This is a genomic window from Terriglobia bacterium (genome assembly GCA_020073495.1).
GTDB lineage: Bacteria > Acidobacteriota > Terriglobia > Terriglobales > Acidobacteriaceae > JAIQFD01.
This window is the reverse complement of record JAIQFD010000006.1, coordinates 57,672-171,362: the sequence shown is the minus strand read 5'-3', so window position 1 is coordinate 171,362 and position 113,691 is coordinate 57,672. Positions and strand designations below refer to the sequence as shown.

Here is a 113,691-nt window from a genome sequence, read left to right as displayed (position 1 = left end):
GAACCACCTGGCGATGGCTGCGACCGTGGAGGCGGGCGACGAGGTGCTCATCGAGCGTCCGACGTATGGACTGCTGGTGGAGGCCGCGGAGTATCTGGGTGCGGAGGTGCGGCGCTTCGAGCGGCGGTTCGAGCATGGGTATCGCATCGATCCGGCAGAAGTGAAGAAACAGATCACGCCGCGGACGCGGCTGATCGTCATCACAAACCTGCACAATCCGACCGGCGCGTTCACCGATGAAGCGACACTGCGCGAGATCGGGGAGATGGCGGCGCAGGTCGGCGCGCGCGTGCTGGTCGACGAGGTCTACCTGGAGGCGGTGTTCGAGCAGACGCCACGGTCGGCGTTCCACCTGGGGCCGCGGTTCGTCGTGACCAGTAGCCTGACCAAAGCGTACGGGCTCAGCGGGCTGCGGTGCGGGTGGATCCTGGCGGAGCCGGCGCTGGCGGAGAAAATATGGAGATTGAACGATCTGTTCGCCGCCACGCCCGCGCATCCGGCGGAGCTGCTGAGCGTGGTGGTACTCGATAACCTTGAGAAGATCGCGGAGCGCGCGAAGAAGATTATTGCCGCAAACCGGGGGGAACTCGATGCGGCGCTCAGTCAAGTGGACGTGTTCCGCCCGGAGCACGGAACGGTGATTTTTCCCCGATTGCGCCAGGGGAATGCCGAGGAGTTCGTCAAGCTATTGCGCGAGAAGTACGAAACGAGTGTCGTGCCCGGGCGGTTTTTCGAAGCGCCGCAACATTTCCGCATCGGGATCGGTGGAGATGTGGCGATGACGGCCGAGGGGCTCGTGCGGCTGGCGAAAGCGCTGGCGGAGTATCGCCCGTGAAGAGGCTGGCAGGTCAATTTCTAGTCTTCCGACAGCATTTTCCCCAGTGTCGGCTTGTGCTTGTCCTTCTTCTGCTTGGTGGCGTCGGGGACACGGCGGGTCGGGGGAGGCGAGCCGATGTGCTCGCGGGCGGCGGATCGCACGGCCTTGGCGGCGGAGAACGTCTTTTTCTTTCTGCGCGTCACTGCACCAAGCATGGGGCAGCCGCGGCGGTTGTGCAATAATCAAGCTGAGGCCTGAACCCACCCAAACCAAAACCAGGTTTGGGTGGGGCACCCACATGGCATTGGACGAACGCGAGTTCTACGACGAGAAGGAAGAAAAGAAGCCGGCCACACTGAATTGTCCGCATTGCCGCCAGTCGGCGGAGTACGAACTCTCGTGGCTGGTGCGCACCAAGAAGCGCCAGCTTCCGCCGCGCGCCGACGAGCGCGACCGCGCCAAGTTCGCCAAGGCGCGCTCCTACATGGTCCGGAAGGACGATCTGGTCATGTGCAAGAATATCCGCTGCCGCAAGCGGATCGAGGTGAGCGGAGTACAGAGCGTGGCGTTCCTGGATTAGGGATCCTTCGGCTACGCCTCAGGATTTCGGCAGCGGGCTCCCGCTTCGCTCACGCCCGCTAAGCGCCTCAACATGCGCTGCCGCAAGCGGATCGAGGTGAGCGGCGTGCAGAGCGTGGCATTTCTGGATTAGCTCGCCGGAATTTCCGATCGGTCAACGGCGCCGCAAGACTGCGGCGCCGTTTTTGTCGTCCCTGAAGGGGCTCAATTCTCCAGGGACAACGCACCGCGTCCGAGCGGACGCAGTCCCGCTTGCGCGCGGGAACTCCGCGCAAACTCCAGTTCAAGATCTGGTCAGTCACAAGCCGGAAGGAAAGCCGGCTTCCAAGCGCACAGCCTGGGGGCGGCTGTGCCGTCCGCCCGCTAGCGGAGCATCAGGTTGGCGGCCAGCGCGGTGAGGACGCCGACCACGATGCCGACGAAGGCGCTGAGGCGGCCGGTTGTCTCGGCCTCGTTCCACATTGGAACTTGAGTTTGGTTCCAGGTCATGGCCCTCGAATTTTCTCCAGCGTTGCGCGTCATTTATACTTGCCTGTTTGCCTGAACGGGTCGGCGAACCTTGTATCGATCGCTTTCATTCGAATAGACGGTGCGCCGCGAAAATCGTTAGCGCACCGGCGGTCAAAGACCCGCCGCCACGTGTTCCGGAAGAGGTCCTCATGAAGATCCTGGTGTGCATGAAGCAGGTGCCGCAGAAAGATGCGCCCCTGAAGCTGAACGAGAGCGGGAAGTGGATCCGCGAAGACGTGTCGTACGAGGTCAACGAGCCGGACGCATACGCGCTGGAAGAGGCGCTGCGGCAGAAAGAGAAGAACGGCGGGGAGGTGGTGGCCATCACCGCGGGCCCGGCGCGGGCGCAGCAGGTGTTGCGCGAGGCGCTAGCCAAGGGCGCCGACCGCGCAATCCACCTGGAGGGCGACGAGTTCACCGCGCTGGACGCAATGAACACCGCCAAGGCCTTTGCGGCGGCGATCAAGGACGAGAAGTTCGACCTGATCTTCACCGGGCTACAGTCGGACGACTACGGTTTCGCGCAGACGGGCGTGATCCTGTCGGAGCTGCTGGGCTGGCCGCACGCGACCATCATCATGCGGATCGAGAAGAAGGACGCGGGCATCCGCGTGAAGCGCGAGCTGGAGGCGGGCTTTTTTCAGTTCGTGGACATGCCGCTGCCGGCCGTGCTGACCATCCAGTCGGGCATCAACAAGCTGCGCTACGCCACGCTGATCGGCATCAAGCAGGCGAAGAACAAACCAATGCGCAAGGTGACGCCGGCGGAGGTGCAGCCGGCGCTGGGGCCGAACCAGCAGAAGATCGAGAAGCTGTACGTGCCGCAGAAGACCAAGAAGACCGAGATGCTGGAGGGCGCGCCGGGCGAAGTGGCGAAGAAACTGGTGGAGAAGCTGAAGAACGAAGTAAGGGTGCTGTGAGGTTGGGGCGTGAGGTTTTCGTATGCGCGGAAATCGCCCCACTGGCGTGGGGCTCGCTGCGAACTGCGGGCGATAGGTCCTCACGCTCATCCCTACGGGATTTCGCTCAGGATGACACCTTCTATTTTTGTTCCGACAATACTTTGATTCCGATAAGTAGGGACTGATATGGCAGATACGATCCTTGTGGTTGTGGAGCAGCGGGAAGGGAAGCTGAACCGGGTCTCGTGGGAGACCGTGCGTGCGGCGCAGATGATCGCCGCGGAAACCAAGTGGGAGATCGAGGCGGCGGTGGTGGGCAGCGGCGTGGCCGCTGTCGCCAATGAGATCGCCGCAGCGGCGGTGAAGAAGGTCCATGCGATCGAGAACGCGGCGCTGGCGGCGTACACGCCGGACGGATTCGTCGAAGCGCTGCGCGGCTTCATCTCCGAGAAAAAGCCGAAGCTGGTGCTGCTGCCGCACACCTACCAGGTGCGCGACTTCGTGCCGCAACTGGCGACCTCGATGGGGCGGACGATGGTGAGCGATTGCGTCGGCTTCCGCAACGAAGGCGGGAGGCTGCTGTTCACGCGGCAGATGTTCCAGGGCAAGTTTGCGGCCGATGTGTCGATCGAGTCCGATGCGCCGTGGTTCGTCACCTTCCAGGCGGGCGCGTATCGCGGCGACCAGGTACAGCAGGGCAGCGCGGCCGCGCCCGTCGAGACCGTGCAGGTCAGCATCGCCGCGGAGAAAATCCGCACCAAGCCGGAAGCGCCGTTCAAGGAGGCGAAGCAGGCGGTGGACCTGACGCAGGCGGAGATCATCGTGGCCGTGGGGCGCGGGATCAAGGAGCAGAAGAATATCGATCTCGCTAAGCAACTGGCCGACGCGCTGGGCGGGGAACTGGCGGCGTCGCGTCCGATCTGCGACAACGGCTGGCTGCCGATGGACCGGCAGATCGGGTCGTCGGGGCAGACGGTCGCCCCCAAGCTCTACCTGGCGCTGGGCATCAGCGGCGCCATCCAGCACATCGTCGGAATGAAGGGATCGAAGACCATCATCGCAGTAAATAAGGATGCCGAGGCGCCGATCTTCGAGATCGCGGATGTTGGCGTAGTGGGGAATCTGTTCGACGTCGTGCCACCTCTCATTGAAGAGATCAAAAAGGCCAAAGCCGGCGCGTAAATGCTGATCTTCCGCAAACCCCTGGAAGGTATCGAGCGGCCGCAAATGGAGGCGGACGTGGTGATCGTCGGCGGCGGGCCGGCGGGGATGGCCTGCGCGCTGCGCCTATCGCAGCTCATCGACGAGCACAACCAGAAACACCCCGACGCGCAGCTTACGAAAGAGAACATCTACGTGCTGGAGAAGGCACGCGAGGTGGGCCAGCACTGCCTGTCGGGCGCGCTGCTGGACCCTCGCTCCATGCGCGAGTTGCTGCCAGGGTTCGAAAAAGAAGCTCCGCTCGACGCCGAGGTCACAAAAGAAGCCGTCTACTTCATGACGCGCAGGGGCAAATTCAAGCTGCCCATCACGCCGCCGCCACTGCGCGACCACGGCAACTACGTGATCTCCATCAACAAGTTCGTGAAGTGGCTGGGATCGAAGGTCGAAGAGACCGGCATCACCGTGTTCAGCGGGTTCGCGGGGTCGGAGCTGCTCATAGAGGGTAACCGCGTGCTCGGCGTCCGCACCGACGACAAGGGCGTGGACAAGACTAACCAGCAAAAAGGGAACTTCGAGCCGGGGTACGACCTGAAGGCAAAGGTCACGATCCTGGCGGAGGGCACGCGCGGGTCGCTGACCAAGCAGCTCGTCGGCCGCTTCAACCTGGACAAAGACCGCAACCCGCAGACCTACGGCGTAGGCGTGAAGGAGTTGTGGGAGGTGCCTTCGGGACGGATCGCGCCGGGCGAGGTCATCTACACCATGGGCTGGCCGCTGACAACGAAAGAGTACGGCGGAGCGTGGATCTACGGCGGCAAGGAAAACATCGTTTCCATCGGATTCGTGACCGGACTGGACTATCCCGACCCGCGGCTCGATCCGCAGCGCGTGCTGCAGGAATTCAAGGAGCATCCGTTCGTGCGGCAGTTGCTCGAGGGCGGGAAGATGATCCGCTACGGGGCGAAGTCGCTACCCTACGGGGGCTGGTGGGCGGTGCCGCCGCTGGCCGGCGACGGATGGATGATCCTGGGCGATTCAGCGGGCCTATTGAATTCGCAGCGGCTGAAGGGGATCCACCTGGCCATCAAGAGCGGGATGCTGGCCGCCGAGACCGCCTACGAAGCGATGGTGAAGGCCGATTTTTCGGCGGCGCAGCTCGGGGCGTATCAGAGCCGGGTCGAGAGCAGTTGGATCAAGAAAGAGCTGTGGGCGGTGCGCAACTTCCATCAGGGTTTCGAGCACGGCTTCTGGGCGGGGATGTTCCACGCGGGGTTGCAGCAGATCACCGGCGGGCGCGGGCTGCACGCGCGCTATCCGGCAAACGCAGGCCATGCGCGACTGAAGAAACTGGCGGATCTGCCGGCCGACGGCGGCGACGAACAACACCTTATCAATGATTACAAGGGCGACGGCAAGCTGACATTCGACAAGCTGACCGACCTCTACCATTCGGGGACAAAGCACGAGGAAGATCAGCCGGCGCACCTGGTGATCCACGACACGGACATCTGCAACGGGCGCTGCGTGACCGAGTTCGGCAATCCCTGCCAGCACTTCTGCCCGGCGAACGTGTACGAGATGACGGAGGCGTCGGACGTGCGCAGCGGCAAGGAGATCCACCTGAGCCCGTCCAACTGCGTGCACTGCAAGACCTGCGACATCATGGACCCGTACCAGATCATCACCTGGGTGCCGCCGGAAGGCGGGGGCGGGCCGAATTACGATGGGATGTAGCCTCAGCGGTTTGCATTCCTTTGGTGGCCGCGTAATCATGAGAGGAACTCTCATGCGAAATCGCAGGATTCTGTACGTGTGTGTTGTGCTGGCCCTGTGCGGCACGGCGCTGGCAGCGCCTGCCTGCATCAACGGCCGTGGGGAGATCGAGCGCCAGCTTTGGGACGGCTACACGCTCAAGATCGGCCCCACCGACGACCCCAATAATCCCTGCTACGCCGGGGTGCTCGCCGCCGACGGAAAAGCCATCTTCGAGATCTGGGGAGTGGACGCGGCCATGGAGAGCGTCACCGGCCGCGACGTCAACAATGACGGCAAGCCCGACGTGGTGCTGCTGACCCACAACGCGTCTTCCTCTGACAATGTTTACTCTATCTTGGGCACCGGCGACCCAGCCGGGCTGATCCGCCAGATCGTCACGGGGGCCACACTCAGCTTCGAAGACCGGAAGGGCGACGGCCACACGGAGATCGTCACTCGCGACACGGCGTTCCGCGAATTCGACGGTCTCACCCCCGAGCAGTCGCCGGCGCCGCTGCTCTTCCTGCGGCTGAAGGGGAAGGAGATCTATAACGTCAGCACAGCGTACTGGCCCGAGTACGAGCGGGAGATACAGATCGCGCGCGGCAAGCTGGGCAAGAATGACATCTCGGACTTCAAGGGAGACCTGGGCACGACCCCCAGCGGCGTCGGCGGCGGCGGCAAGGACAAACCAAAGGAAGAGACCCCGCAGGAGATCGCCCGTAAGCAAGAAACGAAGGCGATCATCCTGGAGATCGTGCTGGACAATATCTACGGCGGCAAAGGCCAGGAAGCGTGGCAAGCGCTAAAGGAGATGTGGCCCTACGCCGACCGCGACCGTGTCCGCCAAGCCATCCTGAAAACTCGCATGTCCGGCGTACTGGGAGACATCAACCGGCCCGCAGCCAAGCAGGCCAGCGCCCAGTAAAGCAGAGTGGCACAGAAGCCCGGCTGCGGCCGGGCTGGTTCATTGCGATAAACATTTTGCGGGCGCCGGCGTGCTCCCAGTTGACTTTGGGGCATATAATGTCCCCCGCAGTTTCCGACCCTTGTGGCCTGTCGGGATACCGTGGCCAGCAGGGCGAGCCGGTTGAGTCTGGCCGGTGAGGGTAGAGGGGGAAACGCCTCTGCCTCCCGTTTGGAAAGGAAACGACCCGCCTCGTGGACGCCTCTCCGCGTCCCTGTCCGCGTCGAACCTTTCTCCAAACCCAGGAATCTGAGCAGTAGGGCGCATTCGTGGCTACCGTCACCAATCCGGTCCCGACGCATGTTCCGGCTGTGCTGCCGCGCCTGATGGACAAGTTCGGGCGGGCCATCACCGATTTGCGGATCTCCATCACCGACCGCTGCAACTACAAGTGCGTCTACTGCCGGACGGGGAACCAGGGCGCGATCTACTCCGAGCTGCCGCTGGCCGACTACTTGCGCATCGCGAGGGTGTTCACGGAGCTGGGGATCGAGAAGGTGCGCATCACCGGCGGCGAGCCGCTGCTGCGGCACGACGTAGTGGAGTTCGTGCGCGAACTGTCGAAGCTGCGCGCGCTCGACGGCGAGGGGCTCGACCTGGCCATCACCACCAACGGGCATTTGCTGGCGGAGCTGGCACAGCCGCTGAAAGATGCGGGACTGCGGCGTGTGACGGTGAGCATGGATGCGGTGGATGCCGTGCGCTTCTCGAAGATCACGCGCGTGCCCAATGGATTCGACGCCGTGCAGGCGGGCATCCGCGCCGCGAAGCAAGCCGGACTGCAGCCGGTGAAGATCAATTGCGTGCTACTGCGCGGATTCAACGACGACCAGATCGTGGACTTCGCCAAATTCGCGCGCGAAGAAAACGTGGTGGTGCGGTTCATCGAGTTCATGCCGCTGGAAGAAGACCGGGTGTGGTCGCCGCAGATCGTGGTGACGCTGGATGAGATCGTGAAGACCATTTCGGCGTGGAGGCCGCTGGTCGAGCTGCCGCACGGGCAGAGCGAGACCGCGCGGCGATACACGTTCGAGGATGGCGTGGGCGAGATCGGGATCATTGCGCCCGTGTCCCGTCCCTTCTGTGGACATTGCAGCCGGGTGCGGCTGACCTCGGACGGCAAGATCCGCACTTGCCTGTTCTCCGTCCTCGACCACGACCTGGCGGGCGTGATGCACCGGGGCGCCGACGACAGTCACCTGGCCGACTACATCCGCGGCGTGGCACACCGCAAAGAAGAGCGCCACCACATCGGCGAACCCGGCTTCCAGCCGGCATCGCGGACCATGGTGCACATCGGCGGCTAGGGGGCCTTCCGCCTGCTCGCCGCACTCGTGGGCATCAGGACGCCGGCGGCGGGCTCCGACGTCCGGCCAGCGCCGGCACTTGCATGTGATCCGGTGCAGTGGGAGAATATAGGTGAGCCACTGGCTGCCGATGATCCAAGCTCCCGGAAACGGAAGCGTTTCGTGAGTGGGGGCATCGAATGACCAGAGGCTGAAACTACTGGCTTCAACAACCCCGTAAGTAGGGCGGAACCCCGCAGCGTACTTACTGGAGCCGGTGGGTGCTTTCAACATCCCCGTTCCGGGCCCTTCGGGCGCCGGGACTGAAGGCGGAAGCGAAATGGCAGCTACAGCAGCGACATCTTGTCGGCTGGACAACTATCTTGTTCTCCCCGACACCACGATGGACGAGCGCATCGCCTCGGCGCGGGCCGAACTGGGCGAGGACTGCATCCTGCTCGGACATCATTACCAGCGCGACGAAGTCATCAAATACGCGGATTTCCGCGGCGATTCCTACCGCTTGTGCCAGGCAGCGGCCCAGGCCAAGGGCCGCTACATCGTCTTCTGCGGCGTGACCTTCATGGCGGAAGCCGCAGATATTCTGGGCCGTCCGGGGCAGCGGGTGGTTCTGCCCGATCTGAACGCGGGCTGCTCCATGGCCGACATGGCCGAGATCGGCCAGGTGGAAGACGCCTGGGAGACATTCGTGGGCATGGGCCTGACCAGCGACCTGGGTAACAGGATCATGCCGATCACGTACATGAACTCGTCGGCGGCGATCAAGGCGTTCTGCGGGGAGCGCGGCGGGTTCGTCTGCACCTCGACCAACGCGTCCGCGGCCTTCGACTACGCCTTCTCCAAGGGCGTCGAGAAGATCTTCTTCCTGCCCGACCAACACCTGGGACGCAACACCGCCTGGGCGAAAGGGATCCCGCTGAGCGAGATGGTGGTGTGGGACCCGTACCTCTTGAACGGCGGGCTGACGGCCGAGCAATTGCGCAAGGCGAGGATCATCCTGTGGAAGGGGCACTGCTCGGTGCACCAACGGTTCCTGCCGGAGCACGTGGACAAGGTGCGAGCGAAGTATCCAGACATCAAGGTCCTGTGCCATCCCGAATGCCGGTGGGAGGTGTGCCAGAAGGCGGACGAGCTAGGCTCGACCGATAAGATCATCAAGACGGTGCAGGACGCGCCTGCGGGCTCGAAGTTCGCCATCGGCACGGAAATCCACCTGGTGAACCGGCTGGCGAAGGAAAACCGCGATAAACTCGTGGTCACCCTCGACGATTCCGGGTGCCTGTGCACCACCATGTTCCGCATCACGCCGCAGCATCTTTGCTGGGCGCTGGAGAACCTGGTGGACGGCAACGTCGTGAACCGGATCGTGGTGGACGAAGAAGTGAAATACTGGGCGCGCATCGCGCTCGACCGGATGCTGGAGATCCATTAGGGAGATCCATGGAGCGGACGTTCACATTGCAGGAAGCGCAAGTGCTGCTGCCAGTGCTGGAGACCCTGCTGAAGACGGCGATCGAAGGCAAGAAGCTGATCGAGCAGGTGGACGAGGACTTCCAGCAGGTGTCGAACCGCATCTTCCTGCACGGCGGGGTGGAGGTGGATGTGGCGGCCCTGGCGCGGCGCAAGGCAGAGAAGGACAAGGCGGTGCAGCGGGTGAAGGACGCACTGGGCGAAATCGATGCCACCGGGGTCCAGGTGAAAGACCTGGACATGGGGCTGCTGGACTTCCCCTGCGTGGTGGAGGACCAGACCATTCTGCTGTGCTGGAAACTCGGGGAGAAGAACATCGCGCATTGGCACGGCCTGGAAGAGGGCTATCGCAGGCGCAAACCCATCGACGATACGATCCTCAAGGCAAACAAATCCGACGGCCCGGTCCATTGACCGTCATTCGCCTTTCGCCCACCTCCGGGCGTTATACTTTCCTGTCGTAAGCTTTCCCATCCGGCCCCACCCCAGGAGGACTGGCACATGAAGGCCCGCTCGGCCGCAGTCGCGCTCGCCGCAAGCATCCTGCTCGTCTCCTTGATCCTTGGCTGCAACGGCTTCTTCGTCGACGAGAACACTACGGTCTCGTTCCCGGTGTACGTGGCCAATTCCGGAGTGAGCAGCATTTCCGCCTTCAAGCTCGATCCCAGCAGCGGGGCGCTGAGCCAGGCTACCGGGTCGCCGTTCACCTCCGGCACGGGCCCGGGCGCGCTGGGGACGAACAGCACCGGCGTGTTCCTGTATTCGGCGAATGTGGGCGGCGGGGGCACCAACGGCGGCGTTTCCGGATGGACCATCAACGCGGACGCGACGCTGACGGCGATGAACGGCAGCCCGTTCCTGTCGGGCGCCAGTTACAGCTCGCTGGCGGTCGATCCCACGGCGCGCTTCGTGTATGCCGGGGCAAGCGGGTCCGCGGCCATCCAGGGATTCACCATCACGAGTGCGACGGGAGTCTTGACCGGCATGGGCGGCACGGTCGCCACAGTGGGAAATCCCCTGCGCATGGTGGAGGACCCGACCGGCAAGTTCCTCTTCGTAGCGGAAGGAGCGTCGGGGGTGGAAGTATTCACCATCGCCAACGGAGGCGCGCTGACGCACGTACAGACCGTGGCGCTGGGCGCGGCCAACGGCATCGCGGTCACGGCAAAGTATGCCTACGTGGCGGATGGTGCGACGGGCGTCAATGCTTACAGCATCGACACGACGACGGGCATGCTGACCCCGGTGGGAGGCGCGCTGGCAGCCGGGACCAATCCTTCAAACGTTGCCGTCTCGCCGAACGGAGCCTTCGTCTTTGTCACCAATTCCGGGTCGAACGATGTTTCGGCCTATACCGTGACCTCCTCGACCGGAGCGCTGACCGCGGTGGCGGGCTCGCCGTTCGCCGCCAGCACATTCCCGGTCGCGGTCGCGGTCGATCCCTCGTCGCGGTACGTGTACGTGGCCAACCAGACGGCGGGATCGGTCTCCATCTTCACCATCGACACGACCACGCCGGGGAAGCTGAATTCGACGGGTACCACGAGCACGGGCACGAATCCGAGTGACGTGCTGGTAGTGCAGTAAGAAGCGAGCGTGAGCGCGGTGGTATACAATCCCCGGTTCGGCGCGGCATCCTGATCGAGCTTAGGCACCCCGACCCGCGCAAAAGCTGCTCGCGTCGGGGACCCGTCGGAAAGCGCGCTCGCGCTGCGCCTTAGAGGCGAGACCATGCAGAAAGTTCGTACCATCGGCATCTGCACCGGCGGGGGCGACTGTCCCGGCCTGAATGCGGTCATCCGTGCGGCGGTCAAGACCGCCATCTTGAAATACAACTGGCGGGTGATCGGCGTCCGCGACGGCTTCGACGGCCTGATCTGGCCGGCGGAGAAGACCATGCCGCTCGACATGGACAGCGTCAGCGGCATCCTGCCTCGCGGCGGCACCATGATCGGCACCACCAACCGCGGCGACCCGTTCAAGTACAAGATCAGTGAGGGCGACACGGAGGTGGTGAAGGATTTTTCCGACGACGTGATCCGCAACGCGCACGCCATCGGCATGGACGCGCTCATCGTGGTGGGCGGCGACGGCACGCAGAAGATCGGCCTCGGCCTGCACGAGAAAGGACTGAATGTGGTCGGCGTGCCCAAGACCATCGATAACGACCTATCCGCCACCGAGATCACGTTCGGCTTCGATACCGCGCTGCACACCTGCACCGATGCCGTGGACAAGATCCACACCACCGCAGTCTCGCACCACCGCATCATGGTCATCGAAGTCATGGGGCGGGACGCCGGCTGGATCGCGCTGGAGACCGGCATAGCGGGCGGCTCTCACGTCATCCTGATCCCCGAGATCCCGTTCACAATCGAGAGGGTGTGCAACTTCGTCGCCGACCGGACGCGCGCGGGCAAGAAGTTCACCATCATCGTGGTGGCCGAGGGCGTGAAGCTGCCCGATGACCTGGTGACGAAGTTCGACCGCGAGAAGCGGCAAGTGCCGCGCGGGGGAAGCGTCGGCAACCTGATCGGCGACGCCATCGGCCGCGGGACCAAGCGCGAGACCCGCGTGACCGTGCTCGGCCACGTGCAGCGCGGCGGCTCGCCCTCGCCCTTCGACCGCATCCTGAGCACGCGCTTCGGCGTGGCGGCGGTCGAGCTGATCGCCAAAGGTGAGTTCGGCAAGATGGTGGCCTTGCGCAACGCGCGTGTCATCTCGGTGCCCATCTCCGAGGCCATCGGCAAGATGAAGGCCGTGGAGCCCGACAGTGACCTGGTGCAGACGGCGCGTGCCATCGGGATCTGCTTCGGCGACTGACACGGGGGAGCGGGCCCTCGGCCTGCACGACACGCGACTCGCTGCTGCTATAGTGAGTGGTTCGAGCCGTGATCATTCATAGGCAAATCTTTCTTCGTATCCTTGTTCCAATCGTGCTCGCAGGTGCGCTCGCCGGCTGCGGCGAGGGTGTGGGCAAACCCAAGGAATCGCTGTACGTCTCGGTGCCGCAGGTCACGCTACGCGACCGCGTTGCCGCTCTCTACAACAAGGTCGGGACAGTGAAGGCCGGGGAGCGGGTCGAGGTGCTGGAAAGACAGAAGCGATTCGTGCGGGTGCGCGGCAGCTCCGGCCAGGAAGGCTGGATGGAACAGCGCTACCTGGTGGACCAGAAGGTCTTCGACGAGGTCCAGAAGGTGGCGCGGGATGCGGCGAACCGTCCGGCACAAGGCCAAGCCACCGCCCGCAATGAGACCAACCTGCACGTCGCTCCGGGGCGCGAGAGCGAGCACATCTTCCAGCTCGACGAGGGCGCGAAGGTCCAGGTGCTGGGGCGCGCCACGGCGGAAAAGCCGGGCGCCGTGGCGGCGCCTGCGCCGGTGAAGGCCAGGAAGAAGGAAGCGGACAGCGAAGAGAGACCCCAGCCCATTCTGGAAGATTTCTGGCTGGTGCGCGATGCGCATGGGCACGCGGGATGGGTACTGGGCCGCATGCTCGACCTGGACGCGCCGCTCGATGTCGCGCAATACGCCGAAGGGCAGCGCATCGTCGCCTACTTCGTGCTGAACGAGGTCGCGGACGGTGACAAGAAAGTGGCGCAGTACCTGCTCGCGCTCACCGAGCCCAAGGACGGCCTCGCGTTCGACTTCAACCAGGTGCGGGTGTTCACCTGGAACGGGAAGCGGCATCGCTACGAGACCGCCTACCGCGAGCGCAATTTCTTCGGCCTCCTGCCCATCACGATCGGCACCGAGGATTTCGGCAAGGAAGGCAAACTGCCCACGTTCAGCTTCCGCATCAAGGACCAGGACGGCAACGCCGCCGAGCGCAAGTACAAGCTCAACACGCCCATCGTGCGGCGCGTGCTGGCGCCTGGCGAGCAATCGGTGAAGAGCATGCGCCCGGCCGTCCCGAAGAAAACTCCACACAAAAAGAAGCGCTGAAATTCCGACAGTGCTGCGCGCAGCTGCTCTCCGGATGGAGAGCTAAGAGTAGAACTCGGCGATAGCGTCCACCACGGTGCGCTGTTCGTCCTCTCGCAACTCGGGGAAGACGGGCAGGGCAAGGACTTCCTGGGCGGCGCGCTCGGCTTCGGGGAAGTCGCCGTCCGCGTATCCGAGATAGGCGAGCGCGCGCTGCAGGTGCAGAGGCAGGGGATAGTAGATCTCGGTGCCGATGCTGCGCTCGGCCAGGAACTTGCGCAATTGGTCGCGCTTCTGCGCGCGCAGCACGTACTGGTGGAAGGTGTGGTGGGCCTCGCGGGCGCGCTGCGGCAGGCGGACCGGGGCGGGTTCGCCGCGCGTAAGGCCGGCGTCGGCCAGGAGCCGATCGTAGGTAGCGGCGTGCTCCCCGCGCTGCGCGTTCCAGCGGTCGACGTACTTCAGCTTGACCCGCAGCACCGCCGCCTGGATGGCGTCCAGACGGCTGTTCCAGCCCACTTCCTCGTGGAAATAGCGCTCGGCGCTGCCGTACACGCGCAGGTGGCGGAGACGCTCGGCAAGCTTCGGATCGGAGGTGGTGATGCATCCGGCATCGCCGAACGCACTGAGATTTTTCGTCGGATAGAAGCTGAAAGCGGCGGCGGCGCCCAGCGAACCGGCGCGCTTTCCACGCCAGGCCGCGCCGAATGCCTGCGCCGCATCTTCCAGCACGGCGAAGCCGTAGCCGATAGCGATGCGCTGGAATGCGTCCGGGTCAGCGACCTGCCCGTAGAGGTGCACCGGGATGATGGCCTTGACGCGCGTCGGAGCATACGCCGCCAGCTTGCGCTCCACCTTGGCGGGGTCAAGATTGAAGGTGAGCGGGTCGATGTCCACGAAGACCGGCCGCGCGCCCGCGCGCACCACGGCGCCGGCAGAGGCGAAGAAGCTGAACGGCGTGGTGATGACCTCGTCGCCCGGGCCTACACCCAGCGCGAGCAGGGACAGCCAGAGGGCGTCGGTGCCAGAGGCACATGCCACCGTCTCCGAGGCGCCGATGTAGGCGGAGATCTCGCGCTCCAGGGCTGCGACTTCCTCTCCCAGGATGAAACGCTGCGAGGCGCAGACGCGTTCGATGGCGGCGAGCACTTCTTCGCGGATCGCCGCGTACTGGCGCTGGAGGTCCAGCAGAGGAACAGCCGCCCCCACCTTGTGGCTCGCTACCTTGGCCATGGAGAAGGAAAGTCTAACATTCGCCCGCTCTCTGCAGACGGGGAAGCGGAGGCACAGGCGAGCCCTCGGCCAGCGCCGCTTGCCACTGGCGGAGCGCCGCGCGCAAGGGCGGCATGGAGACGCCGAGGAAGACGTCGGGAGCGTCGTCGAGTTGGCTTGCGCCGCGTGCCAGCAGCGAACGCGCGCCCGTGGGGTTCCCGGTCGAGTAATGGTGAAACGCCGCCGCGACCTGGATCAGTCCCTGCAAGAACCGCCGGTCATCGCCGGACATCTCGCGCCAGGCGTCCTCGAGCGCCTCGTGGGCATCGTAAAACTTCCCGGCGTTGAAAAGTGCAAGGCCTTCGTCGATCTTTCGGCGATCCAGCATCGGTCAAGACTCACCACGAAGGACACGAAGGTACACGAAGGAAAACACGAAGGGAACCACGCATGCTTAGTGCCGATTGCTGCAATAAACGAAGAGCCCGCGCCGTGACGCGGGCCCTTTGGAAGCATCTCCTCTTTATCGGCCCAGGATCACGTAGTGATAACTGCTGGCCATGAAGAAGAGCATGGGGATGGAGAGATAGGCATTGGCGCGCGAGGCCAGAAAGGCCTGACGGGCGAGGGTGGCGCCGTCGGCGGGCGGCGTTCCGGCGAGCACCCCGGTGATCACCTTCTTGTTGTTGCGCCAGATGATGCCCCAGACGTTGAGCATCATGAACAGGCCCATGCCTCCACCCACGCCGATGGCCAGCACGTGGTTGTCGTCCTGCCCTACGGGCGAGAAATTCACGAACAGGAATCCGGCGATCGACACGATGACCGCGACGATCACGGCGAAAACCGGCCCCTTGGGCAGCATCTTCAGCAGCACGACATATTCGATGGCCCAGGCGACGATCCAGATCAGCAGGAAGAGGCCGATCGTGCCCCAGGGGCTCATCTGGTCGCGTTCGGCGTCGGCGACCACATAGATCTGCGCCCAGTACCAGAAGCCGACGAACACCGTCACCAGCGCGCTCCAGCGGAACCATTGCAGCGCAGGGAGCGTCAGGTATTGGAAGACCTTGGGCTTCATGGAGGCGTCCACCTGCTTCATCCAGGGGACGTTGACCAGGTTGAAGAAGTACAAGAGGCCGATCCAGGTGATGCCGGCCAGGAGGTGGATCCAGCGCAGGATGACCGCGAAGGTTTCGATGGGGGTGTGGCTGGGCATGAGCCAGGCGGCGAGGGCGACGGTTGCGGACATCGGCGTTCCTCCGGACAGTTCGATTGCTGGGGCCCAAAAACGTCTGTGTCACGAGAAAGGCGATGAATGCGAACGAGCCCGCAAGTGAAAAGTGGACGCATCTTTCCACGCCGCCCCCGCCCCTGTCAATGCCCCGGGCCGGGCCGCGCACCGGTTGAAAAGCGCGGGACAGAGTCGTATCGTTACAGGGGTTTGGCAGATGTCTTTTACGCCTCGGCTGGGGCGCGCTGCCTCAGGGAAGGGAGAACGGCCACATGGACAAGCCGGCACAGAATATCCAGGATTCTTTCCTTAATACCGCCCGCAAGGACAAGATCAACATTACCATCTACCTGCTCAGCGGGGTGAAACTGACCGGCCGCATCCGCTCCTTCGACAAGTACTCGGTGGTGCTGGAGACGAACAACCAGGAGCAGTTGATCTTCAAGCACGCCATCTCGACCGTGGTGATGGCCAAGGCGCCGCACGCGGTGGAACCCAAGCCCGCGGCCACGGCGCCTGCGCCTCCGGCGGCCACGCCCGCAGCTCCGTCCGGCACGGAGGGATAAGTTATTCGCGGCACACCGCGCCGCAAGCGACTCTCAGACATTTCGGAAGGGACACGTGTCTCGCGCGAGGTGCGCGAGCGTGCGTTCCTGGTGGGGATCGACGTTCGCCGGCGCAAGGCAGCGTCGTCGGTGATCGCGCAGGCGCGCGACGCCGCCGCCGTCGCCCGCACCACCACCGCGCACAGCGCCGACTTCAGCGCGGAAGAGTCCATGGCCGAGCTGCGCGAACTGGCCACCAGCGCCGGCGCGGAGGTGCTGGGAGAGATCATCCAGTCCAAGGACAAGCCCGATCCCGCGACCCTGATCGGCAAGGGCAAGCTGGAAGAGATCCGGGGGATGGTGGCGTCGGCGGGCGCCGATCTGGTGCTGTTCGACCACGACCTGACGCCCTCGCAGCAGCGCAACATCGAGAAGATCGCGGACGCACGGGTGATCGACCGCACGCAGCTCATCCTCGACATCTTTGCCCGCCACGCGCGCACGCGCGAAGGCCAGCTGCAGGTGGAACTGGCGCAGCTCGAGTACCTGCTTCCGCGGCTGACCGGGCGCGGGGTGCAGATGTCGCAGATCGCGGGGACGTCGGCGGGAGCGCGCGGGCCGATCGGCACTCGCGGACCGGGCGAGACCCAGCTGGAGACCGACCGCCGCAAGATCAACCGGCGCATCCGGCATATTCAGGAGCAAGTGGAGAACGTGCGGCGGGTGCGGGCGCAGCAGCGGCAGCGGCGCGAGTCAGTGCCCGTTCCCACGGTCGCGCTGGTGGGCTACACCAACGCGGGGAAGAGCACGCTGTTCAACCAGTTGACGCAGTCTGGCGTGCTGGCGTCGGCGAAGATGTTTGCCACGCTCGACCCCACCATCCGCGCGGCCATCCTGCCCTCGCGGCGCAAGGCGCTGTTCTCCGACACCGTCGGGTTCATCCGCAATCTGCCGCACACGCTGGTGTCGGCCTTCCGCGCCACTCTGGAAGAGGTACAGCGCGCTTCGCTGATCCTCCACATCTCGGACGTGACCAGCCCCATCCGGCACGAGCAGGACATCCAGGTGGACAAGGTGTTGCAAGAGCTGGAGGCGCACAGCAAGCCACGCATCCGGGTGATGAACAAGATCGACCTGCTGCCCGCGGCCCAGCGCGATGCGCTGGAGGACGATGCGCACACGGTGCACCTGTCAGCGGTCACCGGCGCCGGAGTCTCCGCCCTGCTCGACCGCATCGACGCGATGCTGCAGGACGACCCGCTCCGGCGGGTCAAGCTCGCCATCCCCCAGCGCGAAGGCAAGGCGCTGGCGATGCTGGAAGGGAAGGCTCGGGTGTACGCGCGGGAGTACCAGGATGGAGTCGTGCACCTCGAGGCGGAAGCGCCGGAGTCGGTGCTGCGGAAGCTGCAAGAGTTTGTGGTGACGAGCTAGTACTCGGTACTCAGTATTCAGATCACGTCAACAGCGCCCAAGCAGGTTCTAACTGAGTACTGGGTACTTCTTCCCCTCAGCACGTCCCTGTGTGACGCCCGTTACTGACGTGTATTCCAGGATGTGAAATCGTGCCCTTAGCGTGCGGGGTCGTGTGGTGCTGCCTACGGGCAGTCACACCGGCGCGGCCAGCACGGAAACTGGTTCCTCCGCCGAATGCCGCACGCGTGGAGGTTTTTATGCCAGTCGCCAAGTTGCGCGAGTTCCTCGACGCCAACCACGTCCAGTACGTCGCCATCACACATTCGGCCGCCTTCACGGCGCAGGGTATTGCTGCGCTGACCCACATCCCCGGCAAGGAACTGGCCAAGACCGTCATCGTGAATGTCGACGATGCACTGGCCATGGTGGTGCTGCCGGCCTCGTATCACGTGGACCTCGATCTGATGCGCGGGGTCACCGGGGGAAAGAACGTCACCATCGCCCACGAGCGGGACTTCCAGAACTGCTTCCCCGGCTGCGAGACGGGCGCCATGCCGCCCTTCGGCAACCTCTACGACATGACCGTGTACGTGGACGAATCGCTCGCCGCGGACAAGGAGATCGCCTTCAACGCGGGTTCGCACTACGAGCTGATCAAGATGTCGTACGAGGATTTTGCGCGCCTGGTCAAGCCCGTGGTAGTGCGCGTGGCGCGAATCAAATACACCCCGGCGGCCTAAGAAGTACTCAGTACTCGGTACTCAGTACTCAGTTGTTGCGCCGATGCAGGCATCTGAGTATCGACGGGGAGAATTCCTATGGCGAAAACATACCGGGATCTGGTCGCGTGGCGGAAGGGAATGGAGTTGGTTTTGGAAGTGTATTGAGCTACCAAGTCGTTCCCAAAACACGAGCAGTACGGGTTGACCCAGCAGATCCAGAGGTGCGCCGTTTCGGTTCCGAGCAACATCGCGGAGGGACAAGCTCGCTACTCAAACCCTGAGTTTCACCGGTTTTTGCGGGTGGCCCGTGGCTCGCTCGTAGAGTTGGAAACACAGTTGATGATCGCCCACAGCCTCGGATATCTACCCGATGCACATGAGCGTGAGTTATTGAAACAGACCGCAGAGTTAGGTCGCGTCCTGAACGGGCTGACTGCCTCGGTAAAAAAGCGTACAGGAACAGCGAATCCGATCTGAGTACTGGATACCGAGTACTGAGTACTCAGAAATTAAATGGGCCGACTGCGTAGAAGCGGTGACAATTCCTACGCGACCGGCCCATTCGATCCTGAAACGGATCGGAGGTGATACTTACATGGTAAACCCACTTTCCCGCTTGTCAAGGAAACTTACGGGCGGGAGGCGGGAGTCTGCTCCCGTCCGGCCCGCAAACATCTGAAAAATCTGCAATTGCGCCCATTTCTCAAATTGACAGAAGGGCAGGTGAATGTTAATTTTTTATGTTTTAGACCCCCGCTCTCAGGCTGGCCCGTACATTCATGGATGAAATCCTTCGGCAACTAGGTGGATTACTGCTCGGAGCCGTTCCGACGGTCGTACTTTTCATCCTGCTGTATATCGCCTACCGCAACATCGTCCACAACCGACTGAAGGATGTATTGGCGGAGCGGCGCGCCCGCACCGACGGCGCAATCGAGAAAGCGCGCGCCGATGTGGCGGCCGCCGACGCCAAGACCGCCGATTACGAGCAGCGCCTTCGCGACGCCAAACTCGCCCTCTACAGGGCGCAGGAGCAGCGGCGCCAGCAAGCGCTGGAAAGACGTGCCAAAGCCGTTGCCGAGGCGCGCGCCGCCGCCGACGCCCAGGTCCGCGCCGCCAAGCAGGCCATGGAGCAGGACGTCACCGCCGCCAAGGGGCGTCTCGAAGGTGAGGCCGAGGCCCTGGCCAACCAAGTCATCCGAATCATCCTCAAGCCGGTCTCGGCATCCGCAACGGGGCAGCAGTGATGGCCATGAAGCGCAGCACCGTCGTGTTCGCTCTCGTGCTCGCCTTCTCTGCCTTGGTTTTCGCGCAGGAGCACAAGGCGCCGGCGCCCCCCAGCGAGCCGCAGGCTTCCGTCGAGCCGCAGAAACCCGCTGACCACGCCGCCTCCCAGCCGAGCGCTCAGCCGGGGCACGCAAAAGCGTCAAAGGAAGCGAGCGAGGAGGACGAGTCGGCCCAGTTCCGGCAATCGCCCTCGGTGCATTTCCTTGCGCGCATCACCGGCCTGAGCCTGACGGCGGCGTACTGGGTGAGCACCATCGCCAACTTCGCCGTCATCGCCATCCTGATTTTCTGGGGATTGAAGAAGGCGCTGCCGGGCATGTTCCGCGACCGGACGGCGATGATCCAGAAGGCGATGGAAGAAGCGCGCAAGGCGAGCGAGGAAGCCAACCGCCGTCTGGGCGACATCGAGGGCCGGCTGGCGCGGCTCGACCAGGAGATCGCGGGCCTGCGCAGCGGGTCCGAGGAAGAGGGGCGCAAGGAAGAAGAGCGCATCCGGGCCGCCGCGGAGGAGGACCGCCAGAAGGTGGTGCAGACCGCCGAGCAGGAGATCGCCGCCGCCGCGCGCGGCGCCCGCACGGAGCTGAAGGCCTACGCCGCGGAACTGGCCGTGTCGCTGGCCGAGAGGAAGATCCGCGTCAACGCCGGCGAAGACCGCGAACTGGTGCGCACGTTCGCCGACCAGCTGAGAAAGGACGGCAAGTAATGGCCGCCGTCAACAGCCGCTACGCGCGCGCCTTCGTGGACGTGGTCTTCGAAAAGAAGCTCGATCCCAACCAGAGCGTCGAGGAGTTGAGATCGATCGCGGAGATGCTGGCGGGCACGCCCGCGCTGCGAACGGTCTGGGAGAGCCCGTCAGTGCCGGCGCCGCAGAAGCGCGCGGTGCTGGACAAGATCATTCACGCGGTGGGCGCGTCGAAGATGACGCGCAACCTGGTCGCGGTACTGATCGACAACCGGCGCATCGCGGCGCTGCCGGAGATCGCGCGCCAATTCCGGGAGGAGCTGGACATGCGGCTGGGCATCGCCGACGCCGAGATCACCACGGCGCGGGACCTGGCCGACGACGAGAAACGGACGCTGGAGCAGCAGATCGCGTCCATCACCGGCAAGAAAGTCCGCGCACATTACCGGCGCGACGAAAAGGTGCTGGGCGGCGCCGTGGTCAGGGTCGGCAGCACCATCTATGACGGGTCGGTAAAAGGGCAGTTACAGCGGTTGAAGGAGCAGTTGAGCGCGGGATAGCTGTTAGCGATTAGCGATTAGCTATTAGCTATTAGCGTTCAGCCATCGAGTTGGCGGGCCAAACGCCAATCGCTAAACGCTAATCGCCGAACGGACTGAGAATTCATATGGCAGGGATCAAAGCTGACGAAATCACAAAGATCATCCGCGAGCAGATCGAGAACTATGAGTCGAAGATCTCCGTGGACGAAGTGGGCACGGTCATCAGCCTGGGCGACGGGATCGCCCGCCTGCATGGCCTGGACAAGGTCATGGCCGGGGAACTGATCGAGTTCCCGCACGACGTGGCCGGCATCGCCATGAACCTGGAAGAAGACCAGGTAGGCTCCGTGCTCCTGGGCGAGTACACCGAGATCAAGGAAGGCGACCAGGTGCGGCGCACCGGGCGGATCATGAGCGTCCCAGTGGGCGATGCGATGATCGGGCGCGTGGTCAACGCGCTCGGCCAGCCCATCGACGACAAGGGGCCCATCCACACCGACAAGTTCATTCCGGTGGAGCGCATCGCGCCCGGCGTCATCGACCGCCAGCCGGTGCGCGAGCCCATGGCGACCGGGCTCAAGGCCATCGATTCAATGATCCCCATCGGCCGCGGACAGCGCGAACTGATCATCGGCGACCGGCAAACGGGCAAGACCGCCATCGCGCTCGACACCATCATCAACAACAAGGGCAACGACCTGATCTGCATCTATAACGCGATCGGGCAGAAGCGCTCCTCGATCGCGCAGGTGGTGAAGATCCTGGAAGACGCCGGGGCGATGGAATACACGATCGTGGTCGCCGCGTCGGCTTCGGAGCCCGCGCCCATGCAGTACATCGCGCCCTACGCCGCGTGCGCTATCGGAGAATATTTTCGCGACACGAAGCGGCACGCGCTGTGCATCTACGACGACCTGTCGAAGCACGCCGCGTCGTACCGCGAGATCTCGCTGCTGCTGCGGCGGCCGCCGGGACGCGAGGCCTATCCGGGCGACGTTTTCTACCTGCACTCGCGCCTGCTGGAGCGCGCCGCCAAGCTGAGCGACAAGAACGGAGGCGGGTCGCTGACCGCGCTGCCCGTCATCGAGACCCAGGCAGGCGACGTCTCGGCCTACATCCCGACCAACGTCATCTCCATCACCGACGGCCAGATCTACCTTGAGTCCGATCTGTTCAACTCGGGCGTGCGCCCGGCGGTGAACGTCGGCCTCTCGGTGAGCCGCGTGGGCGGCAGCGCGCAGATCAAAGCCATGCGCCAGGTGGCCGGCACCCTGAAGCTGGAGCTGGCGCAGTTCCGCGAGCTGGCGGCCTTCGCGCAGTTCGGCTCCGAACTCGACAAGGCCACGCAGGCCCAGCTCTCCCGCGGCCAGCGCCTGGTCGAGGTGCTCAAGCAGAACCAGTTCCAGCCTCTGCCGTTCTCCAAGCAGATCCTCATCATCTACGCCGGCACCAACGGCTTCCTGGACGACCTGAAGATCGGGGACGTGCGCGAGTTCGAGAAGGGCCTGTATCAGTACGCCGAGACCATGGGCGGCGCATTGCTGAAGGGGGTCATGGAGAAGAAGATCCTCGACGACTCGCTCAAGGCCGAAATGAAGAGGCTGGTCGGCGAATTCAAGGAGCGGTTCGTGGCGGAGCGGCAAGCTGCCGTCGCCGCCAAGGCATAGCGAATGGCGAACCTGCTCGACATCCGGCGGCGCATCCGCAGCGTGGTGAACACGCGGCAGATTACCAAGGCCATGAAGATGGTCTCGGCGGCCCGCCTGCGGCGCGCCCAGGAGCGCGCTCTCTCGGCGCGTCCCTACGCTAAGATGCTGGCCAGCGTGCTCAAATCGCTGGTCTCGCGCGCCGAGGTGTACGACCCGGAGACGGGCGAGCCGCGCCATCCGCTGCTTGCGCGCCGTGAGGGAAAGAGCATTTTCCTGATCGTCGTCACCGGCGAGCGCGGACTGGCCGGCGCCTTCAACACCAACATCCTGAAGGCCGCCCAGCGCTTCCTCGACTCCAAGGCCGGCAAGCACATCGAGATCGAAACCATCGGGCGCAAGGGACGCGATTTCTTCGGGCGCCGCTTCAAGATGAAGCCTAAGCCGAAGCCGGGCGAGGAAGCGGAGCGCGCCGTGGCCGAGGCCGGCACCTGGATCGCCGGCGAGATGGTCGGCATGCTGGGCAAGATCGAGTTCGACCATGCGCGCGAGCTGGCCGAAGAGGTGATCGAGCGCTACGCGCGCGGCGAGATCGATTCGGTGTTCGTGGTGTTTAACGAATTCAAGTCGGTCATCGCGCAACGGCTGGTGGTGGAAGAGATATTGCCCATCGGGGAGATCGGCGCCCGCGGCACACGGCAGGCCGAGGAGATGGCCGACGAGCACCGTGAGCGCGCCGCCGAGGCGGCGGCCACCGCGGGCGTGGCCCTGGCGCCCGCCGATACCACGGAGATCGACCGCCGCGCCGCGCAGTTCGGCACCGCCCAGGTCGATTACATCTACGAGCAGGCCGCGGACGAGCTGTTCCGCGCGCTGCTGCCGAAATACGTCGCCATCCAGATCTTCCGGGCGCTTCTGGAGTCGGTGGCCGCGGAACACGCGGCCCGCATGACCGCCATGGATTCGGCGACCAACAACGCCAGCGACATGATCGACAGCTTGACGCTGGCCATGAACAGAGCCAGGCAAGCGAAGATCACGAAAGAGATCATTGAGATCGTGAGCGGCGCCGCCGCTCTGTAGGGACCAGGAATCATTTATGGCTGAAAACATCGGAAGAGTCATCCAGATCGCGGGCCCCGCGGTGGACGTGCAGTTCGCCGAGGGCACGTTGCCTCCCATCTACGAAGCGATCCGCGTGGTGAGCGAGGGCTTCAACGTGCCCCAGCCCATCGACGTCATCCTCGAGGTGCAGCAGCACCTGGGCGAGGCGCGCGTGCGCTGCATCGCCATGCAGCCCACCGACGGCATGGTGCGTGGCATGAAGGCCATCGATCAGGGCGGGCCCATCTCCATCCCCGTGGGCAAAGGTACGCTGGGTCGCATCATGAACGTCATCGGCCAACCCGTGGACAACCTTGGGCCGATCGCGCACAAAGAGACGCGTCCCATCCACCGTCTGGCGCCGGCGTTCGACGAGCAATCCACTACAGCGGAGATGTTTGAGACCGGTGTGAAGGTCGTCGACCTGATCCAGCCGTTCCTGAAAGGCGGCAAGATCGGGTTGTTCGGCGGCGCGGGCGTGGGCAAGACGGTCGTGATCATGGAACTGATCAACAACGTCGCCAAGCAGCACGGCGGCTACTCCGTGTTCGCAGGGGTGGGCGAGCGCACGCGCGAGGGCAACGACCTGTGGCTGGAAATGAGCGAATCTGGCGTCATCAAGCCCGGTAAGCCCGAGGAATCGAAGGCGGCGTTGATCTATGGCCAGATGACTGAGCCTCCCGGGGCGCGCCTGCGCGTCGCCCTTACCGGCCTCACCGTCGCCGAGTACTTCCGCGACGTCGAGGCGTCCGACACCCTGCTCTTCATCGACAACATCTTCCGTTTCACCCAGGCAGGTTCGGAAGTATCCGCGCTGCTGGGGCGCATGCCCAGCGCCGTCGGCTACCAGCCGAACCTGGCCACGGAGATGGGCGAGTTGCAGGAGCGCATCACCTCGACCAAGAAGGGATCGGTCACCTCGGTGCAGGCCATCTACGTGCCCGCCGACGACCTCACCGACCCGGCGCCGGCGACCACGTTCGCTCACCTGGACGCGACCACGGTGCTGAGCCGCGCGCTGACCGAGATCGGCATCTACCCCGCGGTGGACCCGCTGGCTTCGACCTCGCGCATCCTGGATGCGCGCATCGTGGGCAACGAGCACTACGAAGTCTCGCAGGGAGTGAAGCGGACGCTGCAGCGCTACAAGGACCTGCAGGACATCATCGCCATCCTGGGCATCGACGAGCTGAGCGAAGACGACAAGCTCATCGTCGCCCGCGCCCGCAAGATGCAGCGCTTCCTCTCCCAGCCCTTCCACGTGGCCGAGCAGTTCACCGGACACAAGGGCAAGTACGTGAAGATCGCCGACACGGTGAAGGGCTTCCGCATGATCCTCGAGGGCAAGCTCGACGACGTGCCGGAGCAGGCGTTCTACATGAAGGGCGGCATCGAGGAAGTGCAGGAAGCTGCCGAGCAGATGAAGCAGAGCGCGGCGGCGTAAGACCATGGCCGAGACCTTCGAACTCGAGATCGTCACGCCGGACAAGAAGGTGGTCAGCGACACCGCCGAGGAGATCCAGATCCCCGGCAAGAACGGCTACTTGGGCATCCTGCCCGGGCACGCGCCGCTGATCACCGAGCTGGCCGTCGGCGAGATCTCCTACCGCAAAGAAGGAGCTACGGAGCACCTGTCGGTCGCCTGGGGATTCGCCGAGGTATTGCCGGATAAAGTCACCATCCTGGCCGAGACCGCCGAGCGCGCCCAGGACATCGACATCGAGCGCGCCCAGGAGCAGCGCGACCGCGCCGAGCAGTACCTGAAATCGGGCGATCCCAACATCGATTACCCGCGCGCCCTCAACGCGCTGCAGCGCGCCGAGACCCGCCTGGCGGTGGCCGCCAAGCGCCATTCCTGAAGTTGAGTGGTTCGAGAAAAGCCGCCCATCACCCGGCGGTCCTTTCATTTTGGGCGACGGCTGAGGCCGCAGCCTCCGGCCTGGCGATCGCATTCCGAGGAAGTGGGAAAGTGCTTGCCAATCAGGAACTTGGCTCGGTACAATCCGCCAACTTCCCCCGTGCCGACAGCCGTGCCGAGCGCCGTTCTTCGGCCTCCGGCATGCGGAAAATCAGCAGCCAAACGTACCGGCGTTAGGGTACGATGTGCGCAGTCAACCCAGGAACGTCTGAATGAGCCTTGCTGTCCAGGTAGCCGGAAAGAGCGATTTGGGGTGCATCCGCACCAACAACGAAGACAACTTCGGCTACGATACCCGCTGCGGGATCTTTGTCGTCTGCGACGGCATGGGCGGTGCGGCTTCGGGCGAAGTGGCCAGTAAGCTGGGGGTCGATACGGTGCTGAATTATTTCCGCCAGCACGCCAAGAACGGCCTGTTCCCGTCCTTCGGCAAACAGTTCGAGGGGGTTTCGAAGCGCGCCAATGCGCTGGCCAGCGCCGTGCAACTCGCCAATGCCGAGATCTTCGAGAGCGCCGGCAAGAACAAGGAACATGCCGGCATGGGGTCGACCGTGGTGGCGGTCGCCGTGAAGGGGAATTTCTTTTCCATCGTGAACGTCGGCGACAGCCGCATCTACCTGGTTCGCGGCGGCGAGATCCGCCAGCTCACCAACGACCACTCGCTGGTGATGGAACAGGTGCGCCGCGGGCTGATCACGATGGAAGAAGCCGAGTCCTCGACCATCCAGAACATCATCATCCGCGCGCTGGGCTCGGAGGAGACGGTGGAGCCCGACGTGGACGACCTGATGGCCATGCCCGGTGACGTCCTCATGCTGGCCAGCGATGGCCTCACCAAGCACGTGAAGGACCCCAAGATCCTGCAGATCGTGCAGTCTGCCCCCACGCTCGACAAAGCGTGCGACGAGCTTATCAGCGCCGCCAAGGACGACGGCGGCGACGACAACATCACCTGCGTGCTTTTGCGCCTGGTGCAGCAGTCCTGGTGGCGCAGCATCTTTCCCGGAGGAGCCCACAAATGGCAAAACTCGCTCTGAAGTTCGAAGAAAAGGTCCTGAAGGAGATCACGCTCGGCCAAGGCCTGGTCACCATCGGACGGACGCCTGACAACACGGTGCAGATCGACAATCTTGCCGTCTCCGGGCACCACGCCAAGATCTACTGGGAAACCGACCACTACGTCATCGAGGACAACAACAGCCTTAACGGCACGTTCGTGAATAACCGCAAGATCACCAAGCAGGCGCTGGCGGACGGCGATGCCGTGCTGATCGGCAAGCACACGCTGGCTTTCAAGGACGAGTGGCACGAGGACGCGCCCACCGGGCACACCATGGCCGAGGTCGCGACCAAGCCCGTGCCCAAGATGGAAGCCACCATGGTGCTCGACACCAAGAAGGCCAAGGAGATGATGGCCCAGATGCGCGCCGGCGGAGCGCCCGCAGCGGCTCCCGCCGCCGGCTCCGGTGCGGGATCGGCTTACCAGGCGCCTCCGCCTCCCCCGCCACCGATGAAGGAGCGCGTGGGCAGTCTCAGCGTCATCTCCGGCAAGACCGACCAGCCCAGCTACACCCTGACCGGCAAGATGACGGTGATCGGGAAGTCCGAGATGGCGTCCATCAAGCTGAGGGGCTGGTTCAAACCCCAGGTGGCCGCCGCCATCAACCGCAGTGAAGGCAGATACATGATCTCGGCCTCGGAGAGAAAGATCGTGGTCAAGGTCAACGGTCAGGCCATCAGCGGCCAGTTCCAGCTCAACGACGGCGACATCGTCGAGGTTTCCGGCGTGCAGATGACCTTCGGCTACGCCGATTAGGGACCCAGTACTCGGTACTCAGTACTCAGAAAGGACGGGCAACGCGCCCGTCCTTTGTTTTTGCCCGTGGTCACCGACTGCCGACCGGCGGCTCTGCTAGACTTTTGTGTTTCCTTTCATACTCCGGAGGCAATCATGGACATCAAGACGGCTGGCGTGGTCGGCGCCGGGACTATGGGCAACGGCATCGCCCACGTGTTCTCCAAGAGCGGCTATAACGTCATCCTGTGCGACGTGGAACAGCGGTTTCTGGACCGCGCACTCGATACCATCAACAAGAACATGGAGCGCGAGGTGGCCAAACAGAAGCTCACGGCCGAGGACAAAGCCGCGTCGCTCAAGCGCATCCGCCCGGTGCTCGACCGCAAGGAGCTGGCGGCGGCGGATTTCGTCGTCGAGGCAGCGACGGAAAAGTTCGAGATCAAGGCCCAGCTCTTCCGCGAACTCGACCAGATCCTCCGGCCGGGGATCATCCTGTCGTCAAACACCTCTTCTATCTCCATCACCAAGCTGGCGGCACTCACCAAGCGCGCCGACCTGGTTATCGGGATGCACTTCTTCAATCCGGTCCCGATGATGAAGCTGGTGGAGGTGATCCGCGGCCTGGCGACCTCGAACGAAACCTTTAACGCCGTGTTCGAACTGGCCAAGAAACTCGACAAGACGCCGGTCGAGGTCAACGACGCACCCGGCTTCGTCGCCAACCGCGTGCTCATGCCTCTGCTGAACGAAGCCATGTACGCCGTGATGGAAGGCGTGGCCACGCCGGAGGCGGTGGACGAGGTGTTCAAGCTGGGCATGGCGCACCCCATGGGGCCGCTCACGCTGGCTGATTTCATCGGGCTTGACGTCTGCCTGGACATCATGCGCGTGATGCACGAAAACCTGGGCGACCCTAAGTACCGTCCCTGCCCGCTGCTGATCAAGTACGTGGACGCGGGCTGGCTGGGCCGCAAATCCGGCCGCGGGTTCTACAAGTACTGAGTGCGGAGACGCGACATACCGGTGTGGCTGGTGGGGATCGCACTCGCTGCCCTGCTGGTCTTCATCGACCTGCGGCTCGATGACAAGGGCATCACCCTGCTGCTGGCGTCCGTGTTCCCCATGGCGATCGGGATCTGGCGCCGCGAGCAGGCGTGGCGTTGGGCGGCTTTGATCTCCATTCCGCTGATCATCGCGCGCGTGCTGCTGGTCAGGGTCGAGCACCTGCAGCACTGGGAGGGAGTGGGCTACGCGTTTGCCACGCTGTTTCCGGCCATCAGCGGCGCGTATCTGGGCGCTCTCTGCCGCCGCTCGGTCGAGATCCTCTGGCAGCAGAAAGAATAATTGGCAGCACTTTCCACGGAAACGGGCGCTTAGTTATGGATCAGTTACTCCCGCCCGGGTGCGTATCCAGCTATTCTGCCTGCATGGCGCTTCGAATCGCGGTGCTGGCCAGCGGGAGCAAGGGCAACAGCACACTCATCGCCAGCACCCGGACGCGCATTCTGGTGGACTGCGGCCTTTCCTGCCGTGAGATCTTCCGCCGCCTGCACGAAGCAGGCGAAGATCCGCACCAGCTCGACGCCATCCTCATCTCGCACGAGCACTCCGACCATCTTGGCGGCCTGCCCGTGCTGGCGCGCAAGACCAGGGCGTCGGTGTTCATGACCGGCCCGGCGAACGACGCCTGGGCACGCGACTGCGACGATTCCGATCTGGACCGCCTGGAACTTTTCTCCGCGGGACGCCGCTTCACCGTCGGCGACATCGAGGTGACGCCCTTCACCATCCCGCACGACGCCGCCGATCCCGTAGCCTTCACTTTTCGCGCCGAGGGCGTAAAGGCAGGCATCGTTACCGACCTGGGATACATCCCAACCAGTGTGCGCGAACACGTCCGCGGTTGCGATGTGCTGATGATCGAATCCAACCACGACCTGGAGATGCTGCGCGGGGGACCGTATCCCTGGGCGGTGAAACAGCGCGTGATGTCGCGGGTGGGACATCTCTCCAATGACGCACTCGCGGAATTTTTTGCGAACGACTATGATGGAAATGCATCGTTCGTCGTGCTGGCGCATCTTTCGGAGCAGAACAATCATCCGGAGATCGCCCGGCGCAGCGCAGAATCCGCCCTGCAACCGCGCCGGAATCTGCTGCATAACCGGCTGATGCTGGCGGCGCAGCATTGCGTGCTGGACCCGATCCGGCTGTGAATGTGGATGAGTCAGAAATGTACTGACAAGGTCGTTGGGGGCATTCTGGCGGGATGGCGCTACGACATCTCCGGCCTGGCGGCGGAGATGCGCGGCGACTACGAGGCCCACTTCGCCGAATGCGCGCATTGCCGTTCGCGGCAGCGCCTGCACCGCACCATCGACATCTCTCTCATCGTCATCGCCACCATCTCCGCGGTGCTTTTCCTGGTCGCTTTCCTGGCCGTTCGCCACTTCTCGCCGCGCCACGCCCTGATCCTGGAGATCGTCGCGCTGGGCGGGTTCGCTTTCTCCACCCTGATGTGGGTGATCGTGGCCATCGCCACTCCAGCGCCGCTGGTCATGGTGGACGCCGCCAAGACCGGCGCCCGCCGCCTGCACGACCGCCTGCCGGAAAAAGTCCGCGATCGCATCCCGGAAGAGCTCAAGCAGCGGATCTCGTAAGAAGTTTCTCGTTTCTAGTTTCTAGATTTCTGCTTCGGGCCATTGCGCCCGAGTATAGTTCTGCGCAGCAACTAGAAACGAGAAACGACAAACCAGAAACTAGGTTTGCAGGCCGCCGATCAGGTCGGTGATCTTGTCCACGCGGTGCTCGATGCACCAGTTGCGCAGCCCGTCCACGATCTTCTCCGTGGCGCAGGGATCGAAGTAGTTGGCGGTTCCCACCTCGATCGCCGCCGCGCCGGCGAGCAGGAACTCCACCACGTCCACCGCGGTGGTGATGCCGCCGATGCCGAGCACCGGAATGTCCACCGAGTGCGCCGCCTCGTACACCATGCGCAGCGCGATGGGCTTGATGGCCGGCCCGCTCAGCCCGGCGGTCACGTTGGAGATGCGCGGCTTGCGCGTTTCCGCGTCGATGGCCAGGGCGACAAAGGTGTTGACCAGCGAGATGGCGTCGGCGCCGGCGTTCTCCGCCGCGCGCGCCATCTGCGGGATGCTGGTCACGTTGGGCGAGAGCTTCACGATCAGCGGACGGTCGGCGGCGTTCTTCGCGCTGGCCACCACTTCCTCCAACAGCACCGGGTCGCTGCCGATCATGATCCCGCCGCGTTTGGTGTTGGGACAGGAAACGTTCAGCTCGTAGGCGGCGATGCCTTCGCCCTCGTTCAGGATGCGGATGGTGGTTTCGTAATCCTCGCGCGTGTAACCGAAAACGTTGGCGATCACCACCGCGCCCTTGATCTTGCGCAGCAGCGGCAGCTTCTCCTCGACGAACGCGCGCGCCCCCATGTTCTGCAAGCCGATGGAGTTCAGCATGCCGGCGGCGGTCTCGAACATGCGCGGCGGCGGATTGCCCGGCATCGGCTCCTTCGACAGGCCCTTCACCACGAACCCGCCCAGCTTGTCGAGGTTGACGATGTCCTCGAACTCCACCCCGTACCCGAAGGTTCCGCTGGCGGCGATCACCGGGTTCTTGAAACGGATGCCGCAGAAGCTCACGCTCAGGTCGGGGAGGTTCGGCTGCTGCTGCGGGGCGCTCATCGTCCGCCCTCCCTCTGAAGCGCTTCGGTCAGCACGCGTCCGACCGAGTGCGTGGGCGCGTTGATGCCCAGCAGCGACGCCAGCGTCGGCGCCAGGTCCACGGGCTCGCTGTGCGTGCGATAGGTGCCGGGCACGAAAGGGAAGCCGAACAGCGCCAGCGGCACGTGCCGGTCGTAGGAGTAGGGTGAGCCGTGATCGGTGCTGCGGCCTGCATCCGCGACTGCGAACACCGGAGGCATGGTCATCACGAACCAGCTCGGGATGGGGCTGAAGCTGTGCAGGTGGATGCGTCCGATCTCGGTAGCCGGGACCTCGCCGCGCGCCAGTTGCGCGCGCGTGAAGTATCCGCGCATGCCGAGCTTTTCGGCGAGCTGTCCGACCATGGCCTCGGCGGCCTGCTCGTCGTCGCGGTTGGGGAACGCCTCGCGGTTGAGGAAGAAGGTCGGCGGGTCGAAGCCCACCACGAACTGTGTGCTGCGGCCCGGCGTGAGCTTGGCCGAGAGCTGCCGGTTGATCTCCTCCAGCATCTTGCGTCCGTCGTAGCGGACCGTATCCGCGGCGCGCAGCTCTTTCGTGTGCTCGGGCATGGGTGCCACGCCATGGTCCGCCGAGAGCGCGATCCAGACGTTCGCCAGCCCCAGCCGCTGCCCGACGAAGGAGAAGAAATCGCCGAGCTGCCGGTCGAGGGCCATCGCCTCGGCGGCGATCTCCGGCGAGTCCGGCCCGGTGGCGTGCCCCTGGAGATCGAATCCCGAGAGGCTGATGACGAGCAGATCGGTGTTCGGCCCCGACCCCAGCTTCTCGTTGACCATCAGCTCGCGCGCGAACTCCAGCTCGTAATCGGCCGAGAACGGCGACGCTCCGACCACATGATAGAAGTCGCCAGCCTTCCGGTCGGTGCGCCCGAGCACCTTCCCCGCGGCGTCTTTCCATTCCTGGTTCCAATACTTGTCGGCGCGTCCGGATGCGTTGAAGTCGCTGACCCATTTCGGCAGATTGGACCGGTAGTAGGAGGAAGTCACCCAGGCGCCGTCCGAGTCTGCTATCCAGTAGGCGCCATCGGCCGCGTGGCCTGCGGCCAGAACCGCGGCATATTCCTTCAGCGAGATGGTGAACACTCGCGCCCTGCCGTCGGTGGCGAGCTTGAGCTCGTCCCCCAGCGTGGACGCCAGCAGGTTCTTGGGTGAAACGCCGCGTCCCTCGCGCCCTACCAGCTTCGTAGCTGCGTCCTGGATTGGCGTGATCATCTTGGCGAGCTGCGGGTCCCACCAGAGGTTCGACATGATCCCGTGTCCGTTGGGGTAGGCCCCGGTCAGCAGCGTGGCGTGCCCCGGTGCGGTGCGTGTGTCCGCGTAGTCGAAATCACAGTTCGCGAAGTAGGCCCCGCGATCCATCAGCAGGCGGAATCCGTTCGACCCGAACTTGTCGTGGAAGCGCTCCAGCAGGTCGCCGCGGAGCTGGTCCACGACCACCACCACCACCAGCCTCGGCCGTGCGTCGTACGCCGAGGAGAAACACAGGGGACCCAGCACCAGGACGAGTGCCAGAACAGCACAGGTGCGCGTGAGGCGGGTTTTCATCTCTGTGTAGTGTAACGCGGGCAAACCACTAGCGACCAGCGACTAGCGACTGTTACGATAGCGGTTTCCTATGCTCGATCTTGTCTTCGTCCGTGACCATCTCGACCTCGTCGAACAAAAGCTGCGCGACCGCGGTATGTCGCCCGAAGTCGTGCTCGGGGACTTCCGCGCCCTTGACACCGAACGCCGCAAGCTCATCACCGAGGCGGAGACCCTCAAGGCCCAGCAGAACCGCGCCTCCGAAGAGATCGCCAGGCTGAAGAAGCAGAAGCAGGATGCCACCGCCCAGATCGAAGCCATGAAAGGCTTCCGCGAGAAGATCAAGCTGGCGGAAGATCAAGCGAACGAGAAGGACAGCCAGTTGCGCCAGCTCCTGGCCGGCATCCCCAACCTGCCGCACGCGTCGGTGCCCGTGGGCAGGACCCCGGACGACAATGTCGAGGTCCGCCGCTGGGGCGCGCCGCCCCAGTTCGACTTCACGCCCAAGCCGCACTGGGAGCTGGGAGAGCAGCTCGGCGTGCTCGACCTGGAACGCGCCGCCAAGATCACCGGCGCGCGCTTCGCGGTCTACTGGGACCTGGGCGCGAAGCTGGAGCGCGCGCTGGCCAACTTCATGCTCGACCTGCACACCCGCGAGCATGGCTACACCGAGGTCCTGCCGCCCTACATGGTGAATGCCGATTCGATGTACGGCACGGGCCAACTCCCCAAGTTCGAGGCCGATCTGTTCCGGGTCCCGCACGGCGACAAGAACCTTTACCTCGTGCCCACCGCCGAGGTCCCGGTCACCAACCTGTACCGCGACGAGACGCTCGACGCCGCGCGCCTGCCCATCTCGCTCACCGCCTACACACCCTGCTTCCGCAGCGAGGCCGGCTCCTACGGCAAGGACGTGCGCGGCATCATCCGCCAGCACCAATTCCAGAAGGTGGAGTTGGTCAAGTTCACCCGCCCGGAGCAGTCCTGGGACGAGCACGAAAAGCTCACCCGCGACGCGGAGACCGTCCTCCAGCGCCTCGGGCTGCACTACCGCGTGGTGACGCTCTGCACCGCCGACATGGGCGCCGCCAGCGCCAAGACCTACGACCTCGAGGTCTGGCTTCCCGGCCAGCAGCTCTTCCGCGAGATCTCTTCCTGCTCGAACTTCGAGGCCTACCAGGCGCGCCGCGCCAACATTCGCTACAAGCCGGAAGGGAAGGGAAAGACCGAGTTCGTGCACACCTTGAACGGAAGCGGACTCGCCGTGGGCCGCACCTGGGTGGCGATCGTGGAGAACTACCAGCAGAAGGATGGCAGCGTGCTCATCCCCGAAGCCCTGCGCCCATACCTCGGCGCCGACCGGATCACGCCGAAGAAGTTCTAGGAGTCAACCCCAGTCTCTTCCCCTACGGTACTCCCCACATGAGGGATTACTGGTGAGAAGAGGATTTTTCGCCAGTTATGAAACCCAATTGTGCGGACGCCTTGGCTGGACTAACATTCCGCGCCGTGGACATCCAAGAACTCGCAGAGGAGTATGGCAGCAAATCCGACGAAGAACTGCTCCGGCTGGCATTGCAACCAGCGCAGTTGACGCCTGAGGCAAATGCCGCGCTCGCAGGCGAACTGGCAAAGCGAAGAATCAACGGTCGCGAGCACCTGGAAGCTGCTCGCCAGCAGGAGCGGGAGCGCAAAGCCGAAAGGGATAAAGACCCCGGAAGGCTTTTCTTCATCCGTCCTTACGGTATTGGCCGAAAGCGCTTTGGGAAGGCTGAACGCACCTACGATGCCGATTCCGGTCTGGAGCGCTTCAAGACGACAGTGTTTGTTGTATTGTTCTGGCTTCCGTTGATCCCGACCGGAACGTACCTTGTCGAAAGGAAGCGTGAGTTTCTTTCGGGCGAAATGACAGTCTTGCAGAAACTCCCTCTCGATTGGGAACAAGTGCTGAAGGTGTGGGTGGTTGCGGCTGCGAGTCTGTTGGCGTTTATCTGGGTAATTAAGCTACTGCCCCGCTTGTTGTTCTGAGACCTGGCAGTTTCCGCCCCGAATTGCGTAACTGTTGATAACAGCCCTTCTCAGAGTTACATCCTGCCCACTAGCGAAGGATGACATCGCTGAAAGGCGGCTGTTAGACTTGGACATTGCCATGAGCCGCTTCTGGAGCACCGTGAAGGGCTACATCTGGTGGACCTACCCTCGCGGCAGCGTCCACTACGACGTCATGGTGACCCTGATCCTGCTCTTCATCTTCCTTTCCCCGTATTTCATCAATTTCAAGGATGAACCAACCGAGCGCACGCCGCATCCAACCGGAGTAGTGGTTTTTCCGGACAAGGGGAGCCTGGTGTACCAGGTGGACGCCCAGGCGGTGCGGTCCGGTCCGCGCCCCCGCTGCGGTTCGCACAACGACCCGGCGGTCGAGGACCAGTTGCGCCGCATCATCGAGCCTATCTCGGGTGAGGTGAGCATCGAGGGCTACGACGAGGTCTGTGACGCCAAGAACCACGTCATCGCGTACCGCGCGCGCGTCCGCCATCCGTAAATCCGGCCGGCGGCCGGAAGCATCGAATGAACTGACATGAAACGACTGATCGCGTCCATCTTTGTCTTGTTCGCCACCCTCGCTGCCGCCCAGCAAGCGGGGCTGGAGGCCGTCTTGAACCGCATGGATTCGACCGCAGCCTCGTTCAAGTCGGCCGAGGCGGATTTCGTCTGGGACCAGTACGAGAAGGTGGTCAACGAGACCACCAAGCAGAGCGGCAAGATGTACTTCCGCCGCAGCGCCAGCCAGATCCAGATGGCCGCCGACATCTCCGGCGACACCCCGGGCGATAAGAAGAACGTCCTCTACCAGGGCGACAAGATGCGCGTCTACCAGCCCAACATCGACCAGGTCACCGAATACAGCACCGGCAAGGACAAGGGTACCTTCGAGACCTTCCTGATCCTCGGCTTCGGCGGCCGCGGACATGACCTGTCGAAGTCGTTCGACGTGACCCTGCTGGGCAACGAACCCGCAGGTGGCGTCAGCGCCGCAAAGCTGGAGCTGGTACCCAAATCCGAGAAAGCCCGCGGCGTATTCAACCGCATCCTGCTGTGGATCGATCCCGCCCGCGGCGTCTCTGTGCAGCAGCAGTTCTTTGAGCCCAGCGGCAACTTCCGCCTGGCCAAGTACAGCAATATCAAGCTCAACGAGAAGGTCTCCGACGACGTCTTCAAACTGAAGACCACGAGCCATACCAAGGTAGTGAACCCTCAGGGCTAGAAACTCGTTTGCAATCAACGCGATACGGAAATCGTTGTAGGAGACGAGGGGGCGGCGGTATACTCGCAAGATCTTTTCGAGCCCGGTGCTGGCCCCGGCGCTCAAAACAGCAACCCGCAGCAGAATGACTCAGGTGTGACGATGGCCAAGGTCTTCACAATTCCCGTGATACCGGACGCGCAACGGATCAAGCGCGGACGCAAGGGCGATTCCCGCTACGTCGAAGGACAGCGCCTGCTGGTGCAGGCCATGCGTTACCTGGCGCAGACCGACCCGCGGCAGAACCGTCCCGCGATCTCGTTGCTGTCGGACCATTTCCGCAACAATTTCCGCATGAGCGATCATCCGCATCGGGAGCAGTAAGCGGCGTCCACTGTCCCTGGCGTTCTGTTCCACCACCGATAACGGGCAGCACCAAGCGAATCCATTGCAAAGAAAAAGCTCCGGCCGAAGCCGGAGCCATTCTTGTTTGGTTCGGAAGCGGTCCTAGAAGCTCAGTCTCAGCCCGAACTGAATAATGCGCGGCTCATACGTGCTCGTGACCTGGCCGAAATTCGGATCCGAAATATTCAGGGTGGGCATCTGGAACTGCGCCTGATTGAGGAGGTTGAAGAACTCCGCCCGGAATTCCAGGTTTAACCGTTCTCCGGCAAGCGGTGTTTTCTTGCTGATCGCGAAATCGAAATTGCCGCGGCTTGGCCCCCGCAGGTAATTCCGCGGGTAGGATCCGTAGGAGCGATCGTACGGATTGGCGACCGGGTCATAGGCCGGGAAGCACGGCGGCCCCGGATCGGCGAACGGTTCGTTGTTGAACACCGTTGGATCGAAATAGAAGTTGCCGGAGGTCGGTGTGGGCACGAAGGTACAGGTGGCTGGATCAAACACTTGGATGTTGAACGTCTGCGCTTGTCGTGGGTCGTAGATGCCCACCGTGGTGCTCGTCAGGTTGGCTCGCACAATCGCTTGATCGCCGGCACCAGACGGTCCCGAAGCCCCCCCGCCGTTTCGCAAGCCGGCGAAGATGTCCATGGGGAAGCCGCTGCGCCAAGTGACGATCGGATAGATGCTCCACCCCTTCACCAGCCGCTTTGGTCCGGATGCCCACGCCTTATCGAAGGGCAGATCCCAGCCGCCGCTAAACACGATGCGATGGGTGACGTCGTAGTCGGAGACCGACCGGAACAGTCCCGGATTGTAGAAGGGGACCTGGGAGTTGATGTTGCGGAAACCGGAAGCATTGTCGATGGACTTACCCCAGGTATAGGCAAGGGTGAAGTAGCTCTTGCCGAACCACTCGTTGCCCGTGAATCGCTTCGTGAGGCTCGTTTCCAGGCTGTTGTAACTAGCCCCGACTAGGTTATAGAACGTCAGCAAGTAGCTGAAATTATCAACCACGGGATTGAGCACACGCGAAGTGGTTCCCAGGACAAAGGGATTCTGGTCCGCCAGCGCGGTTTGTTTGTGGGTGGAGCTCCCCACATAGCTGGCCTCCAGCGTCAGCCCCGTCGCGAGCTCGTGCTGGACGCTGAGGTTGTACTGGTAGGTGTATGGAGTGCGCAGGTGCGGGTTGACGAAATACACGCCTCCGCCGCCGAACGGTATGAACCCAGCGGCGCCAAAGTCGATGTTCGGAGCCGGTGGCTTGGACGGGAACGGATTGGGCTGGCCCGTCACTACGTAGGGTTGCTGCATATAGCCGGGATCGGCAGCGGGGTTGCCGGCCAACGCCGGGAAAAACAAATCGCTGTACCCAAAGAACGGGCCCTGGCCGTTGAACTGCAAATTGTCTTCCCCCTTCAGAATGTCATAGAAGACTCCGATTCCACCGCGAATGCTCGTCTTGCCGTTGTTGAACGGGTCCCAGGCGAATCCCAGGCGGGGCGCGAAGTCGTTGTGATCCGGGAAATTGGCGCCCCTAGGAGCCGCTGGATCTCCGGGGAAGAGCAGGCCTGGTGGAGCGTTCACAAAGCGCTGCGATTGCTGGCCGGGCAGGACTGTGAAGGAACGTCCCTGCGTGTCCAGCTTGGGCGAGTTGAACTCCCACCGCAGGCCGTAGGTAAGGACGAAGTTCTTCTTGATGTGCCATTCATCCTGGGCGAACAGGGCATATGACTTGCTGCGGATGTTGGAAGGTGCGGCGCCGAATTGGACGTACTCGTCGGGCAAGCCGAAGAGGAAATCCGCAAAGTCATTACCGGAGAAGCTGCTCCCGGCAGAGCCATAGAATATGAAATCTCCATTCACGTAGAAATCGTAATGGGTGTTGTTCTGGAACGTCGCCCAGTAGAAGCCGAATTTCATGGTGTGCTTCCCTTTGATCCAGGAAAGCGTGTCGCTGAGGGAGAAAGTGTTGTTGATCAGGCTGGTCGGTCCCTGGGGGGGGAATCCGAGCGTCAGACCCTTATTGAACTCGATCATGGGAGGCCCGGTGGACTCGTCGGGCGTGATGCCAACCCCCACCAAGTCCGAAGCGGTGGGCAACTGCTTGGCGGGTATGGCTTGCGCGACGTTGTTACGCTGGGCTGTGAACCGAGCCTCGTTGAGCAAGGCGTTGGAGAATGTGTGGGTCCAGGTGAAATTGGCGAACTTCTGGTGATGATCACCCGTGCTGCCATACCCGAAGGCATCCGCCGCAACGGCGCCAAACGAGAAGCTGAAAGGATTGAGCACCGGATGTCGCCCCAGGCCCAGGGTGGCGGAGAGCTTGTTGTTGGGACTGAGCTGCAAGTCGAGCTTGGTGGTGAACTGATCGGAATTGTCCGTGCTGGTTCCTGTGGCGATCTTCAGCCCTGTCGGTGAAGTCGGGATCAGGTTTGCGGCAATGTAGTTCTTCGCCACAGGGCTGATTCTGGCGGGAAGAATCTTGGCGTTGGCCGCGTCCACCGGATTGGGCTGCCAGTAGGGATTGGCCGTTAGGAAAGCCGCCACGGCCAGATCGGGAGTGCCGCCCGGCCCCGAATGGGAGAAATCCCCGTTGAGCTCATCCGTGGTGTACACGGGGAGTTGCGTGGTGCTGATAATCTGGGTCTGGCGTTGTCCGGTGTAGCTGGCGAACCAGAAATACTTGTCCTTGCCATCGACCACACTCGGGATGTAGATGGGGCCCCCGAGCGTACCCCCGAACTGGTTGCGCTTGAGGACGTTTCTGGGGAGATCGTTTTTTTTGTTGAAGTAGCTGTTGGCGTCGAGTGCGTCGTTGCGCAGGAAGTCATAGGCGCTGCCGTGCAGGGTGTTGGTCCCCGACTTAGTCACAACACTGACCACGCCGCCGGCGTTGCGCCCGTACTCAGCCGAGTAGTTGCTGGTGAGGATGCGGAACTCCGCGACCGTATCCGGGTTGGGGTTGTACACCACCCCGTTGGCCAGCAGGTCGTTGTTGATGCCACCATCCAGCAGGAAGGTGACCGAATCCGACTTGCCGCCGGCAATACCGTAGCTGCCGGCCTGGGCGTTTTCCGTTGCCCCGGGATTCACTTCCGTGACACCCGGCTGGAGCAGCGCCAGGTCGAGCACATTCCGGCCGTTCAGCGGCATGTCCTGGACCGCGCGTTCGGTGACCACCTGGCCCAGCGTCGCATTGACCGTCTCCACGGCTACGGCATTGGCTTCGACCGTGACGGTCTCACTCCGCGCACCGACTTCCATGCGCAGATCCATGCGCAACACCTGGTTGATCTGGAGCGGGGGTGTGTTGGTGACCAGTTTGCGGAAGTTATCGCGCTCCGCAGTGAGACGATAATTGCCGATGGGAAGATTCAGTATCTGGAAGAACCCATCTTTGTCCGTGACCGTTGAATTCTTGATGTCCGTTCCGATATTGGTAGCCGTCACGGTCACACCCGGCATCACCGCGCCATGAGGGTCGGTGATGGTGCCCACGATCTTGCCGGTCGCCTGCTGCGCGAGCGCAGGCACGGACGTGAGAAGTGTGATGAAGAGTGCGAGGGCCAGGCCCTGCAAGTACCGCTCTCTCAGGATTCGGGGTTGGCGGCGCATCGAAATCTCCTCTCGCTCGGTTAACCCATCTGAATTGTCGTTTTCTTGTCGCTCCGGACTCCGGGAACTCCGCACTTTCGGTTGGATTTTGGGCCGGACCGGCCGGCCGACCGGGCCTAATAAGAACTCCTTAGCACTTCGGAAGCCAGTCGGAAGTCTTGTGGCACTAAACACTTACAGCGGTCAACCGTTCCCCGGTTGCAGAATTTGGAAGGTCATCTATGAAATTTCACAATCTGCCCAAGGACTTTCCCGGCCTTTCCTTTTTTGGAACACTGCTGCCGCAAGTACGAGTACAGCCGGATAGCACTCCAGCACGTACCGCGGCTCCGGATTTTCCAGCGTGGACAGGAAAGCCGAGCGCAGCACGATCCACACCAGCATCACCCCGGCAAAGCGCACGTTTCCGCGCACCGCTCCGATCACCGCCAGGACGATGAGTGCCAGGTTCGCCGCTCCCAGCGCGCTCCCGATCGCCGCGTCGCGCGGGTCGTCGCGGAATTCCCACCAGCGGCTGTTGAGGGGAAGCGCCTCGGTGCGTGGCCGCAGCCACATGTCCAGCACCCGCAGCCCCGGCAGCCAGACGTAGTAGCGCACCGGATGAGCGGCGATCCGCTCCCCGGCAAGCGAGCGGAACTGCGCATCCAGCTCCGGCGTCATCTTCAGCGTCCGGTTGTAGATGTTGAACAGGGCGAAGGTCCACTGTCGTTCCAACTCGGAATCGAAGGCCCTCGCCGGCAGCTTGCCGGCGTCAATCTCTTCGCCCGACACCTTCCACTCGATGTCTTCGACCGAGATGTAATCCACGATCCAGGTGCGGGCCCAGCGATAGAAGCCGGTGGGCGCGTACTCGCCCGGGTTGTTCGCATACCGCGGCGCCAGCGGCTGGAAGACGCCAAAGACGCGCTGATTGCGCAGTGCCCAGGGCGCCAGCGGCGCCAGCGCCAGCACCGCCACAATCATCCCCGCCGCCATCACCCGCCGTGCATCGCCCACCACGAGCATCCACAGCAGCAGGTAAACGCCGAGCGCCACCAGCAGGATGCCGCCGTCCGGGCGCAGCAGTATGCCCGCGCCGGTGGCCAGCCCGCAGACGATCCACCAGCCGGCCCACCGCCCGTTCCTCAGCCGTTCCAGTCCCTTCACCGCTCCCAGCAAGGCCAGCGCGGCGAAGAAGATGGCCAGAGGTTCAGTCAGTGCGGTCGCGTCGTAATTGGCGAAGAACACGCACAGTGCGCACAGCGCGAAGGCGATCCGCGCGGCGCGCTCGCCGGCCGTCGCGCGCGCCAGCTCCGCCACCAGGAAGCAGGTCACGACGTCCACCACGATCTGAACCAGCATCACCGCGGTGTAGTGCTCGATCCCGAACACCGACCACACCGCGACCAGGAACGCGGGATATCCCGGCAGGCGGATCAGCGTCGGCACAGTCACGCCGTCGTCGGTCATCGCATAGCTGCCGTGCAGCATCCAGTTCTTGGCGATGTCGCCGTAGACGAATGAGTCGCCCTGGACAAAGCTGAACTTCCACAGGAACAACAGCCGCAGAGCCAAGGCGGCGGCGGTGAACACGAGAAAGAACGCAGCGTGTTTACGCAGCAGGTCGTGCACGCGCGGAATATAACAGCCACTCCGGGAGCTGTCATCCTCGCGGCGCAACCCGCCGCGGAGGAGCTGGGTTTGCGCGCTCCGCGCCGCTCGCCGTACGATGAGTTCAGAATCGCCCATGGTCAAGCCGATCTTCTACGATCCCCAACGCAAGCGCTGGCGCCTGTTGCGCCGCGTCTTCGACGTGGTCGGCGTGGCCATCACGCTGGTGATCATCGTTTTTATCGTCACCGTGCTGCGCGGCGAGAATCTTCCCAGTCTGCTGCTGCCCCAGCCGCCCCGCCCCTACCGAGCGCTGAAGGAGAAGGAGCGCCGTCGCCCGGCCCGCCAGACGCCTCGCGCCGCCACGCGCCGAGGCTCGCAGGTGCCGCTGAACAGCGTGGAAGGCATCCGCGCCGCCTACTACGTGCAGTGGGACGCCGCCAGCTTCGCCTCGCTAAAGGAATATCTCCCGCAGATCGACCTGCTCTATCCCGAGTGGCTGCACGTTCTGACACCGGACGGCAAGCTCCAGGCCGTCACCAGCGATAACAAGTTCTTTGACGTCATCCGCGGTTCGGCCATCCGCCCTGCCGACGACAAGGTCATGCGCCTGCTCAAGGACGAGAAGGCCGAGATCGAAGTCTTCCCCCTGGTGAACAACTTCCAGCCGCAGACCCGCGCCTGGCTGGGTGACATCATCGGCCAGGTCCTTTCCAGCCCCGACGCGCGCAAGAATTTTCGCCTTCAGATCGCGCTTTTCCTTGCCTCCGACAAATACCGCGGCCTGTGCGTGGACTTCGAGGACATCCCCACCGCGGCGCAGCCCGGCTTCCGCGCGCTGGTTTCCGAGCTCAACAACGACCTGCATGCGCAAGGCATGAAGCTCTACGTCAACCTGCCCGCCGACGACGATGACTACGACTACGCCTACATTGCCCGGCACAGCGACGGCGTCATCCTGATGGATTATGACGAGCACTCCTCCACCAGCGGCCCCGGCCCTGTCGCCTCGCAGGATTTCTTCACCCGCAACCTCCAGAACGTCCTGAAGGTCGTCCCCCGCGACAAGCTCATCGTGGCCATCGGCAACTACGGCTATGACTGGACCCCGCCCGTGCCCGCACGCGGGCGCAAGCATCCCGGCTTGCCGGGCAGCGTGGAGGACCTGTCCGTCCAGACCGCATGGCTGCACGCGCAGGAATCGGAAACCGACATCGAATTCGACGGCGACTCGCTCAACCCGCACTACGCGTACATGGACGAGAACAACCGGCGCCACGACGTCTGGTATCTCGGTGGGGTCACGGCGCTGAACCAGATGCGCGCCGCGCAGCGGCTTGGCGTGACCACCTTCGCCCTCTGGCGCCTCGGCTCGGAAGACCGCTCTTTGTGGGCCGTCTGGGACGTTCCCGGCGAGCCGCTCGCTCCCGGCAAGCTGCGCGACGTACCCCCCGGCCAGGACGTGGACTACGAAGGACACGGCGAGATCCTGCGCATCACCGAGCGCCCCAAGCACGGCCAGCGCAAGCTTACCGTGGATCCGCAGACCGGCCTGATCACCAACGAGGAGATCACGGACATCCCCACGCCCTACCAGGTCGAGCAGTACGGAGCCAGCCCCAAGGACCTCGCCATCACTTTCGACGACGGGCCCGACCCCAAGTGGACGCCCCTCATGCTCGACGCCCTCGAGCGCGACAACGTGAAGGCCACCTTCTTCGTCATCGGCGTCGACGCCGAGCAGTTCCCCGCGCTCGTGAAGCGCATGTACGACGAGGGCCACGAGATCGGGAATCACACCTGGACGCATCCCGACATCAGCAACATCTCCCGCCGCTTCATGCGCGTCGAGATGAACCTGCCGGATCGCTGGTTCGCCGCGCGCATCGGCGTGCACCCGCTCTACTTCCGTCCGCCCTACTCCATCGACCAGGAGCCCGACACCGCCGACCAGGTGCGCCCGCTCGAGATCACCCAGGACCTCGGCTACATCAGCGTGGGGAATAAGATCGATCCCAGCGACTGGAAAGACAACCCGCGTCCCACGGCGGAGCAGATCGTGCAGTCCATCCTCTCCCAGCTCGATGAGAACCCGATCACGCACGAGCGCTGTAATCCGCATCCCTGCGGCAACATCATCCTGCTGCACGACGGCGGCGGGAACCGCAGCGAGACCGTGCGCGCCATGCCCATGATCGTCCGCGAGCTGCGCGCCCGCGGCTACAATCTGGTGCCCGTCTCCGCGCTCCTGGGCAAGACCCGCGCCGACGTCATGCCTCCCATCCCCGACAGCGAGCGCTGGTCGGCCCGCACCAACTTCTTCGCTTTCTGGATGCTGGGTGCGATCTACTACACCTTTATCCCCTGGGTCTTCCGCCTGGGCGACGTGCTGATGAGCGCGCGTCTGCTGATCATCGGCTTGCTCGCGGTGCTCGACCGCCTGATCCGCCACCAGCGCGCACGGGCTGCCGGCGACTACCAGCCCTCGGTCGCCGTCCTCATCCCCGCCTATAACGAGGAGAAGGTGATCGAGCGCACCATCCGCGCCGCGCTCCGCTCCGACTACCCCAACCTGCGCGTCATCTGCATCGACGACGGCTCCAGCGACGCCACGCTCGAGGTGGCGCGCGACGCGTTTCCGCGCGAAGTGGCCCAGGGCCGCGTTCTGATCCTTTCCCAGCCCAACTCAGGCAAGGCCGAGGCTCTCAATCACGGCCTGCAGCACGTGCACGAGGAGATTTTCGTCGGCATCGACGCCGACACCGTCATCGCGCGCAACGCCATCTCGCAGTTGGTGCCGAACTTTGCCGATCCCAAGATCGGCGCCATAGCGGGCAACGCCAAGGTTGGCAACCGGGTGAACCTGTGGACGCGATGGCAGGCGCTGGAGTACATCACCAGCCAGAATTTTGAGCGGCGCGCGCTGAATATCCTGGGCGCGGTCAGCGTGGTGCCCGGCGCCATTGGTGCCTGGCGCACCGAGGCCGTCCGCGCCGTCGGCGGATTCCACGTGGACACCGTCGCCGAAGACGCCGACCTCACCATGTCGTTGCTCCAGGCTGGCTACCGCGTCGAGTACGAAGATCGCGCCCTGGCCTACACCGAGGCGCCCGTGAACGCCAGTGGCCTCATGCGCCAGCGATTCCGCTGGTCCTTCGGCATCCTGCAAGCGGTGTGGAAACACGCGGCGGCGTTCCAGCGTGGCGGCAAACTGGGCTGGATCGCCCTGCCCAACATCCTCATCTTCCAGATCCTGCTGCCCCTGGTCTCGCCCTTCATCGACATCATGTTCGCCTTCGGCGCGCTTACCTACGGCATCAACAAATACTTCCACCCTGACTCGACCAACCCGGCCGATTTCATTCGCCTGGTGGTGTACTTCCTCGCCTTCCTGATCATCGATTTCGCGGCCTCGGCCATCGCCTTCACCCTGGAGCGAAAGGAAGCGCGCCAGAAGGAAGACTGGCTGCTCTTGAGCCAGGTGTGGCTGCAGCGTTTCGCCTACCGCCAGTTGTTCTCCATCGTGCTGTTCAAGACTCTGAAGCGGGCAGTCGACGGCCGTCCCTTCTCTTGGGACAAGCTGGAACGCACCGCCGAGCCGCTGCCCATGGCGCGGGTGTAGGCCCTTGTTCTGATTTCAGACCAAGAATCACTTTCTTGTTGACTTGTGGAAAATTCGGCTACTCTGCTGGCGTATTTTGAAAATCCCACGGAGAGCCGGACCCGGGTGGCCGAGAACAGGGACAAGGTAGCCGTTCACCAAGGCACTGACCGCAGGCGACTGCGGCAGGTGGGGCATCACAGGTCAGCTTCGAGAAGATCGGGAACGGCTACTACATATCGAAGTACTATTCCTCGGGGTGCGCTTCCTGCAATCTTCAGTCCGGCGGCCTGTTCACCACGTACGCCGTGGATCCACCCGGCAATCGGACCGAGATCATCGATCCGCTCAACCGCCCAACCTACCGGAGCTTCGACTCCATGGGCAATCTGACCGGATGGAAGCGGGCGGGCAATTCCAACGACTACACGGAATGGGACTACACCTACAACGGCTTCGGACAGGTGCTGAGCGCGACCGATCCCCTGGGCAAAACCACCACCAATACTTACGACTCGAACGGCAACCTGCTTTCCACCACTACCCCATCCCCGGATGGTGTCCAGGCAGGCAGCACCACTACCTTCACCTATGACTCTCACGGCTTCCCACTGACGGTCACCGATCCTCTCAACCACACCACCACCATGACCTACACCACGGCCGGTCTGGTCGCGACCGTCACCGATGCCCAGAACAATGTTACGAGCTACCAGTACGACGCACGGGGAAACCGCACGTCTGTCACGGACGCCCTATCGCACACCACCACGTTCGCTTACGACTCACGCAACCGGCTGACCACCATCACCTACCCTGACCAGACCACCACCACCTTTGCTTACGACACGCGGGGCCGGCGTACTTCGGTAACGGATGGAAACAACAAGACCACGACGTATGCTTATGACGACAGCGACCGGCTGACTTCGGTCACCGATGCGGCCAACCACGTGACCCGCTACGGCTACGATAACGAGAGCCACCTGACGTCGATCACCGACGCCTCAAACCATTCCACCAGCTTCACCTACAACTTCAACGGCTGGATTAGCAAGACCACCTTCCCCTCGACTCTCTACGAGACCTATACCTACGATTCCGTAGGTAACCTGGCTTCCAAGGTCAACCGCAAGTCGCAGCAGAGCAGCTACTACTACGACAGCTTCGACCGGCTCTCGTACAAGTACATCGGGAGCTACATTTGGTACTACTACGACAAGGCGGGACGCCTGACCAAAGTTCAGGACGGCACCAGCTGCTCAAGTGCCAGCTGTTATCAGTTCGCCTACGACAACATCGGACGCCTCACTCAGACCACCACGAATTACTCGTTCCTCAGCGGCCACACCTACACGGCTTCCTATGCCTATGACGCCGCCGGAAACCGAACCTCAATGACCGACCCGGCCAATGGCGTTTCCAATTACAGTTACGATTCGCTCAACCGGCTTACCGGCCTCACCGATTTCAACTCCAACAGCTTCGGCTTCAGCTACGATGCGCTCTCCCGCCGGACGCAACAGACCCGGCCCAACGGCGTCAGCACCAACTATGCCTACGACAACTTGTCGCGCCTGCTCTCGGTCCTGCACCAGGTCGGTCTGACCACCGTTGACGGAGCCACCTACGCCTACGACAATGTCGGCAACCGCACCTCGAAGGTGAATCAGCTCAACGCCGTTACCGAGAACTACACTTACGACCCCATTTACCAGCTCACCCAGGTGGTTCAGGGGCTGAACACAACTGAGAACTACACCTACGACGCAGTCGGCAACCGCCTCAGCACCGTCAGCGATTCAGGTTGGAACTACGACAACTCGAACCATCTGACCTCGCGTCCTGGCGTTACCTACACCTACGACAACAACGGGAACACCGCGACCAAGGTCGATTCGAACGGGACCACTACGTACGCGTGGGACTACGAGAATCGTCTGACCAGCGTCACTCTGCCGGGAAGCGGCGGAACCATCACCTTCAAGTACGATCCGTTCGGGCGCAGGATCCAGAAGGTCTCTCCGACCGCAACCACGAATTACCTGTACGACGGGGCAAACGTCATCGAGGAGGTGGATGCGACCGGAACCGTCCTGGCCCGCTACAGCCAGGGCGCCGGAATCGACCAGCCGCTCGACGTGTTCACCAGCGGAGCGGCCAAGTATTACGACTCCGACGGCCTCGGTTCGGTCACCTCTCTGGCCGACATCAGCGGTTCGCTGACCGACACCTATACCACCGACACCTTCGGAAAGACGACCGCCTCCAGCGGAACGACCCGCAATCCGTACCGCTACACGGCCCGGGACCTCGATGCTGAAACGGGCCTCATGTACTACCGCGCCAGGTACTACGACGCTTCAATTGGCCGATTTCTCAGCGAGGATCCCATTAAGTTTAGGGGCGAGATCAACTTTTATCGATACGTCCAGAATGACCCGACGAACTCGTTAGATCCGAGCGGCCTCATTCGGTGGAAATGCGATGTGTGGCTTGGAACTTACAGAACCTTCCCTGCGCTAGCTGGAATCCGGGCTACTTGTTCATCGGAGTGCGTGGGAGGAAAAAGGCTTATCCAACGGCTCCACGGCGCGGGGGGTGGGATCTCGCTTGCTTATTCGCCCATCGGAATTACCGAATCAGAGTACACCGTAGAGGATAACTATTCCTATATAAACCCACTCAGCCTTGTTGGTGAATGGGCGTACGTCGGTACTGGGTTTGCATGGGGGCTGCCCGGTGCCAGCTACTCTTCTTTGCGATTGGGTACTGGAATCTCGGTGTTCTCGGGAAGTCTGCAGCATGGGTTTGATTGGGTAGTTAGCGCAAGCGCGATTGGCGGTGCAACTGTTTCGACGGACACAAAATGGGAGGAGTGCAAAGATTGCAAACAAACGTCGAAGTAATGCTGCTGGTACTTTCCTTGCTACTCGTCGGAACGGGTACGCTGCTTATAGTGACCTCGCGTAGCCCGAACAAGAATGCCTTGACCAAGGTATCGTTCCGAATGTGTACCATTGCGCCCCGCGTGGGTTCCATGCGGGATGAGACGTGGGTGTTAATTAATGGTGTCGGACTCCTAGCTACAGGTATTTGCCTATTGGCGAGATCTCTGTTTGCCCTGGTCAGGTCGTGGTGACAGAGCGGTGCCGTTGGACTACGAAAGCCGGTCTCTATTACTACCGCGCTAGATACTACGACCCGGCGGTGGGGCGATTTGCAAGTGAGGACCCGGCGAGGTTCTCTGGACGACAGCCGAATTTCTACGCGTATGTATGGAACAACCCGACTAGAAATACAGATCCATCGGGAAAGTATCTTCAGGTAGTCGGAGACAGCGCGTCTTATGTCCAAGCATTACTCTACCTTTCGCAAGTGCCCGCCGCAGCTCAGCTGATCCAATATCTCGCCAAGTCGCCATACACATACACGATCAATGCTTCAACTTCAGTCCCGTGTGATACCGGCGGAGCAGCTTTCAGCAAGATCACCGGGACTATTGATTGGAACCCTCGATGTGCACTTCGCTGCGACAAAGGCCAGCTACAAAGTCCTGCGATCGGGCTACTTCACGAAATGGTCCATGCGCTTTATTTCCAGCAAGGTTCCGACTTCGGCCAATACGAAGATCAGTTAATCATCAACGGCTTTGAAACGCCCATCGCGCAGGCGTTAGGCGAAGGAACAAGACTCAAGTACGGGACTGCACAACCTGTGCTTGTAGCTTCACCTACGAGTCATTGACGGAGCCATTGGGAGGAGCGTGTTTTGAGGTATTGCAATCACATGTGAGGTTCGGATGAAGTCGACAAAGCGCCTTTTCTTAGTACTCGCGATTCTCGCGACTATAGCCCTCGGGCTCTGGTATCACTTGCGATCTTCCCCTGCAGGGTCCCAAGCTGCCGCGAAAGAGAAAATGGGTCCGGTTGCCCCATTGCACGGCATCTCGTTTCCTCAAAAGCCCCCAGTTTTGACTTCGACGCTTATCAAAGGCAATTTCAAGCTCCATTACAGCACAGATGAATTTCCGCCAAGCCTCAGGGTTGTCTATGGAATAGGCAAGAATGGAATGTGGTCCGGCATGAGAAATCCTGGCCAGCAGTTCCAAACCGATGATGTAATCCGCGAATCTGATATTCCCGCGACAAGGCTAGTTTTGGCGGCTGAACGTCCATCAGACAATCTATGGATAACCGAATACGAATTCGGAGGGCGAGCACCTGGGACAGCCGTTGATTTCTTTGCGATTGGGCCACAGGTCCCAGTTCCTGAATGGACGTGTCGTCTGGAACGACCACTCGGCACGATTGAAGGCCTACGGCTTGCTGTCAGTGAGGGCACATGCCGCTCTGTTCCGAAGTCGTAGCGGGTGGACCTCGTGGCGGGTGGCCCAGGTGAGTAGGGGTGGCCCAGACAAGCCGGTTTTGCTTGTCTGGGTGCGGATCACGCCACTCCAGATTTGCGGAATATTTTTGCCTCGTAACCCATTGCCACCATTGGGACAATATCTTGATTATAGCTTTAAGATAATCTTCCACATTGACCGCCGCACTATAATGAGTATGTGGGGGCGCTGCTCCCATGCTCCTTTTGACAACTTCCCCGCTAACTCCTTTGGGAAACATATTTTGCAAGCGCCGCGCTGAAAACAAACGACTTTGCAACAACTCTGTCGCTAACTCCTTTGTTTCGACATATCGGGGGTGGGGGGAGGGGGGCACGACCTGTCGGCGATGGTAAAATAAGTGGTTTGCAGCAATCATCTGGAGGATCCCCGTATGGCTACCGTGGAAGCGCCGATCGCCACCCGCGTGCCCAACACCCCGTTCACGAATGAACCCCTTACCGATTTCACCAAGGAAGAGAACGCCCGCGCCATGCGCGCGGCCATCGAGAAGGTCCGCTCCGAGCTGGGCCGCGAGTACGACCTGGTCATCGGCGGCAAGCGCGTCAAGACCAGCGCCAAGCTGAAGTCCATCAACCCGGCCAGGCCGAGCGAGCTGGTCGGACTTTTCCAGAAAGCCGGCGACAGCGAGGTCGATCCGGCGATGGACGCCGCGCAGAAAGCCTTCCAGACCTGGTCGCGCACGCCCGTCGAGGAGCGTGCCGCGCTGGTGTGGCGCGCCGGCCAGATCATCCGCGAGCGCAAGCACGAGTTCAGCGCCTGGATGGTCTTCGAAGTGGGCAAGAACTGGGCCGAAGCCGACGCCGACACCGCCGAGACCATCGACTTCTGCGAGTTTTATCCGCGCGAGATGCTGCGCCTGGCCAAGGCGGAGCCGCCGGTGCAGCTGCCTGGGGAGCGCGACTACCTTTGGTACATCCCGCTGGGCGTGGGCGTCGTGATCCCGCCGTGGAATTTTCCCGGCGCAATCATGGCGGGCATGACGCTGGCCTCGATCGTCGCCGGCAACACCGTGATCCTGAAGCCCTCGAGCGATTCGCCGGCCATCTGCCGCTTCTTCTTCTCCATCCTCGAGGAAGCCGGATTGCCCGCCGGAGTGGTGAACTTCTGTCCCGGCGCGGGCGCGACCTTCGGCGACAAGCTGGTGGCGCATCCCAAGACGCGCTACATCGCCTTCACCGGATCGCGCGAGATCGGCCTGCGCATCAACCAGGTGGCCGCGACGCACCAGCCCGGCCAGCTCTGGATCAAGCGCACCGTGCTGGAGATGGGCGGCAAGGACGCCATCATCGTGGACGCCGACGCCGACATCGACTCGGCGGTCGAAGGCGTCGCGCAAGCGGCCTTCGGCTTCCAGGGCCAAAAGTGCTCGGCCTGCTCACGGCTGATCCTCGACGAGAAGATCTACGACAAGTTCCTGGAAAGACTGAAAGTGCGGGTGGAGAAGATCACGGTCGGCGATCCCACGCAGAACCCAGGAATGGGGCCGGTGGTGAATGAAGGCTCGATGAAGTCGATCCTCGACTATATCGAGCACGGCAAGAAAGACGGGCGTCTGATCACCGGCGGCAAGCGCCGCCCTGACCTGGGCGACGGGTTTTTCATCGAGCCGACGGTCTTCGCGGACATCCCGGCGAAGTCGAAGCTGGAGCAGGAAGAGATCTTCGGCCCGGTGCTGGCGGTGACCAAGAGCAAGAACTTCGAGCACGCGCTGGAGATCGCCAACGACACCGAGTTCGGCCTGACCGGCGCCATCTACTCCACCAGCCGCGAGAAGCTGGAGCGCGGCAAACGCGAGTTCCACGTCGGCAACCTGTACATCAACCGCAAGTGCACGGGAGCCATCGTGGGCGCGCACCCCTTCGGCGGCTTCAACATGTCGGGTACCGACTCCAAGGCCGGCGGACCGGATTACCTCTACCTGTTTACCCAGGCCAAGTCGATCGGGGAGAAAATCATCCCTGGCATTTAGCGAAACGGATGGGTAGAGACGCCCGTGCGGGCGCCTATCCAGTCGCCGCACGTGAAGGCCGCGTGCGCGAGGGCCTTCACCATGGCGAAGATCTTGTGCGTGGATGACGAGCCCCACGTTGTCAAGCTCAAGTCCGCGATCCTGGAACAGGCCGGACACAAAGTCACACCTGCGACCTCGGCCCACGAGGCGGTGGAGAAGCTCAAGCAGGAGTCGTTCGACGCGGTGGTGACCGACTGGCGCCTGGGTGACGCCGACGGACGCGCGGTGGTGCAGGCGGCCAAGGCGCACTCCGCGACGCTCGTGGTGGTCGTTTCCGGCTACGTTTCGGAGGCCTTCCAGGCGGCCGAGCCGCTGGCCGATCTCTACTTGGAGAAGCCGGTCAACCCCGAGGAACTGCTCGCCATCGTCAACGAGCTGCTAAAAAGCGGCGACAAGGCCCCGGCCCGCTAGGCAATCCTCCCCGGCTGCAAACACAAAGGCCCCTGGCAGAGAACCAGGAGCCAGAATCCTGCAGCCAAGGGCGAAGCTACATGGGCCGCTGCTGAGACTGTGGCTGCGGTCCGGAACTTCCGCCGGCGGCGGCTGCGGTAGCGGCGGCCGCTTCCGCCAGGATGCGGTGGTGGATGGTGAACAGCGCCAGCTCCAGCCGGTCGGAGACGCCGATCTTGTCGTACACGTTGCGCAGGTAATTCTTGATGACCTGCTCGGTGGTGCCGAGCTGCTTGGCGATCTCCTTGTTCTTATAGCCCTGCACGATGAGGGCGACGATGCGCAACTCCTTGGGGGTGAGGCGGTCGCGGACGCGGGCGCCGACGAAATCGGCCTCGGCCATCTGGTGCGCAACCTGCATGTCCTGGATCCAGGTCTCGCCCTTGGCCACCTTGCGGATGCACTCCACCAGCGCAGCGCCAGTGACGTTCCGGTAGACCACGCCGTGGACCCCGGCGTTCAGATAAGCCGCGACGTCATCGCCGCTTTCGGCCACCACCACCAGACGGGTCTTGCTGCGTTGGCCGACCTGGACGATGGCGCGCAGGTCGGGATGCAAGGCGGCGGAGAATAACAGCGCATTGGCGCGGAACTTCTCCAGCGCCATCATCATCTGCTCGCCGCTCTGTGCCTGCGCGATGATGCGGATGTCATCCTCGACGGCCAGCACCTTCGCCGCGCCGGCCCGGAAGATCGCCTGATTGTCCGCCAGAATCAGTTTCAGCATGGCACCCTATTTCCGGACGAACTTGTACGAATCGATCACGCACGCCAGCCCGGGCCCCTTCGACCTGGACTTCCGGGCCGTCTTGTCGCTGCAACGCACGACGCGCCCGCTGCACTCGATGGCCACGTCTTTCTTGGCCCCGATCATGCTGCCCGGAAGCATGATCTCAAACTTGACCTTGGAGCCGAGTTCCAGGTCTGCCCTGGCCTGCATGTAAACCCCGGCTGCGCTCACGTTGGAGGTCGTGCCTTTCAGCTTCTTCGTCTTCTTGTCCCGGATACTGATCGGCAGTTCCAAAGGGAACCGCCGTCCGGTTCGGCTGTCCGACACGGTACCTCCCGTCCCGGGCCGCGGCCCGGACTGTGCTGCTGCTGCGGGGTGGGCTGTTTATATCACGGAAATTCCAGGCGGAGAACAAGAAGTATCCCCCGGGTCAATGCGAAGGTGAGGGTGAGTGTTGGCCCCTCGGGGAGGGCGCGGCCAGCGTTCGGGAGTGGGGCCCGGCGCCGCTGGAGGGGGCTGCGGAGGCGTCGCTACTTGCGACGCTCGCCGGCACGGGCCTTGGAATGCTTGCCCGGGGGTTCGTCGCCGTTGCTGGCCTTGGAGTTTTTGTCAGAGTTCTCGTCGTGCAGGACGAAATCGAAGCCGGCAAGGAGGGTGAACAGCTCTTCCACGGAGGTCAGCAGGTCGCGGCACTCTTTCTCCGGCAGCTTGATCTCGGTGGTGCGCAGTACATAAGCCAGGTTGCGGCACAACTGCGTGGCCAGGCGAATTCGCTCGCTGTTCAGGTACTGGATGACGGCGAAGGTGTCCTTTTCGGCGCTCTGGAGCTCGATCCAGCGCTGCACCGCCCAGGCCGTATTGCGCACGCGCCCCAGCGCTTCGCGGAAGTCGCCCAGCACGATGGTATCGACATCCACGCACTTGAGCAGCTCCTCGACCTTGCGCAACTCATCGGTGGTCTGGGTGAGGCGGCCCGCCAGGGCGGCGGCGTTGGGCTTCACCTTGGAGGGCGTCGAAGCTTCGCTCTCGCTCCTCTCCAGGCTGTCCATGAGTTGCTGGAAGAGGACGGCATCCTCGGGGCTGTGCGGCTCGGTGAACTCGACACCCATGCCCACGTCCGGGTGGTGGGTGCGGACCATGCCGCGCATGACGACCTCGAACTTGCCGATGCGGAAGGCCAGGCGCACCGGGCTGGCGATGGGCCAGGGCGAGGGGGTCTGGATGTAACAGCCGCCCATGCTGACGTCGCCGAGCTGCGCCGTGAATCCTCCGGAGGAGGCATACGGGTTGCGAACCTCGACCCGGCCGCTCACCGAATACCGGATGTGGCGGCGATGCTCTTTGCCCAGGTTCTCGCCGGCCGGCTCGGGAGCTTCGTAGGGATCCATCGCCTGCTCGCCTTCGAGTTCCAGGCCCCAGATGTTGCGTTCGGCCTCGATGCATTCGATGCCGACCTGGTGCTCGCGCGAGCCTCCCGGGCGTCCCGTCCAGACGACGCGGAACTGCGACTTGCGGTGGCGGCACTGGAGCCAGACGACGTCGCGCGCGTTCAGAAGAACGCGCATGCCACCGACACGCGCGCCCGAGCTGGTGATGTCGAGGGTGTGCGCGAGCTGGCTGAACGGCTTGCCGTCGACGTCGGTGCCCCAGATGCGCACCGGCACCACCATCTTTAATCGCAGTTTTCTGCGGTTGCCCATAGTCAGCCAGCAAGAGCCGAATCAACGATTCTTGCCTGTGCGGCGCTCCTGCGCAATGCGAAAATTACAACAAACGGGAACGAAAGTCAGTGTCCGTGAGGGTGTATCCCGCCCGAGGGGGCCACAGCCCAGGAGCGGCGACGCAGCGGGCCGCCTGTTTGGGCGTCCGACAAGCCGAGAGCGGACGATGGCATTTTGCATCGCACTCCTTTCCCGGCTAATAATATGAACTCTTTCTTGGCCCGTGGGTGGTTTACTTGGGATGCGGGGACTCATTATTCCTGTCAGGAGATGATGCCCATAGCCCTGCACGCTGGGTACGCCACCACACCATGGATGAACTTCGCGCCCGCCGACCTGGATCCCCGGAGGGAGTTCCGCAAAGCATGCCTCGAATCCCTGCCGCCGCTGCACCAGCGACTCACACCCTGGCTACAGAAGCCAATCGCGAAACACGCCGCGTCGCCGATCAGAGGATTCACCCCGGGGGCGCCATTCTCCCATCGAACCGGCAGCAGATGAAGCCCACTGGCGCGCTCGTTGATCTGCTCGGCTCTCCTGGGAACGACCGCACGGCGATCATCGTTCCCGAGGTCGGGCTCCGGGTCAGTTACGATTCGCTGCGGCAACAGGTGCTGGCGATGGCCGATGCTCTGGCGGCGGCCGGCGTCCGCCGGGGCGACCGCGTGGCCATCGCCCTGCCCAACGGCCTGCCCGCCATCGTCTGCTTCCTCGCGTCTGCCATCGCAGGCACGGCCGCGCCGATGAACCCGGCCTACCCCTACGAGGAGTTCCTGTTCTTCCTGGAAGACACATTCGCTCACCATCTGATCTGTCCCCCGACCGGGGCCGAAGTCGCACGGAGCGCCGCGGCCGACCGTGGGATCCGTGTCCTCACTGCGGAAATGAATGCCCAGGGAGTGGTTCACCTGCTTGATGTGGCGGCGGGGCCGGCGGCGGCATCGCCATCGCCGGAGGACGTAGCGCTGGTCCTGCACACCAGCGGAAGCACGGGGCGGCCCAAGCGTGTCCCGCTCCGCCATGCCAACCTGATGGCATCCGCCCGCAACATCGTGGATACTTACGGACTCTCTCCACAAGACGTATCGCTGTGCATCATGCCGCTGTTCCACATCCATGGACTGGTGGCCTCGACGCTGGCCACACTGCTCTCGGAAGGGACGGTGGTTGTCCCAACGAAATTCAATCCGCTCGCTTTCTGGCGCATCGTGCGGCACTACCGCGTGAGCTGGTACTCGGCGGTGCCGACCATGCATCAGCTTCTCCTGACACGGGCTCGCAAGGGGCACCATCATCCCGAGGACCACGGATCGTTGCGGTTCATCCGCTCCGCCAGCGCGCCCCTGGCGCCCGAGGTCATTCACAAGATGGAGGAGGTCTTCGGCATTCCCTTCGTCGAAGCCTATGGGATGACGGAAGCTTCGCACCAGATGTCCTCGAATCCGCTGCCTCCGCGCCACCGCAAGCCGGGGTCCGTGGGCGCGCCGACGGGCATCCGCATCAGCGTCGTGGATGAGGAAGGGAATCACCTGGGAACGGACCAGCGCGGCGAGGTCGTGATCCAGGGCCCCAGCGTCTTCCGCGGCTACGAGAACGACCCGCAAGCCAATCGCAGCTCCTTTGTGAACGGCTGGTTTCGCACCGGCGACCAGGGGTTCCTGGATGCGGACGGTTATCTGCATCTGACCGGCCGGATCAAGGACTTGATCATCCGCGGCGGCGAAAACGTCTCGCCGCGCGAGGTGGACGAGGTGCTGCAGAAACATCCGGCGGTCGCCGATGCGGTCACCTTCGGCGTGCCCCACCCGACATTGGGCGAGGAGGTGGCCGCAGCGGTGGTCCTGCATGAACCAGGGCACAAGATGGAGCCGGTCCTGCTGAAACACTGCCGGGAGCGACTGGCAGAGTTCAAGTGCCCGAAGAAGATCTATATCGTGAAGAGCATCCCCCTGACGGCGACCGGGAAGATCCGGCGCAAGGCGGTCGCGGCTGCGCTGCTGGGTGAACCGGCATGAAGTTCCTGATCGCCGGCGCCGGCGCCATCGGGGCCTATTTCGGGGCGCGCATGGCGCGCGCTGGGCAGGACGTCACATTGTTCGCGCGCGGCCCCCATCTTCATGCCATGCAGCAGCACGGCGTCCGGGTGAAGTCGTCGGAGGGCGATTTCGAGGCACGTCCCAGGGTGGTGGGAACGCTGGAGGAGGCCGGGCCCGCCGATGTTGTCTTCCTCGGGGTCAAGGCCCACAGCCTGCCGCATCTGGCGCCGCAGCTCAAGGCGGTGCTCGGACCTGACACCACTGTCGTCAGCACCCAGAACGGAGTGCCGTGGTGGTTCTTCCAGGGATGGGAAGGGCCGATGAAAGACCTTCGCCTGGAACGCGTCGATCCCGGTGGGGTGGTCGCAGCGGCCATCGACGCCAGACGCGTGTTGGGCTCCATCGTCTATTTCTCCACGGAGGTCGTCGAGCCGGGTGTCATCTTGCACGTGGCAGGCAATCGCATCACTCTGGGCGCGCCCGACGGCACCCGCTCCGAACGGATCCGCGCCATCGCTGACGCGCTCGTCGCTTCCGGGCTGCGCGCCCCTATCACCACCCACATCCGGCAGGAGATCTGGGTCAAGATCCTGGGTAACGTCGCATTCAATCCGATCAGCGCATTGACCGGTGCGACTCTGGCCCAGATCGTGCACGCTCCGGAGGCCTGCGACGTCGTGCGCCACATCATGCGCGAAGCGGAGGCGGTCGCGACCCGGCTTGGGTTGGAGATGCCGATTACCATCGACAAGCGGATCGCGGGAGCGGAAAAAGTCGGAGAGCACAAAACTTCGATGCTGCAGGACCTCGAAGCCGGGCGGCCGCTGGAACTGGAAGCGGTGGTAGGCGCTGTTGTAGAGTTGGGGGAACGATTGGGTCTCCCGATGCCCTACACGCGCACCGTGTATGCCTGCACGAAATTGCTGGCGCAGGGCCGGGCTTCGACGGAGACTCGGTGAGGGTCTCCTGGGTCGAGTTGGGATCGGGTCACACGCGTGTCCTGCGGGCTTGTCGTGGATATCCCGCGTGGTCGCGCTAGCGCCCCCCGACTCCCGAGGTGCTAAGAGGGGCAATTGAGCCCCTGTCTGTTTTCCATTGTGCCCATCGAAAACGCTTGACAAGGGTCTTATAATTCACTGGTCCGGTCATCAGACCACTGGGGGTGGCATGGCGGAAGCGGCTAAGCCCGTGTTCGAAGCGATCCGCAGGAACAAGGTCTACGAGGAAGTCGCTCGCCAGATCGAGAGCCTGATCCTGGAAAAACTGAAGCCGGGCGACAAACTGCCCCCGGAGCGGGAGCTGGCGGAGATGTTCTCGGTCAGCCGCAGCTCCATCCGCGACGCCATCCGCAGCTTGGAGCTGGCGGGCCTGTTGGAGCCGCGGCAGGGCGTGGGCACGGTGGTTTGCGAGCTCACGGCCGAATCTCTGATCAATCCCTTGGTCAACGCGCTGAAGCACAAGCGTGAGCTGGTGAGCGAGCTGCTGGAGGTGCGCAAGATGCTCGAGCCGCCGCTGGCCGCGCGCGCCGCCAAGCACGCCTCTCCCGACGAGATCGCCGAGATGGAGGACATCCTGCGGCGGCAGGCGGAGAAGGTGAGCCGCGGCGAAATGACCATCGACGAAGATTCGGAGTTCCACTACAGCATCGCGATGGCCTCCGGCAACAGCGTGGTGTTGAAGGTACTGGACCTCCTGATGGACCTGCTGCGCGAGACGCGCGAGCGCTCGCTGCAGGTCGCGGGACGCGCGCAGAGGTCCCTGGCCGGGCACCGGCAGATCCTCGCCGCTATCAAGCGAGGCGACGGGGCGGCGGCGGATTCGGCCATGCGGCGGCATATCGAGGATGTCGAGCAGATCGTCCTGAACAAGTTCTAGATCGAACGGAGGATTTTCATGGGTCAGTTATTCGCGGTCGAGATCGTCTATCGCGGGATTTTCCAGAAGACCCTGGCCAAGAACATCAGCCGGGCCATCGTTCTGGCCGCGCACCTCGATGGGAAACCGGGTATTTCCTTCGGCCGTTACAGCGACAGCCCGGAACGCAACGGCATTCCCGCCAAGAGCTTCGCCATCGTCGGCACCGACGACCTCACCCTGGAAGAGGGAATGGCAAAGTATGAGCCCAAGGAAGTGGACATCACCATCTCGGTGGACGACACGCTCTGTAAGGGCGTGGAATCGTGGGCTTGGTACGGCCTGCAGCCCATCAATAAGCTGCTGAAGCCCAACGGCACCTTGATCGTGACCTCGGTCCAGTCGCCCGAGACCATCATCTCCATGGCCCACCGCAAGGCAACCCCCTACAACCTGTGCATCGTGAAAGGCACGCCGAGCTTCTCCGGGCTGTGGGTGTACAAGAACGACCACACCGACGTGCGCATCCTGGGCACTATCGCCCGCGTGTTGCCCGGTTTGTTCAGCCTGAAAGCCATACAACAGGCGATCCGCGACGAATGGCACGACGAGGTGAAGGCGGCGTCCGCGGCCAAGGCGTATGAGCGAGCCAGCACGGTCACAGTGAAGCCGAACCAGGGCAACCCCGAGGTACCGTACAAGTTCGAGCTGCCCAAGTGGCACGAGATGAGAGAAGGCATCACCATCCCGGCCATCGCGCGCGGCGAGAAGATGGAAGACCCCAAGACGCATGTAGAAGGCGGTTATCAGCCGGACCGCAATCCGACCTTCAAGAAGTACGCGACACGCAGTTTTCGCCCGGTGGTGGACTTCGATACCTGCATCAAATGCACGCTCTGCTGGCTGCAGTGTCCCGACACCTGCTTCGACGTCACGCCCGAAGGGCTCTACGACGCGAACCTGGAGGCCTGCTGTGGCTGCGGTGTGTGCGAAGCGGTTTGCCCCGTCCCCAACTGCGTGACCATGGTCAACGAGGTCCAATTCCAGGACAACGCCAGCCAGTGGAAAGCGTGGAGGGAGAACAAGGACGGGTACAAGACCTGGCTGAAAGAGAAGATCGCGTCCAAGCCCCCCGAACGGATGCACGGCTTCCGCTACCGCGGCCAGTACGACAAAGAAACCCCCGAAATGCTCGCCATCGCGAAGGAATAACTGGAGGAACGACGGATCATGGCACAAATGGCAACGGTTCTCGACGAGCGAAAAGATACCGAGAAGACAGCTCTGATCACCGGCAGCGAGGCCATCGCGGTGGCTTGCAAGCTGGCTGACGTGGATGTGATCACGGCGTACCCCATCCGGCCCTACGACACGGTCATGCAGTACGTGTCGAAGCTGGTGTCGGATGGCGAACTGGATTGCGAATACATCGTGGCCGAGGGCGAGCACTCGCAGTTCGAGATCGTGAAGCACGCCTCGGTGGTGGGCGCGCGCGTGTTCTGCGGCTCCAGCGGCGTGGGCTGGATGTACGCCATGGAGGCGCTGACCGTCACCCCGGCGCTGCGTGTTCCCATGGTGGCCATGGTCGGCAACCGCGCCCTGGACGACCCGGGCGCTTTCGGTGTGGAGCATAACGACGCTCTGGCCGTGCGCGACCTGGGATGGCTGCTGGTCTGGGTGGACACGGCGCAGGAGGCGCTCGACACAGCGCTGATCGCCTACCGCGTCGCAGAAGACCCGCGCATCCTTTTACCTTGTGCAATTAGTTGCGACGGAGCTTTCCTGACCCACTCCCAGGCGCTGGTCAAGATCCCCACGCAGGCACAGGTCACGTCGTTCCTCCCGCCGTACAACCGCGGCAAGCTGTTGCTCCACCCCGACAATCCCATCACCGTGGCCCCGCAGGGTAACGAGGACTGGGTCATGGAGATCCGCCGCCAGAACTATGCGGCAGCGGAGCGGGCGGCGGGCGTCATTCGTGAAGCCTATGCCGACCTGGAGAAGAAACTTGGACGTTCCTACGGCAACCCGTTCTTCGAGGAGTACCAGACCGAGGATGCGGACATCGTGCTGATGGGTATGGGCACTCTGTCCACGCCGGTCAAGGTGGCCATCCGCGAGATGCGCAAGGAAGGCAAGAAGGTGGGGTTCGTGCGCTTGCGCTGGTTCCGGCCGTTCGCGGCGGAAGAGTTGTGCAAGTGCCTCAGCCGGTTTAAGGCGGTGGGTGTGATAGACCGCGACTACTCCTTCGGATCCCCGTACATGAGCGGCGTGGTAACGACCGAAGTACGGTCCGCCCTGTACGCGGCGAACGTCAAGAACAAGCCGCCGGTGCTGGGATTCATCTGCGGTCTCGGCGGGCGCGAAGTCACCCTGCCCAACGTGCGCACCATCACCGAATCCGTGTACGCCGCGGCGGAAGGCAAGTCGCAGCCTTTGACGCAGTGGATCGGACTGCGCGAGTAACCGATTTTCCCTGGCGTGCTCCGGCCGCCAGAAAGGATGAGGAAGCGATGGCAACATTCGTAAAGCTCGATCCCACACAGAGCCTGGACCCGTTCCAGTCAGTCAAGAAGATCCCTGCGGAAGAATTCTTTACCTCAGGACACCGGACGTGTCAGGGCTGCGAATCGGCCCTGGTCATGAAGCTGATGGTCAAGGCCGCGGGCCCGCGCACCATCGTGTTGGGCAGCACCGGGTGCATGTACGTGGCCAACACCACCTACTACAGCACCGCCTGGGTAGTGCCCTGGATGCACACGCAGCTGGGCAGCAGCGGCTCGGCGGCGCTGGGGACGGCTGCCGGCCTGAAAGTACTCATGCGCAAGGGCAAGATCAAGAGAGAGCCCATCAACGTCATCGCCTTCTGCGGCGACGGTGGCGGCGCGGACATGGGCCTCGCGGCCATCTCCGCCACCCTGACGCATCCCGACTACAACTGCCTGATCCTGATGTACGACAACGAGTCGTACGCCAACACCGACATCCAGCTTTCGGGCAGCACGCCCTGGGGCGCCAACACCACGTTCAGCACGCCGGGCAAGGTGAAACGCATCATGCATCACCGCTGGAAGAAGAACATGGCGGGCATGATGGCAGCCGGCCATCCGACCTGCCGCTACGTCTCGACGGTCTGCATGTCCTACGGACTGCACGCCATGAACTCGATCCGCAAGGCGCTCACCATCGGCGGCCCGACGTTCATCCACTCTCTCGACCCCTGCCCCAAGGGCTGGGACTACGATCCCTACCAGTCGCACGAACTGGGCGAGATGGCCGTGAACACCGGGGTATGGCCGTTGTACGAAGTAGAAGACGGCGTGCTGCGGCTGACCGGGCGCACGCAGCAGATCGCCGCCGGCAAGATCAAGCGGCAGCCGGTGCGCGACTACCTGCTCAAGCAGGGACGATTCGCCCACTTCACCGACGACGACATCGATTATTTCCAGAGCAAAGTGGACGACATGTGGACAAAGTGGCTTATCCCAGGCGTCATCCCGTTCCACCAGGAATTGGAGGCCGAAGCGCCCAAATAGACATTTGTGTCGGAATACGATAGGGTAGCGCGCGCGACCGCAAGGTTGCGCGCGAATATCTCCGGTAGGCTGTGGCCGCAGACAGCATTCTTGCAGCTCGTCCTTACATCCGATCGGCTAACCGGAGGTTAGTCCATGGCTGAGATGGCGTTACCCGGCGCGATCCATCCATCGCGCATCGTCGACCGTTGGGTCCAGTTGATCGCTGGCGTCGTCGCCATGATGGCGATCGCCAACCTGCAATACGCCTGGACCCTGTTCACGAAGCCCATTCAATCCCACCTGAACGTCACGCTCACCGCGGTCCAGTGGACATTCGCGTTGTTCATCGCGATGGAAACCTGGCTGGTGCCCTTCGAAGGCTATCTGGTCGACCGGATCGGCCCACGCTTGATGCTGGGCATGGGCGGGCTGCTGGTCGGGGCTGGCTGGATCGGCTCCGGGTACGCGGAAACGGTCCATAGCCTGTACTTCTGGTACGCGCTGGGCGGCATCGGCGCGGGTGTGGTCTACGGCGGTACCATCGGGAACGCGCTGAAATGGTTTCCCGACCATCGTGGCCTCTGTGTCGGGCTTACGGCCGGCGCCTACGGCGTTGGCACAGCCCTAACCGTGTCACCGATCGCCGGCATGATCAAGGCTTCCGGCTATCAGCACACGTTCATCGTCTGGGGAATCATCCAGGGCACGATCGTGCTGCTGGCTGCGATCTTCCTGGCCAAACCGCCGATCGGATGGGCGCCTCCGGGCTGGAAGGAAAAGGAAGCCCAGATCAAGTCCAAGCTCAACACCTCGACGGTGGACATGACGCCGATGGAGATGGTGAAGACGGGCTCGTTCTGGATGATCTACTTCATGATGACCCTGCTCGCCTTCGGCGGCCTGGTGGTCACTGCCCAACTCAACCCCATGGCAGTTTCCTACAAGGTCGACAAGGTGATCATTTTCGGCGGCATGACGGCGCTGGTGCTGGCCATCGAGGTGGACCGCGTCCTCAACGGGATGACGCGCCCCTTCTGGGGGTGGGTCTCGGACCACATCGGCCGCGAGAACACCATGTTCATCGCTTTCAGCTTGGAAGCGATGGCGGTGTTCGCGCTGCTGCAACTGATCCACCGGCCGCTGATGTTCATCGCCTTGTCCGGCCTGTGCTTCTTCGCCTGGGGCGAGATCTTCTCGCTGTTCCCGGCGATCACCGGTGACCTGTTCGGCAAGAAATGGGCGACCACGAACTACGGCATCGTGTACACGGCCAAAGGACTGGCCTCGATCTTCGCCGGACCGGGCGCAGCGTGGATGTTCTCCAAGACCGGCTCGTGGACCAAGGTCTTCTGGGCCATGATCTGTTGCGATCTGATCGCAGCCTTCGCCGCGTTGCTGTGGCTCAAGCCGGTGGCGAAGCGCACCGTCGCGCGGTCGGAGGCAACGTCGCAGGCCCGGATCCCAGCGGCCGGCAGCGCGGCGCAGGGCGTGGCGTAAAGTGCCCACAACATCCGGTTGGCGCGGGGGAGGGATAGCGGTGGCTCACTCCCGGGTCCGCTCGGGGCCACGGCTGAACCGGCGGAGTATTTTGGGCGCGGAGTGTCCGTGGAGCACGACGCGCGCAGTCTTCCCCTTACCCTCCAGCGCCGAATCGTGGCACATAGCTACACTCTTGCAGACTCATGCCCTTCGTTACTGTTCATACGCGATCATAGTTCGGCACTCGATTCGATCACGGAGGGATGATGAGACGAAATGCTGCAATCCTGGCCGGCACTGCGCTGACGGTGTTGGCAAGCCTGCTCGCTTTTGGCGAGCAGAAATCCGCGTCAAAGCACACCCCATCCGCTTCCAGCGCAGGCAAGCACTACACGCTGGCCGCGACCAAGGACAACATCCAGTGGGGATGGCTCGATTCGAACGAGCCCCCAAAGCTGACCATCAAGTCCGGGGACACAGTCTCGGTCGAGACCTGGTACCACGCGCTCGACCAGATCAAGCCGTCTTCCGATGGCAAAGGTCCGGACATGGACGAGCTGGTCCGCTTGCGCAAGGCGAACCCCGGCGGCGGACCTCACTCGATCACCGGCCCGATCTATGTCGAGGAGGCTGAACCGGGAGACACCCTCGAGATCCGCATCCTCAAGATTGTCCCCAAGGAGTTCGGCCAGAACTACAACCTTCCGGGCAAGGATTTTCCGACCGTTGGCCTGCTGGCGGCCGATTTTCCCGAGGGCTTTGTCCGCTACTACAAATTCGACCTCAAGAACATGCAAACCGAATTCAAGCCGGGCATCATGGTGGACCTGAAGCCATTCCCGGGCATACTGGCGGTCGGGGTCGATCCGAACGAGCCCAAGGAGAAGGCGGGCCCGCCCATCCACGACGCCAAGGGCCGCACCAGCACCCTGCGTCCCTGGAAGAACGGCTCCAACATGGATCTGAACGAGCTCCAGGCCGGCTCGACGATCTACCTCCCCGTGCTGCTCAAAGGGGGGTTGATCTGGATAGGGGACGCGCATTGCCGGCAAGGCAACGGCGAGGTCAACCTGGAAGCCATCGAGTGCGCCTACAAAGAGATCGAGGTCCAGCCCATCCTGCACAAAGGGATGAAGACGGACTGGCCGTGGGCAGAGACCAAGTCGGATTGGATCTTCGTGGGCTTCGACGAAGACTTGACGGAGGCGATGAAGATCGCGGTGCGCAACACCATCAACTGGCTGTCCACCCAGACGATGGTCCCGATGAGTCGCAGCGAGGCGTATGCGCTGACCTCGATCGTCGGCGATTGCCGCGTCACCCAGATGGTGGACATCCGCAAGGGCGTCCACTGCATGGTGCCGAAGTCGATCTTCGTGCAGGCCCCGGCCCATGCAAAAGGCGAAAAGACGAAGGCCAAGCCTGCGGCGAAAAAGGAATAATGCGCTCGGCTGGTTTCTGGTAAACCTAACGCTTGCACCTGACCCAAGCCATCGTCCTGTTTTTCGCCGGGCTGGTGGCGGGAACGCTCAACGCCATCGCGGGGGGAGGGAGCTTCATCTCCTTCCCCACGCTGCTGCTGACGGGCGTGCCGCCGGTGGAGGCGAACGCGACCAACACCGTCGGCCTGTGGCCGGGTCTGGCGGCCAGCGGCTTCGCCTATTTCCGCCTGCTCAAAGTGCCGGCCCGCCTCCTGCTTCCGCTGCTGGTCACCAGCGCGGTGGGCGGCCTGGTGGGCGCATTGCTCCTGGTCAAGACGCCGCAGCACACCTTCCAGCGCCTGATCCCGTGGCTGCTGCTGTTCGCCACGCTCCTGTTCATCTTCGGCAACCGCATCCGCGCCCTGGTGGGAAAGGCCGCCACCGTGGACGATCTGCGGCAGACCTCAGCGGCGGCGATCACCGCGGTTTCCTTCGCCAACCTGCTGGTCGGTATCTACGGGGGCTACTTCGGCGGCGGCATCGGGTTCATGGCCCTGGCCATGCTCGCGGCGCTGGGCATGCACGACATGCACGGCATGAATGCCCTGCGGACGGTGACCGCAGCCGTCATCAATGCCACCGCCGTCATCACCTTCATCGTGGCGGGTGCGGTCTTCTGGCCGCAGTGCGGGATGATGATCGCGGGCGCCCTCTCCGGCGGGTGGTTCGGGGCGAAATTCACCCAGAAGGCCGATCCCAGGAAGGTGCGGTACTTCATCATCGCCGTGGGCATCATCATGACGGCCTATTTCTTCGTGACCCTGAAGTAGCGACCTGCGGACGAGGTGGATCCCCTTTTTGCTTCCGGATCGGAACAGTCATACAATCCTGTGCACGATCCCTTATCCCGGTTTCAAGAACATTCCTGCGAGGTGGGTTGTGAAACTGCGAGTCGTTCTGGTGGTTCTGTTCCTGGTGGTCCTGGTGCAGGCAGCGTCGAAATCAACTGACTTTGCCGGAAGATGGAAGTTCATCGCGGAAAAGAGCACTGGTGGAAAATACTTCCCGCCCGACACCACCCTGGTCGTGAGGCAGGCCGGCTCCCTTATCTATTTTGAATACTGGGCGAACAACCACTTGTTTGAGAGGGACGAGTTCCGCACCGACGGCAAGCAGGAGAAGTTGTACGCCAACGCGAATGAGACCGCCTATGCGGACGGTCGCTTGCGCAAGAACGAACTCCAGATCACTACGCACCACATCATGGAGAGCGAGATCGGCTCCAAGTCGTTCAACGAAGTCGATCGCTGGATTCTCTCCGAGGACGGCAAAACGCTGACTGGAAAGCCGTCGGACGGGAAAGTCGTGGTGTTCCGCCGCGAGGAGGCGAGCCCGGCCGCCGCACCGGCGAACCCGCCCGCCGCACCGGTGAACCCGCCGGCTGCCAAGAAGTAAGTCAGTCCGGAATCCGCATTGGAGCGCCCGATTGGGGCGCCTCCCCGCCTGTGCTAACCTGTGATCGCGCCTCTCCGGCCGGGATGGCGGAACTGGCAGACGCAGCGGACTCAAAATCCGCCGGCCTTCGGGCCATGGGGGTTCAATTCCCCCTCCCGGCACCAGCTGTTTCGCGACGTCTCCTTCGTTTCAAAATCCGCACAAACAAGCTTTCCGATTGCCGCTCCAGCCGTCCAACGGAACGAATGGCATTCCGTTGTCGTACTGAATAACAGGACGGCATGAGACCCGCGTGATCTTCAAAGACCTTCTCCGCGACACCTTCCGAACGCTCTGGGCGCACAAGCTGCGCACGGTGCTGACCATGTTCGGCATCGGCTGGGGGATCGTCTCCATCACGCTGATGGTGGCGGCGGGCGAAGGGCTGCGCGTGGGGCAGCGCAAAGCGGCCGAGGGGTTCGGCAAGAACATCATGATCGTGTTCGCGGGCAAGACCAGCATGGACGCCGGGGGTATTCGCGCCGGGCGCCAGTTGTGGTGGCTGCGCCGCGATTACGAGACCATCCAGAGGGAAGCCACCGACTGCCAGGATGTGATCCCCGAGCTGGGCCAGGGCAACATCCGCATCCAGAGCCTGTACGCCAACGCCGCCCTGACCATCGCCGGCTCCATGCCCGAGTTCGCCGACATCCGCAGCATTCCCATCGGCGAGGGCCGCTTCTACAACCAGGAGGACAACCTCGGGGCGCGCAACGTAGCTATCCTGGGCAGCGACGCCAAGGACCAGCTCTTCCAGGGACGCAAGGCGCTCGGCGAGACGATCTGGCTGAATTCTCATCCCTACGCCGTCATCGGCGTGATGCGGAAGAAAGATCAGGACTCCAGCTATGACGGCCGCGACATCAACAAAGTCTTCATCCCCTTCAACGCCATCATTCGCGATTTCCCCAACCCTCCCCCCTACCCGGCCGACAGCGTGGACCGCCTTCTGGTGACGCCCAAATCGCTGGTCCAGCACGAGGCTTGCAAGCTGGAAGTCCGCAAGGTGCTGGCGCGCCTGCACAACTTCAATCCGGAAGATAAAGAGGCGGCGCAGATCTGGGACACGGTCGAAGAAGCCAAGGCCTTCGCCGCCATGACCGACGGCATGAAGTACTTCCTGGGCGCGATGGGCGTCACCACGCTGTTCCTCGGAGGTCTGGGAGTGATGAACGTCATGCTGGTGGCGGTGCGGGAGCGCACCCGCGAGATCGGCGTGCGCAAGGCCGTCGGCGCCACCCGGCGCTCCATCGTCGGCCAATTCTTCGTCGAGACCCTGCTGGTGGTGTTCGCCAGTGGCGGGGTCGGATTGGCTTTTGCGTACGGCGTGTGCGCGCTGGTGAACCTGATTCCCATGCCGCAGTTCTTCGCGGGACTGCTGCCGACGTGGCAGGTGGGAGTGCTTTCGTTCGTGCTGCTCGGCACCATCGCGGTGCTCTCGGCGCTGTATCCAGCGACGCGCGCCGCTTCGGTGGACCCCATCGAAGCGCTGCGCTACGAGGCGGGAGGCTGATGATGTGGCGTGAGCTCCTGACCCAGGCCTGGGTGGCGCTGCGGCGCAGCCCCACGCGCAGCTTGCTCACCATGCTCGGGATCGTGTGGGGGATCGTGGCGGTCACGCTGTTGATCGCCTACGGCGGAGGCTTCCGCACGGTGCTGGTGCGCAGCTTCGAAAAATTCGGCAAGAGCGTGGTCATCGCCTGGCCGGGGCAGACCAGCGAGCAGCCCGGCGGCGAGCGCGCCGGCCGCGTGGTCCGCTTCGAACAGGCGGACGTGGACTTCATCAAGGCAACTTCGCCACTGGTGAAGCAGGCCTGCCTGGAGACGGTGAAGTGGACCGACATCTCCTATGGCGACCGCCTGGCCAACGTGCCCATCCGCGGCGTCTGTCCGGAGTACGGCGAGATGCGCAACGAGTTGCCCAGCCAGGGCCGCTGGATCACCTCCGCCGACGGCATCGAGCGCCGCCGCGTGGTTTTCCTCGGCGGACGTCTCTACAGGCAACTCTTCGGCACCAAGCCGCCGGTGGGCGAGGAAGTCCACATCATGGGCGTACGATTCACCGTGGTGGGCGTCATGGACCGCAAGTTGCAACTGTCGAACTACTTCGGCCCCGACGACAAGTCGGCGTTCATCCCCTATTCGGCGGCGGCGGACCTGTGGGACGCCAAGTACGGCCGCGTGATCGTGTTCACGCCGGTGGCGCCGCAGTTCGAGAAGAAAGCCATGGACCAGATGCGCGCTGCCGTGGCCACGCGCCAGGGCTGGTCCCCCACCGACCGCCGCGCCATCCAGATGTTCGGCCGCGAGGAGTTCCGCCCGGTCATCGACGGCATCACCATCGGCCTCGAGGTGTTGCTGACCTTCATCGGCGCGCTGACGCTGGGCATCGGCGGTGTGGGCGTGATGAACATCATGCTGGTTTCGGTGGACGAGCGCATCCGCGAGATCGGCCTGCGCCGCGCCCTGGGCGCACGCCGCTGGCACATCCGCGCCCAGTTCCTGGCCGAAGCGCTGCTGCTGATGCTGCTGGGCGGCATTGTCGGCATCCTGCTGTCGTACCTGATTTCCGCCCTTGTGGGCACGCTGCCCATGCTGGGCGCGCTTTTCAAGGACGACTCCGGCGCCGGCGACATCCGGCTGCACATTTCGGCGCAAACCGTGCTCATCTCCAGCGGCGTGCTGCTGCTGGTCGGTCTGATCAGCGGCATGGTGCCCGCAATTCGTGCGTCGAAGCTCGATCCGGTGACCGCGTTGCGATATGAGTAGCCGCGCCCCAATCTGATTGGTTGAAACAGAAGGGGTGGAGCAGGGCTTCAGCCCTGCAGTCGATGCAGTCTAGATTCAGTGGCTTTAGCCACTGAGGTACCTCAGCGGCTGAAGCCGTCCCGCTTTTTGTAGCCGGGATGCAGGCCTAAAGGCCTGCTCCACCCCGCCTACCCCCTCCCCCTCATCAATTGAAACAAAGGAGTTAGCTCTTGATATCAAGGGGACCAGGAGTCAGGAGTCGGGAGTCAGGAGTCGGCGAAGGCGCCTAATTTTTCAAAGAACGGCGGCTGCGCGGGGCAGCGGGCGGGCGCGAGGCCCGCTGGGAACAAAGGATCCTTCGCCAAGGGCTCAGGATTTCGCCTGCGGGCTCCCGCTACGCTCACGCCCGCAAAGCGGCTCAACATCCAGCGTAGCAGAGTGAACAGATGCGGCTGTGGTGAGGCGGGGCGACTTGTGCTGCGGAATCAGCATCTTGCAGACCAGAAAAATAAAGTTCTTGACATAGCTGAGAGCTATACAAATCCAGATCTTGCCCGCGTCTTTGTTTTCAGAGAGTTGCGGTGGGAGAAAAGACTCACCGCAATACCGCGGAGGAACCCACCCAACGAAACCCGCGTTGGGTGGGGCACCCGCGTTTCACGAAGGATCACGCACCCTGTTGCGCCAAAAGCGGGCGCGACAAGGGTGGGCACCAGGCAGTTTCCCTCAGCGGCTGAAGCCGGATATTTTCGACCTCTCTGACGCAGGCCTTAAGGCCTGCTCCACCCGATCGAAGGGAACACGCTTCCGGGGCGAATGGCCAGCGTCCTTTGTGGTGAGGAGATTTTGCGTCCCTCGCACCCGTCCGGTAATCTCTTCCGCCGGGGGTGCAAATGCGTACGACTCTGGTTCTGACGTTCCTGGTGCTGTTCACAGCCAGCCTGATCGCGGCCGAGGGGAAACAGGTTTCCTACAAGAGCGGCGACGACACCGTGCAGGGCATGCTCTACACGCCGAGCGGCGGCAAGGCACCGTTCCCCGCGCTGGTGGTCATCCACGAGTGGTGGGGCCTGAACGACTGGGTCAAGGAAGAGGCCTCGAAGCTCGCCGACCAGGGATACGTCACCCTGGCCGTGGACCTGTACCGCGGCAAGGTGGCCGACAATCCCGACCTGGCTCATGAACTGATGCGCGGCTTGCCCGAGGACCGCGCCATCCGCGACCTGCTGGCCGCAACCACCTTCCTGCGCTCCCTGAAGCACGTGAATCCCGACAAGATCGGCTCCATCGGATGGTGTTTTGGCGGCGGCATGTCGAACACCCTCGCTTTGAACGATCCCAGGCTGGTGGCGGCGGTCATCAACTACGGCCACCTCGCCACCGACAAGGATTCGCTCTCGAAGATTCACGCCTCGATCCTCGGCATCTTCGGCGGCAAGGACCGCGGTATTCCCGTGGACGACGTCAGGAAGTACGAAGCCACGCTCAAGGAGCTGGGCAAGACCGTGCAGATCGTCATCTATCCGGAGGCGGGACACGCCTTCGAGAATCCCAACAATAAGCAGGGCTACCGCGCCGACGACGCCGCGGACGCGTGGAAGAAGACGGTGGAATTTCTGGCGGCGAAGCTGAAGAAATAGTTGGCATGAAGCAGAAAGCAGGCCGCAGCGGCCATTGTGCTGCCTCCCACCTCTTGCTGACTCTTCCTGCTAAGATTTGCCTGCGGACTGATCCTTGATCGGGCAGACCATCTCGCACTACCACATCCTCAATCGCCTCGGCGGCGGAGGAATGGGAGTGGTCTACGAGGCTGAGGACGTCAAGCTCGGCCGGCGTGTGGCCCTGAAGTTCCTCTCCGAAGATATGGAGCGGGATGGCGCCGCGCTGGAGCGCTTCCAGCGCGAAGCCCGCGCCGCCTCGGCGCTCAACCATCCCAACATCTGCACGATCTACGAGATCGACGAGTACGAGCACCGCCACTTCATGGCGATGGAGCTGCTGGAGGGCGAGTCGCTGGACCGGCTGGTCGCCGGGCGCCCGCTGGCGCTGGATCTGCTGCTCGAGCTGGCCATCCAGATCGCCGAAGCGCTGGACGCGGCCCACGCCAAGGGCATCGTGCACCGCGACATCAAGCCGGGAAACATCTTCATCACGGCGCACAATCGGGCGAAGGTGCTGGACTTCGGTCTGGCCAAGCTGACGCCCAAGGCGGTGGCCGACGTGGTGGGGGCGACGGCCGCGCCCAGCGGCGTCCCCACGATCGCCAGCGAACACCTGACCAGTCCCGGCTCGGCCGTGGGCACGATCGCTTACATGAGTCCGGAGCAGGCGCGCGGCGAGACGCTCGATGCCCGGACCGACCTGTTCTCCTTCGGCTCGGTGCTCTACGAGATGGCGACGGGCGTGCTTCCTTTCAAGGGCACGACCACCGCGGTCATCTTCGACCAGATCCTGAACCGCGATCCGGTGCCGCCGCTGCGGCTGAATCCGGAGCTTCCGCCGGAGCTGGAGAGCATCATCCGCAAGGCGCTGGAGAAGGACCGCGACGTGCGCTACCAGTCGGCGGCGGAGATGCGCGCCGACCTGAAGCGGCTGAAGCGGGACACCGACTCCGGCCGTTCTGCCGTGGTGAGCGGCGCGGTGCGGCGCGACTCCAGCGCCAAGATCATTGCGGCGGAACTGAGGCGCAGCGGCTCGGCGCTGACCGTCGGCACGGGCATCTTCCTCATTGTCGCGGCGGTGATCACATACGGTTTGTACAAGCTGGTCACGGCGCGGAAAACGACGGAAGCACCCGCGGCGACCGCGACAACCGGCGCGCTGAGCTTCCAGAACATGCGGCTGGCGCGTATCACCGACAGCGGCAAGGCGACGCAGGTGGCGATCTCGGGCGACGGCCGCTACATCGTGCACGCCACCGATGAAGGAGGGCAGCAGAGCCTGTGGGTGCGACAGGTGGCCACTGGGAGCAACGTGCAGATCGTTCCGCCGGCCGAAGTGCTGTATAGCGGCGCCACCTTCTCGCCCGACGGCAACTATATCTACTTCGTGCGCTCCGACCGGAAGCAGCAGGCCTATAGCTACTTGATGAAGGTACCGGTGCTGGGCGGCGATGCGCAGCAGATTCGCTTCGACGTGGACACAGCGGTCTCGTTCTCTCCCGACGGGAAGCAGATCGCCTACGAGCGCGGGTTTTTGGAGCGGGGCGAGATCACACTGTACGTCGCCAATGCCGACGGGAGCGGGGAGCGCGCCCTGGCCACCCGGCGCAACCCCAGTTCCTTCACGGGGACTGGCCCCGCGTGGTCGCCGGACGGCAAGGTGATCGCGGCCTCGGTGTTCGAGTTCTCTGGTGGCGGGCTGAGCGGGATCGTTGCGGTCTCGGTCGCGGACGGTTCAATGAAGAAGATCTACACGCACTACGGCGTCATCGGCCGCGTCTCTTGGCTGCCGGATGGGTCCGGCTTGCTGATCGGGGCGATCGACCTGTCCAAGGGACCGCAGGGCCAGATCTGGTATGTGCCGTATCCCGGAGGGACGCCGCAGCGGTTGACCAATGACCTCAACGATTACGACACCTGCTGCGTGAGCCTTACCGCTGACGGCAAGCAACTCGCCGTCATCGAGAACGAGCGCATGCCCAACGTGTGGCTGGGAGCGGCAAAGGACTTGAAGCACATCACCCAGATCACCTCCGGCCGGTCGGACGGGTTTAACGTCTCGTGGCTGCTGGGCAAGATCGTGTACACGAATCGTGCCGGCGAGATCTGGGTGGCGGAGGAAAACGGCAGTAACCCGCGCCGCGTGTCGCCCCCCGACCACATCACGGGCAACGCCGAGGGGTGCGGCGACGGCAAGCACATCCTGTACCAGCGTGCGACGTCGGCCGGCGTGTCGGTTTGGCGCATGGATGCGGATGGCGCCAATCCCACCCAACTCACGCACGACCGCTTAGACCAGTCCATCAGTTGCTCGCCCGACGGCACGTGGACGACTTACGGGTCGATCGATACGGGCAAGTTCAAACATTTCCGGATGCCGGTAATGGGAGGCGAGCCGACCCAGATCAGCTTCGACAACGAAACCGCGACGGGAGGCGCCCCCATCTCGCCGGATGGTAAGGCAATCGCATATCCTATGCTGGAGGGTGAAGGCATCCCCAAGACCATGGGAGTTGTGCGGTCCATGGAGGGCAACAGGCTGATCGCCAAAGGGGAACTTCCGCAGAGCATGGGCGCCGCGCGCTGGGCGCCGGACGGCAAGGCGTTCGACATGGTGCTCACGCGCAATGGAGTCTCGAACATCTTTCGGTTGCCTGTGGGCGCCGGGCTGGACAAGCTGAAGCCGATCACGGATTTCAAAGAGGGACGCATCTACAGCTTCGCCTGGTCCTGGGACGGGAAGAAGATGGTGCTCGGCCGTGGGCCCCAGACCCGCGACGTGGTGCTGATCAGCAATTTCCGCCAGTAGGGCGGGGTGTGAACCCGTGGTTACCGTGCGGTTACTTCGCGGTTACCGAAGATATCTTTACCGGCCCGGGCTGCCGACATAGAGTCGTGCGTGAAGTTAGGCAGTTCCGGGGGAGGGCTGCCGTGGCGTCCTGAGACTTAACCGTCTCAGGGCGCTTTTAATTTGTGGGTCGTGGGTCTACGGTCGTGGGAGGGCCTGAATCGTCTCCGGCTTCCCCGCATCCAATCTTCTGTTAGGATGATGAGTTGCCTGCGCGGCAGCGGCACTCATATCTGGGAGGAGAGATGGCTGGAGCTGGGATGTTTGAAGTAACCGACGAGAATTTCGACCGCGACGTGCTCAAGGCGAGCCAGCCGGTGCTGGTGGATTTCTGGGCCGCGTGGTGCGGACCCTGCAAGGCGATCGCGCCCATCGTGGAAGAGGTCGCGAGCCAGTACAACGGCAAGGTGAAGGTGGGCAAGATGGACGTGGACAAGAACATCGCCACCCCGCAGCGCTACGGCGTGCGCGGCATTCCCACCCTATTGCTGTTCAAGGACGGCAAGGTGGCGGAGCAGATCGTGGGCTACGTCCCCAAAGAGACCATCGAGAAGGCGATCACCAAGGTGCTGTAAGGAAGTACTCAGTACTCGGTACTCAGTACTAAGTTGAAGACGGGCTCAGCGGGCGCTGAGCCCTTTGCTTTGCCCGCGAAAAGCAGGTCCCTCACGGTTGAAGCCGCCCCGGATAATACTGGTCCTTAGTACTTGCGCAGGACGCCGATGACGCGGCCCTGGATCTGCACCGCGGATGCGTGCACCACGATGGGCTGCATGGCGGCGTTGGAAGGCTGGAGGCGGACCTTTTCGCCTTCCTTGTAGATGCGCTTGAGCGTGGTCTCCATGCCATCCACCAGCGCGACCACGATCTCTCCGTTGCGCGCCACGCTGGTTTTTTCCACCAGGATGTAATCTCCGTTCAGAATGGCCTCGTCCTGCATGGAGTCGCCGCGCACCTCGAGCACGAAGACGTCTTTCGACTTGGTGAAGTCGGTGAGGGAAATGGTCTGGGGGTTCTCCATGGCCTCGACCGGCCGTCCGGCGGCGATGCGGCCCAGCAGCGGCAGCTCGGCGTTGGCCGCGGCAGCCATCACCTGCTTCATCTTGCCCTTGGGCGGGAGCAGGTCGATGGAGCGGCTGCGGTTGTAGTCGCGCTTCAGCAGTCCCTTCTTCTCCAGGTTGGTGATGTGCTTGTGCACGGTGGCCAGCGAACTCAGGCCCATCCCGTCGCCGATCTCCTCGAAGGAAGGCGAGTAACCGTGCTTCTGCACGAACTCCGAGATCCAGTCGTACAGTTCACGTTGCCGCTTTGTTAGTGCCATCAGGCGCAGTATGGGCGAAGGAAAGGCGAATGTCAAGAAAGTTCGGCCATCAAACGAACCAGCCGCTCTTGTAAGCCACCCACCAGGCGATGAACACGGCGGGAATAGTTGCCAGCAGCCCCCACAGCAGGGGCAGGTAGATATCCGCAACCACGCTCAAGATCAGGAAGATCAGCCAGAAGATCTTGCGTTCCAACTGCTTCTCCCTAGCGCCCCGGCGCCACGGAGAAATCCATCTTCACGTCTGCCTTATCGGCCTCCGCGGCTTTAAAGAGCTCGCGCGGGGTCAGGTGCATCATGCCGGCGACGAACATGTCGGGCACCACGGCGATGCGGATGTTGAAGGTGTTGACGGTGTCGTTGTAGAACTCGCGGCGGTCGGCGATGGAGTTCTCGATCTCGGTGATGCGCCCCTGGAGCTGCATGAAGCTGGTGTTGGTCTTCAGATCGGGATAGTTCTCGGCCACGGCAAACAGGCCGCGGACGGCGGTGCTGACCGCGGCATCGGCCTGCGCTTTCTGGTCCACGGTGGTGGCGGCGGTGTACATGGAGCGCGCCTTGGCGATGTTCTCGAACGTCGTCTTCTCGAACTGCATGTAGCCCTTGCAGACGTCGAGCAGCTTGCTGAGCTCGTCGTGGCGCTGCTTGAGGAGCACGTCGATGTTCGACCAGGACTTGTCGATGTCGTTCTTGAGCGCCACCAGGCCGTTGTAAATGGTGACGAAGTACCAGACGACCCCCGCGGCGATGAACAGCAGGACGAGCAGCATGATGAACGCCATGGATTTCCTCCTCTAATTCATTCGGAAGTACGTCAGCAGGTACCAGAGGCAGAGAGCGCTCAGCACCGGCCCGCCGAAAATGTACAGGGACGACCGCGTCGACAGGTCAGAGACTATCTCTTTTTGACTGCGCCAGGAAATGTAAAACGCGGGGTTATTGCTGCCCTTGCAGAGGACCGTCGGACACTTATCTGGGAAAGGCTCCTCCTCGGGGGCGACCGCGAAATGATCGAGCCCGGGCACGGCTCTTGGCGGTTGCTTGGCGTCCGTTTGCGCCTGGGCGCCGGCAGGATCAGCGATGGCCTGCGGGAATGACGTGCCCATGACCGTGGCTGCGGCTGCGGCCAGCGCGGGGTCCTGCGCTGCAACGGCCGCCAGCGCGGCGGGTTGGGTGCGAGCCTCCGCTGCCTGGGGAGAAGCCGCCTGCGCGGCCGCGGCTTGTTGCGCGCGCTTTGCCTCCATTTTGCGATCAAAGTCGGTGAGATGGACTTCGCTCGCCTGGCCCGCAGGGCCGAATGTCGCCTGGGTCGGGCGCTGCACGCTGACGTTGAATCTCAGATTGGCGAGGTTCAGGAGAGAGCCAGCCAGGCCGGCGCGTCCGCCTCCCAGGTCGAGGTCTGCGATTTCCGGTCCCCCCGGTGAAGTCGGCATCGGCTTCATCTGGGGCGACAGGCCGGAGTTGGTGGCCAGCGTGCCCAGAACGTAGAGGGCATTGCGCGGCTTCAGGCAGTACTCCTCGACGCGGACGTTGTCGTCCAGCGCCACGCCGTTTCGGCCGGCGAATTCCGCCACCCTGGGCGGCACGCTGAGTCCGGCGAACATGGAGCGGCTGTACTCCGCCTTGAAATCGCAGTGGATATCCATCTCAGCGCCGTTGGGGTCCACGAGCACCATGCCGGTCTCGTCCTTCATAAAGAAGGGGACGTGGAATCGCTCGTCGATCTTCTGCTCCCAGTGCCGGTTCTTGCCCGATCCGACCTCCTTCCAGACGGCAGTGCGGTAGTAGAAGCAGGGTCGCTGGGTGATCGGCGAAGTGATGGTGTTGGGACCGACAGCCAGCCCCGTCAGTTCGACCAACCCGATGGCGGCGCTGCGCACCTTGGCTGTGGGAGTATCGAGGATCAGGCGCTTGCGCTGCAGGACGCGGAAGCCCCGGATGAAGAGCGCGATGCCGATCACGAAGCCGATGGCGGCGTAGAGGACCGTCTTGCCATCGTCCGACGAGGACAGCCAGAGCGCGACATGTGGGAATGGCAGCATGGACTGCGGGTCGCCGCGGGAATCATATCGCCGCAAGGCGGGATTTCGAGTGACCAAAGCGATGGTCGGAATACGGCAAATCACCTAGGATGCTGTTACGCGCATCCCTGCGAGGATCTCCTCCACGGCATTGATGGCGCGGTCGATCTCCTCGTCTTTGGTGTAGAAGTGCGGCGACATGCGCACCCCGGCTTTCGGCCGGTAATCCACCAGGATGTCGCGTTTGAGCAGTTCCTGGCAGACCTGCGGCGCATTGGGCATGTCGATGGAGACTGTGCCGCCGCGGCGCTCGGGATCGCGCGGCGTGTTCACCCCCCAGCCGCGCTGCTCGGCCATGGCGATGAGCTTCGAGGTCTGCCGCTTCGACTTCTCGCGGATGCGCTCCACCCCGATCTCGCGGATGATCTTCAATCCCGGCCGGCAGGCGTAGAGGGCGGGGATGTGCGTGGTGCCGTTCATGAAGCGGAAGGGAGGGTCGGCGTATTCGATGGGGCCGGTGGCGAAAGCGAAGGAGTTCTTGTGCGCGAACCAGCCGGTCAGCTTGGGCTCGAGCTTCCTGCCGAGGTCCGGCCGCACGTAGAGATAGCCGACACCCGGGCCGCCGCACAGCCACTTGAGCACGCCGCCGGTGGCGAAATCGGTGTTCAGCGCCTGCACGTCCACGGGAACGGAGCCGACGGACTGGAAGGCGTCGAGCACGACGAGCGCGCCGACCTTGTGCGCCTTCTCGATGATGGCCTTCGCGTCCTGGAGGTAGGAGCTGCGGAAAATGACGTGCGAGATGGGCACGAGCAGCGTCTGGTCGTCGATGGCGTCGAGCAAACGCTGGAGCGGGACGGTGACGCCGTCGTCGGTCTTGACCATGTGCACGCGGGCTCCGCGCGAGCGCTGCGCCTCCCAGAAATACATGATGGAGGGAAAATTCAGGTCGTCGTACACGATCTTGTTGCGCTTGCCGCTGAAATCGAAGCAGGAAGCGACGATGGCTTCGGTGGTGGTCACATTCTGGTGCACCGAGACCGAGCTCTTGGGCGCGTTGAAGATGGCGCCGATCTCGTCGCCAACCTCGACCGCGAGCATCCACCAGGCTTCTTCCCAGGCGCGAACGCCGCGCTCTGCCCAGCTATCGGCGTACGACTTCATGGCGTCGTAGACGCCGCGGGGCATCGCGCCCAGCGAGTTGCTGATGAGGTAGGTGGTGTGCTCCAGGATGGGGAACTCGGAGCGGTAGCGAAGCAGGTCGTCGGCCATGGGGGACATTGTAGTGGCCGTTAGTCGCTCGTCGCTAGTCGCTCGCGAATGCCGGGTGCGACGAGCAGGTACGCGATAGAAAGGATGACGAGGTAGACGACGCCGCTGACCACCGTCACCGGCGATGCGCCCCAGGTGGTCAGCAGCGAGATGACGATGGCGGCTAATCCGGCAGCGGAGAGCCAGGCGCCGCCGGGCGAGCGCATGGGCAACGCCGCGAGCTGCTCCGCGCCGAGGCGGCGGCGGAAGACCACGTGTGCCGCCAGCGCCACCAGCCAGGCCAGCATCGCGCCGAACAGGGCTGCGCCGAGAATGTACACGAACGCGTCTTTGGGCGCCCAGCGTTCCAGCACCAGCGCCACGATGATCCCGAAGGAAGAGACCAGCAGGGCATTCATCGGCGTACCCGAGTGGTTCAGGCGCCCCATGGCCGCCGGCGCGCATCCCCCGCGCGCCAGCGAGAAGAGCATGCGGGAATCCACGTACAGGCTGGCGTTGGCGCCGGAAAGCGCGGCGGTCAATACCACGAAGTTCATCACGTGCCCGGCGGCGGGCAGGCCCACGTGTTTGAAGACGGTGACGAACGGGCTCTCGGTCACGCCTGCGCCGTCCCAGGGCATGATCCCGACCAGCACCACGATGGATCCCAGATAGACGAAGGCCAGCAGGAAGAAGGCGATGCGCATGGCCCGGCCGACGTCTCGTCCGGAGCGCGACTCGCCCGAGCTGATGGCCACCATCTCCACGCCGGCGAAGGTGAACAACGCGAAAGCCATGGCGTACATGGGCGCAGCGTGGCCCCTGGGGAAGAAGCCCCCATTGGCGGCGTACTGCGGCGCGAGATGCCCGGTGAGCAGCAGCACACCTCCGAGGGCGACGAAGGCGATCATGGTGACCACCTTCACCATGGCGAACCAGTATTCGAACCAACCGTATCGGCCGACACTCATCAGGTTCACCGCCAGTAGCGCGGCGGCGAAGATGCAGATCCAGACGATGGCCGGCACGCCGGGCAGCCACTGGTTCATGTACGTCGCGGAGGCCACCATCTCGCCGCCGATGGCCATGGCGATGGCGATCCAAAAGCCGGATCGGGAGACGAAGCCGGCCCAGTGGTTGAGGTAGATTTCGGCGTAAACCCCGAATGATCCGGCGGCGGGATGCACGCTGGCCAACTCGCCCATGGCCATGGCGACGGTATACGCGATGAGGGCGGCGAGCGCGAAGCTCAAGATCACCGCCGGGCCCGCGATCTGGATGGCGGCCGCCGATCCCAGCAGCAGGCCGGTGCCGATCGAGCCTCCGACCCCCACCATGGCCATCTGCCCGGCGCCCAATTGCCGGCGCAGCCCGCGTTCGTTGGCGACCTGGTTGTCCGCGGATTCCCCCACGGCGGCAGCTATATCAGAACGGCGGGTGGCTGTCACGCCGTGGGATCCGTGGCCGGCCGGACTAAGACCAATGATTGCAGGTGAGTAAACCTCCGTTTGCTGGCGGCTTGCAGTTACGCATACAATTACGCACGCTGCGGGATATTGAGCTTCCACCGGCCATGGCAGACCTTCAAAAACGTCTGGAAAAAGCCGAGAAGTATCTCCAGAAGGGCAAACAGAAAGACGCTCTCGAAGAATACCTGGAGATCCTCGAAGAAGACCCGAATAACGATTCGGTCCGCCAGACTGCGGCTGATCTCTGCATCTCCCTGAACCAGACGGAGCAGGCGATCGAACTGCTCGCGGTGAGCTACGACCGCCTGGCCCAGATCGGTGACGTGGGGAAGGCCGCCATCACTTATAAGAAACTGGCGCGCCTGACCACGCCGACCGTGGAGCAGATGGCGCGCTACGCCCAGCTGATCGAGAAGAAGGACAAGAGGGAAGCCCTGGACACTTATCACCAGGCGGTCGAAGGCTTCCTCGGCAAAGGCCGCAAGGCTGATGCCTTTAAGGCGCTGCAACGGGTGGTCCTCCTGGAACCGTCACTCACCAATTACCAGCGCCAGGGGGAGATCGCTTCGGAACTGGGCGACGGCAAGACTGCCGCAACTGCCTTTCTCCAGGCCGGGAACCTGGTGCAGCAGGAAGGCAAGGATCCGCGCGAGTGCTACGAACGCGCCAACGCTCTGGATGGATCGAACGCCGACGCCGCCTTGGCCCTGGGCCGGACGCTGCTGGCGCAGAAGCAATCCGACCGGGCGGTCACGGTCCTCAGTCCGTTCGCCACCGGCCCTGAGCCGCGCATCGACATCTGCGAGACGTATGGCCGGACGCTCCTGGCGGCACGGAGGCCGCTCGACGCTGAGCCGTACATCTGGGCGCTCTACGAGCGCGACTCCAAGCAGGCCGACGAAGTGGCCAGGCTGATCGGCGCCATGCTCGACACCGAGCATGGCGATAAGGCTCTGGCGGCCGCTCACCGTCTGGAGGAGCACGAGGTCAAGCGCAATCGGCGTCGCGAGTTCGTCGCCCTGCTGAAGGACCTGGTGGTTGACAAGCATCCGGTCGGCTTCGAGTTTCTGGAATACATGGTGGAGATGTACAACTCCACCAATCGGGAGCACGACTACAGCGACGCTCTGCTGAAGCTGTTCGAACTGTATTTCGCTGCCGGCAATTTCCTGAAGGCCGCTGACTCGCTGGATCGTGCGGCCGAGGTGGACCCCTACGAGCCCGGTCACCACAAGCGCATGGAGATGCTGCGCGGCAAGATCGAGACCAGCCGGTTCAACGCCATCGCCGGGCGGCTGAAGATCGCGGGCGGGGTGGACGAGCAGCAGGAGGAGAAGCCGGTCGAGGAGAAAGAGCCCACCGTCCTCGAGGACTTCATGCTCCAGGCCGAGATCTTCCTGCAATACTCGATGCGCTCGAAGGCCCTGGAGCGCATCGAGCGCATCGCCAAGCTGTTCCCGCGCGAGGAAGAGAAGAACGAAAAGCTCCACCTGCTGTACGCGAACGCGGGATTCGTCCCGAAGTACGCGGACACCCCCCCGGTGCCGCAGGTGACGGGGTCCATACCGGTGCCGGTCGTGACCGGATCCATTCCCGCGCCATCGGCTGCCGCGGCGCAGGCGATGGCCAACGAGAGCGCGGTGGACAACATCTCCCGCGTCACCGAGATCACGCGCAACATCTACCGCCAGGGCAACGTGAAGAGCGTACTGTTCACCTGCGTGAACGACGTCGGGCGCCACTGGAGCGCCAGCCGCTGCGTGGCCGGATTGTGCACGCCGGGCAAGCCGCCCTCGGCCGCGCTGGAGTATTGCAGCACCAGCGTCAAGCAGTCGGAGGTGATGGCGCTGGTCAAGCTGATCAACACTCTGCAGGGGAAGCTGGTTACGGACGGAGTGGTCGCGATCGGCAACACGCGCTCGACCAACGACCCCGCATCGGCCTACATCGCTTCGCTTGGCATCCAGTCGGTGCTCGCGGTGCCGCTGATGGACGGCGACGAACACGTCGGCATCCTCATCCTGGAGCAGTGCGACCGCCCGCGCGAGTGGCGCCAGACCGACATCGTGGTGCTCAAGACCATCGCCGACCAGACCCAACAGGCGGTGCAAAACGCGAAGCTGCGCAGCCTGATGAAGACCCTGGCTGTCACCGACGAAAAATCCGGACTGCTGAAACGGTCTTCTTATCTTGACGTCATGCTCTCCGAAACGCGGCGTGCACTGCAGCAGAATTCGACCTGCACGGTCATGCTGCTGCATTTCGGCAAGCCGGCCGCCATGGTCAAGGAGGTGGGCGAGACCGCCGTGGAGAATCTGATGCAGACCATCGGGCAGTCCGTCTGCTCGCACATCCGGCAGAACGATGTCGCGGTGCACTACGAGCTAACCACCATCGCAGTGGTCCTCGCGGACACCAGCGAGAAGAACGCCTTCTTCGTGGTGGACAAGCTGCGCAAGGTGATGAACGGGACCAAGCTCCCCGGCACCAACCGCGAGGTCGTGATGACGGTCGGGATCGCGGAAGCCGTAGTGCAACAGAAATTCGACCCCATCGACATCGTCACCGAGGTCATCAACCGCGCCGATACCGCGCTGGAGGTCGCCAAGACCGAGGGCGGGGGCAAGGCCCAATCGCTGGCGCCGCAGTACGAGACCGCCGCCGCGGCCGCCAGCTAGCTCCGTCCCCCATGTCCTGGATTCCGCTTTGCAGTAGGCGTATGCTGCGCTTGACTGTCCGGAGGTGGCCCATGCCGGATCACAATCGCGCCAAGCAACGTCCTCGTCCTGCCTGTCCCAGTTGCGGTTCCTCCCTCGGCGTGGTGCGTGTCGCCTATGGTTCCCACACCACCGATACGGCGGAGAGCATCAATCTCCGCGACGCCGATCTGGTCGGTGTCATGAAGGAAGAAGCGCCACACTGGTTTTGCGAAGAGTGCCAGACCCACTTCGGCAAGATCACCGATGCGGCCTGAATTTGGAAAGTTGAATCTGTGATTTGTAAAGTGCTGCGGCTGTCGGTGCCGATCGCTGCTTCCTACTTACTTTGCAAATTACAAATCGCAGATTACAAATCACCCAACTCCTTCTGATAAACTCATCCGTTTCGCACCACCGCACCTTTCCTGTCTGTCAGAGGCCCATGCTGAAACCATCCGACATCGCCATCGTGAACGGAGCGCGCACGCCCATGGGCCGCTACGGCGGCAAGCTGCGCGATTTCACCGCCCAGGAACTCGGGGCCGTCGCCGGCAAGGAAGCCATCCGGCGCGCCGGAGTGGAAGCCAGAGAGATCGACCACGCCGTCTTCGGCAACGCGCAGCAGACCTCGGGTGACGCGCTCTACGGGGCGCGCCACGTGGCGCTGAAGGCGGGTCTGCCCGTCGAGACACCCGCGCTCACCGTCAACCGACTGTGCGGCTCGGGTATGCAGGCCATCGTCTCGGCGGCGCAGATGATCCAGCTCGGCGAAGCGAAGACTGTGCTGGCCGGCGGCATGGAGAGCATGTCCATGGCGCCGCACGTCGTCCGCGGCGCGCGCTGGGGCTTCGGCCTGGGTGAAGGCAAGCTCGAAGACTCGCTGATGGTGGCGCTGCTCGACACCCAGTGCGGCCTCTACATGGCGCAGACGGCGGAACTCTACGGCGACCAGCAGGGCATCACGCGGCAGGCGATGGACGAGTTCTCCTTGCGTTCACAGAAGCTCGCCGCGGACGCGCAGAAATCGTGCCGCCTGAAAGAGGAGATCACGCCGGTGCCGCTCAGGAACCGCAAGCGCGAGCCGACGGGCGAGATGTTTGAGCAGGACGACCACCTCCGTCCCGAGACCACTATGGATGGGCTGGCGAAGCTCAAGCCCGCATTCGGCAAGAACATCACCGCCGGCAACGCCAGCGGCATTGTGGACGGCGGCGCGGCAGTGGTCCTGATGCCTCTGGCCGACGCCGAGAAACGCGGACTCAAGCCGATGGGACGGCTGGTGAGCTGGGGCATTGCGGGCGTGGATCCGAAGATCATGGGCCAGGGGCCGGTGCCGTCGTCGAAGATCGCTCTCCAGAAAGCCGGGCTGAAGCTCGAGGACATCGATCTGATCGAGGTCAACGAGGCCTTCGCAGCGCAGTACCTTGCGGTCGAGAAAGAGCTCGGGCTGGATAGAAATAAGGTGAACGTGAACGGCGGAGCGATCGCGCTGGGGCACCCGCTGGGCGCCACCGGCACGCGCCTGGTGCTGACTCTTCTTTATGAGCTGCGCCGGCGCAAGGGTAAGTACGGCTTGGCCACCGCCTGCATCGGCGGGGGCCAAGGGATCGCAGTGATCGTGGAGAACTTGCAACGCTAGGGTCTCTTTTCTTGACATCCCGAGCGAAGCGAGGGATGTCATAAAAGACGGAAATCATTGGAGCATTCAATATGGCCATTAAGAAAGTTGGTGTTCTGGGCTGTGGGTTGATGGGCTCGGGAATCGCGCAGGTGACCGCCACGGCGGGTTACGAAGTCATCTCGCTCGAGGCCGAACAGCGCTTCATCGACAAGGGCTTTGCCGGGATCGAGAAGTCGTTGGCCAAGTTCGCGGAAAAAGGCAAGCTCAAGGACACGCCCGAAACGATCCGCGCCCGCCTTAAGGGCACACTCAGGAAGGAAGATCTGGCCGACTGCGATCTGATCATCGAAGCCATCATCGAGAACCTCGAAGAGAAGAAGAAGATGTACGCGGCGCTGGACGCAATCGTGAAGAAGGAGGCGATCTTCGCCTCTAACACCTCGTCCATCTCCATCACTGAGTTGATGGCGGCGACCAAGCGGCAGGATCGCTTTGTCGGGCTACACTTCTTCAACCCCGTGCCGCTGATGCAGTTGGTCGAAGTGGTCCGCACCATCACCACCGACCCCGCAGTGTTCGAGCAGGCGTACGCATTCGCCCAGAGCGTGGGCAAGACGCCGGTGCGCACATCGGATAAGACCGGCTTCATCGTCAACCGGCTGCTGGTGCCGTACCTGCTCGATGCCATCCGCGCCTACGAAGAGGGTGTCGGCTCGATCACCGACATCGACCTGGCGATGAAGCTGGGCTGCGGCTACCCCATGGGCCCATTCACGCTGCTCGATTTCGTCGGCCTCGACACCACCTACTACATCACCCACGTCATGTTCGACGAGTTCAAGGAGCGGCGCTTCGCCTCGCCGCCGCTGCTCAAGCGCATGATCATGGCGGGCTGGTACGGCAAGAAGTCGGGCAAGGGCTTTTACGACTGGTCCAATCCGGAGAAGCCCGCGCCTCAGGACGCCGCGCTACAAGGGCTAGCATCGGCGGAGAAGATCAAAACTGTATAACTAGCGACCGAGGTCATTATGTCTTCTGCGACTATTACGCAAACCTACGAGAACCTGAAGTTCGACAAGAGGGACCAAATCGCGTATGTCACCATCGCGCGGCCCAAGGTCCTGAACGCGCTGAACGCGGCAACCATGGAAGAGCTGCGGCGCGTCTTTACCGCACTGAAAGATGACACCGAGGTTCGCGTCGTCATCCTGACCGGGGAGGGCGAGAAGTCGTTCGTCGCCGGCGCCGACGTCAACGAGCTCGCGGTCAAGGACGTGATCGAAGCCAAGGAATACACGCACCGCGGCCAGGCTGTGCTCGACCTGATCGAGAACCTGGGCAAGCCGGTGATCGCGTGCGTCAATGGATTCGCGCTGGGCGGCGGATGCGAACTGGCCCTGGCGTGCACCATGCGCCTGGCCAGCGAAAACGCCAAGCTCGGCCAGCCCGAGGTGAAGCTGGGCATCATCCCCGGCTACGGCGGGAGCCAGCGGCTATCACGCCTGGTGGGAAAAGGCCTCGCGTTCCAGATCCTGCTGACCGGCGACATGATCTCGGCACAGGAAGCGCACCGCATCGGGCTGGTGAACGAGGTGGTCCCGGCGGCAGAGCTCATCCCGCGCGCCGAAGCCATCGCCAAGAAGATCATTGCCAACGCCCCGCTAGCCATCCAGTACTGCATGGAGGCGGTGCACAAGGGCATGGAGATGACCCTCGCCGAGGGCCTGTACCTGGAGGCCACGCTGTTCGGCGTCTGCTGCGCCACCGAAGACAAGAAGGAAGGCACCCGGGCGTTTTTGGAAAAGCGCGCGGCCAACTTCAAGGGAAAATAGAAGAGAAACTACGGAGGCACGGAGATACGGAGGTTTTCTGATAGGTTTTCTCCGTGCCTCAGTGTCTCCGTGGTTTGGTTTTCTGATGATTCGATCCATCCACAAATTGCTGGTCGCAGCCAACGAGAAGGAGTTCTCTGCGCTGGTGGACTTTTTCGACTCGCTGGGGCTCACCCGCGGCGAGGCCTGGGACGGCCGGCGTAGCAAGGGCATCAAGCTCGACGCGCGTGAGGCGGGGGTGGAGATCGGCGCCGGCAAAGGCTTTCCCGACGCCGACCTGGTGATCGAGTGCGACTCCGCCGACGTGCTCTACGAGATCGCGAAGAAGCGGAAGTTCAAGGTCGTCGCCGACATTGCCGACACCGGCTGGGGTGCGCGCATGTTTTCGGTCGAGTTGCCGGCGCGCAAGGGACGCCTGGCCATCTTCTCCTATACGAAAGACTGGCGTGAGGGACCGGCGAAGAAGCTGGGCGAACTGAACGCGGCGGGCAAGAAGTTCGGCATCGTGGTCAGCCGGTTCAATGCATTCATCACCGAGCGGCTCTTGAACGGTGCGCTGGACGCGCTGCGGCGCACCGGCGCCCTCGACACTGACATCACCGTCGTCCGCGTGCCGGGCTCGTTCGAACTGCCGCTGGCGGCACGCAAGCTGACCCAGGGTGGCATGGACGCGGTGATCTGCCTGGGCTGCATCATCCGCGGCGAGACCTCGCACTACGAGCACATCGCAGAGGAGGTCACGCGCGGGATCGGCCAATCGGCGCAGGAGACCGGCGTGCCGCATGCCTATGGCGTCCTGACCTGCGAAAATCTGGAACAGGCCATCGACCGCGCCGGACTGAAGCTGGGCAACAAGGGTTTTGAGGCGGCGCTGAGCGCGGTGGAGATGGCGTCGCTGAAGAAAGCCATCAGCCGTCAGCCATCAGCCATCAGACCAAAGCCGCCGAGACGTCGTCCTGCTCCCGGCCGCGGTCTGGTCGGACCAACACGCAAACGCCGATGATGCATCTTCTTCATGATCCTGCAACTGAGTACCAAGTACTGACTACTGAGTGCTGACATGGGCACCCGCCGCAAATCCCGCGAACTCGTGCTGCAGATGCTGTTCCAGCTCGACATGGGAAAGCAGCAGCCGGAGGACGTCCGCCGCACCTTCTGGAGCGAGCGCGGCGAGGTGGAGGCGAGCACACGCGGCTTTGCCGAGGAGCTGTTCGCCGTCGCCGTGGACCGCAGCAAGCAGATCGACGAAGCCATCGAGCGCCATGCCGAGCACTGGCGCATGGAGCGGATGGCGGCCGTGGACCGCAACGTCCTGCGCGCCGGCGTGGCCGAGTTCTTCGGGTTCCCCAAGACCCCCAAGCCGGTCGTGATCAACGAGGCGCTGGAGATCGCGCGCAAGTTCTCGTCGCCGGAGTCGGTACAATTCATCAACGGCGTGCTCGACAGCGTGGCGAAGGAGTTGGAATCGTCCGAAGTCAGAAGCAAGATGTAGGAACCAAAACCGCGGGATGCCTGTGAGCTGGAGCGAGGAAGCGCGCGAGATCGTGGACGACCTGCTGCAGGAGCTGCCGCTTCCAGTGCGCGACGGCGTGCGGCTGGCGGCGGAGTTCCGCGCCGAAACCCTGGCGGGGGAAGAGTCGGCCGCCAAGGTCTCGCTGGAGACCGCGGTGCGCGCCTTCATCGAGGTCACGCCGGCGGACCTGCGCCAGCGCCTGAAGCACACGCTCTCGTTCAAGGGCATCGATCCCGACGAATACGAGGCTGCGTTTTCGGCTTAGTATGGGCCAAAGCAAAAGCCCTCGCCTGCGTGAGGGCTTTTCTGCATCAGGGATCTCCGCCTACTGATTGCGTATAGCGACCAGCTTCGGTGACAGGGGCACGGAGATCTGTGTTACCAGCGCCCCACTCGACAGCGTGAACACCTGTACTTCGTTGGCCCCCGCGACTCCGGCATACACCGTCACACTGTCCATGGTCACGGCGGCGGTGTAGCTTCCGGTGGCCGCTCCGGCCAGCGGGATAGTAGAAGCCGTGCCTGAGAACGCGTCAATCCCAAGCGTGTACACCAGCAGCTTGTTGACGTCACTGGCAGTGATGATCGCCTTTGAGCTGTCGGGCGTGACCAGCATCTGCACCGGCGTGAAGGCGGCGACCCCGGGGAAGGAATAAGCATTCGCTGTGTTGCTCGGGGGCTGCGGGCAGGGATTGCCTGCGGCGCCCGGGACGACGTCGATCTGCTCGATCTGCGAGCCGACGACCGACAGCATCTGCAAATTTGTGTTGTTGGGGGCGGCGATGGGCTTGGCGGCCGCGCGGATCAGCGTCGGCGTGTCAGCCGTTGCGTTCGCGGAGAAGCCGTTCGTGCAGGTCGAGTACATCTCGGTGTTGGGATCGGCCACGTAGGCGAAGGCGCCGGAAGCCAGGAGCGCGACGCCGGTGGGCGGGCCGCTCGCCGGATTGTTGGAGAATACGCCGTTCGCGATCTCGTACACGCGGTCACCGAAAGCTCCGCTGGCCACGATGATGACGCGGCTGCTGTCGGGGGTGAAGTCGGCGGCGGTGGCGCCGGAAATGCTGTACGTGAAGATGACTGAATTCGCCAATGCATTGAACAAGTACACGGTGTTGGGCGTCGTAGTGTCCACGATGATCGCCTGATTGCCGTCGGCAGAGACTGCGAGCACTTTGCCCTTGGCCGAGGTCACGCCAGAGGTGGTCCCGGCCACCGGATCCAGAAGGATCAACCCGGAATCCGAACCCAGGTACGCACGCGTACCCGTATTGGCGAAGATGAATGAATTGGGCGGGGAAAATCCTCCCGGCAGATTGATGGCCGTGCCGGCAGTGTTGGTGGAGGTGTTGATGGGGACGATGGTGGTGGTGCCGGCATCGCTGCTGGTCGCGTACACGTTGGCGGCGTTGGCGGTTCCGGTCACCGTCGCGGTCACGACGTTGCTATAAATGGCCTCCTTGGTGCCGAAATTGCAGGTGGGAGGCGTGCACGAGGCCACGATGTTGGTCGTCCCCGAGTTCACCCCGGTGATGAGTCCCGTGCTCACGGTCGCCACCGGCGTGATCGACGAACTCCAGGTCAGCGGCGGGCTGGTCATCGCCACGCCTTGCGTATCGATCGCATCGGCGGCAAGAGTACTGGTGGCTGCCTTGGCGATGCTGACCGTCGTGGCCGTGCTCGGCTGGCTCGCCACGTGGATGACGATGGAACTCGGCGGGCAGGTGGTGAACGTGGCGGGGAGGCTGTTGGTGTCGCTCAAGGTGGCGGTGATTTGCGTAACTCCCGGGCCCCTGGCGGTCGCCACCGTAACCGTGTTGGGGTTATTGGTGTCGGCAGCGACGGTGGCCACCGCGGTATTGACGGAGGAGAAGGTGAAGGCGCCCAGAGTGGCGTTCGGCAGCTGGCAGGGCGGATTGGGACCGCAGATGGCCGTGTCATTGCTGCAGGCGATGGCCGTGTAACTGGACGTGTTGGCCGGTGCGGCGGCCCCCATGGATACGCACCCTGCGGGCGTCGGCGACGGCACGCCGCAGGCAAGTCCTGAACCCACTGGGCCGACCACAAGGCTGTCTGCCTTGTCATGGACGTACACGGTCGTCGCATTGCTGGTGACGTTCGCCGGAGTGGCAGTGGCTGTCAGATTCGAGGTCCCCACCGGCCCGGGCGTACAGTGGATGAAGTTCGTGTCCCAGGTCCCGGCGCAAAGCAGACCGCTCGTCGAGGTGGTGAGCACGGTCGTATCGCTCGAAGTGAACGTCACGGCCTGCGAAGTGACCGGTCTGTTGTTCTCATCCAGCGCGGTGCCGGTGGCTTGGAAGACCTGGCCGCGATTCAACGAGATAGCGGCCGGAGAGATAGTGACCAGGGCGACCCCGCCGACGACGGGCCCGTGCACAAGGACCGAAACGTTGACCTGGATGTTCGAAGAAGTCGTCGCGGTGAGGATCGGATTTCCTGCCGTTCCTGCCGTACACACCGTGAAGTTCGCATTCCATGTGCCGGCGCAAAGCAATCCCGTCGTGGAGACCGTGAGTCTGGTCGGATCATTGGAACTCCACGTGATTGTTTGGCCCGAGAGGAGGTTGTTGTTGGCATCGTAAACGCTGGCCGTGGCCTGCAGTGTCTCGCCAAGAGTCAGGGAGATGGGGCTCGGACTGATTGACATCCTGACGGGAGCGCCCGGCGGCCCGGTGGGGCTAGCAGCGCCGCCCCCGCAGCCCGCGAGCCCAAATGCCAATAGAAAAAGGAGAGCAGAAAGAAGAACCAATACGCCCGACCGCCGCATGCACCCTCCACGCCCCGCGGTCGTGCCGCAAGGCGCGCAAATGTCCCCTGTCACGAATGCTCCATCATCGGGAATGTTTCAGTGTAGAGGCTGATGGATTTTTCGGCAACTGCGCGGCGCGACGTGGCGCTTGCCGCAGTAACCTCGGCCTTAGTAAATTAATAAGGGGGCGATGGAGTTCGCCATAACCGCCCGTCGCCTTGTGCGGGCTGATGACTCCTACCTAGCTCGCTCAGGAGAACTCCATCGTGGACTTGAAGCCGTACCTCTGGATATCCCTCGGGGCAGTCGCCGGAGCCAGTGCGCGCTACTGCGTGAGCCGCTGGGCCGCCCGGCTCATCTCCGCCGATTTTCCCTACGGCACGCTGGTCATCAACATCACCGGCAGCTTCCTCCTCGGCCTGTTCCTGATCTGGACGACGGAGCGCGTGCTGGCCGACCCGCGCTGGCGGCTCATCATCGCCATCGGCTTTTGCGGTTCGTACACCACGTTCTCCAGCTACGCATTCGAAACCATCGCCTACTTCGAGCAGGGGCACTGGCTGCTGTTCTGGAGCAACATCGTCTTCAACAACGCGCTTTGCCTGCTGGCGGTGATTGCGGGCGCAGCGCTGGCGAGGGCGCTGTAAAATGGCCGACGGCATGGCAGTGCAGGTCAGCGTCTATCTGAACGAAGCCGACGAGTGGCACCACAAACCCCTCCACCTGGAGATCCTGAACTATCTCCGCAGTGAGAACGTGGCCGGGGCCACGGTGCTGCACGCCGTCGCCGGCTTCACCGGCCGGAGCCGGGTGCAGACCACAAGCCTGGTGGACGCGGGCGGCAAACTCCCATTGGTCATCACCTTTATTGACACCGATGAGCACGTGAGCCGGGTGCTGCCGCGGCTGCGCGAGATGGCCGCCCACCGCCTGATCGTGCGCGAAAACGTGGTCATCGAGCAGGGGAGCCTGGAATAGACGCCCAGGCATCAAATCCTGCAACCGGTTGGTTGACGGCTCGGACTAGAAGTTGCTATATTCAATAGGTTCTGCGAGTTGAGCCGGTTTTACCTGTGGTCGTAAAGCAGTAGCGACACACGCCCGAGGACGTGATTTTCGGTCCGCTATCAGGGCGCCCTCGCTGAAACGAACCTGCGCTACCCCGCTCCCGAGCGGGGGTATGCAGGTCGAGCCCGACGAAACGGAGTGCAGCCCGCAAGGCGTTGTGCCACCGTCGTCAGGCAAAGTCTAAGGAAATGAACAATTTCCCGGCGCGGATTGGCGCTGGGAAGCATGGGCGGTTTAGGCCGCGCCAGTCCCAATGAGGGATCGAGCCGATGCGCGCCCTTGGTGTGCGCGCGCAGAAGGAGTTTGCACGAGTGCCTACTTTTAACCAACTGGTGCGCATGGGCCGTACGGCGCCGAAGTACAAGACGGCCAGCCCGGCCTTGCAACAGTGTCCGCAGAAGCGCGGCGTCTGCACCCGCGTGTACACGCAGACCCCGAAGAAACCGAACTCGGCGCTGCGCAAGGTGGCCCGCGTCCGCCTGACCAACGGCATCGAGGTCACGACCTATATTCCCGGCGTCGGTCACAACCTCCAGGAGCACTCCATCGTGCTGATCCGCGGAGGACGCGTGAAGGACCTGCCGGGAGTGCGCTATCACGTAATCCGCGGCACGCTGGACACGGTCGGCGTGACCAACCGCAAGCAGGGCCGTTCGAAATATGGCGCGAAGCGCCCCAAGGCATAAGGAAGAGAAGCAATGCCGAGAAAAGGACACATTGCCAAGCGGGAAGTGCTGCCCGATCCGATCTACGGATCGACGCTGGTGACCAAGTTCGTCAACTCCATGATGTGGGAGGGGAAGAAGTCGACGGCTCAGTCGATCTTCTACACCGCCATGAAGAACCTGGAGCAGCGTGGCGGCGCCGAGGCGTTGACCCTGTTCAAGAAGGCGGTGGAGAACGCCAAGCCTCTGCTCGAGGTCAAGACCCGCCGCGTGGGCGGCGCCAACTACCAGGTGCCGGTCGAAGTGAACCCCGACCGCCGTACCTCGCTGGCCATTCGCTGGCTCATCAGCTACAGCCGTGGCCGCAGCGAGAAGGGCATGACCGACAAATTGAGCAACGAGCTGCTGGACGCGGCCAACAACCGCGGCGCGGCCATCAAGAAAAAGGAAGACGTTCACCGCATGGCCGAGGCCAACAAGGCCTTCGCCCACTACCGGTGGTGAGGAGAGATTGAGTAATTGAGAAATTGGGAAATTGAGTAATTGAAAGAGGGCGAACCGCCAATTACCCGATTACCCAATTACAAATTACCCAATCCGAAAAAAGTTCGGAGCGAGAAAGAGTAAGGATTAAGTGCCAAGACAGGTCCCATTATCGCGTTGCCGGAACATCGGCATCATGGCTCACATCGACGCCGGCAAGACCACGACGACGGAGCGCATCCTCTATTACACGGGGATCACGCACCGCATCGGCGAGGTCCATGAAGGTACGGCCACGATGGACTGGATGGAGCAGGAGCAGGAGCGCGGCATCACCATTACCTCCGCCGCGACCACGACCTCCTGGCGCGACATCCGGATCAACATCATCGACACGCCGGGCCACGTGGATTTCACCGCCGAGGTGGAACGCTCGCTGCGCGTGCTGGATGGCGCCTGCGCCGTGTTCGACGCCGTGCATGGCGTCGAGCCGCAGTCGGAGACCGTTTGGCGCCAGGCCGACAAGTACGGCGTACCGCGCATTTGCTTCATCAATAAGATGGACAAGATGGGCGCCGACTTCGAGCACGCCGTCGACACCATCCGCAAGCGCCTCAACGCCCGCCCCGTTCCCATCCAGCTCCCCATCGGCCAGGAATCGAATTTCAAGGGCGTCATCGACCTTTTCGAGATGAAGGCCATCCTGTGGAAGGACGAGACCCTGGGCGCCGAATACGAGGTTGAGGACATCCCTGCCAAGCTGCTGAAGAAGGCACAGGCCTTCCACAACACCATGGTCGAGCAGATCGTCGAAAACGACGACGAGCTGATGCATAAGTACCTCGAAGGCGACACCATCGGCCCCGACGAGTTGAAGGCTTCGCTGCGCAAGTCCACCATCGCCCTAAAGCTGTTCCCGGTCATCTGCGGCAGCGCGTTCAAGAACAAGGGCGTGCAGCCGCTGCTGGACTGCGTGGTGGATTTCCTGCCCTCGCCGTTGGACATCCCGCCGGTCAAGGGCCTGGACCCGAATAAGACGGGCAAGGAGGTCACGCGCAAGGCCGACGATGACGAGCCGTTCTCCGCCCTGGCCTTCAAGATCATGACCGACCCGTTCGTCGGCCAACTCACGTTCATCCGCGTGTACTCCGGCCAGCTTCAGACCGGCGACAGTATCTGGATCCCGGGCCGGCAGAAGCGCGAGCGCATCGGCCGCCTGCTCCGGATGCACGCCAACAAGCGCGAGGAGATCAGCGAGATCTACGCCGGAGACATCTGCGCCTGCGTCGGCCTGCGCAACGTCACCACCGGCGACACGATCTGCAACGAGGAAGGACCGATCGTCCTCGAGTCCATCGAGTTCCCGGCGCCGGTCATCTCGGTCGCGGTCGAGCCCAAGACCAAGGGCGACCAGGAGAAGATGGGCCTGGCGCTGGGCAAGCTGGCCCAGGAGGATCCGACCTTCAAGGTCCACACCGACGTCGACAGCGGGCAGACCATCATCAGCGGCATGGGTGAACTCCACTTGGAGATTCTCGTGGACCGCATGATGCGCGAGTTCAGCGTGCAGGCGAACGTGGGCAAGCCGCAGGTCGCGTATCGCGAGACCATCCGCAAGGCCTCCGAGGCGGAAGGCAAGTTCATCCGCCAGACCGGTGGCCGCGGCCAGTACGGTCACGTCAAGATCCGCCTGGAGCCCAATCCGGGCAAGGGCTACGAGTTCGAGAACGACATCACCGGCGGCTCGGTGCCCAAGGAGTTCATCAAGCCGGTCGACCACGGCATCAAGGAAGCCCTCGAGGGTGGCGTGCTCGCCGGCTACGAGATGGTGGACGTCAAGGCCATCCTCTACGACGGCAGCTACCACGACGTCGATTCCAGCGAGATGGCGTTCAAGATCGCGGGCTCGATGGCGTTCAAAGAGGCGGCGCGCAAGGCCAGCCCGGTTCTGCTGGAGCCAGTCATGTCGGTCGAGGTGGTCGTCCCCGAAGAGTATATGGGCGACATCATCGGCGACCTGAACAGCCGCCGCGGACGCGTGGAAGGTATGGAACATCGCGCCGGATCGCAGGTGATCAAGGCGCACGTGCCGCTCTCGGAGATGTTCGGCTATGCCACCGAGATGCGCTCGCGCACCCAGGGCCGCGCAACGTATTCGATGCACTTCGCTCGCTACGAGGAAGCACCTCGTAGCGTGGCGGAGGAGATCATCGCCAAGGTGCAGGGCAAAACGGTTTCGAGGTAACGAGTTCAACCCGTCCCGCTGGGACGACTGACGGAGTCGAGAATGGCGAAAGAGAAATTTGACCGCAGCAAGCCGCACGTGAACGTAGGGACGATCGGGCACATCGATCACGGCAAGACGACGTTGACGGCGGCGATCACGAAGGTATTGGGGAAGGCGAACCCGAAGGTGAAGTTCCGCTCCTTCGATTCCATCGACAACGCGCCGGAAGAGAAGGCGCGGGGCATCACCATCGCCACGGCGCACGTGGAGTACGAGACGGCGAACCGGCACTACGCGCACGTGGACTGCCCGGGGCACGCCGACTACATCAAGAACATGATCACGGGGGCGGCGCAGATGGACGGAGCCATCCTGGTGGTGGCCGCGACCGACGGACCGATGCCGCAGACCCGGGAGCACGTGCTCTTGGCCCGCCAGGTGGGGGTGCCCTACGTGCTGGTGTTCCTGAACAAGTGCGACGCGGTGGACGATCCGGAGCTGCTGGACCTGGTGGAGCTGGAGGTGCGCGAGCTGCTGAAGGGCTACGGCTTCCCGGGCGACGACCTGCCGGTGATCCGGGGGTCGGCCTTGGGCGCGCTGAACGGGGAAGAGAAGTGGGAGAAGCAGATCGGCGCGCTGATGGAGGCGGTGGACAAGTACGTACCGCTGCCGCTGCGCGAGGTGGACAAGCCCTTCCTGATGCCCATCGAAGACATCTTCTCGATCTCCGGCCGGGGCACGGTGGTCACCGGGCGCATCGAGCGGGGCAAGGTGAAGGTGGGCGAAGAAGTGGAGATCGTGGGCTTCCGCGAGACGCGCAAGACGGTGGTGACGGGCGTGGAGATGTTCAAGAAGCAGCTGGACGAGGGCATGGCGGGAGACAACGCCGGCCTGCTGCTCAGGGGCATCGGCAAGGACGAAGTGGAGCGCGGCATGGTGATCGCCAAGCCGGGCTCGATCACGCCGCACACCAAGTTCAAGGCCGAGGTCTACGTCCTGAGCAAGGAAGAGGGCGGGCGGCACACGCCGTTCTTCAAGGGCTACCGGCCGCAGTTCTACTTCCGCACGACGGACGTGACGGGAGTGGCGGAGCTGCCGAGTGGGACGGAGATGGTGATGCCGGGAGACAACGTGGCGCTGGTGGTGGAGCTGATCACGCCGGTGGCCATGGAGAAGGGATTGCGGTTCGCGATCCGCGAGGGCGGACGCACGGTCGGCGCCGGCACCATCGCCGAGATCATCCAGTAGAGGTTTGTGTGAAGGCGGGTCTTCGACCCGCTTTCACGAAACAAAACATCATGCGCGGCATGCACCCAGCCGCTGGTTCTTTGAGGAACTACTAACGTGATCGGAAAAGAAAGAATTCGGATTCGGCTGAAGGCCTACGACTACCGCGTTCTCGACCAGTCAACCGGCGAGATCGTGGAGACCGCCAAGCGCACGGGCGCGCAGATCGCGGGCCCCATCCCGTTGCCCACGGTGAAGAACAAGTATTGCGTGCTGCGTTCGCCGCACGTGGACAAGAAATCGCGGGAGCAGTTCGAGATCCGCACGCACAAGCGCCTGCTCGACATCCTGGAACCGACGCAGCAGACGGTCGATGCCCTGATGAAGCTCGACCTGCCCGCCGGCGTGGACGTCGAGATCAAGGCGTTCGGGAAAGAGCACAAGAAATAGCCAGGAGCCAGTCGCTGGCAAAACCCTACAGTCCCCGATGGGGATGATGAGGAAGAGAACACAATGATTGCAGGAATCCTGGGTAAGAAAGTCGGCATGACGCAGCTCTTCGATTCGAAGGGCGACGTGCGGCCCATCACGGTGCTGCAGGCCGGCCCCTGCGTGGTGACGCAGAAGAAGACCGGCGTTAAGGAAGGCTACGACGCGGTCCAGATCGGCCTGGTGGAGTTCGTCAAGGGCACGCACGTGAACAAAGCTATGGCCGGGCACTTCGGCAAGCACAACGTCCCGCCGGTGAAGTTCATGCGCGAAGTCCCGGTGGTGATCCCGGCCGAAGGCGACGGCGACAAGCCGGTCAACGTCGGCGACAAGGTACTGGTGGAGATGTTCGACGGCGAGAAGTTCGTGGACGTCACCGGTACCAGCAAGGGGCGCGGGTTCGCGGGCGTGGTCAAGCGCCATCATTTCGCCGGGGGTCCCAAGTCGCATGGCTCGATGTTCACCATCAACGGTTCCATCGGCGCTTCGGCGTTCCCGTCGCGCGTGCTTCCGGGCATGCGGATGGCGGGACACCTGGGCACGGCGCGCATCACCGTGCGCAACCTCCGCGTGGTCGGTATCGATCTCGATGAGAACCTGCTGATGGTCGAGGGCGCGGTGCCCGGACCCAGGGGCGGCTACGTCGTGATCAGCAAGGCCAAGAAGCCGCCGAGAGAGCGCCGCGGGTTCGCCGGCGAGATCACGATCGATCCGCTGAAGGCCTCCAAGCGCAAGGCCGCTAAGAAATAAGGAATACAGTCATGGCAACCATCGACGTTTTGGATCTGACCGGCAAGAAGGTAGGCAAGTTCGATCTGGCCGAGGAAGTGTTCGGCGCGGTCAACGAAGACCTGCTCTGGGAAGCGGTCAAGCACTATCGCGCGGGACAGCGTGCCGGCACGCACGCCACCAAGAACCGCAAGCTGGTGTCGGGCGCGGGCAAGAAGTTGTGGCGGCAGAAGGGCACGGGACGCGCCCGCGTGGGCTCCATCCGTTCGCCCCTGTGGCGTCACGGCGGCACGGTGCACGGACCGCAGCCGCGCTCCTACGCCTACGACTTCCCGCGCAAGAAGCTGCTGGGCGCGCTGCGCTCGGCGCTGGCGGCGAAGTTCGCCGACGGCAAGCTCACGGTGGTCGAGAACTTCGACCTCTCCGAGGCCAAGAGCAAGAGCTTCCGCAAGGCCCTCGACGCACTGAGCGTCGAAAAAACGGCGCTGCTGGTCGAGGTCTCGAAGAAGGAGAACCGGAACCTGGAGCTGAGTTCGCGCAATCTCGAGGGCGTGGAGCTGGTGCGCGGCCACCAGGTACACCCCTACCACCTTCTGCGCTACGACCGCGCGGTGTTCGCGCGTCCGGCGCTGGAGAAGCTGCAGAGCGCGCTAAAGGCGACGGCTTCGAAGCGGAAAGCGGAGGTCGCGTAATGAAGAGCGCCTACCAGATCATTCGCAAGCCCTTGATCACGGAGAAGGGCCTGGGCGTCAAGGAGACCGAGCAGACGCTGGTCTTCGAAGTGGCCGCCAAGGCAACCAAGACCGAGGTCAAGGAAGCGGTGCAGCAGATCTTCAAGGTGAAGGTCGATTCCGTGCGCACCGCGAACTTCCAGGGCAAGGAGCGCCGCCGCGGCAAGTTCACCGGCTTCCGCCCCGACTGGAAGAAGGCGTACGTCAAGCTCAAGGCCGGCGAGAAGATGCCGGAGTACGCCCAGAACATGTAAGTGGCCAGTGGCCAGTGGTCAGTGGCCAGAGCTGAGAGTTAAAGATATGGCGATCAAGACATACAGACCGGTCACGCCGTCGCGGCGCTTCATCACCACGCTGGTGAACGAGGAGCTGACGACGGACCGTCCGTACAAGCCGCTGCTCGAGCCCAAGAAACGCACGGGCGGGCGGCGCAACGCGGGCGACATCACCTCCTGGCACCGCGGTGGCGGGCACAAGCGCCAGCTCCGCATCGTGGATTTCAAGCGCGACAAAGCCGGCATCCCGGCGACGGTCGCCTCTATCGAGTACGACCCCAACCGCTCGGCGCGCCTGGCGCTGCTGAATTACGCCGATGGCGAGAAGCGCTACATCCTGGCCGCGGTCGGGCTCCAGGTGGGGCAGAAGGTGGTCAGCGGGGCCGAGGCCGACATCCTGGTCGGGAACGCGCTGCCACTGCGCAATATTCCGCCCGGCACCACCATCCACAACATCGAGCTGCGTCCCGGCAAGGGCGCGCAGATGGTGCGCTCGGCAGGTGGCGCGGCACAGCTGGTCGCCAAGGAAGGCGACTACGCGCTCATCAAGCTGCCTTCGGGCGAGACCCGCAAGGTGCTGATCGATTGCATGGCCACCATCGGACAGGTCGGCAACCCCGACCACGAGAACGTCGCCATCGGCAAGGCGGGACGCAAACGCTGGATGGGACGGCGCTCGGTGAACCGCGGCGTCGCCATGAACCCGGTGGATCACCCGCACGGCGGCGGCGAGGGCAAGACCTCCGGCGGACGTCACCCGGTCACTCCGTGGGGACAGCCGACCCGCGGCTACAAGACACGCAACAACAAACGGACGGACGCGTTCATCGTGAGCCGTCGCCAGAAATGACGCCGCTTGGCGGGCGTTTGAGCCCGCCGACGTCATCCTGAGCGCGAAGCGCGAAGGATCTGAAGCTAGAAGGATTTGAAGGATAGGAACTGAGATATGCCACGTTCAACGAAAAAAGGGCCGTTCATCGATACGCACCTGATGGTGAAGATCGAGGGCATGAACCAGCGCAACGAGAAGAAGGTCGTGCGCACCTGGTCGCGCCGCTCCACCGTCCACCCGGATATGGTTGGGCACACCATCGCGGTGCACAACGGCAAGAAGTTCATCCCCGTGTACGTGACCGAGAACATGGTGGGACACAAGCTGGGAGAGTTCTCTCCCACCCGCATCTTCAAGGGTCACGGCATAAAGGGAGCAGCGGAAGCGGCGGCTGCCGCGGCAGCGGCGGCGGCGCGTCAGGGCGTTCCCGGCGGACCGGGCGCTGTGGTACCGGCGGCGGCCCCGGCGGCGGGTGCCGCAGCTCCGGCTGCACCGGCCCCGAAGGCGTAACTTGAGCCGTTTTGCCGGGGTCCGAGCCGGCAGGCGAAATCCCGAGCGAAGCGAGGGAGCTCAACGAGAGACAAATTATGGAATTCAGAGCTGAAGGTCGTTACATCCGAGTCTCACCGCAGAAGGCGCGCCTGGTGCTGGATCTGATCAAGGGCCGGCGCGTCGAAGAGGCGATGAACACGCTGGTCTTCACCAAGAAGGGGATTGCGCCCGACATCGCCAAGCTGCTGCGCTCGGCCATCGAGAACGCGAATTACCTGAGCACCGAGAAGGGGCTCGACGTCGACGTCGACAACCTGTTCGTGAAGCGCGCCATCGCCAATGAAGGCCCGCGCATGAAGCGTATCCGTCCGGCGCCGCAGGGCCGCGCGTACCGGTACCAGCGCCGCATGTCGCATATCGAGATCGCGCTCGCGGAGAAGGGCAAGGTCGAGGCTGCCGCCACCGTGGCCGGCGCAGAAGAGCCGCCCGCACCGCGCGCCAAGGGCAAAGGAAAGGGCAAGAGAGGTTAATTATGGGACAGAAAGTCCATCCTTACGGATTCCGCCTCGGCTACACCAAGCCGTGGAAGTCGCGCTGGTTCGTGGAGCGCGATTACGAGAAGCTGCTCCTGGAAGACGTGAAGCTCAAGGGTGAGCTGAAGGAGAAGCTGAAGTCGGCGGGTGTCAGCTCGATCGAGATCGAGCGTCCGGGCAACAAGCTGCGCATCATCATCCGCACCGCGCGCCCGGGGATCATCATCGGCCGCAAGGGCGCTGAGATCGACAAGCTCAAGCAGGAAGTGCAGAAGCGGACCTCGCGCGAGGTGTTCATCGACATCCAGGAGGTTCACAAGCCGGAACTCGATGCGCAACTGGTCTCCGAGTCGATCGCGCTCCAGTTGGAGAAGCGGGTCGGCTTCCGCCGTGCCATGCGCAAGGCCGTGGATTCCGCCCTGCGCTTCGGCTGCAAAGGGATCAAGGTGCGGGTCAGCGGGCGCTTGAACGGCAACGAGATCGCGCGCTCGGAGTGGTATCTCCAGGGACGCCTGCCGCTGCACACGCTGCGCGCCGACATCGACTACGGCTTCAGCGAGGCACGCACCACCTACGGCGTCATCGGCGTGAAGTGCTGGGTCTATCGCGGCGAGATCCTCCAGGAGAAGAAACGCCAGCCGCAGGCTGCACCCGCAGGCGGGTTTTAGGAGTTCGATCTAAAGGGCAACGATCATGTTGATGCCAAGAAAAGTTGAGCCGCGTTGCGGGCGTGAGCGAAGCGGGAGCCCGCAGGCGAAATCCTGAGCGGAGCGAAGGATCTCAACGGGCAGATGTTTGATAGGGAAAAGTCATGTTGATGCCAAAAAAGGTTAAGTACAGAAAGCAGCAGCGCGGACGGCGCGCCGGCAAGGCCTGGCGCGGATCCACGCTCGCCTTCGGCGATTACGGCCTGAAGGTGCTCGAGCCGGGCTACATCACCGACCGGCAGATCGAGGCCAGCCGCGTCGCCATGACGCGCTTCATCAAGCGCGGCGGCAAGATCTGGCTGCGCCTGTTCCCCGACAAGCCGGTGACCAAGAAGCCCGCCGAGACCCGTATGGGCAAGGGCAAAGGCGCTCCCGATCACTGGGTCGCCGTGGTCCGCCCGGGCAAGATCCTGTTCGAGATGGAAGGCGTGACCCTCGCCGAAGCGAACGAGGCGCTGCGCCTGGCCTCGCACAAGCTGCCGCTGCGGACCCGGGTCGTCGCCCGCGAGGGGGTGCGCTGATGCCTGCAACCAAGACCCGCAAGGCGCCGGCGAACGCGTTCACGCAGCGCCAGAACAAGAGCGCGGAGAAGCTGCGCAACCTTTCGGACGCCGAGATCACGGCCAAGCAGCGCGAACTCAGCGACCAGCTCTTCCGCCTGAAGTTCCAGATGAAGATGGGCCAGACGGAGAGCCTGAAGAAGATCCGCGACTTGCGCCGCGATCTGGCGCGGATGAAGACCATCGCGCACGGTCGCACGCTGGGCCTGGAACCCATCGGAACGGAGAAGAAGTAAATGGCTGAGACCAAGAACCAGGCGGCCGTGTCCCGCCGCAACACCAAGATCGGCTACGTCGTCTCCACCAAGATGGCCAAGACCATCGTGGTCGAGACCACGCGGCAGAAGGCGCACCCGCTCTATCGCCGGGTGGTGTCGCGCTCCAAGAAGTTCTACGCGCACGACGAGAACAACACGGCCCATGTGGGCGATGTGGTCCGCATCGAGGAGACCCGTCCGATGTCGCGGCTGAAGCGCTGGCGGCTCAAGGACATCATCCAGCGCGCCGCCCTCGTCCCCACGGTCGAGGAAGCCCAGGGCGAGAAACTGGCGTAGGGCCCGCGAGGAGATCAGGGAGAGACCCGTATGGCAGTCATGATGAGATCGATGCTCGAGGTCGCCGACAACAGCGGCGCGCGCAAGCTGCAGATGATCCTGCCGCTGGGCGGAGGCGCCGGCCTGGTCGCCCACCTCGGTGACGTGGTCACCGCCAGCGTCAAGGAGGCCTCGCCCGACGGCCAGGTGCAGAAAGGCAAGGTGGTCAAGGCGGTCATCGTGCGCACCCGCAAGGAGCACCGCCGCAAGGACGGTACCTATATCCGCTTCGACCAGAACGCCGCCGTGCTGATCAACGAGACCGGCGAGCCGGTCGGGACGCGCGTCTTCGGGCCCGTTGCCCGCGAGCTGCGCGAAAAGAAGTTTTTGAAGATCGTGTCGTTGGCTCCAGAGGTGCTGTAAGGCCCTGGCAACAGACAACTGGGAACTGATATGTCACATACGAACGTAGATATCCGGCGCAACGACACGGTGCGAGTCATCACCGGTCGAGACAAGGGCAAGGAAGGACGCGTCCTGCGCGTGTTTCCCGACGAGTGCAAGATCCTCGTCGAGCACGTCGCCATGGTGAAAAAGAACATTCGCCCCAACCCGCAGAAGAACATCAAGGGCGGCATCGCGGAGCAGGAGAGCCGCATCTCGCTCTCCAATGTGAAGCTGATCTGCGGCACCTGCGGCCCCGTGCGCGTGAAGCACGAGCTGCGCGGCGATCGCTACCAGCGGGTCTGTCACCGTTGCGGCGCGCCGCTGGAGAAGTGACGCCGCTTTGCGGGCGTCATCCGGAGCGAGCCGAAGGCGAGCGAAGGATTGGAACTGCAGATTGAGGACCTCACGAACCCGTCGAACCGGAAACCGTGAGAGAAGGTTGAAGCTGAGAAATGGCGGACAAGAAAGAAAAGAAAGGTAAAGGCGGCGAGGCGCCGAAGGAAGTCGCGGCGCCGGAAAAGCCACGCGCCAGCGCCAAGGAGCGCCCGCGGCTGCGTTCGCGCTTCGAGAAGGAAGTGGCGCCGGCGCTGATGAAGGAACTCGAGCTGAAGAACCCGATGGCGGTGCCGCGCCTGCACAAGATCGTGCTCAACATGGGCATCGGCGAGGCCACGCAGAACGCCAAGGTCATCGACCCAGCCGCCAACGAGCTGGGCCAGATCACGGGCCAGAGGCCTGTGATCACCCGGGCCAAGAAGTCGATCGCGGCCTTCAAGGTGCGCGAGGGCATGCCCATCGGCGCCATGGTCACGCTGCGGGGCGACCGCATGTACGAGTTCTTCGACCGCCTGGTGAATGTGGCCCTGCCGCGGGTACGCGACTTTCGCGGCGTTTCCACCAAATCGTTCGATGGGCGCGGCAATTACACGCTCGGCCTGCGCGACCAGCTGGTGTTTGCCGAGATCGACTACGCCAAGGTGGACAAGCTCAAGGGCATGAACGTGACCATCGTCACCACGGCCAAGGACGACAACCAGGCCCGCGCGCTGCTCAAGCAGATGGGCATGCCGTTCCGCCAATAAGGATTCGAAGGGACATACATGGCAACGACCGCAAAACGAGTGAAGGACGCAAGAAAACCGAAGTTTTCGTCCCGGCAGCACAACCGCTGCAAGATCTGCGGGCGCCCGCGCGGCTACCTGCGCAAGTTCGGCATCTGCCGCTTGTGCTTCCGCGGGCTGGCGCTCCAGGGCGAGATCCCCGGCGTCTGCAAGTCGTCCTGGTAAGTGCGTCCCTCGGCAACGAGGAACGTGAAACGAAGTCAACCGTCGCCGCTGGTTCTCCTGCAAGGGAGCGAACGGGCGATGCGAGGAGAAGCGATAGATGAGTTTGACCGATCCAGTGGCAGATTTCCTGGCTCGCATACGGAATGCGATCGGCGCCAGGCACCAGAAGCTCGATGTTCCCGCTTCCAAGCTGAAGCTGGAGCTCGCCCGCATCCTGAAGGAAGAGGGCTACGTCGCCAACTTCAAGCAGGTGGAGGAGGGCGGCTTTAAGGTCCTGCGGGTGTACCTGAAGTATGGCGCCAACAACGAAGCGGTGATCACGAACCTGGCGCGGGTGTCGCGTCCCGGCTGCCGCGTATACGTCGGCCGCAACGAGATCCCGCGCGTCCTCGGCGGGTTGGGTATCAACATCCTGACCACCCCCAAGGGCGTCATGACCGGCCGCCAGGCGCGCAAGCAGGGCGTCGGAGGCGAGGTCCTCTGCGAGATCTGGTGACGATTGTGCAGTCGCGGGTCTTTGACCCGCGCGCGAAGCGCACGGCGCCTCGCACTAACTGAGAAGAGAACTGACTTATGTCGAGAATTGGAAGAAAACCTATCCCGATCCCGCAAGGCGTCGAGTTCACGGTGCAGGGCAACGTGGTCGCGGTCAAGGGCCCCAAGGGCCGGGTCGAGACGCGCCTTCCCGAGGGCGTGACCATCGAGCGCAAGGACGGGAACATCCTCGCCTCGCGCAGCGGCGACGACAAGGCCGCTCTGCACGGGCTGGTGCGCGCGCTTGTCAACAACGCCGTCGAGGGCGTCACCAAGGGCTGGTCGAAAGAATTGGAGATCGTCGGCATCGGCTACCGCGCCGAGCTGAAGGGCAAGAACACCGTCGTGTTCTCGCTCGGCTACTCGCATCCCATCGAGCTGCCGGTCCCCGAAGGCATCACTATCGCCGTCGATCCCAAGCAGACGCGCCTGACCATCAGCGGCATCGACCGCCAGAAGGTCGGCCAGGTGGCCGCCGACATCCGCGGCCTGCGTCCGCCCGACCCGTACAAGAACAAGGGTGTGCGCTACGCCGGCGAGCGGCTGAAGAAGAAGGTCGGAAAGACCGGGGCCAAATAGTTGTCAGTTGCCAGTTCTCAGTTGCCAGTCGGCGCTGAGGATGGCAACCAGAAATGAATAGAAAATACGGTCACTTGTCGGTTGTCCCTGACAACTGACAACTGACAACTGGGAACTGAAGATGATTCCGCAGATCACGAAGAACGATGTCCGGCAGCGGGTGCACAAGCGCATCCGCGCGAAGCTGAGCGGCACCTCCGAGCGGCCGCGCTTGAATGTGTACCGCTCGCTGAACCACATTTACGCGCAGCTCATCGACGACATGGAGGGCAAGACCGTCGTGTCAGCGAGCACGCGCGAGGCCAAGATCAAGATCGGCGGCAACGTCGCCGCCGCCAAAGAGATCGGTAAGAAGCTGGCCGAGAAGGCCAAGGCCAAAGGCGTCACCAAGGTGGTCTTCGATCGCGGTGGCTACCTGTACCACGGCCGCATCAAGGCCCTGGCTGATGCCGCCCGCGAGGCGGGTTTGAAATTCTAGCCCCGAAGGGGCAGCAGACCTTAGCCCAGCGCGGAAGTGCTGGGGAGAAGCGGTTCAAGGAAGCGAGTCCCGTAGGGACGCTACAACAGCCCCAAGAAGGGCGACAGAACTCGAGAGCGAAGATGCCAACAGTAAAGAAAAGACTCGATCCCGGACAGTACCAGCTGAAGGACCAGGTGGTTTCCATCAACCGCGTCACCAAGGTGGTAAAGGGCGGCAAGAACCTGTCGTTTGCCGCGCTCGTGGTGGTGGGCGACCCCGGCTCTGCGGTGGTGGGCTACGGTTCCGGCAAGGCCAAGGAGGTGCCGCAAGCGATCCGCAAGGGCATCGAGGCGGCCAAGAAGAACCTGATGAAGGTTCACATCACCCAGACCAGCATCCCGCACAGCGTCCTGGGACGCTTCGGCTCGGGCATGGTGCTGCTGAAGCCGGCGCCGGAAGGCACCGGGGTCATCGCCGGCGGCGCGGTGCGCGCCGTGATCCAGTCGGCGGGCATCCAGAACGTGCTGACCAAGTCCATCGGTACCGCCAACCCGCACAACGTGGTGAAGGCCACCTTCGACGCTCTCAAGAAACTCCGCGATCGCCAGGAAGTGGCGGCGATGCGCGGCAAGGCCGTGGAGGAGCTCTAGACCATGCCTGCGACCAAAAAGATCCATCTCAAGTGGGTGCGTTCGGCGATCCAGGCCCCGGTCAAGCACAAGAAGGTCATCAAGGGTTTGGGCTTCACGCGTCTCAACCAGGTCATCGAGCGCGAAGACACGCCCTCGATCCGCGGCATGGTGAATGCCGTGCCGCACCTTGTCCACATCGTGGACAACGCCACGGCGAAATAAGGATTTGTCATCATGAACCTTTCCACCGTTCGAGCACCGAAGAAGGCATCGGAGAACCGCAAGCGCGTCGGGCGCGGCATGGGCTCCGGCATGGGCAAGACGTCCACCCGCGGCCACAAGGGCCAGCGCTCACGCTCCGGCTCGCGCATGATGCGCGGCTTCGAGGGCGGCCAGATGCCCCTGCACCGCCGCCTGCCCAAGCGCGGCTTCACCAACATCTTCCGCATCGAGTACGCCATCGTGAACCTGGACCGCCTGGCCGAGCTGGGCGAGAAGGAGATCACGCCCGAGGTCCTGGTCAAGGCCGGCTTCGCAGGCAAGAACGACCGCATCAAGATCCTGGGCGATGGCGAGCTGAAGTCCGCGCTCACCGTACGCGCTCACAAGTTCTCCAAGTCGGCACAGGAAAAGATCACGAAAGCGGGCGGCACAATTGAGACCATCGGCGGCGAGCCGGAGCAGGCGCCGGCAAAGGCCGAAAAACCGGCGGCAAAGGCCGAAAAACCGGCGGCAAAGGCCGACAAACCGTCGTCCAAGCCCAAGGCGCAGGAAGGGACCCGGAAGGATCAGTAAATGGTCGAGAAACTGCTCAACATCTTCCGCGTTCCCGACCTCCGCAAGCGCGTTCTGTTCACGCTCGGATTGCTGGCCGTGTATCGCCTGGGCGGCCACATCCCCACGCCGGGGATCAACGCCGACCTGCTGCAGCAGTTCTTTGAGCAGAATGCCGGCAGCTTCCTGGGCTTCATCGACCTGTTCAGCGGCGGCCAGTTGCGCCGCCTCACTATCTTCGCGCTGGGCATCATGCCCTATATCACCGCGTCGATCATCCTCCAGTTGCTGACCGTGGTGTATGAGCCCCTGGCCCGGTTGCAGAAGGAAGGCGAGCTCGGCCGCAAGAAGATCACGCAGTGGACGCGCTACCTGACCGTGGTCCTCAGCGCCATGCAGTCGCTGGGCATCGCCGTCACGCTGCAGAAATCGACCTCCGCGGGAACGCAGTTCGTGACCAATCCCGGCTGGCAGTTCACCATCATGACGGTCATCACCCTGACCGCCGGCTCGGCCTTCATCATGTGGCTGGGCGAGCAGATCACCGAGCGCGGCATCGGCAACGGCATGTCGCTGCTGATCTTCGCCGGCATCGTCGTCGGCCTGCCGCGCGGCGTCGCCGACCTCATCGACAAGGCCAAGACCGAGGCTTGGGGGCCGTTCACTCCCATCGCGCTGGCTCTTCTCATTGCCGTCATGGTCGCGGTGGTGATGTTCATCGTGTACGTGGAACGCAGCGAGCGCCGCATCCCCGTGCAGTACGCCAAGCGCGTGGTCGGGCGCCGCGTCATGGGCGGGCAGAGCACCCACCTGCCCCTGCGGGTCAACACCGGCGGCGTCATGCCGGTCATCTTCGCCAGCTCCATCCTTACCTTCCCGCAGACCATTGGCTTCGCGCTGCGCGAGAACCGCTACTTCGGTCCGATGCTCCGCGCCCTCTCCTGGGGCGAGCCGCTCTATACCTTGCTCTACGCCCTGGGCATCATCTTCTTCGCGTACTTTTACGTGTCCATCGTCTTCAACCCGCGCGAGGTCGCGGACAATATGCGCAAGTACGGCGGGTTCATCCCCGGCATCCGTCCCGGCGCGCGCACCGAGAATCACATCAACGAGATCCTGACCCGCATCACGCTGGTCGGAGGCCTGTACCTGATCATCATCTCGCTGATCCCGGAGTGGATGATTACCGGCATCCACCTGAACCACCTGCCGGGCGTGGTGGGGGCATTCTTCGAGCGCCTGCCCACGTGGGTGACGAACGGTCTGGGCGTGACGTTCTACTTCGGGGGCACATCGCTGCTGATCGTTGTGGGCGTGGCCATGGATACCGTGCAGCAGATCGAGGCGCAGTTGATCATGCGCCACTATGACGGGTTCACTCCGCGCAGCGGGCGTATCCGCGGCCGCCGCACCTGGTCGTAAGTGCTTCGTGGCGACGGGTCTCTGACCCGCCGGCGGTTGTGAGGGTTGTGTATTTTTGGGCACTGACGTTGCAAGGCATCTTGCAGGTTGGAGGTCATCATGGGTTCGAAAGCGGCGACGGTGCCTGATCCGAAGACGCGCATCACCGGGCCGGTGATTCTGCTGGGTGCTCCGGGTGCGGGCAAGGGCACGCAGGCCAAAATGATCGCGGATCGCTACGGCATTCCGCAGATCTCGACCGGTGACATCCTGCGCGACAACGTCGCGCGGGGCACCGAGCTGGGGAAGAAGGCCAAGGCTGTTATGGACGGCGGCGGCCTGGTCTCCGACGACCTGGTCTGCGGCATGGTCGCCGACCGGCTGAAGCGGCCAGACTGTGCTCGCGGGTTCATCCTCGACGGGTTCCCGCGCACCGTGGCCCAGGCCGAGTGGCTCGACAAGCATTTGACCAGCAGTGTTTCGTTCTTTGAAAACCAGAAGCCACGCCGCATCCCGCCCGTTGTGATCAACATCAAGGTGGGCTATAATCAATTGTTACAGCGACTTACGGGTCGCCGTTCTTGTCCCACCTGCGGGCGGATCTACAACGTCTACTTCCAGCCTCCCCGTGTTGAAGGCACTTGCGACGTAGATGGGGGGAAGCTCCTCACGCGTAAGGACGACACGGAAGAGGTCATCTCCGAGCGGCTGAAGGCCTACGAGCGCCAGACGCTGCCCTTGACCGAGTTCTACGCGAAGAAGAAGCAGTTGCAGGAAGTGCACGGCGAAGGTTCCGTGGACGCGATCACGAAGGAGATGTTCAAGGCAGTCGAGAATGCCGATCGTTTGTAAGTCGCCCTCGGAACTGGAAAAGATGCGGCGCAGCGGGCGGGCGGTCCGCGAGGTGCTCGACACGGTGAAAGCCATGGTTCGCCCTGGCATCACCACCATGGACCTGGAGCGCGTCGCCGACGAGAAGATTCGGGCATTGGGTGCGACGCCGGCGTTCAAGGGCTATTACGAGTATCCGTGCGTGCTTTGCACCTCAGTGAACCAGGAGATCGTGCACGGCATCCCCTCCGAGAAGCGGGTGCTGAAGGAAGGCGACATCGTCTCCATCGACTGCGGCGTGGTGCTCGACGGCTATTACGGCGACGCCGCCATCACGGTGCCGGTCGGTACTGTGAGACCTGAGCTGCACAAGCTGCTCGAGGTCACCGAGCAGTCGTTGTACAAGGGCATCGAGAAGATGCGCATCGGCAACACCGTGCAGGACGTAGGGTCGGCGGTGCAAAGCTGGGTCGAAGCCCACGGGTTCAGCGTGGTGCGCGAGTTTGTCGGGCACGGCATCGGGACCAAGCTGCACGAGGACCCGCAGGTCCCGAACTACGGTGTTCCGGGACACGGCCCCAGGCTGCGCGAGGGCATGGTGCTCGCCATCGAGCCCATGGTCAACGCCGGCAAGCCCGGGACCCGAGTCCTCGACGACAAGTGGACCGCGGTCACCGAGGACGGCAGCTATAGCGCCCACTTCGAACACTGCGTCGCAGTGACCAAGGACGGGCCGATGATCTTGACGCAGTAGGGAAAGGGCACGGCTTGAGCCGTGCCGCTAAGAGTTACCAATACATTCCGAGCCCCTTCCGGGGTGAAAGAGGTTTGTGAGCAAGGAAGACGCGATTGAGGTGCCGCCGTTTGGCGGGCGTCTGAGCCCGCCGGCGGCATCCTGAGTGAGCCAAAGGCGAGCGAAGGATCTCGCGACCTGATTATGCAAGGAGTGAATGAGTAAAGAGGACGCAATTGAGGTTATGGCAGTGGTCATCGAGCCCCTGCCCAACGCCATGTTCCGGGTGGAACTGGAGAACAAGCACCAGGTTTTGGCGCACGTCTCCGGCAAGATGCGCAAGAATTTCATCCGCATTTTGCCCGGCGACAGGGTCGCAGTGGAACTTTCCCCCTACGACCTGACGCGCGGCCGGATCGTTTACAGATACAAATAGCTTGTCGTGTTCCTCTGAGAACTGACAACTGAGAACTGACATGAAGGTTAGAGCATCGGTCAAAAAGATTTGCGACAAGTGACCGCGTTTGGCGGGCGTCTGAGCCCGCCGCGGTCATCCTGAGCCCGAAGGGCGAAGGATCTCAAAAGGGCAAAGACATGAAGGTTCGAGCATCAGTAAAGAAGATTTGCGACAAGTGCAAGGTCATCCACCGCAAAGGCGTGGTGCGGGTGATCTGCGAAAACTCAAAGCATAAGCAGCGGCAGGGGTAAACAGATATGGCACGAATTGCAGGCGTCGATCTTCCCCGTAACAAGCACGTGAACATCGCGCTGACGTATATCTACGGCATCGGACACCCGCGCGCCGACCGCATCGTCGAAACGGCGAAGGTGGACCCGATGAAGAAGGTCCAGGACCTGAACGAGGACGAGGTCAACCGCATCCGCCAGGTCATCGAGGCGGAAGGCAACGTCGAGGGCGATCTGCGCAAGGACACCTCGATGCACATCAAGCGGCTGATCGAGATCAACTCCTATCGTGGCGGGCGGCACCGGCGCAACCTGCCGGTTCGCGGCCAGCGCACGCACACCAACGCGCGCACCCGCAAGGGCCCGCGCCGGGGCACCGTCGCCGCGAAAAAGAAGTCCGCGGCCAAGACCTAAGAAGGACGAGAGAAAATGGCGAAACCACAAGCAGCAGCAGCCGCCGCCACCGGCACGGAAGCGCCGGCGAAAAAAGGCAAGCGCAAGCAGTTCAAGAAGAAGGAACGCAAGAGCGTTCCTCACGGCATCGCGCACGTCCAGGCGTCGTTCAACAACACCATCGTGACCATCTCCGACATGGACGGTCGCGTGCTGTCCTGGAAAAGCTCGGGCTCGCTGGGCTTCCGAGGGAGCCGCAAGGGCACGCCCTTCGCGGCGCAGCAGGCCGCGATGAACGCCGCCAACATGGCGCGCGAGCACGGCCTGCGCAGCGTGGAGGTTCGTGTCAGCGGCCCCGGCTCGGGCCGCGAGTCGGCCATCCGCGCGCTGGCCGCCGCCGGCATTGACGTGAAGTCCATCAAGGACGTCACGCCCATCCCGCACAACGGCTGCCGTCCGCCGAAACGCCGGAGAGTGTAGGTTTCGAGGTTTCACGTTTCAAGCTTCGCATTTCGAAACTTGAATTCGGATCGGGAAGAAAGGCCGCCAACGCCCGTAAACCGATCGACCCAGAATAACTGTAAGGAGAAAAAGAATTGGCCCGTTATAAAGACGCAGTTTGCCGCCTTTGCCGCCGCGAAGGCATGAAGCTGTTCCTCAAGGGACCGAAATGCTTCTCCGAGAAATGTCCCATCGAGAAGCGTAATTTCGCTCCCGGCCAGCACGGGAAGGACCGCAGGGCCAAGATCGTCGGCTACGGTCTCCAGCTCCGCGAGAAGCAGAAGGCGAAGCGCATCTACTTCACCCTCGAGAAGCAGTTCCGCAACTACTTCGAGAAGGCTGCGCGTGCCAAGGGCGTGACCGGCGAAGCGCTGCTCCAGCAGCTCGAACGCCGTCTGGACAACGTAGTGTATCGCCTCGGATTTGCGGTCTCGCGACGCCAGGCCCGCCAGCTCGTCCGCCACGGCCACGTTGCCGTCAACGGACGCAAGGTGAACATCCCCTCGTTCCAGGTGAGCGTGGGAGACGAGGTCACGGTACGCGAGAAGAGCAAGGATCTGGTCGTCATCCAGACCTCGAAGGAGATGACCAGCCACCAGCCGGTCGCCGCCTGGCTCGAGATCGATCGCGACAACAACAAGGGACGCATCACCGCGCTGCCGAAGCGCGAAGACATCAACCTGCCCGTCAACGAGCAGCTCATCGTCGAGCTGTATTCGAAGTAAGGCTTAACGCAGGCCCAGCTTTTCGAGCCCGATCAGCCTTGGTCACGAAGATCCCGCCCAATGGGCCGGCGGAATTGACCTTGAGCAGCAGGGCCGGAAGGAGAATAGGTAAACATGCTTTGGAAAGGTTTCCAGAAACCCAAGCGCCTCTCGTCTGACACCGAGACCCTCACCGAACGGTACGGCAAGTTCTCGGCGCAACCCTTTGAGCGCGGCTTCGGCACCACCATCGGCAATGCTCTGCGCCGCGTGCTGCTTTCGTCCATCGAGGGCGCCGCGGTCACCGCCGTCAAGATCGAGGGCGTACTCCACGAATTCCAGTCCATCCCTGGCGTGGTCGAAGACGCGACCGACATCATCCTCAACCTCAAGCAGATCCCCTTCAAGCTCAACGGGGAGGGCCCGAAGACCATCTATCTGCGCTCCGACCAGCCGGGCGTGGTCACCTCCGGCATGATCGAGGCTGACGCCGACGTCGAGATCCTGGACAAGGACGTGTACATCTCCACCATCAGCGAGGGCGGCAAGCTCGATATGGAGATGCGCCTCAAGCGCGGCCGCGGATACATCTCGGCCGACAAGAACTTCGACGAGGACCTGGGCATCGGTTACATCCCCATCGACTCGGTGCACTCGCCGGTGCGCAAATGCAACTACACCGTCGAAGCGGCCCGTCTCGGCCAGATCACCGACTACGACAAGCTCACGCTCGAAGTCTGGACCAACGGTTCGGTCACGCCGGCGGACTCCATCGGCCTGGCCGCCAAGCTGCTCAAGGACCACATGAGCATCTTCATCAACTTCGAAGAAGAGGTTGAGGCGACCACCGCGACCGACGACCGCAAGCCCGAGATCCGCAACGAGAACCTCAACCGTTCCGTCGAGGAGCTCGAGCTCTCTGTGCGCAGCTACAACTGCCTGAAAAACGCCAACATTCAGACCATCGGCGAGCTGGTCCAGAAGACCGAGGCCGAGATGCTGAAAACCAAGAACTTCGGGCGCAAGTCGCTGAACGAGATCAAGGAGATCCTGGCCTCCATGGGTCTGGGTCTGGGAATGAAGATCGACGAGCACGGCAACGCCGTGGCCTCGACCCAGGCGCAGAACTCGGCCGTGGGCGCGTACCGCCCCGACCAGTACTAGAAGGCCCGGCAGGGCGGCCGACAACGGCCGCCGACGGCAACGATAGAGAACTTGGCCAAATGGCACATTGCCAGATGGCTCGATAGGATTCAACGCCATGCGTCATCGTGTTGCAGGTTGGAAACTCGGACGAAACACCAGTCACCGTCGCGCCTTACTGCGCAACCTGGTGACCTCGCTCATCCTCGACGAGCGCATTGAGACCACGGTCCCCAAGGCCAAGGCCATGCGCCCGCACGTCGAGAAGATGATCACCCTGGGCAAGCGCGGCGACGTCCCCGCGCGCCGCCAGGCTGCGTCGTTTCTGATGACGCGCGCCGCCGTGGACAAGCTCTTCGACATCGCTTCCCGATTCGGCGACCGTGAAGGCGGCTTCACCCGCATCATCCGCACCAGCTTCCGCCGCGGCGACGGCGGCGAAAAGGCCTTCATCGAGCTGCTGGGCAGCGAGAAAGTCTTGGCCGCCAAGCGCGAGAAGCGTGCCGAATCCCGCGCCAAGAAAGCCGAAGAGACTCGCAAGGCGATGGAAGAGGCCCAGAAGCGGGAAGGCGCTTCCGACACCGGCGCGGCCGGTGAAGGCGGCGAAACCAAGGAATAACATCAACGAAGTTGTGGCGCGGCCTCCCTCGGCCGCGCCCTTCTTTTGTGCAAAAAAATCAGGCCGCGCGGGGTAAGATTCGCGCGGCCCATCCTGAGCACAGCAAGGATCAATTTTTCGTCAGCTGTTCCTCGACCTTTACCTGCCCGCCCTTATCCACCGCGATCACCCTCTTCGCCGGCCGATAGCCGCTCATGTGGACCTGGACTTCGTAATTGCCGGGATTGAGCATGAAGGCCACGGGTGTCGCCTTGGGCACGGCCTGGCCATTCACCGTCACCTCCGCGCCCTTGGGAGAGGTCTTTACTTCGACCATTCCCATCTCCTGTCC

General features: G+C 63.2%; 117 protein-coding genes, 1 tRNA gene, 2 pseudogenes and 1 riboswitch (2 of these 121 running past the window's edge). Of the genes and pseudogenes, 101 read left to right on the top strand and 19 right to left on the bottom strand.

The window, feature by feature from the left end:
* A protein-coding gene (locus LAN37_15315) for a pyridoxal phosphate-dependent aminotransferase (protein MBZ5648581.1) crosses the window boundary here: on the top strand, positions 1-835 show its 3' portion. The gene continues 227 nt to the left of window position 1, outside the view; 835 of the gene's 1,062 nt are visible here — the last part of the coding sequence; its start codon lies off the left edge, out of view; it ends in the stop codon at positions 833-835.
* A gap of 20 nt (positions 836-855) precedes the next feature.
* Here LAN37_15315 and LAN37_15310 read toward each other — a convergent pair whose 3' ends face one another.
* Positions 856-1,032, bottom strand: a complete 177-nt coding sequence (locus tag LAN37_15310; protein MBZ5648580.1) for a hypothetical protein — start codon at positions 1,030-1,032, stop codon at positions 856-858.
* Between the two features lie 89 nt (positions 1,033-1,121).
* Between LAN37_15310 and LAN37_15305 the strand changes: the two genes are divergently transcribed.
* The 11 genes from LAN37_15305 to LAN37_15255 all read left to right on the top strand — a co-directional run bounded on the left by LAN37_15305 (position 1,122) and on the right by LAN37_15255 (position 13,415).
* Positions 1,122-1,397: a hypothetical protein gene (locus LAN37_15305; GenBank protein ID MBZ5648579.1), complete on the top strand. Its 276-nt coding sequence runs from the start codon at positions 1,122-1,124 to the stop codon at positions 1,395-1,397.
* Positions 1,398-2,055: 658 nt separating this feature from the next.
* Positions 2,056-2,826: an electron transfer flavoprotein subunit beta/FixA family protein gene (locus tag LAN37_15300; GenBank protein MBZ5648578.1), complete on the top strand. Its 771-nt coding sequence runs from the start codon at positions 2,056-2,058 to the stop codon at positions 2,824-2,826.
* 168 nt (positions 2,827-2,994) lie between these two features.
* Positions 2,995-3,990 carry an electron transfer flavoprotein subunit alpha/FixB family protein gene (locus LAN37_15295; protein ID MBZ5648577.1) on the top strand — a complete coding sequence of 332 codons (996 nt, stop codon included), beginning with the start codon at positions 2,995-2,997 and terminating at the stop codon, positions 3,988-3,990.
* Positions 3,991-5,706, top strand: a complete 1,716-nt coding sequence (locus LAN37_15290; protein MBZ5648576.1) for an electron transfer flavoprotein-ubiquinone oxidoreductase — start codon at positions 3,991-3,993, stop codon at positions 5,704-5,706.
* Positions 5,707-5,758: 52 nt separating this feature from the next.
* Positions 5,759-6,655 (top strand): hypothetical protein, encoded by an 897-nt coding sequence (locus LAN37_15285; protein ID MBZ5648575.1) that lies wholly within the window; start codon positions 5,759-5,761, stop codon positions 6,653-6,655.
* 110 nt (positions 6,656-6,765) lie between these two features.
* Positions 6,766-6,878: riboswitch (molybdenum cofactor riboswitch) on the top strand.
* Positions 6,879-7,020: 142 nt separating this feature from the next.
* On the top strand, positions 7,021-8,001 hold the full coding sequence (moaA, locus tag LAN37_15280) for a GTP 3',8-cyclase MoaA (protein MBZ5648574.1): 981 nt from the start codon (positions 7,021-7,023) through the stop codon (positions 7,999-8,001).
* Positions 8,002-8,320: 319 nt separating this feature from the next.
* Complete coding sequence (nadA, locus tag LAN37_15275; GenBank protein MBZ5648573.1) at positions 8,321-9,433, top strand: quinolinate synthase NadA; 1,113 nt, start codon at positions 8,321-8,323, stop codon at positions 9,431-9,433.
* 8 nt (positions 9,434-9,441) lie between these two features.
* The gene (locus LAN37_15270; protein ID MBZ5648572.1) at positions 9,442-9,885 is read left to right on the top strand and encodes a DUF2203 domain-containing protein; all 444 of its coding nucleotides are present in this window, start codon (positions 9,442-9,444) and stop codon (positions 9,883-9,885) included.
* An 87-nt stretch (positions 9,886-9,972) separates the two neighbouring features.
* On the top strand, positions 9,973-11,058 hold the full coding sequence (locus tag LAN37_15265) for a lactonase family protein (protein ID MBZ5648571.1): 1,086 nt from the start codon (positions 9,973-9,975) through the stop codon (positions 11,056-11,058).
* Between the two features lie 144 nt (positions 11,059-11,202).
* A complete protein-coding gene (locus LAN37_15260; GenBank protein MBZ5648570.1) occupies positions 11,203-12,294 on the top strand; it encodes a 6-phosphofructokinase in 1,092 nt (363 codons plus the stop codon).
* A gap of 113 nt (positions 12,295-12,407) precedes the next feature.
* Entirely contained in the window at positions 12,408-13,415 is a 1,008-nt protein-coding gene (locus LAN37_15255; protein MBZ5648569.1) for an SH3 domain-containing protein, read from the top strand.
* 42 nt (positions 13,416-13,457) lie between these two features.
* On the opposite strand, the gene LAN37_15250 is transcribed toward LAN37_15255, so the two are convergent.
* The 3 genes from LAN37_15250 to LAN37_15240 form a co-directional block, all read right to left on the bottom strand.
* Positions 13,458-14,624 carry a DegT/DnrJ/EryC1/StrS family aminotransferase gene (locus tag LAN37_15250; GenBank protein MBZ5648568.1) on the bottom strand — a complete coding sequence of 389 codons (1,167 nt, stop codon included), beginning with the start codon at positions 14,622-14,624 and terminating at the stop codon, positions 13,458-13,460.
* A gap of 13 nt (positions 14,625-14,637) precedes the next feature.
* Positions 14,638-14,991 carry a DUF309 domain-containing protein gene (locus LAN37_15245; GenBank protein MBZ5648567.1) on the bottom strand — a complete coding sequence of 118 codons (354 nt, stop codon included), beginning with the start codon at positions 14,989-14,991 and terminating at the stop codon, positions 14,638-14,640.
* 135 nt (positions 14,992-15,126) lie between these two features.
* The gene (locus LAN37_15240) at positions 15,127-15,684 is read right to left on the bottom strand and encodes a urate hydroxylase PuuD (protein MBZ5648566.1); all 558 of its coding nucleotides are present in this window, start codon (positions 15,682-15,684) and stop codon (positions 15,127-15,129) included.
* A 425-nt stretch (positions 15,685-16,109) separates the two neighbouring features.
* On the opposite strand from LAN37_15240, the pseudogene hfq reads away from it, so the two are divergent.
* From hfq to LAN37_15155, 17 genes and pseudogenes are all read left to right on the top strand, one after another.
* Positions 16,110-16,316: pseudogene (hfq, locus tag LAN37_15235) on the top strand (RNA chaperone Hfq).
* A gap of 297 nt (positions 16,317-16,613) precedes the next feature.
* On the top strand, positions 16,614-17,813 hold the full coding sequence (gene hflX / locus LAN37_15230; GenBank protein MBZ5648565.1) for a GTPase HflX: 1,200 nt from the start codon (positions 16,614-16,616) through the stop codon (positions 17,811-17,813).
* A gap of 239 nt (positions 17,814-18,052) precedes the next feature.
* Positions 18,053-18,535: a YbaK/EbsC family protein gene (locus LAN37_15225; GenBank protein MBZ5648564.1), complete on the top strand. Its 483-nt coding sequence runs from the start codon at positions 18,053-18,055 to the stop codon at positions 18,533-18,535.
* A 78-nt stretch (positions 18,536-18,613) separates the two neighbouring features.
* Positions 18,614-18,994, top strand: a pseudogene (locus tag LAN37_15220) (four helix bundle protein).
* Between the two features lie 302 nt (positions 18,995-19,296).
* Positions 19,297-19,764, top strand: a complete 468-nt coding sequence (locus LAN37_15215; protein MBZ5648563.1) for a hypothetical protein — start codon at positions 19,297-19,299, stop codon at positions 19,762-19,764.
* A gap of 5 nt (positions 19,765-19,769) precedes the next feature.
* On the top strand, positions 19,770-20,507 hold the full coding sequence (locus LAN37_15210; GenBank protein ID MBZ5648562.1) for an ATPase: 738 nt from the start codon (positions 19,770-19,772) through the stop codon (positions 20,505-20,507).
* On the top strand, positions 20,507-21,046 hold the full coding sequence (gene atpH, locus LAN37_15205) for an ATP synthase F1 subunit delta (protein MBZ5648561.1): 540 nt from the start codon (positions 20,507-20,509) through the stop codon (positions 21,044-21,046). Before LAN37_15210 ends, atpH begins: the two co-directional genes overlap by 1 nt.
* Before the next feature lie 107 nt (positions 21,047-21,153).
* Positions 21,154-22,695, top strand: a complete 1,542-nt coding sequence (atpA, locus tag LAN37_15200) for a F0F1 ATP synthase subunit alpha (GenBank protein ID MBZ5648560.1) — start codon at positions 21,154-21,156, stop codon at positions 22,693-22,695.
* 3 nt (positions 22,696-22,698) lie between these two features.
* Positions 22,699-23,757, top strand: a complete 1,059-nt coding sequence (gene atpG, locus LAN37_15195) for an ATP synthase F1 subunit gamma (protein MBZ5648559.1) — start codon at positions 22,699-22,701, stop codon at positions 23,755-23,757.
* Positions 23,758-23,773: 16 nt separating this feature from the next.
* A complete protein-coding gene (gene atpD, locus LAN37_15190) occupies positions 23,774-25,222 on the top strand; it encodes a F0F1 ATP synthase subunit beta (GenBank protein MBZ5648558.1) in 1,449 nt (482 codons plus the stop codon).
* A gap of 4 nt (positions 25,223-25,226) precedes the next feature.
* Positions 25,227-25,637, top strand: a complete 411-nt coding sequence (locus LAN37_15185; protein ID MBZ5648557.1) for a F0F1 ATP synthase subunit epsilon — start codon at positions 25,227-25,229, stop codon at positions 25,635-25,637.
* 271 nt (positions 25,638-25,908) lie between these two features.
* Complete coding sequence (locus tag LAN37_15180; GenBank protein ID MBZ5648556.1) at positions 25,909-26,733, top strand: Stp1/IreP family PP2C-type Ser/Thr phosphatase; 825 nt, start codon at positions 25,909-25,911, stop codon at positions 26,731-26,733.
* Complete coding sequence (locus LAN37_15175; GenBank protein ID MBZ5648555.1) at positions 26,715-27,512, top strand: FHA domain-containing protein; 798 nt, start codon at positions 26,715-26,717, stop codon at positions 27,510-27,512. The genes LAN37_15180 and LAN37_15175 overlap by 19 nt, the downstream gene beginning before the upstream one ends.
* 135 nt (positions 27,513-27,647) lie before the next feature.
* The gene (locus LAN37_15170) at positions 27,648-28,496 is read left to right on the top strand and encodes a 3-hydroxybutyryl-CoA dehydrogenase (protein MBZ5648554.1); all 849 of its coding nucleotides are present in this window, start codon (positions 27,648-27,650) and stop codon (positions 28,494-28,496) included.
* Positions 28,497-28,838 (top strand): hypothetical protein, encoded by a 342-nt coding sequence (locus tag LAN37_15165; GenBank protein MBZ5648553.1) that lies wholly within the window; start codon positions 28,497-28,499, stop codon positions 28,836-28,838.
* Between the two features lie 83 nt (positions 28,839-28,921).
* Positions 28,922-29,710, top strand: coding sequence for an MBL fold metallo-hydrolase (locus tag LAN37_15160; GenBank protein ID MBZ5648552.1), 789 nt, complete (start codon positions 28,922-28,924; stop codon positions 29,708-29,710).
* 6 nt (positions 29,711-29,716) lie between these two features.
* Positions 29,717-30,154, top strand: a complete 438-nt coding sequence (locus tag LAN37_15155) for a hypothetical protein (protein ID MBZ5648551.1) — start codon at positions 29,717-29,719, stop codon at positions 30,152-30,154.
* Between the two features lie 99 nt (positions 30,155-30,253).
* Here the strand turns inward: LAN37_15155 and LAN37_15150 are convergent, their stop codons facing one another.
* Complete coding sequence (locus tag LAN37_15150) at positions 30,254-31,195, bottom strand: dihydroorotate dehydrogenase (protein ID MBZ5648550.1); 942 nt, start codon at positions 31,193-31,195, stop codon at positions 30,254-30,256.
* Positions 31,192-32,775 carry an alkaline phosphatase family protein gene (locus tag LAN37_15145; GenBank protein ID MBZ5648549.1) on the bottom strand — a complete coding sequence of 528 codons (1,584 nt, stop codon included), beginning with the start codon at positions 32,773-32,775 and terminating at the stop codon, positions 31,192-31,194. Before LAN37_15145 ends, LAN37_15150 begins: the two co-directional genes overlap by 4 nt.
* 70 nt (positions 32,776-32,845) lie before the next feature.
* On the opposite strand from LAN37_15145, the gene serS reads away from it, so the two are divergent.
* The 5 genes from serS (at position 32,846) to LAN37_15120 (ending at position 36,385) form a co-directional block, all read left to right on the top strand.
* On the top strand, positions 32,846-34,138 hold the full coding sequence (gene serS / locus LAN37_15140) for a serine--tRNA ligase (GenBank protein MBZ5648548.1): 1,293 nt from the start codon (positions 32,846-32,848) through the stop codon (positions 34,136-34,138).
* Positions 34,139-34,215: 77 nt separating this feature from the next.
* Positions 34,216-34,782, top strand: a complete 567-nt coding sequence (locus LAN37_15135) for a hypothetical protein (GenBank protein ID MBZ5648547.1) — start codon at positions 34,216-34,218, stop codon at positions 34,780-34,782.
* 121 nt (positions 34,783-34,903) lie between these two features.
* Positions 34,904-35,299, top strand: a complete 396-nt coding sequence (locus LAN37_15130) for a hypothetical protein (GenBank protein MBZ5648546.1) — start codon at positions 34,904-34,906, stop codon at positions 35,297-35,299.
* Between the two features lie 36 nt (positions 35,300-35,335).
* Positions 35,336-36,022, top strand: coding sequence for an outer-membrane lipoprotein carrier protein LolA (locus tag LAN37_15125; protein MBZ5648545.1), 687 nt, complete (start codon positions 35,336-35,338; stop codon positions 36,020-36,022).
* A 141-nt stretch (positions 36,023-36,163) separates the two neighbouring features.
* Complete coding sequence (locus tag LAN37_15120; protein ID MBZ5648544.1) at positions 36,164-36,385, top strand: hypothetical protein; 222 nt, start codon at positions 36,164-36,166, stop codon at positions 36,383-36,385.
* A 123-nt stretch (positions 36,386-36,508) separates the two neighbouring features.
* Here the strand turns inward: LAN37_15120 and LAN37_15115 are convergent, their stop codons facing one another.
* Together LAN37_15115 and LAN37_15110 are read right to left on the bottom strand one after the other, a co-directional pair.
* A complete protein-coding gene (locus LAN37_15115) occupies positions 36,509-40,018 on the bottom strand; it encodes a TonB-dependent receptor (GenBank protein MBZ5648543.1) in 3,510 nt (1,169 codons plus the stop codon).
* A 219-nt stretch (positions 40,019-40,237) separates the two neighbouring features.
* Positions 40,238-41,746, bottom strand: coding sequence for a glycosyltransferase family 39 protein (locus tag LAN37_15110; protein MBZ5648542.1), 1,509 nt, complete (start codon positions 41,744-41,746; stop codon positions 40,238-40,240).
* On the opposite strand from LAN37_15110, the gene LAN37_15105 reads away from it, so the two are divergent.
* The 5 genes from LAN37_15105 to LAN37_15085 all read left to right on the top strand — a co-directional run bounded on the left by LAN37_15105 (position 41,745) and on the right by LAN37_15085 (position 52,042).
* A complete protein-coding gene (locus LAN37_15105; GenBank protein MBZ5648541.1) occupies positions 41,745-45,230 on the top strand; it encodes a glycosyltransferase in 3,486 nt (1,161 codons plus the stop codon). The genes LAN37_15110 and LAN37_15105 overlap by 2 nt on opposite strands.
* 287 nt (positions 45,231-45,517) lie before the next feature.
* A complete protein-coding gene (locus LAN37_15100; protein ID MBZ5648540.1) occupies positions 45,518-48,118 on the top strand; it encodes a hypothetical protein in 2,601 nt (866 codons plus the stop codon).
* A 187-nt stretch (positions 48,119-48,305) separates the two neighbouring features.
* Positions 48,306-48,956, top strand: coding sequence for an RHS repeat-associated core domain-containing protein (locus LAN37_15095; protein ID MBZ5648539.1), 651 nt, complete (start codon positions 48,306-48,308; stop codon positions 48,954-48,956).
* Between the two features lie 1,034 nt (positions 48,957-49,990).
* A complete protein-coding gene (pruA, locus tag LAN37_15090; protein MBZ5648538.1) occupies positions 49,991-51,589 on the top strand; it encodes an L-glutamate gamma-semialdehyde dehydrogenase in 1,599 nt (532 codons plus the stop codon).
* 81 nt (positions 51,590-51,670) lie between these two features.
* Positions 51,671-52,042 (top strand): response regulator, encoded by a 372-nt coding sequence (locus LAN37_15085; protein ID MBZ5648537.1) that lies wholly within the window; start codon positions 51,671-51,673, stop codon positions 52,040-52,042.
* Positions 52,043-52,118: 76 nt separating this feature from the next.
* On the opposite strand, the gene LAN37_15080 is transcribed toward LAN37_15085, so the two are convergent.
* From LAN37_15080 to LAN37_15070, 3 genes are all read right to left on the bottom strand, one after another.
* Positions 52,119-52,808, bottom strand: coding sequence for a response regulator transcription factor (locus LAN37_15080; protein ID MBZ5648536.1), 690 nt, complete (start codon positions 52,806-52,808; stop codon positions 52,119-52,121).
* A 6-nt stretch (positions 52,809-52,814) separates the two neighbouring features.
* Positions 52,815-53,138 carry a PilZ domain-containing protein gene (locus LAN37_15075; GenBank protein MBZ5648535.1) on the bottom strand — a complete coding sequence of 108 codons (324 nt, stop codon included), beginning with the start codon at positions 53,136-53,138 and terminating at the stop codon, positions 52,815-52,817.
* Between the two features lie 203 nt (positions 53,139-53,341).
* The gene (locus LAN37_15070; protein MBZ5648534.1) at positions 53,342-54,511 is read right to left on the bottom strand and encodes a PilZ domain-containing protein; all 1,170 of its coding nucleotides are present in this window, start codon (positions 54,509-54,511) and stop codon (positions 53,342-53,344) included.
* Between the two features lie 518 nt (positions 54,512-55,029).
* Here LAN37_15070 and LAN37_15065 point away from each other — a divergent pair.
* The 16 genes from LAN37_15065 to trxA all read left to right on the top strand — a co-directional run bounded on the left by LAN37_15065 (position 55,030) and on the right by trxA (position 74,166).
* Entirely contained in the window at positions 55,030-56,547 is a 1,518-nt protein-coding gene (locus tag LAN37_15065) for an acyl--CoA ligase (GenBank protein ID MBZ5648533.1), read from the top strand.
* Positions 56,544-57,527 carry a 2-dehydropantoate 2-reductase gene (locus LAN37_15060; protein MBZ5648532.1) on the top strand — a complete coding sequence of 328 codons (984 nt, stop codon included), beginning with the start codon at positions 56,544-56,546 and terminating at the stop codon, positions 57,525-57,527. The genes LAN37_15065 and LAN37_15060 overlap by 4 nt, the downstream gene beginning before the upstream one ends.
* Before the next feature lie 208 nt (positions 57,528-57,735).
* Positions 57,736-58,443: a FadR family transcriptional regulator gene (locus LAN37_15055; GenBank protein ID MBZ5648531.1), complete on the top strand. Its 708-nt coding sequence runs from the start codon at positions 57,736-57,738 to the stop codon at positions 58,441-58,443.
* 18 nt (positions 58,444-58,461) lie between these two features.
* Positions 58,462-59,634, top strand: a complete 1,173-nt coding sequence (locus LAN37_15050) for a (4Fe-4S)-binding protein (GenBank protein ID MBZ5648530.1) — start codon at positions 58,462-58,464, stop codon at positions 59,632-59,634.
* 27 nt (positions 59,635-59,661) lie between these two features.
* Positions 59,662-60,888: a pyruvate ferredoxin oxidoreductase gene (locus LAN37_15045; GenBank protein MBZ5648529.1), complete on the top strand. Its 1,227-nt coding sequence runs from the start codon at positions 59,662-59,664 to the stop codon at positions 60,886-60,888.
* Positions 60,889-60,935: 47 nt separating this feature from the next.
* A complete protein-coding gene (locus LAN37_15040) occupies positions 60,936-61,958 on the top strand; it encodes a pyruvate synthase (GenBank protein MBZ5648528.1) in 1,023 nt (340 codons plus the stop codon).
* 144 nt (positions 61,959-62,102) lie between these two features.
* Complete coding sequence (gene oxlT, locus LAN37_15035) at positions 62,103-63,437, top strand: oxalate/formate MFS antiporter (GenBank protein MBZ5648527.1); 1,335 nt, start codon at positions 62,103-62,105, stop codon at positions 63,435-63,437.
* 248 nt (positions 63,438-63,685) lie between these two features.
* A complete protein-coding gene (locus LAN37_15030) occupies positions 63,686-64,861 on the top strand; it encodes an acetamidase/formamidase family protein (GenBank protein MBZ5648526.1) in 1,176 nt (391 codons plus the stop codon).
* A gap of 32 nt (positions 64,862-64,893) precedes the next feature.
* Positions 64,894-65,670 carry a sulfite exporter TauE/SafE family protein gene (locus tag LAN37_15025; GenBank protein ID MBZ5648525.1) on the top strand — a complete coding sequence of 259 codons (777 nt, stop codon included), beginning with the start codon at positions 64,894-64,896 and terminating at the stop codon, positions 65,668-65,670.
* Between the two features lie 109 nt (positions 65,671-65,779).
* Positions 65,780-66,295, top strand: a complete 516-nt coding sequence (locus LAN37_15020; protein ID MBZ5648524.1) for a hypothetical protein — start codon at positions 65,780-65,782, stop codon at positions 66,293-66,295.
* Between the two features lie 77 nt (positions 66,296-66,372).
* Positions 66,373-66,459: transfer RNA gene (locus LAN37_15015), tRNA-Leu, on the top strand.
* Positions 66,460-66,587: 128 nt separating this feature from the next.
* Positions 66,588-67,847, top strand: a complete 1,260-nt coding sequence (locus tag LAN37_15010) for an ABC transporter permease (protein MBZ5648523.1) — start codon at positions 66,588-66,590, stop codon at positions 67,845-67,847.
* Positions 67,847-69,103: an ABC transporter permease gene (locus LAN37_15005; protein ID MBZ5648522.1), complete on the top strand. Its 1,257-nt coding sequence runs from the start codon at positions 67,847-67,849 to the stop codon at positions 69,101-69,103. The genes LAN37_15010 and LAN37_15005 overlap by 1 nt, the downstream gene beginning before the upstream one ends.
* Positions 69,104-69,975: 872 nt before the next feature.
* Complete coding sequence (locus LAN37_15000; protein MBZ5648521.1) at positions 69,976-70,722, top strand: dienelactone hydrolase family protein; 747 nt, start codon at positions 69,976-69,978, stop codon at positions 70,720-70,722.
* Between the two features lie 94 nt (positions 70,723-70,816).
* Positions 70,817-73,552, top strand: a complete 2,736-nt coding sequence (locus tag LAN37_14995) for a protein kinase (protein ID MBZ5648520.1) — start codon at positions 70,817-70,819, stop codon at positions 73,550-73,552.
* A gap of 284 nt (positions 73,553-73,836) precedes the next feature.
* Entirely contained in the window at positions 73,837-74,166 is a 330-nt protein-coding gene (gene trxA / locus LAN37_14990) for a thioredoxin (GenBank protein ID MBZ5648519.1), read from the top strand.
* Positions 74,167-74,291: 125 nt separating this feature from the next.
* Here the strand turns inward: trxA and lexA are convergent, their stop codons facing one another.
* The 6 genes from lexA to LAN37_14960 form a co-directional block, all read right to left on the bottom strand.
* Entirely contained in the window at positions 74,292-74,912 is a 621-nt protein-coding gene (gene lexA, locus LAN37_14985; protein MBZ5648518.1) for a transcriptional repressor LexA, read from the bottom strand.
* A 49-nt stretch (positions 74,913-74,961) separates the two neighbouring features.
* Complete coding sequence (locus LAN37_14980) at positions 74,962-75,108, bottom strand: hypothetical protein (GenBank protein MBZ5648517.1); 147 nt, start codon at positions 75,106-75,108, stop codon at positions 74,962-74,964.
* Between the two features lie 10 nt (positions 75,109-75,118).
* Positions 75,119-75,694, bottom strand: coding sequence for a LemA family protein (locus LAN37_14975; protein MBZ5648516.1), 576 nt, complete (start codon positions 75,692-75,694; stop codon positions 75,119-75,121).
* 12 nt (positions 75,695-75,706) lie between these two features.
* Complete coding sequence (locus LAN37_14970) at positions 75,707-76,954, bottom strand: E3 ubiquitin ligase family protein (protein ID MBZ5648515.1); 1,248 nt, start codon at positions 76,952-76,954, stop codon at positions 75,707-75,709.
* An 84-nt stretch (positions 76,955-77,038) separates the two neighbouring features.
* On the bottom strand, positions 77,039-78,214 hold the full coding sequence (locus tag LAN37_14965) for an aminotransferase class V-fold PLP-dependent enzyme (GenBank protein MBZ5648514.1): 1,176 nt from the start codon (positions 78,212-78,214) through the stop codon (positions 77,039-77,041).
* An 11-nt stretch (positions 78,215-78,225) separates the two neighbouring features.
* Positions 78,226-79,632 carry an amino acid permease gene (locus tag LAN37_14960; GenBank protein MBZ5648513.1) on the bottom strand — a complete coding sequence of 469 codons (1,407 nt, stop codon included), beginning with the start codon at positions 79,630-79,632 and terminating at the stop codon, positions 78,226-78,228.
* 125 nt (positions 79,633-79,757) lie between these two features.
* On the opposite strand from LAN37_14960, the gene LAN37_14955 reads away from it, so the two are divergent.
* The 8 genes from LAN37_14955 to LAN37_14920 all read left to right on the top strand — a co-directional run bounded on the left by LAN37_14955 (position 79,758) and on the right by LAN37_14920 (position 87,583).
* Positions 79,758-82,331, top strand: a complete 2,574-nt coding sequence (locus LAN37_14955; protein ID MBZ5648512.1) for a tetratricopeptide repeat protein — start codon at positions 79,758-79,760, stop codon at positions 82,329-82,331.
* 71 nt (positions 82,332-82,402) lie between these two features.
* Positions 82,403-82,627, top strand: a complete 225-nt coding sequence (locus LAN37_14950) for a hypothetical protein (protein ID MBZ5648511.1) — start codon at positions 82,403-82,405, stop codon at positions 82,625-82,627.
* A 167-nt stretch (positions 82,628-82,794) separates the two neighbouring features.
* Positions 82,795-83,991 (top strand): acetyl-CoA C-acetyltransferase, encoded by a 1,197-nt coding sequence (locus tag LAN37_14945; GenBank protein MBZ5648510.1) that lies wholly within the window; start codon positions 82,795-82,797, stop codon positions 83,989-83,991.
* Between the two features lie 71 nt (positions 83,992-84,062).
* On the top strand, positions 84,063-84,983 hold the full coding sequence (locus LAN37_14940; protein MBZ5648509.1) for a 3-hydroxyacyl-CoA dehydrogenase family protein: 921 nt from the start codon (positions 84,063-84,065) through the stop codon (positions 84,981-84,983).
* An 18-nt stretch (positions 84,984-85,001) separates the two neighbouring features.
* Positions 85,002-85,805 carry an enoyl-CoA hydratase/isomerase family protein gene (locus tag LAN37_14935; protein ID MBZ5648508.1) on the top strand — a complete coding sequence of 268 codons (804 nt, stop codon included), beginning with the start codon at positions 85,002-85,004 and terminating at the stop codon, positions 85,803-85,805.
* Between the two features lie 379 nt (positions 85,806-86,184).
* Positions 86,185-86,808 (top strand): 6,7-dimethyl-8-ribityllumazine synthase, encoded by a 624-nt coding sequence (gene ribH / locus LAN37_14930; GenBank protein MBZ5648507.1) that lies wholly within the window; start codon positions 86,185-86,187, stop codon positions 86,806-86,808.
* Between the two features lie 57 nt (positions 86,809-86,865).
* Positions 86,866-87,297, top strand: coding sequence for a transcription antitermination factor NusB (gene nusB / locus LAN37_14925; protein ID MBZ5648506.1), 432 nt, complete (start codon positions 86,866-86,868; stop codon positions 87,295-87,297).
* A 16-nt stretch (positions 87,298-87,313) separates the two neighbouring features.
* Entirely contained in the window at positions 87,314-87,583 is a 270-nt protein-coding gene (locus LAN37_14920) for a DUF2621 family protein (protein MBZ5648505.1), read from the top strand.
* Positions 87,584-87,643: 60 nt separating this feature from the next.
* Here LAN37_14920 and LAN37_14915 read toward each other — a convergent pair whose 3' ends face one another.
* Positions 87,644-89,983 carry a hypothetical protein gene (locus LAN37_14915; GenBank protein ID MBZ5648504.1) on the bottom strand — a complete coding sequence of 780 codons (2,340 nt, stop codon included), beginning with the start codon at positions 89,981-89,983 and terminating at the stop codon, positions 87,644-87,646.
* A 368-nt stretch (positions 89,984-90,351) separates the two neighbouring features.
* Here LAN37_14915 and crcB point away from each other — a divergent pair, with 368 nt between their 5' ends.
* The 38 genes from crcB (at position 90,352) to rplQ (ending at position 113,360) form a co-directional block, all read left to right on the top strand.
* Entirely contained in the window at positions 90,352-90,732 is a 381-nt protein-coding gene (gene crcB / locus LAN37_14910; protein MBZ5648503.1) for a fluoride efflux transporter CrcB, read from the top strand.
* 1 nt (position 90,733) lies between these two features.
* Complete coding sequence (locus tag LAN37_14905) at positions 90,734-91,063, top strand: DUF190 domain-containing protein (protein MBZ5648502.1); 330 nt, start codon at positions 90,734-90,736, stop codon at positions 91,061-91,063.
* A 401-nt stretch (positions 91,064-91,464) separates the two neighbouring features.
* Entirely contained in the window at positions 91,465-91,839 is a 375-nt protein-coding gene (gene rpsL / locus LAN37_14900; GenBank protein MBZ5648501.1) for a 30S ribosomal protein S12, read from the top strand.
* 12 nt (positions 91,840-91,851) lie between these two features.
* Positions 91,852-92,322, top strand: a complete 471-nt coding sequence (gene rpsG, locus LAN37_14895) for a 30S ribosomal protein S7 (protein MBZ5648500.1) — start codon at positions 91,852-91,854, stop codon at positions 92,320-92,322.
* Positions 92,323-92,452: 130 nt separating this feature from the next.
* The gene (fusA, locus tag LAN37_14890) at positions 92,453-94,546 is read left to right on the top strand and encodes an elongation factor G (protein MBZ5648499.1); all 2,094 of its coding nucleotides are present in this window, start codon (positions 92,453-92,455) and stop codon (positions 94,544-94,546) included.
* A gap of 42 nt (positions 94,547-94,588) precedes the next feature.
* The gene (gene tuf / locus LAN37_14885; protein MBZ5648498.1) at positions 94,589-95,776 is read left to right on the top strand and encodes an elongation factor Tu; all 1,188 of its coding nucleotides are present in this window, start codon (positions 94,589-94,591) and stop codon (positions 95,774-95,776) included.
* Between the two features lie 99 nt (positions 95,777-95,875).
* The gene (rpsJ, locus tag LAN37_14880; protein ID MBZ5648497.1) at positions 95,876-96,205 is read left to right on the top strand and encodes a 30S ribosomal protein S10; all 330 of its coding nucleotides are present in this window, start codon (positions 95,876-95,878) and stop codon (positions 96,203-96,205) included.
* Between the two features lie 63 nt (positions 96,206-96,268).
* A complete protein-coding gene (rplC, locus tag LAN37_14875; protein MBZ5648496.1) occupies positions 96,269-96,994 on the top strand; it encodes a 50S ribosomal protein L3 in 726 nt (241 codons plus the stop codon).
* A gap of 11 nt (positions 96,995-97,005) precedes the next feature.
* Positions 97,006-97,665: a 50S ribosomal protein L4 gene (gene rplD / locus LAN37_14870; protein MBZ5648495.1), complete on the top strand. Its 660-nt coding sequence runs from the start codon at positions 97,006-97,008 to the stop codon at positions 97,663-97,665.
* Positions 97,665-97,958, top strand: a complete 294-nt coding sequence (locus LAN37_14865) for a 50S ribosomal protein L23 (protein ID MBZ5648494.1) — start codon at positions 97,665-97,667, stop codon at positions 97,956-97,958. Before rplD ends, LAN37_14865 begins: the two co-directional genes overlap by 1 nt.
* A 46-nt stretch (positions 97,959-98,004) precedes the next feature.
* A complete protein-coding gene (gene rplB, locus LAN37_14860; GenBank protein ID MBZ5648493.1) occupies positions 98,005-98,829 on the top strand; it encodes a 50S ribosomal protein L2 in 825 nt (274 codons plus the stop codon).
* Between the two features lie 96 nt (positions 98,830-98,925).
* Positions 98,926-99,321: a 30S ribosomal protein S19 gene (rpsS, locus tag LAN37_14855; protein MBZ5648492.1), complete on the top strand. Its 396-nt coding sequence runs from the start codon at positions 98,926-98,928 to the stop codon at positions 99,319-99,321.
* A 77-nt stretch (positions 99,322-99,398) separates the two neighbouring features.
* Positions 99,399-99,833 (top strand): 50S ribosomal protein L22, encoded by a 435-nt coding sequence (gene rplV, locus LAN37_14850; GenBank protein ID MBZ5648491.1) that lies wholly within the window; start codon positions 99,399-99,401, stop codon positions 99,831-99,833.
* Positions 99,834-99,835: 2 nt separating this feature from the next.
* Complete coding sequence (gene rpsC / locus LAN37_14845; protein ID MBZ5648490.1) at positions 99,836-100,504, top strand: 30S ribosomal protein S3; 669 nt, start codon at positions 99,836-99,838, stop codon at positions 100,502-100,504.
* Positions 100,505-100,647: 143 nt separating this feature from the next.
* Positions 100,648-101,064, top strand: coding sequence for a 50S ribosomal protein L16 (gene rplP / locus LAN37_14840; GenBank protein MBZ5648489.1), 417 nt, complete (start codon positions 100,648-100,650; stop codon positions 101,062-101,064).
* Positions 101,064-101,339: a 50S ribosomal protein L29 gene (gene rpmC, locus LAN37_14835; GenBank protein ID MBZ5648488.1), complete on the top strand. Its 276-nt coding sequence runs from the start codon at positions 101,064-101,066 to the stop codon at positions 101,337-101,339. Before rplP ends, rpmC begins: the two co-directional genes overlap by 1 nt.
* Positions 101,340-101,657: a 30S ribosomal protein S17 gene (rpsQ, locus tag LAN37_14830; protein MBZ5648487.1), complete on the top strand. Its 318-nt coding sequence runs from the start codon at positions 101,340-101,342 to the stop codon at positions 101,655-101,657. It begins immediately after the preceding gene.
* Positions 101,658-101,687: 30 nt separating this feature from the next.
* Positions 101,688-102,059, top strand: coding sequence for a 50S ribosomal protein L14 (gene rplN / locus LAN37_14825; GenBank protein ID MBZ5648486.1), 372 nt, complete (start codon positions 101,688-101,690; stop codon positions 102,057-102,059).
* Positions 102,060-102,089: 30 nt separating this feature from the next.
* The gene (gene rplX / locus LAN37_14820; protein MBZ5648485.1) at positions 102,090-102,416 is read left to right on the top strand and encodes a 50S ribosomal protein L24; all 327 of its coding nucleotides are present in this window, start codon (positions 102,090-102,092) and stop codon (positions 102,414-102,416) included.
* Between the two features lie 119 nt (positions 102,417-102,535).
* Positions 102,536-103,165 carry a 50S ribosomal protein L5 gene (gene rplE, locus LAN37_14815; protein MBZ5648484.1) on the top strand — a complete coding sequence of 210 codons (630 nt, stop codon included), beginning with the start codon at positions 102,536-102,538 and terminating at the stop codon, positions 103,163-103,165.
* An 18-nt stretch (positions 103,166-103,183) separates the two neighbouring features.
* Positions 103,184-103,369, top strand: a complete 186-nt coding sequence (locus LAN37_14810) for a type Z 30S ribosomal protein S14 (protein MBZ5648483.1) — start codon at positions 103,184-103,186, stop codon at positions 103,367-103,369.
* A gap of 97 nt (positions 103,370-103,466) precedes the next feature.
* Positions 103,467-103,865 (top strand): 30S ribosomal protein S8, encoded by a 399-nt coding sequence (gene rpsH, locus LAN37_14805; GenBank protein ID MBZ5648482.1) that lies wholly within the window; start codon positions 103,467-103,469, stop codon positions 103,863-103,865.
* Between the two features lie 77 nt (positions 103,866-103,942).
* Positions 103,943-104,482 (top strand): 50S ribosomal protein L6, encoded by a 540-nt coding sequence (rplF, locus tag LAN37_14800; GenBank protein MBZ5648481.1) that lies wholly within the window; start codon positions 103,943-103,945, stop codon positions 104,480-104,482.
* A gap of 121 nt (positions 104,483-104,603) precedes the next feature.
* Positions 104,604-104,960: a 50S ribosomal protein L18 gene (gene rplR / locus LAN37_14795; GenBank protein MBZ5648480.1), complete on the top strand. Its 357-nt coding sequence runs from the start codon at positions 104,604-104,606 to the stop codon at positions 104,958-104,960.
* A 122-nt stretch (positions 104,961-105,082) separates the two neighbouring features.
* On the top strand, positions 105,083-105,592 hold the full coding sequence (rpsE, locus tag LAN37_14790; GenBank protein ID MBZ5648479.1) for a 30S ribosomal protein S5: 510 nt from the start codon (positions 105,083-105,085) through the stop codon (positions 105,590-105,592).
* Positions 105,593-105,595: 3 nt separating this feature from the next.
* Positions 105,596-105,796, top strand: coding sequence for a 50S ribosomal protein L30 (gene rpmD / locus LAN37_14785; protein ID MBZ5648478.1), 201 nt, complete (start codon positions 105,596-105,598; stop codon positions 105,794-105,796).
* 12 nt (positions 105,797-105,808) lie between these two features.
* A complete protein-coding gene (gene rplO / locus LAN37_14780; protein ID MBZ5648477.1) occupies positions 105,809-106,369 on the top strand; it encodes a 50S ribosomal protein L15 in 561 nt (186 codons plus the stop codon).
* Complete coding sequence (gene secY / locus LAN37_14775; GenBank protein ID MBZ5648476.1) at positions 106,370-107,770, top strand: preprotein translocase subunit SecY; 1,401 nt, start codon at positions 106,370-106,372, stop codon at positions 107,768-107,770. It begins immediately after the preceding gene.
* A gap of 99 nt (positions 107,771-107,869) precedes the next feature.
* Positions 107,870-108,601, top strand: a complete 732-nt coding sequence (locus tag LAN37_14770; protein ID MBZ5648475.1) for an adenylate kinase — start codon at positions 107,870-107,872, stop codon at positions 108,599-108,601.
* A complete protein-coding gene (gene map / locus LAN37_14765) occupies positions 108,585-109,334 on the top strand; it encodes a type I methionyl aminopeptidase (GenBank protein MBZ5648474.1) in 750 nt (249 codons plus the stop codon). The genes LAN37_14770 and map overlap by 17 nt, the downstream gene beginning before the upstream one ends.
* Before the next feature lie 196 nt (positions 109,335-109,530).
* On the top strand, positions 109,531-109,749 hold the full coding sequence (gene infA / locus LAN37_14760) for a translation initiation factor IF-1 (protein ID MBZ5648473.1): 219 nt from the start codon (positions 109,531-109,533) through the stop codon (positions 109,747-109,749).
* A gap of 40 nt (positions 109,750-109,789) precedes the next feature.
* Positions 109,790-109,831 (top strand): 50S ribosomal protein L36, encoded by a 42-nt coding sequence (rpmJ, locus tag LAN37_14755; protein ID MBZ5648472.1) that lies wholly within the window; start codon positions 109,790-109,792, stop codon positions 109,829-109,831.
* A gap of 76 nt (positions 109,832-109,907) precedes the next feature.
* Complete coding sequence (gene rpmJ / locus LAN37_14750; GenBank protein MBZ5648471.1) at positions 109,908-110,021, top strand: 50S ribosomal protein L36; 114 nt, start codon at positions 109,908-109,910, stop codon at positions 110,019-110,021.
* A 6-nt stretch (positions 110,022-110,027) separates the two neighbouring features.
* On the top strand, positions 110,028-110,414 hold the full coding sequence (gene rpsM / locus LAN37_14745) for a 30S ribosomal protein S13 (protein MBZ5648470.1): 387 nt from the start codon (positions 110,028-110,030) through the stop codon (positions 110,412-110,414).
* 15 nt (positions 110,415-110,429) lie between these two features.
* Positions 110,430-110,873, top strand: coding sequence for a 30S ribosomal protein S11 (rpsK, locus tag LAN37_14740; GenBank protein ID MBZ5648469.1), 444 nt, complete (start codon positions 110,430-110,432; stop codon positions 110,871-110,873).
* 116 nt (positions 110,874-110,989) lie between these two features.
* A complete protein-coding gene (gene rpsD / locus LAN37_14735) occupies positions 110,990-111,619 on the top strand; it encodes a 30S ribosomal protein S4 (GenBank protein MBZ5648468.1) in 630 nt (209 codons plus the stop codon).
* 114 nt (positions 111,620-111,733) lie between these two features.
* The gene (locus LAN37_14730; protein ID MBZ5648467.1) at positions 111,734-112,762 is read left to right on the top strand and encodes a DNA-directed RNA polymerase subunit alpha; all 1,029 of its coding nucleotides are present in this window, start codon (positions 111,734-111,736) and stop codon (positions 112,760-112,762) included.
* Between the two features lie 97 nt (positions 112,763-112,859).
* A complete protein-coding gene (gene rplQ, locus LAN37_14725) occupies positions 112,860-113,360 on the top strand; it encodes a 50S ribosomal protein L17 (GenBank protein MBZ5648466.1) in 501 nt (166 codons plus the stop codon).
* Between the two features lie 109 nt (positions 113,361-113,469).
* Here rplQ and LAN37_14720 read toward each other — a convergent pair whose 3' ends face one another.
* On the bottom strand, positions 113,470-113,691 hold the end of the coding sequence (locus tag LAN37_14720) for a PEGA domain-containing protein (protein ID MBZ5648465.1). Its footprint extends 1,794 nt past the window's final position; 222 of the gene's 2,016 nt are visible here — the last part of the coding sequence; the start codon falls outside the window, past its right edge; its stop codon occupies positions 113,470-113,472.

Excerpts from the sequence above, each read along its gene's own strand:
- LAN37_15310 (MBZ5648580.1), bottom strand. The coding sequence starts at position 1,032 with ATGCTTGGTGCAGTGACGCGCAGAAAGAAAAAGACGTTCTCCGCCGCC.
- LAN37_15300 (MBZ5648578.1), top strand. The coding sequence starts at position 2,056 with ATGAAGATCCTGGTGTGCATGAAGCAGGTGCCGCAGAAAGATGCGCCC.
- LAN37_15295 (MBZ5648577.1), top strand. The coding sequence starts at position 2,995 with ATGGCAGATACGATCCTTGTGGTTGTGGAGCAGCGGGAAGGGAAGCTG.
- LAN37_15290 (MBZ5648576.1), top strand. The coding sequence starts at position 3,991 with ATGCTGATCTTCCGCAAACCCCTGGAAGGTATCGAGCGGCCGCAAATG.
- LAN37_15285 (MBZ5648575.1), top strand. The coding sequence starts at position 5,759 with ATGCGAAATCGCAGGATTCTGTACGTGTGTGTTGTGCTGGCCCTGTGC.
- moaA (MBZ5648574.1), top strand. The coding sequence starts at position 7,021 with ATGGACAAGTTCGGGCGGGCCATCACCGATTTGCGGATCTCCATCACC.
- nadA (MBZ5648573.1), top strand. The coding sequence starts at position 8,321 with ATGGCAGCTACAGCAGCGACATCTTGTCGGCTGGACAACTATCTTGTT.
- LAN37_15270 (MBZ5648572.1), top strand. The coding sequence starts at position 9,442 with ATGGAGCGGACGTTCACATTGCAGGAAGCGCAAGTGCTGCTGCCAGTG.
- LAN37_15265 (MBZ5648571.1), top strand. The coding sequence starts at position 9,973 with ATGAAGGCCCGCTCGGCCGCAGTCGCGCTCGCCGCAAGCATCCTGCTC.
- LAN37_15260 (MBZ5648570.1), top strand. The coding sequence starts at position 11,203 with ATGCAGAAAGTTCGTACCATCGGCATCTGCACCGGCGGGGGCGACTGT.
- LAN37_15250 (MBZ5648568.1), bottom strand. The coding sequence starts at position 14,624 with ATGGCCAAGGTAGCGAGCCACAAGGTGGGGGCGGCTGTTCCTCTGCTG.
- LAN37_15245 (MBZ5648567.1), bottom strand. The coding sequence starts at position 14,991 with ATGCTGGATCGCCGAAAGATCGACGAAGGCCTTGCACTTTTCAACGCC.
- LAN37_15240 (MBZ5648566.1), bottom strand. The coding sequence starts at position 15,684 with ATGAAGCCCAAGGTCTTCCAATACCTGACGCTCCCTGCGCTGCAATGG.
- hflX (MBZ5648565.1), top strand. The coding sequence starts at position 16,614 with ATGGCCGAGCTGCGCGAACTGGCCACCAGCGCCGGCGCGGAGGTGCTG.
- LAN37_15225 (MBZ5648564.1), top strand. The coding sequence starts at position 18,053 with ATGCCAGTCGCCAAGTTGCGCGAGTTCCTCGACGCCAACCACGTCCAG.
- LAN37_15215 (MBZ5648563.1), top strand. The coding sequence starts at position 19,297 with ATGGATGAAATCCTTCGGCAACTAGGTGGATTACTGCTCGGAGCCGTT.
- LAN37_15210 (MBZ5648562.1), top strand. The coding sequence starts at position 19,770 with ATGAAGCGCAGCACCGTCGTGTTCGCTCTCGTGCTCGCCTTCTCTGCC.
- atpH (MBZ5648561.1), top strand. The coding sequence starts at position 20,507 with ATGGCCGCCGTCAACAGCCGCTACGCGCGCGCCTTCGTGGACGTGGTC.
- atpA (MBZ5648560.1), top strand. The coding sequence starts at position 21,154 with ATGGCAGGGATCAAAGCTGACGAAATCACAAAGATCATCCGCGAGCAG.
- atpG (MBZ5648559.1), top strand. The coding sequence starts at position 22,699 with ATGGCGAACCTGCTCGACATCCGGCGGCGCATCCGCAGCGTGGTGAAC.
- atpD (MBZ5648558.1), top strand. The coding sequence starts at position 23,774 with ATGGCTGAAAACATCGGAAGAGTCATCCAGATCGCGGGCCCCGCGGTG.
- LAN37_15185 (MBZ5648557.1), top strand. The coding sequence starts at position 25,227 with ATGGCCGAGACCTTCGAACTCGAGATCGTCACGCCGGACAAGAAGGTG.
- LAN37_15180 (MBZ5648556.1), top strand. The coding sequence starts at position 25,909 with ATGAGCCTTGCTGTCCAGGTAGCCGGAAAGAGCGATTTGGGGTGCATC.
- LAN37_15175 (MBZ5648555.1), top strand. The coding sequence starts at position 26,715 with ATGGCAAAACTCGCTCTGAAGTTCGAAGAAAAGGTCCTGAAGGAGATC.
- LAN37_15170 (MBZ5648554.1), top strand. The coding sequence starts at position 27,648 with ATGGACATCAAGACGGCTGGCGTGGTCGGCGCCGGGACTATGGGCAAC.
- LAN37_15160 (MBZ5648552.1), top strand. The coding sequence starts at position 28,922 with ATGGCGCTTCGAATCGCGGTGCTGGCCAGCGGGAGCAAGGGCAACAGC.
- LAN37_15155 (MBZ5648551.1), top strand. The coding sequence starts at position 29,717 with ATGAGTCAGAAATGTACTGACAAGGTCGTTGGGGGCATTCTGGCGGGA.
- LAN37_15150 (MBZ5648550.1), bottom strand. The coding sequence starts at position 31,195 with ATGAGCGCCCCGCAGCAGCAGCCGAACCTCCCCGACCTGAGCGTGAGC.
- LAN37_15145 (MBZ5648549.1), bottom strand. The coding sequence starts at position 32,775 with ATGAAAACCCGCCTCACGCGCACCTGTGCTGTTCTGGCACTCGTCCTG.
- serS (MBZ5648548.1), top strand. The coding sequence starts at position 32,846 with ATGCTCGATCTTGTCTTCGTCCGTGACCATCTCGACCTCGTCGAACAA.
- LAN37_15135 (MBZ5648547.1), top strand. The coding sequence starts at position 34,216 with ATGAAACCCAATTGTGCGGACGCCTTGGCTGGACTAACATTCCGCGCC.
- LAN37_15130 (MBZ5648546.1), top strand. The coding sequence starts at position 34,904 with ATGAGCCGCTTCTGGAGCACCGTGAAGGGCTACATCTGGTGGACCTAC.
- LAN37_15125 (MBZ5648545.1), top strand. The coding sequence starts at position 35,336 with ATGAAACGACTGATCGCGTCCATCTTTGTCTTGTTCGCCACCCTCGCT.
- LAN37_15120 (MBZ5648544.1), top strand. The coding sequence starts at position 36,164 with ATGGCCAAGGTCTTCACAATTCCCGTGATACCGGACGCGCAACGGATC.
- LAN37_15115 (MBZ5648543.1), bottom strand. The coding sequence starts at position 40,018 with ATGCGCCGCCAACCCCGAATCCTGAGAGAGCGGTACTTGCAGGGCCTG.
- LAN37_15105 (MBZ5648541.1), top strand. The coding sequence starts at position 41,745 with ATGGTCAAGCCGATCTTCTACGATCCCCAACGCAAGCGCTGGCGCCTG.
- LAN37_15110 (MBZ5648542.1), bottom strand. The coding sequence starts at position 41,746 with ATGGGCGATTCTGAACTCATCGTACGGCGAGCGGCGCGGAGCGCGCAA.
- pruA (MBZ5648538.1), top strand. The coding sequence starts at position 49,991 with ATGGCTACCGTGGAAGCGCCGATCGCCACCCGCGTGCCCAACACCCCG.
- LAN37_15085 (MBZ5648537.1), top strand. The coding sequence starts at position 51,671 with ATGGCGAAGATCTTGTGCGTGGATGACGAGCCCCACGTTGTCAAGCTC.
- LAN37_15080 (MBZ5648536.1), bottom strand. The coding sequence starts at position 52,808 with ATGCTGAAACTGATTCTGGCGGACAATCAGGCGATCTTCCGGGCCGGC.
- LAN37_15070 (MBZ5648534.1), bottom strand. The coding sequence starts at position 54,511 with ATGGGCAACCGCAGAAAACTGCGATTAAAGATGGTGGTGCCGGTGCGC.
- LAN37_15065 (MBZ5648533.1), top strand. The coding sequence starts at position 55,030 with ATGAAGCCCACTGGCGCGCTCGTTGATCTGCTCGGCTCTCCTGGGAAC.
- LAN37_15060 (MBZ5648532.1), top strand. The coding sequence starts at position 56,544 with ATGAAGTTCCTGATCGCCGGCGCCGGCGCCATCGGGGCCTATTTCGGG.
- LAN37_15055 (MBZ5648531.1), top strand. The coding sequence starts at position 57,736 with ATGGCGGAAGCGGCTAAGCCCGTGTTCGAAGCGATCCGCAGGAACAAG.
- LAN37_15050 (MBZ5648530.1), top strand. The coding sequence starts at position 58,462 with ATGGGTCAGTTATTCGCGGTCGAGATCGTCTATCGCGGGATTTTCCAG.
- LAN37_15045 (MBZ5648529.1), top strand. The coding sequence starts at position 59,662 with ATGGCAACGGTTCTCGACGAGCGAAAAGATACCGAGAAGACAGCTCTG.
- LAN37_15040 (MBZ5648528.1), top strand. The coding sequence starts at position 60,936 with ATGGCAACATTCGTAAAGCTCGATCCCACACAGAGCCTGGACCCGTTC.
- oxlT (MBZ5648527.1), top strand. The coding sequence starts at position 62,103 with ATGGCGTTACCCGGCGCGATCCATCCATCGCGCATCGTCGACCGTTGG.
- LAN37_15030 (MBZ5648526.1), top strand. The coding sequence starts at position 63,686 with ATGAGACGAAATGCTGCAATCCTGGCCGGCACTGCGCTGACGGTGTTG.
- LAN37_15005 (MBZ5648522.1), top strand. The coding sequence starts at position 67,847 with ATGATGTGGCGTGAGCTCCTGACCCAGGCCTGGGTGGCGCTGCGGCGC.
- LAN37_15000 (MBZ5648521.1), top strand. The coding sequence starts at position 69,976 with ATGCGTACGACTCTGGTTCTGACGTTCCTGGTGCTGTTCACAGCCAGC.
- trxA (MBZ5648519.1), top strand. The coding sequence starts at position 73,837 with ATGGCTGGAGCTGGGATGTTTGAAGTAACCGACGAGAATTTCGACCGC.
- lexA (MBZ5648518.1), bottom strand. The coding sequence starts at position 74,912 with ATGGCACTAACAAAGCGGCAACGTGAACTGTACGACTGGATCTCGGAG.
- LAN37_14975 (MBZ5648516.1), bottom strand. The coding sequence starts at position 75,694 with ATGGCGTTCATCATGCTGCTCGTCCTGCTGTTCATCGCCGCGGGGGTC.
- LAN37_14970 (MBZ5648515.1), bottom strand. The coding sequence starts at position 76,954 with ATGCTGCCATTCCCACATGTCGCGCTCTGGCTGTCCTCGTCGGACGAT.
- LAN37_14965 (MBZ5648514.1), bottom strand. The coding sequence starts at position 78,214 with ATGTCCCCCATGGCCGACGACCTGCTTCGCTACCGCTCCGAGTTCCCC.
- LAN37_14955 (MBZ5648512.1), top strand. The coding sequence starts at position 79,758 with ATGGCAGACCTTCAAAAACGTCTGGAAAAAGCCGAGAAGTATCTCCAG.
- LAN37_14950 (MBZ5648511.1), top strand. The coding sequence starts at position 82,403 with ATGCCGGATCACAATCGCGCCAAGCAACGTCCTCGTCCTGCCTGTCCC.
- LAN37_14945 (MBZ5648510.1), top strand. The coding sequence starts at position 82,795 with ATGCTGAAACCATCCGACATCGCCATCGTGAACGGAGCGCGCACGCCC.
- LAN37_14940 (MBZ5648509.1), top strand. The coding sequence starts at position 84,063 with ATGGCCATTAAGAAAGTTGGTGTTCTGGGCTGTGGGTTGATGGGCTCG.
- LAN37_14935 (MBZ5648508.1), top strand. The coding sequence starts at position 85,002 with ATGTCTTCTGCGACTATTACGCAAACCTACGAGAACCTGAAGTTCGAC.
- ribH (MBZ5648507.1), top strand. The coding sequence starts at position 86,185 with ATGTTTTCGGTCGAGTTGCCGGCGCGCAAGGGACGCCTGGCCATCTTC.
- nusB (MBZ5648506.1), top strand. The coding sequence starts at position 86,866 with ATGGGCACCCGCCGCAAATCCCGCGAACTCGTGCTGCAGATGCTGTTC.
- LAN37_14920 (MBZ5648505.1), top strand. The coding sequence starts at position 87,314 with ATGCCTGTGAGCTGGAGCGAGGAAGCGCGCGAGATCGTGGACGACCTG.
- LAN37_14915 (MBZ5648504.1), bottom strand. The coding sequence starts at position 89,983 with ATGTCAATCAGTCCGAGCCCCATCTCCCTGACTCTTGGCGAGACACTG.
- LAN37_14905 (MBZ5648502.1), top strand. The coding sequence starts at position 90,734 with ATGGCCGACGGCATGGCAGTGCAGGTCAGCGTCTATCTGAACGAAGCC.
- rpsG (MBZ5648500.1), top strand. The coding sequence starts at position 91,852 with ATGCCGAGAAAAGGACACATTGCCAAGCGGGAAGTGCTGCCCGATCCG.
- tuf (MBZ5648498.1), top strand. The coding sequence starts at position 94,589 with ATGGCGAAAGAGAAATTTGACCGCAGCAAGCCGCACGTGAACGTAGGG.
- rplC (MBZ5648496.1), top strand. The coding sequence starts at position 96,269 with ATGATTGCAGGAATCCTGGGTAAGAAAGTCGGCATGACGCAGCTCTTC.
- rplD (MBZ5648495.1), top strand. The coding sequence starts at position 97,006 with ATGGCAACCATCGACGTTTTGGATCTGACCGGCAAGAAGGTAGGCAAG.
- LAN37_14865 (MBZ5648494.1), top strand. The coding sequence starts at position 97,665 with ATGAAGAGCGCCTACCAGATCATTCGCAAGCCCTTGATCACGGAGAAG.
- rplB (MBZ5648493.1), top strand. The coding sequence starts at position 98,005 with ATGGCGATCAAGACATACAGACCGGTCACGCCGTCGCGGCGCTTCATC.
- rpsS (MBZ5648492.1), top strand. The coding sequence starts at position 98,926 with ATGCCACGTTCAACGAAAAAAGGGCCGTTCATCGATACGCACCTGATG.
- rplV (MBZ5648491.1), top strand. The coding sequence starts at position 99,399 with ATGGAATTCAGAGCTGAAGGTCGTTACATCCGAGTCTCACCGCAGAAG.
- rpsC (MBZ5648490.1), top strand. The coding sequence starts at position 99,836 with ATGGGACAGAAAGTCCATCCTTACGGATTCCGCCTCGGCTACACCAAG.
- rplP (MBZ5648489.1), top strand. The coding sequence starts at position 100,648 with ATGTTGATGCCAAAAAAGGTTAAGTACAGAAAGCAGCAGCGCGGACGG.
- rpmC (MBZ5648488.1), top strand. The coding sequence starts at position 101,064 with ATGCCTGCAACCAAGACCCGCAAGGCGCCGGCGAACGCGTTCACGCAG.
- rpsQ (MBZ5648487.1), top strand. The coding sequence starts at position 101,340 with ATGGCTGAGACCAAGAACCAGGCGGCCGTGTCCCGCCGCAACACCAAG.
- rplN (MBZ5648486.1), top strand. The coding sequence starts at position 101,688 with ATGGCAGTCATGATGAGATCGATGCTCGAGGTCGCCGACAACAGCGGC.
- rplX (MBZ5648485.1), top strand. The coding sequence starts at position 102,090 with ATGTCACATACGAACGTAGATATCCGGCGCAACGACACGGTGCGAGTC.
- rplE (MBZ5648484.1), top strand. The coding sequence starts at position 102,536 with ATGGCGGACAAGAAAGAAAAGAAAGGTAAAGGCGGCGAGGCGCCGAAG.
- LAN37_14810 (MBZ5648483.1), top strand. The coding sequence starts at position 103,184 with ATGGCAACGACCGCAAAACGAGTGAAGGACGCAAGAAAACCGAAGTTT.
- rpsH (MBZ5648482.1), top strand. The coding sequence starts at position 103,467 with ATGAGTTTGACCGATCCAGTGGCAGATTTCCTGGCTCGCATACGGAAT.
- rplF (MBZ5648481.1), top strand. The coding sequence starts at position 103,943 with ATGTCGAGAATTGGAAGAAAACCTATCCCGATCCCGCAAGGCGTCGAG.
- rplR (MBZ5648480.1), top strand. The coding sequence starts at position 104,604 with ATGATTCCGCAGATCACGAAGAACGATGTCCGGCAGCGGGTGCACAAG.
- rpsE (MBZ5648479.1), top strand. The coding sequence starts at position 105,083 with ATGCCAACAGTAAAGAAAAGACTCGATCCCGGACAGTACCAGCTGAAG.
- rpmD (MBZ5648478.1), top strand. The coding sequence starts at position 105,596 with ATGCCTGCGACCAAAAAGATCCATCTCAAGTGGGTGCGTTCGGCGATC.
- rplO (MBZ5648477.1), top strand. The coding sequence starts at position 105,809 with ATGAACCTTTCCACCGTTCGAGCACCGAAGAAGGCATCGGAGAACCGC.
- secY (MBZ5648476.1), top strand. The coding sequence starts at position 106,370 with ATGGTCGAGAAACTGCTCAACATCTTCCGCGTTCCCGACCTCCGCAAG.
- LAN37_14770 (MBZ5648475.1), top strand. The coding sequence starts at position 107,870 with ATGGGTTCGAAAGCGGCGACGGTGCCTGATCCGAAGACGCGCATCACC.
- map (MBZ5648474.1), top strand. The coding sequence starts at position 108,585 with ATGCCGATCGTTTGTAAGTCGCCCTCGGAACTGGAAAAGATGCGGCGC.
- infA (MBZ5648473.1), top strand. The coding sequence starts at position 109,531 with ATGAGTAAAGAGGACGCAATTGAGGTTATGGCAGTGGTCATCGAGCCC.
- rpmJ (MBZ5648471.1), top strand. The coding sequence starts at position 109,908 with ATGAAGGTTCGAGCATCAGTAAAGAAGATTTGCGACAAGTGCAAGGTC.
- rpsM (MBZ5648470.1), top strand. The coding sequence starts at position 110,028 with ATGGCACGAATTGCAGGCGTCGATCTTCCCCGTAACAAGCACGTGAAC.
- rpsK (MBZ5648469.1), top strand. The coding sequence starts at position 110,430 with ATGGCGAAACCACAAGCAGCAGCAGCCGCCGCCACCGGCACGGAAGCG.
- LAN37_14730 (MBZ5648467.1), top strand. The coding sequence starts at position 111,734 with ATGCTTTGGAAAGGTTTCCAGAAACCCAAGCGCCTCTCGTCTGACACC.
- rplQ (MBZ5648466.1), top strand. The coding sequence starts at position 112,860 with ATGCGTCATCGTGTTGCAGGTTGGAAACTCGGACGAAACACCAGTCAC.